Consider the following 113,140-nt stretch of genomic DNA (forward strand, 5'->3'; position numbering starts at 1 on the left):
CCAGGTAGGCAAAGTTGGCCGACAGGTCGAGCCAGCTCGCGGGCTTGACCGCCAGTTCGATCTCGCTGCCGTCGACCGTCGCCTTGCCGGCATTGAAGATGGTGAGGATGCCGGTCTGGGTATTGTTGACCAGCTCCTGCTTGTCGCGGTACTTCATGTGAAACACCGAGGCGTTCAGGCGCACCCGGTTGTGCAGCCACTGCGACTTCAGGCCCAGCTCGTAATTGTCGACCGTTTCGGGATCGAACGGCATGCGAAACGCCGTGGCGCTCGATGCATCGGCGTTGTAGCCGCCACTGGTAAAGCCGCGGGTGGCGCTCAGGTATGTCATCAGGCCGGCCGCCGGCCGCCAGGTCAGCACCGCGCGCGGCGTGACTTCGTTCCAGGTATTGCGCAGTGCGCTCACGCTGAAGTTGCTGGCGGGGCGCAGCAGGTCGCTGCGCACCAGGCTCGCGCTCTTGCGGTCACGCGTGTAGCGGGCGCCAAGGGTCAGGTCGACCACCGGGGCCAGGTGCACAATACCGTCGGCAAACAGGCCCGCGCTGCGGCTGTCGACCTGTTGCTCGGCCAGGGTGGCGCTGGCCAGTGCGCCGGTACGGGCCGCCAGTGCGCGCACGCCGAGACGGCGCGCACCATCTTCGTCTGAAAAGTACAGGCCGGTGACGACGTTACCATGCGCCCATTTTGGACTGGCATAGCGCAATTCTTGCGAGAAGGTGGTGATCTCGTCCTCGTCGCGGGTGACGCTCTGGCTGCCGCTCGTCAGGAAGGTGTAGCTGGCGCCGACACCCGCGTAATCCTCGCTCGATGCCGACCGGCGCCAGGCGCTGATCGAGGTCAGTTCGCCCGCTGCGAGGCGCCATGCCAGCCTGGCCGAGATGCCCTTGATGGTGCGCTGGTAGCCCTGGTTGACGCCCAGTTCGGACGTGCGGACATCGCCATCGTCGCCCAGGGTATCGGACGAGAGCGTGCGGCCGCCGTTGCTGTCGTCGCCATAGTCGGCACTGAAGGTCGCTTCCACGCCTGGCGCCAGGCGTACCAGGGCCTGGGCGCGGATATTCTGGCTGTCGATGTCGTCCTGCTCGCGGCCCGTCAGGCGATCGCGTCCCGTCCCGTCGCGCTGGCGGCTCGACGCAGAAATCTTGAGGGCGGCGCCGTCGCCCAGCGGCAGGTTGACCAGGCCCTTTGCCTGGCGTTCGCCATGATTGCCCGCGATGATCTCGCCTTCGACCGCGATACGCTCGGTGTCCGGGCGCCGGGTGTTGATGACGATGGCGCCGCCGGTCACGTTGCGGCCGAACAGCGTGCCTTGCGGGCCTTTCAGGACGGCGATCGATTCCAGGTCGAACAGCTCGAAGCTGGCGGCGCTGTTACGCGGGATGAACACGTCGTCGACAAACACGCCGACCGGCTTGTTCACGCCGATCTGCGAGAACGTGTTGCTCACGCCACGAATCGCGATCGTGGGATTGGCCTGGCTGAAGGCGGAGACAAGCAGGCCAGGGGTCAGGCGTGCGACATCCTGCAGGTTCTGCACCCGGTGCGTCTCCAGGGTACGCGCAGACAGGGCAGTCATGGCGATCGGCACGTCCTGGGCCGACTGTGAGCGCTTTTGCGCAGTCACGGTGACCGTGTTCAGTTCCGTGCCCTGGTCGCGGCTGCCGGCGGTGGACGGACCGGCCGCTTCGCGAAAGATCATCACGGCGCCGCCGTCGCGCCGCACCGCCAGGCCTGTGCCCGCCAGCAGCGCATCGAGCGCGCGGCCCGGATCGAGCTGGCCCCGCACGCCATCGCTCTGGCGACCCTGCACGTCTTCGGCGCGGTACAGGAGCTGTACGCCGGTCTGCCGCGCATACTGGTCGAGTGCCGGCTGGAGCGCGCCCGCAGGAATGTCGAGCGTCAGGGTCTGCGCCTGGAGCGTGCCGCAGAAAGTCAGGGCGCACAGGGCGCCGATCAGGGTTGGATTCGCCATCGGGTTGTTCCTTGCGTGAGGGACGCCACGCGGTGATGCGCGGCGGGCAGCATGAGTTGCTTCCCTATAAGACGGGTGGGCTGGAAAAATCCGGTATGCGAACCAAAAATAATTCAGCGTGAGATGACGATCTGGCTGGTGCCGCGCTCAGCCTGCAGCCCGAAGCCCTGCTCGAGCAGGCGCACGAAACCGTCGATATTCGACGGCGCGAAACTGCCGCCGATACGCAGTGACGCCGCTTCGGGATCGGTGATGACCAGCTTGCGGTCGTTATAGCGGTTGAATTCGGCGATGGCCTCGCCCAGCGTGATCTGGTCGAACACGATCCGGCCTTCGCGCCACGCCAGGCGCTGCTCGGTCTGGACCTGGCTGTGCTCGGCCCGTGCGATGTGGCCGGCCGCGCTGCGCGCTTCCTGGTTGGGGGTCAGTACCACCGATGCGTCGCGTTCATCTACCTGCACCCGGCCCTGTTCGACCAGCACGCGCGTGCGCTCGCCATCGCGCCGTACCGTAAAGCGGGTGCCCAGCACGGTCACCCGGCTGGTGCCCGCTTCGACGACGAAGGGACGCGACGGATCATGGGCGATGTCGAAATACGCTTCGCCGCTGTCGAGCCACACGTGGCGACCGCCATCGGGAGCGGTGCGCAGGCGGGTGGCGGTATTGAGCATCAGGCGCGAGCCGTCGGCCAGCGCGATGGTGCGGTTCTCGCCGGTGCCGGTGGCATAGCGCTGGCCCTGCTGCCAGCCGACATCGGGTGCCAGAAAGGCGCCCAGGCCACAGGCCAGCAACAGTCCTGCCGCCATGCGCCAGCGCGAGAAACGCGCCAGCGGACGGCGTGACACGGGGCGTTCGATGGCCTGGCCGGCCATGGCATCTGCGCGCTGCCATGCTGCCCGCAGGCGCAGGTACGCCACCCGGTGGCGCACGTCGTCGCGCAGCCAGGCATTGCGTTCGGCCTGCAGGTCTGCGTGCCACCCATCGCCGTCTTCGCGGGCCAGCCACTGCGCTGCATCGGCCTCGATCGCCTCCGCGTTGTGATTTGCTTCGTTCATTGCACGTTGTTTGCTGTAGTGGTTACTTGCCTTGCTTGCGCACCTTGCGCTCGCGCCGGACGATGTCGGCGCCGATACCACGCGCGAACAGGGCATCGGCGATGGCGCGCATGCCTTTCATGATCTGTTTTTCCACCGTGTCCTCTGTGATCCCCATTTCAGCGGCGACTTCGCGCTGCGACATGCCCTCTACCTTGCGCAGCACCACCACTTCGCGGCAGCGCGCAGGCAAGGCGTCGAGCACTTCCGCCAGTGCGGACAACTCGGCCCGGCCGCTGGCATGTCGCTCGGGGGTCAGCTCGTACACCGACAGGTCGTCAAGTTCGGCAAACGCCTCGATCGACACGACCTGGCGCCGGCGTGCGCGGTCAATCAGCAGATTACGCGCGATGGTCATCACGAATCGCGTTACCCGCTCCGGCAGGCCGTTGCGGGCCGCTTCGTAGGCGCGTGCGTAGACTTCCTGGCGCAGGTCGGGCCATTCGTCGCTGTCGCGCCAGTTCAGGCGCAGGTAGCGCATGAGGATGCCTTCCAGCGGCAGCACCTCATGGATGAACCAGTCGTCCAGGTCATTGCACATGTCTTATGTCGGTAGACGAAGGGCGAGAGAAATTCCGGTATCGGAACACGCAAAATCGTGGCTGAGGGTAGCATGTCAATATGACCCGCAAGTGACTTTCGGTATCCGATATCCGGGGCGCGTGGGCGGCTCACCATTGAACAGAAGGCCCTGCATGCCAATGACGTTGGACGACCAGACACTGAACGAAGCGAAACGCTTCAATACTAAGCTCGCGCGCGCGCCGCGCTTCGGCTCGCGCCACCGCTTGATGCCGCCACTTGTCCAGGGCCTGCTGCGCTTGTCCCAGATCGGCGCCGACCGCAAGCTGCGCCGCGCCGGCCTGCAGGTCGAGACGCGCATGGTGGAGATGAGTGGGGTGAAGGTGCAGGTCCGGATCATCCGCCCGCGCGGGCCGGCGGCCGGCATCGTGCTTGATATCCACGGCGGCGGCTGGGTGATTGGCAATGCGCCCATGAACGATGCGTTCAATGCGGCCTTCGCCAGTCGCTGTGGCCTGGCCGTGGTGTCGGTCGATTACCGGCTGGCGCCGCGCGCATCGGTGCATGAGCAGATGGAAGAATGCCTGGCTGCTGCCCGCTGGCTGCTGCAGGACGGCTTGCCAGAATATGCCGACCACGCCGACCATGCCGGCTTGCCGGTGGTCGTGGTCGGAGAATCGGCGGGCGCGCACCTGGCTGCCGCTACGCTGCAAGGGCTGCGGGCCTGGCCGGCGCTGCTGGCGCGCATCGCCGGGGCCGTCCTGTACTACGGCGTCTACGATATGGCCGGCACCGACAGCGTGCGCAGCGCAGGGCCCGAAACGCTGGTGCTCGACGGGCCGCGCATGCTGGCCGGACTGCAGATGCTCACGCCCGATCTGGACGACGCCGGGCGCCGCCAGCCGCCGCTGTCACCGCTGTTCGGCGAACTGGCCGGCATGCCGCCGGCGCTGATGATCGTTGGGAGCGGCGATCCGCTGCTCGACGACACGCTGCGCCTGGCGCAGCGCTGGCAGCAGGTGGCCGATGTCGAATTGAACGTGGCGCCCGAAGCGCCACATGGTTTCATTCATTTTCCGACCGCGATGGCCAGCGTGACGCTGGCACATGCGCAGGCCTGGGTGCGGCAACGTATCGCGCCGGTCAGCGCATCTGCGTCACGTGCGCCTCGCGCAGCGGGTGCCAGCCCAGGCGCGCCGCGATGATGCGTCGGTACGCGGTATCGATGTGGGCCGGCGTGCGGCGGATGTAATCTTCGGCGGCGTCGCGCTGCGCGCCGCTGCAGCTGTCCAGCCATGCCACGGCTTCGTCGACCGTCGGCACGCGGCCGCTCACGCCGTCGAATTTGGGCGGGATCGCGGTCCAGATGGCGGCGTCGATGCCCTTCGCGCGCAGCCAGGCAGCCACGCGCGGATTTTCTGCCGCGCCGTCCTGCGCCGGCACGCTGCCGATCCATTCGGGGAACGCAGCCCTGATCTTTTCGCGCTCGAACAGCATGGCGCGCGCCGCATCCAGGTCATCGGTGGCGACATAGGCCCAGTAAGTGGGCATGAGGCGCGCACCTTCGCACAGCACGAGCGCCAGTTCGGGACTGTCGTCGCTCTGGCGGGCAAATTCGATGGGCATGGCGGGGCCGCCCGGATGCCATCCGGAGGCGAGCTTCAGGCCCTGGGGTTTCCAGAGCAGCGAGCCCCAGGCGATACAAGCGATATTCATGGACTGGACTGATAAGAGAAAAAGGAAAAGCCCAGTCTAGCCGGTCGGCTGAAAGAGGCGAGCACGCCTATGCCGACCACCTTATTCTTCCGGCGTTTGCTTCGGCGCCTTGACGTCTTTGGTAGCGAACAGGCGGTCCTTGGCCGAGAGCAGCTTCTGGACTTTGGAACCCATCTTCATCAATTGCGCCATCGACTCGGGCGACAGGCGCTGCAGGTCGTCGAACCAGTTGTTGGCCAGGTCGACCAGCTCGTGCATCTCGCGCATGCGCTCCTGTGCGAACTTGTCTTCGGGGTGGTTGGCATTGGCCATAAGCGACTCGCGCAGCACCGACAGCGTCGGGGCGACTTCGCGCCGGCGCCGCTCGGCGGCGACCACGCGGAAGATTTCCCACACATCGCCCAGCGACGTGAAGTATTCGCGGCGGTCGCCCGGAATGCGCGACAGGCGCACCAGACCCCACGACTGTAATTCTTTCAGGCCGATGCTCACGTTCGAGCGCGAGATGCCGAGTTTTTCGCCGATGTCGTCGGCATGCAGCTGGTCTTCGGAAACGAAGAGCAGGGCATAGATTTGCCCCACCGTGCGGTTGATGCCCCAGCGGCTGCCCATCTCGCCGAAGTGACTGACAAACGTTTGGACAAGTGGCGTCATGGTTGCGAACTTTTCGATGCTTGTGAAAGGTGAATTATCCCACGTCACCCGGACACGTACCACGCATGAACGTTGTTGCTGCCATTGTTGTTAATACGTTCGTAATTCCCGACTAACCTGGTCACCCATTGCACACAAACCAAAAGTTTCAGCGCATAATCCATTCACCTTCCGAAAATTCTGAAGTTCTAGAAAATACAAAAAGTTTATTCCGGGGCACGTCCGACGCTGATGGCCATGGCCCCCGTACGTCTGCCGTTTTGTTGCAACAACGTTTGGAGAACCACCATGCACCGCAGCCAACCCCGCCGCCCCGCACTGCTTACAGGCCCTGGCCCTGCGCGTGGGGCCACGCTGGCGATGAGCGGTGCGGCGCTGCTGTGGATTCCGCAGGCGGCGCTGCTGGCGCATGCAGTGGGGCGCCTCGCGCAGGGTGCAGGACTGGCCGACATGGTGCTGCCAGCGCTGGGTTTTCTGGTCCTTGGCGTGCTGCGCGCCAGTAGCGAAGCGTGGGGCGCGCGGCGCTTGTTCGCCGTGTCACGCAGCCAGCTGGCCGCCATGCGCCAGACTGCCGTGCAAGCGTTGGCAGCGCGCTCGCCGCTGGACCGCGCGCGTCTGATATCCGGCCAGGCCGCCAGCATCGTCGCCGAACAGGCCGATGCCGTGCTGCCATGGCTGCTGCGCTACGGGCCAGCGCGCATGCGTGTGCTGCTGGCACCGCCCGTCATTGCGCTTGTGGTTTGTAACTTTTCGTGGCTTGCCGCGCTGATCCTGGTGCTGGCCGCGCCCCTGATTCCCCTGTTCATGGCCGTCATCGGCTGGCGCGCCAAGGCTGCCAGCGAAGCGCAACTGCAGCTGGTCGGCGGCATGAGCGGCTTTCTGCTCGACCGGCTGCGCGGTCTGTCGACGCTGCGTGCGCTGGGCGCCATCGATGCCACTGCCAACCGGGTACGGGCATCGGGCGAAGCCGTCCGCGCCAGCACCATGCGCGTGCTGCGCATTGCTTTCTTGTCGTCGACCGCGCTCGAATTGTTTTCGGCGCTGGGCGTGGCACTGGTGGCGGTGTACGTGGGTTTCCACCTGCTTGGTGAAATAGGGCCGGGCAGCTGGGGCAGACAGCTCACGCTGACCGAAGGCCTGTTCGTGCTGCTGCTGGCGCCGGCGTTTTTTGAACCGCTACGCGAACTGGCGGCGGTGTGGCACGACAAGGCTGCCGGCGAGGCGGCGCTTGAGGCGCTGGAGCAGTTGCAGGCGGCCGGCTTGCCGTTGCCGGGCGCACTGCAAGGGCAGGACGAAGCGCTGCGCATTGGCCGTGCGCCATCGGTCGATATCGAGGGTCTGTGCTTTGCGCATCCGGGCGAAGCGCCGCTGTTCGACCACCAGGATCTGTATGTCCGCGTCGGCGAGCACGTGGCGCTGGTCGGTCCCAGTGGCAGCGGCAAGACCACGCTGTTGTCGATCATTGCGGGCCTCGCGCCGAGCGACGGCGGCACTGTACGGATCGGTGGCGTGACGCTGGACGCTGCATCGGCGGCCGGGCTGCGCGCGCGCATGGCCTGGATCGGCCAGAAGCCGCACGTGTTTGCCGGCTCGGTGCGCGCCAATGTGGCGCTCGACCGTGAGGGCGTGACGGTCGATACCGTCAGCCGCGCCGTGGGCCGCGCAGGCCTTGGCCACATTGAGCATGCCACGCCGGGAGAGAGCCTGGGCGAGGGCGGCCTTGGCCTGTCGGGCGGCGAGCTGGTGCGGCTCGCGCTGGCCCGCGCGATGTGCGCGCCGCAGGCGGGCCTGTTGCTGGTCGATGAGCCCACCGCCCACCTCGACCGCGACACCGCCGCCGGCGTGATCGATGCGCTGCTGCGCCTGGCGCAGGGCCGCACCATGATTGTCGCCACCCACGACCTGACCCTGGCCGCGCGCCTGGGCCGCGTCGTGCGCATCGGCGAACCACTGATCCAGCGGAGCGCAGCATGAAACGTGGTAACGACATGAAACGCGGTAACGACATACAGCGCAATCACGACATCCAGCGCAATCACGACATGCAGCCGGTGCTGTCCCTGTTCGTCCGGACCGCTGGGCGGCGCCTGGCCCTGGGTGCGGTGCTGTCGACGCTGGTGGTGCTGGCCGGGATGGCGCTGCTGGGTACTTCGGGCTGGTTCATCACATCGGCAGCCCTGGCCGGCCTGGCCGGCAGCGCCGTCATGTTCAATGTGTTTGTGCCGAGCGCGGCAATCCGCCTGCTGGCCCTGGGCCGCACCTTCGGCCGGTATGCCGAGCGCACGGTGACGCACGACGCCACGCTTGGCGTACTGGCCGCACTGCGCGAGCAGCTGTTTCGTGGCTGGGCCACGCCGCATGCAGCGCGCACGCTGCTGCGCCGGCCGTCGCGCCTGCTGTTTCGCCTGACGGGCGACATCGATGCGCTCGAATCGATCTACCTGCGCCTGATCGTGCCGGCCGTCGCGGCCTGCGGCGCCGCGCTGCTGGCCGGCCTGGTGCTGGCGAACCTCGACTGGCGCCTTGGTCTGGCGATGTTCGTCTGGCTGCTGGCGGTGGGATGGGGCGTGACCCTGCTCGTGGCGCGCCTGGCGCGGCCGGTGGCGCTGCGGCGGGTCCGGGCGCTGGAGCGATTGCGTGCCCAGACGATCGACCTGGTCGCCGGCCAGACCGACCTGGCGCTGGCCGGCCGGCTGCCGGCGCAGTGCGCGCAACTGGCGCGCCTCGACACGACCCTGGCGCGCCATGACGCCGCGCTGCACCGGCTGGAAACCGGTGCCGGCTGGCTGTACGCGGTCGGTGGCCATGTCACTGTCGCCGCCATCCTGCTGGCAGTGGGCGCGCTGGCGCAGCAAGTGGCATCGCATCCGGTGCAGCCGCTGGGCGCACCCTCTGCGGCGCTGGCGCTGCTGATCGCTCTGGCCGCACTGGAACCGTTCGCCGGGCTGCGGCGCGGCGCGATCGAGGCCGGCCGTAGCTGGCTGGCCATGCGCCGTGTGGCGCCGCGCCTGCGCCAGCAGGATGACGCAGACGTGCCAGTGCCGCCAGATAACTGCACCGGCCCCGGCCCGGCATTGCTGCTGTACGGCGCCACCGTGGTCCATCCCGGCCGCACCGGCGCGGCCCTGCATGCCACCGACCTGCGCATCGCCGTTGGCGAGCGGGTTGCCGTGGTGGGCAGCAGCGGTGTCGGTAAATCGACATTGCTGGCGCTGGCGGCCGGCGAACTGGCCGCGCAAGCGGGGCAGGTGTGGGCGCGGCCCGCGACCTGGCTGACCCAGCGCACCGAGCTGTTTTGCGACAGCCTGCGCGACAACCTGCGCCTGGCCGATCCCGCTGCCACCGATGCGCAATTGTGGGCCGCGCTGCAGGCCGCCGGCCTGGATCAGGACGTGCGCGGCTTTGCACAGGGCCTTGACACCTTGCTGGGCGAAGGCGGCCTTGGCCTGTCGGGCGGCCAGGCGCGCCGCCTGGCGCTGGCGAGATTGCTGCTGCGCCAGGCTGAATTCTGGCTGCTGGACGAACCGACCGAGGCACTGGACGGCACCACCGCAACCGATGTGCTGGCGCGCCTGGCGCTGCACGCGGGCGGTCGCACGCTGCTGGTGGCCACGCATCTGCGGCGCGAAGCCGGGCTGGCCGATCGCCTGCTCGTGATGAAGGACGGGCGCATCGACGCCGACCTGCGGCGCGGCACCCCTGCATTCGATGCGGCATTGGGCGCGCTGCGCCAGGACTAAGAATAACCAACCACTGACGTATTTGAGAAGAAAGGATTCACCATGGATCTCGACGTTGTCGGGCTCTCCCGACTGCAGTTTGCCTTGACGGCGCTGTACCATTTTCTGTTTGTCCCCCTGACCCTGGGGTTGTCGATGCTCATCGCCATCATGGAAACCGTGTATGTGATGACCGGGCGCCCCATCTGGCGCCAGATGACCAAGTTCTGGGGCGTGCTGTTCGGAATCAACTTTGCGATCGGCGTCTCGACCGGCCTCGTGATGGAATTCCAGTTCGGGATGAACTGGAGCTACTACAGCCATTACGTGGGCGACGTGTTCGGCGCGCCGCTGGCGATCGAAGGCCTGATGGCGTTCTTTCTCGAGGCGACCTTTGTCGGCCTGTTCTTCTTTGGCTGGGATCGCTTGTCGAAGGTACAGCACCTTGTCGTGACCTGGCTGGTGGCCCTTGGCACCAACTTCTCGGCGCTGTGGATCCTGATCGCCAATGGCTGGATGCAGAACCCGATCGGCGCCACGCTCAACCCGCAGACGATGCGCATGGAAGTGACGGACTTCGGCGCGGTGCTGGCCAATCCGGTGGCACAGGCCAAGTTCGTGCACACCGTGTCGGCCGGCTATGTGATCGCAGCGCTGTTCGTGCTCGGCATTGCAGCCTGGTACCTGCTCAAGGGCCGCCATGTCGAACTGGCCAAGCGGTCGATGACGGTGGCTGCATCGTTCGGCCTGGCCGCCTCGCTGTCGGTGGTGGTGCTGGGTGACGAAAGCGGCTACCTGGCAACCGAGCACCAGCACATGAAGCTCGCTGCGATCGAAGGCATGTGGGAGACACAGCCAGCGCCAGCGGCGTTTACCGCCTTTGGCTTTCCCGACCAGAACGCGCGCGAGACGCACTATGCGATCCACATCCCGTGGGCAATGGGCCTGATCGGCACGCGTTCGCTGTCGAGCCAGATCCCCGGCATCACTGACCTGGTCAAGCTGGCCGAGGTGCGCGTGCGCCAGGGCATCCTGGCCTATGGCGCGCTGGAAGAGATTCGCGCGCTCGGCGGCCGCGCACCGGTGCCGCCGGCACTGCAGGCGCGCTTCGAAGAACACAGCGCAGTGCTGGGCTACGCACTGCTGCTCAAGCGTTACGTGGACGATCCGCGCCAGGCCAGCGAAGCGCAGATCCGGCAGGCCGCCCTGGATACCGTGCCGCAGGTCGCGCCGCTGTTCTGGTCGTTCCGCATCATGGTGGGCCTGGGCATGTTCTTCATCGTGCTCACGGCGGTGTTTTTCTGGTTGTCCGCGCGCCGCCGCCTGGATGCCTATCCGTGGCTGCTGAAGGTGGCCGTGTGGTCGATCCCGCTGCCATGGATCGCCGCCGAAGCTGGCTGGGTCGTCGCCGAACTGGGCCGCCAGCCCTGGGCCATTGAGGGCGTGCTGCCTACCGCTGTCGCGGTGTCGAATCTTGGCATCCAGACCGTGCTGACGACCCTGATCGGTTTTGTCGTGCTGTATACGATCCTGCTCGTCGTGGAAATGAAACTGATGTTCAAGGCCATCGGCAAGGGACCGGAGGACGAACTTGCCCACGCGCCGGGCACCCACAGCCCACTGGTCGGCACCACGCCGGCAATGCGCACTGCGCCCATGATCACTGCGGAGTAACACACCATGATTCTTCATACACTTCTCGAGTACGACACGCTGCGCATCATCTGGTGGCTGCTGCTGGGCATCCTGCTGGTGGGCTTTGCCGTCACCGACGGCTTTGACCTGGGCACCGGTACCCTGCTGCCGTTTGTCGCCAACACCGACCTGGAACGCCGGGTCGTCATTAATGCCGTCGGCCCCGTGTGGGAAGGCAACCAGGTCTGGCTGGTGCTGGGCGGTGGCGCGATCTTTGCGGCCTGGCCGCAGCTGTATGCGGTCTCGTTCTCGGGCTTTTACCTGGCGATGGCAGCCGTGCTGCTGGCGCTGATCCTGCGGCCGGTCGCCTTTAAATACCGCAGCAAGCGTGACAGCATCGCCTGGCGCGCGACCTGGGACTGGGCCCTGTTCGTCGGCGGCTTCGTGCCGGCGCTGATCTTCGGCGTCGCGATGGGCAACGTGCTGCAGGGCGTGCCGTTCCGCCTCGCGCCCGATCAGCAGATCTTTTACGAGGGCGGCTTCTTTGCGCTGCTCAATCCGTTTGCCGTGCTGTGCGGCCTGGTGTCGGTGGCCATGCTGGTGATGCACGGCGCAGCCTGGCTGGTGCTCAAGACCGACGGCCTGGTGGCCAGCCGTGCACGCGCCTGGGGCATGCGCGCCGCGGTTGCCACCATGGTGCTGTATGCCGCGGCCGGCGTGCTGCTGTGGGGCTTCGTCGATGGCTATCGCATCACGAGTGCGGTGGTGACGACCGGCCCGTCCAATCCGCTGTTCAAGACCGTCGAGGCGGGCGTAGCGGGCATGTGGTTTACCAATTATGCCGCGCACCCATGGACGCAGCTCGCACCAGCAGCCGGCATCGTCGGTGCGCTGCTGACCCTGATGGCGCTGGTGCGGCGCCGGGAAGGCGTGGCCATGCTTACGTCGAGCCTGTCGATCGCCGGCATCGTGCTCAGTGTGGGCGCATCGATGTTCCCGTTTATTTTGCCATCGTCGATCCAGCCGCAAGCCAGCCTGACGGTATGGGATGCGTCGTCGAGCCACCTCACGCTGTTCATCATGCTGGTTGCAACCTGCATCTTCCTGCCTCTGATCCTTCTCTACACGAGCTGGGTCTACAAGGTCTTGTGGGGCAAGGTGGTGCCAGGCGATATCAGCGGCGGCACGAGCCACGCGTATTAACTGAACGAATAACCTCACGAATAACGTAACAAAAAACGCAACCAGAAAGGACTTCATCATGTGGTATTTCGCCTGGCTACTCGGCCTGCCGCTCGCGGCTGCCTTCGCCGTCCTCAATGCAATGTGGTATGAGCTGATGGACGACGCGCAGCGCCAGCAGGCGTGATGACAGGCATGCAGGCGTGACGCATTTGCTTCGGCATGCCCCCATGTCATCACCCTGTCAAAGTCATTCGACAGTATTCGAACCGTGGCCCGGCGGTGTAAGCGACCGGGACCGTTGAATCGAACCTTGAATGACCGCATGCAAACCAATCTCGCCATCGTTGCACTCTCCGCGCTTGCCCAGGAATCCCGTTTCGCCGCGTTTCGGCTGCTGGTGCAGGCCGGCCCCCAGGGCCAGTCCGCAAGCCATATTGCAGCAACCCTCGATATGCCGGCATCGTCCCTGTCATTCCACCTGAAGGAACTCACGCACGCGGGCCTGGTCGCGCCGCGTCAGCAGGGCCGTTTCATCTTCTATCGCGCGCGTGTGGAGACCTTGCAGGGCTTGATGGAGTTCCTGTCCGCCACCTGCGGCAACGCAGGTGCACAGTCGATGCAGGAGCGCCTGGCGACGGTATGATCGTCGATGCCGGAATTGCCGGTGCTGCCATCGACGAGGATCGCCATGACGTCAACCACCACCCCGCAACGGGTGCAACTGAGCCGCAAGAAGGGTTGGCGCATGCCGCCCAACACGATTTCCGTGGCGCGGCCTGGCAAGTGGGGCAATCCATTTTCGGTGCTGCCCGAGCTGGCGCCGGGCACACCGGCAGGGCGCTATATCGCAATGCCGACGGTCGAAGAAGCCGTGGCGGCGTACCGCCTGTGGCTGCAGATCGATCCGGCCGGGCAGCAGGTGGCGCAACAGGCACATGCGTCGCTGCGCGGCCATGACCTGGCCTGCTGGTGCCGGCCGGGCACACCGTGTCATGCGCAGGTGCTGATCGATCTGGTGAATACGTGACGGTTATTTGGCGGCGGTGACGTTGCCGATGCCCGAAACCGACTTGCTCACCGATGCCGGCTTGCCGTAATACGTCAGGTTGCCCAGGCCCTGAACGCTGGCATTGAGCTTGTTGGTGGCGTGCACACTCACGTCGCCGATGCCGCGGAAGGTCACATCGGCATCCTGCGCGATCAGGGCTTTGGCATCGACTTCGCCCACGCCTTCGGCATTCAGGCGCAACTGGCCGACCTTGCCGTTCATTTGCAGGCTGCCGGCGCCCCGGTAGTTCACGTCGAAGCGCTCGGTGCGCACATTATTCAGGATCATCAGGCCGGCGCCTTCGCCGCGGAAGCTGGTCAGCTCCGGCATGGTCACGACCACCCGTTCGCCATCGTCGATATTGACGTTCTTGCTGTTCCTGTCCGCGAACGACAGGCGCAATTCGCCGTTCACGACCTCGGTCTTCACGCGGTCGATGAATTTCTGGTTGCCCTCGACCCGCAGCGAATACGCCTTGCCCACCTCGACCACCAGGCTCACGGGGCCCTGTGAATCGATGGTCTTGAACGGCGTCACGCTGCGCACCTGCTCGGCGGCCTGGAGCGAGAGGGATGCGAGCGACAGAAGGGCGACGATGACGGCACGTTTCATGATGTTCTCCAGTGAGTTGATGGAGCCCATTCTAGGCACGACATTCCTGCGCAGCCCCGCCCTTGCGATGGATTGCAAGAAACGGGGGCTGAACTGCACAGGCGCCGGAATCAGTGTTTTGTGGCGAGAAACTGGCCTTTGCCGACCGCGACCAGGCTGGTGCTCCAGCCCGGCGCGCAGCGCAGCGCTTGCATGAACGGTGCCAGCTCCTGCGCGTGCGAGGTGGCGTTATCCACCACGATCAGCCCGCCCGGTCGCAGCACGCGTTCGATCTGCGGCAGCCATGCCAGGTAAGCGGTGCGCTCCGAATCGAGAAAGACGAGGTCGAACGCCGCATCGGCGCCGCCGGCTAGCACGTCGCCTGCGTCACCTTCGACCTGATGCACCCGCTCCTGCAGCCCGACGCGCGCGAAATTGGCGCCCGCCATCGCGACCTTGGCGGGCGACAGTTCGACCGTCGTGACGAGACCATCGTGCGCTGCGGCCGCATCGGCCAGCCACAGCGTCGAGTAACCGTTGGATGTGCCGATCTCGAGAATGCGGCGTGCGCCCATCGCCCGCACGATAACAGCCAGGAACTCGCCGGTATCGTGGGTGATGTTGAGCATGCGGCTGGCACGGTTGTCGTGGGCCGCATCGTGACTGGCGCCGAAGGTTTCCAGCTCTTTCAGCAGGGCTTTAAGTGAGGTAGTCAACGGTTGTCTCCATTTTGTCCGGGAATCGAAGCGCACGATTGCGACGTTGCTAATATTGCCGAAGCGATAAGCCTATAATCTTTTCGTCCCTTTAGAAGTCCACATCATGCACATCTCGACCATCACACTACCTGAAATGAAGCTCGCCGGGCTACCAGCAGTTGTGCCAGCTTCAGCACCAGAAACGGATTTGCCAGAGATCTGGAAAGCATTCCTCGCCCGTGAAGGCGAACTGGGCGAGCACAATGGCGTGCGCTATGGCGTGACGCTGCGGCAGGACAATGGTGAGCAAGTCGAATGCGTGGCCGTCGAGGTCGCTGACCTGGACCAGCTCCCGCCCGGCATGATCGGCATACAGGTGCCGGCGCGCCGTTACGCGCTGATGACGCACCGTGGCCCGATGGTACATGCGCAAGCCTCGCGCGTGACCGGCACGGCAGCGATGGAGCAGCTGGGCATGGAAGCCGATGAAGAGGGGATTCGCCTGGAACGGTATGATCGCCGCTACACGCCGACTGTCGACGATGGCGCGCGACCAGACAATGCCTACGACATCCTGGTGCCGCTGTACGGTTGAGCTGATGTGGCTGGCACGGCCCGCGTCGGGGCCGTGCCTTGACGTTTTACTTCTTTAAATTGGTGCCGGTATATTTCCCGACCGCCGGCGCCGGTAGGGCAGCTTGCGCTGCCGCGTTCCCTTCCCAAGGAGCACTTGCATTGTGCTGCTTAAATGTGACAACCGTTTGACGATCCGGACGAATTCGTTTTCTCTTGCTTGTTTCCCTTTGTAAAGCTCACGGATAATGCCTGCTTTGCGGTCGCTTGACCGCCAGCGACAGGAGCAGCACGTGCACGAGCAAGATTCCGGACCGGACGCGTCCACCCAGCCAGGCAATCCCGCGCGCAGGCGCATTTTTCAGGCCGCCGCGGCCGCTGGCGTGGTGGCCGGCGCCGGCACGCTGCCTGGTGTCGCAAGCGCAGCGCCTACCGCGGCGAAGGCGCCGGCCAGGAGTTCGCTAGATGCCAAGCTGCGTGCCCACGTCAAGAACGTGGTCGTGATCTACCTGGAAAACCGTAGCTTCAACAATCTGTTTGCTGATTTCCCCGGCCTGGCCGAGCCTCTGGCGGGTGTGCCTGCGGCGCGCTTGCAGCAGCGCGACCGGGATGGTTCGGTCCTGCCGACCCTGCCTAAAATCTGGGGCGGCATGGTGCCAGGCCGTCAGAATATTGGCGGCAAAGATTACCTGATCGACGAAAAGCAATTGGCTGCATTGCCGAACGCGCCGTTCAAGCTGACGGATGGCGACGGCAAACCGCTGCCGGAGTCCATCGTCACGCGCGACCTGGTGCACCAGTTCTATCACAACCAGATGCAGATCAATGGCGGGCGCAACGACGGCTTTGCCGCCTGGTCCGATGCGGGCGGCATGGTGATGGGTTACTACGGCGAGACGTCAAAAAACCTCGGCCTGTGGCAGATCGCGCGCGACTTCACGCTGTGCGACAACTTCTTCATGGCAGCGTTTGGCGGCTCGTACCTGAACCACCAGTTCCTGATCAGCGGCCGGGTGCCGGAATACTTCGATGCTGCGCAGACGGCGGCCAAATCGAAGATCGCGGTGCTGGCCGATGGCCCGCAAGGTGTACGCCTGGCGCTGGACCCCGATTCGCCGGCATCGGCGCTGGACGGCCCGCCAAAGGTCGTGCGCAATGGCGCGATGACGCCGGACGGTTACGCCGTTAATACGATGGCGCCGCCGTACCAGCCGAGCTGGGTCCGTCCGGCTGTCGATGGCCACCCGCTGCATGCCGATCCGCAGGATGCCAGCGTGCTGCCGCCGCAAACTTACGACACGATCGGTGATCTGCTGTCCCGGCGCGGCGTGAGCTGGGCCTGGTACGGTGGCGGCCAGCAAGCGGCGCTCGATGGCCGCGGCGCCGGCCAGAAGCCCAACTTCCAGTACCACCACCAGCCACTCAATTACTTCAGGCAGTTCGCCCCCGGAACCAAGGCGCGCGCCGACCACCTGCGCGACGGCGGCCTGGGCGACAGCCCGATCTCGAACCGCTTCATTGCCGACGTGATTGCCGGCAAGCTGCCGGCGGTCGCGTTCTACAAGCCGCAAGGCAACCTGAACCTTCACGCCGGGTACTCGGACATCGAGTCGGGCGATGCCCATGTCGCCAATGTCATCGAGCACCTGAAAAAGTCACCCCAGTGGAAAGACATGGTGGTCGTGATCACCTTCGACGAGAACGGCGGCTGGTGGGACCACGTCGCACCGCCGAAGGGCGACCGCTGGGGCCCGGGCTCGCGGATCCCGGCGATCGTCGTGTCGCCGCATGCCAAGCGCGGCGCGGTCGACCACAATTTCTATGACACGACCTCGGTGCTGCGCTTGATCACGCGTCTGCATGGTTTGCCGTTGCTGGAAGGCCTGGCCGTCCGCAACGCGGCGTTCGAAGGACGCGGCGCCCGTCCGCCCGGCGATCTGACGGCGACGTTGCAATTCCGGTGATACAAAGCCAGCCATCGAGGCTGGCTTTTTTAATTAAAAGTTTCCTATTGGCTATCGCGCGCTGGTAACAATGACACAGGTATAAAGTTTGCCTACTCGATGTTGTTTCGTTGATAACCGTCATAACGATGGGTTCGACAAGCAGTATTGAATTGCCCAAACATACAGGGAGAAGCGCCGGCCATTGTGCAGCGTCCAACCCAATCCTACAATGTCAAGAATCAGGAGATACACCATGCAGAAAACTCAACTCATCAAGCGCCTGTTGGCAGTGTCGGTCGCAGCAGCCATGTTCGGTTCGGTTGGCGCCCAGGCGCAAACCGCCAACTCCACCCAGATGGGTGCCAGCGCGACGTCCGCCACCGCCAGTGGCACGGCCAAGCTGGCCGCTGCCGATCGCAAGGCCATCATGGACATGGCCATGTCGAACATGGCTGAGGTCGAAATGGGCAAAATGGCGCAAAGCAAGAGCCAGAATGCCGATGTGAAAGCATTCGCCCAGAAAATGGTCGATGACCATGGCAAGGCGCTGACCGAAGTGCAGACCCTGGCGCAATCGAAGGGCGTGACCCTGCCAACCGAACTTGATGCCAAGCACAAGGCGATGGCGGCCAAGCTGGAAAAGGCCAATGGCGACGCGTTCGACAAGGCCTACACGAAGCAGGGCGGCGTGGCAGCACACAAGGAAACGCTGGCCAAGCTGCAAAAAGCCTCGAAAGCGGCCAAGGATGCTGACGTCAAGGGTCAGGTCGACAAGATGATCCCGGTCGTGCAAGAGCACCTGAAGCACGCCGAGCAAGTTTCTAGCGGCAAGATGGGCAGCACCGGCGGTTCGGGCGCCGCTGGTCATACCGGCGCCAGCCACTAAGATCAGGCGTTGATCGCGCCGCCGCCAGGGGTGGTTCGCACCCTTGGCGGCGGCTCGGTTTTCCACTTTCCTTCGATCCGCTCGATCACGATCTCGATGCCGACAATGGCGTTCAGCATCCCCTCGATGTAATCGTTCGGTGCGTCGCTCACCGCCCATGGTTCAGCTTGCATTTGTTCCATGCGGTCGGTCAGGCGCGTCACCTGTGCCAGCAGCCAGGCCGGCTCGTCGATCGTGCGCAGCCGCCCGTGCACATGCACCACGTTGTAGGTCCAGGTAGGCACCACGCGGCCACCCGTTTCTTCTTTTTCCACGCGATCCGGCGTGGCATACCCCGATGGTCCGCGAAACACGACCAGCACCTGCTGCCCGTCGCGTCGCCAGACGGGATTGCGGCGCGCGACGTGCGTGCGCAAGACACCTTCACTGGCATACACATCAAACGGCAGGTGATCAGCGTCCGGCAGTCCGTCGCTGTGCGTCACCAGCATGCCCAATGGGTGGGCGGCAATCAGGTCGTGCAGATGGATACTGGCAGGCTGGGCAAAACGGGCAGGGCAATACATGCAATGTGTCTCCAGAGTAGACCCGTATCCTCGGATACAAATTGGCTTTCCAAAATAGCCAATTACAGTAAAGATGGGCATACCAATACGATTCTGCCCATCATGCATGCCCACGACCTGATTGCCGCTACGCCGCTTGAACGTAGCGGTGAGATCCCCCTGTTTCGCCAGCTGTACGCACGGCTCAGAGACGCCATCCTGCAGGGCACACTGGCCCCCGGCGCACGCCTGCCGGCAACACGCACGCTGTGCGCCGTGCTGGGCGTATCGCGCCAGACCGTGCTGGCTGCCTACGATCAGCTCACTGCCGAGGGTTATCTGCGTGGCGGCGTGGGTCAGGGCACGTTTGTCGACGAAGCCTTGCCGCTGGCGCGCAGGCCGCCCCGGGCCGATGGCTTGCTACGGGCATTGCCGGCACGCGGCGTGGCCATGGCCACCGCCATGGGCCGGGCGCCGTTGCGCGATGGTCCGCCGCGCGCTTTTCGCCCCAGCATGCCGGGCCTGGACCTGTTTCCGTGCGACCTGTGGCGCAAGCTCGAAGCGCGCCAGCTGCGGCGCGCGCATCGTGCCGATCCCTACCTCGGCTATGGCATGGCCAACGGCTACGCACCGCTGCGCGAACTGCTGTGCTCATATCTGCGCACCTCGCGCGGCGTCGTGTGCGAACCGGCGCAGATCGTGATCACGTCCGGTTCGCAGCAGGCCCTGTACCTGCTGTCGCAACTGCTGCTGGCGCCCGGTGACGGTGTCTGGCTCGAGTCGCCCGGCTACCAGGGCGCCAGCGCGCCGATGCAGGTGGCCGGGGCGCGCCTGTGCACCGTGCCGGTGACCGACGAAGGGATGGATGTGGCGTACGGCGCGCTGCATTATCCCGACGCGCGCATGGTGTTCGCCACCCCGTCGCACCAGCTGCCGCTGGGCGTGACGATGAGCCTCGCGCGCCGGCTCGAACTGTTGCGCTGGGCCACGGCCAACCGCGCCTGGGTGATCGAAGACGATTACGACAGCGAGTACCGCTACACCGGCCCGCCGCTGGCGTCGCTGCAAAGTCTCGACCGCGCCGGCTGCGTCATTTATGTGGGGACGTTCTCGAAGGTGCTGTTTCCGGCGCTGCGACTTGGCTACGTGGTCGCGCCGCCGGCACTGGCCGAACCGCTGGCGCGCGCGAAAGCGCTGATCGACCGCCAGAGCGCGATCCTGCCGCAGGCGGTGCTGGCCGACTTCATCGGCGAAGGCCACTTCATGCGCCACATCCGGCGCACGCGCGACGCGTATGCCGAACGACGCACGGCGTTGATGACGGCGCTGGACGACCGGCTTGGCGAACGCTTGCGCTGTGGCCCGGCCGATGCGGGGCTGGACCTGTGCACGTACTTCCGGCCCGATGAGCGTGGCCGCATTCCTGTGGAAGCCAGGGTGGCGCAGGCGGCCTTTGACGCCGGCATCGAACTGCGCCCGCTCGGGTATTTTGCGAACCCCGCCGCTACGCCGGACTGCGCGGTGGCGCCGGGGCTGCTGCTGGGCTTTTCGGCGGTGCCGCCAGCGGATATCCGGCGCGGCGTGGCAGCGCTGGCGCAGGTGATCGAGGCGCACTGGCCGGCCGGCGCGCGCCGCCGCAAGGTATGATGCCCCCAACGCCACCAAGACCTACACCATGACCGATTCCGAACGTCTTTCTCCCGACAGCGTGAGCGCCTTGCAGGCCCGGTTCCAGGACCATTCGAGCAAGGCCCAGACCCATTACGCGGTCATGCACGAAGTACGCCAGGTGCTCGGCAGCATTGACGCCGCCGATGTCTGGATGACCACGCCCCAGGCTGCGCTTGGCGACAGCACGCCTGCGCAACTGGTCGCCGCCGGCCGCGTCGATGACGTGCTGGCCTGCCTGCGCCAGATGCCGCCGCGCGGCGCCAAACGATGACCATCACCCGCTGCTCGTGGGCCAATATGGCCAACCCGCGCTACATCGCTTACCACGACAACGAGTGGGGCGTGCCGTGTCACGATGAAACTACGCTGTTCGAGATGCTCAATCTCGAAGGTGCGCAGGCCGGCCTGTCGTGGGAAACCATCCTGAACAAGCGCGACACGTACCGCGCCGCTTTCGATGGCTGGGATGCGCACAAGATTGCGGCCTATGGCGACGACAAGAAGGCCGAGCTGCTGGCCAATCCCGGCATCGTGCGCAACCGCCTGAAGGTGGCAGCAGCGATCACCAATGCGCGCGCCTACCTGGCCATGCGCGAACAGGGTCTGACGCTCGACGCCTACCTGTGGGGCTTTGTCGACGGCGCGCCGATCGTCAACGACTGGCCGGACGGCGCCCGCCCGGCGCGCACCGACCTGTCCGACCGCCTGTCGAAAGACCTGGGCAAGCGCGGTTTCAAGTTCGTCGGCTCGACCATCGTGTATGCCTACATGCAGGGCATCGGGATGGTCGACGACCATGACCGCGACTGCATCTGTCGCACGCGGCGCTGACATGCCGATGCAGGACCACTGGCGCGGCCGCGCGCGCTACACCGTCTTCGACAGCGACCATGGCGATGGCGCGCGCGTTGCCGCGCTGGTCGCGGCCTGGCACGCCGACCCGCAGCGTCCGCAGCACCTGCACATCGTGGCGCTGGCGCCCGATCTGCAACCGGGCTTTCACCGCATCCCGCAGGCGCAGGCCGGCATTACGCTGGACCTGCTGGCCGCGCCGCTCGAGAGCGCGCTGGCCGAACTCAATGCGCACCTGGATTGCATTTGGCTGCACGACCCCGTCGGCAGCGCCTTTGCCCGACCACTGGCGCGCCTGACCACACTTGGCGCGCGCTTGTCTGCATCCGGTCTGGATGACGCGCAGAGAACCGCCCTGGCAGCGCAAGGCTTCGTGTTCGACAACGACGACAACGCCGTCTTCGCCAGCCGCAAACCACGCCTGCCCGTCACGCCGGAGCCCGTCCGCCACGCGTTGGTATTGGGGGCGGGCCTGGCCGGCTGCGCGCTGGCGGCGCGCCTGTGCGTGCGCGGCTGGCAAGTCACGCTGATCGAGCGTCATTCAGAGGTGGCGCTGGAAGCGTCAGGCAACCTGGCCGGCATCTTCATGCCGCTGCTGTCGCGTGACGACAACGTCCCGACGCGCCTGACACGCGCCGCCTACCTGTACGCGCTGCGCCTGTGGGAGCAGCTGGGTGGTGTCGGCCAGGCCTTCGACGGCGCCGCCTGCGGCGTGCTGCAACTGGCGCGCGACGCCGGTCATGCGGCGGTCTCGCGCGCCATCGCGAGCGACGGCGCCGTGCCGCCGGACTTCGCGCGCTGGCTCGAATCCCCGGAGGCCGAAGCATTGATTGGCTTGCCGGCACCGGACGGCGGCTGGCTGTTCCCGCAAGGCGGCTGGGCGCGTCCGGGCAGTGTCTGCGAGGCGCTGCTGGCCTCGTGCGGCGCACGCCTGACGCGCTGCTTCGGCGCCGGTGACGTAACGCTGGAGCGAACGGAAGACAACTGGCTGGCGCGCGCGCCCGATGGCGCCGTGCTGGCCACGGCCCCGACGGCCGTCCTGGCCAGCGGGGCCGGCGCGCGCCGAATGGCGCTCACTGCGGATCTGCCGCTGCAGGCCCTGCGTGGCCAGGTCACGCACCTGTCGCCGGGCGCGGCGCCGCAGTTGCCGCTGGTGCTGTGCCGCGAAGCCTACCTGACGCCATCCGCGCAGGGCGTGCTGTGCGCTGGGGCGACCTATGACCTCGATGCCGATCCCGCGCTGCGCGCCAGCAGCCAGCTGGAAAACGTGACGCGCCTGCGCGCGCTGGTGTCCGATCCGCATGCAGCGGCCGCTGCGCCACTGGCGGGGCGCGTGGGCTTTCGCTGCGTGGCGCCGGACCGCCTGCCGCTCGTGGGCCGCCTGCCCGATTTCGGCGCTGCCGGCAGCACCGAGCGCCTGCGTGACGTGCCGCGCCATCCGGGGCTGTATGGCCTTCTGGGCTATGCCTCGCGTGGCCTGATCTGGGCGCCGCTGGCAGCCGAACTGCTGGCGGCCCAGCTGGAAGGCGAACCGTTGCCACTGGAAATGACGCTGGTCGATGCGCTCGATCCGGCCCGCTTCGTGCTCCGCGCGCGCCGTGGCGCCCGGCAGCCGGCCAGCAGCGCGGGAGACCTGTAGCTGTTGCGTTGCCGCAAATGTGCGCTCATACCGGGCAATCGCGTCCAGACTGTGCTGGTCGAGCCGGTATAATTTACCGGTAGCAATTATCAACCGCCGAAGGAGGCTTGTTCGCGATGGAAGATGCACCACATTCGCCCGAGCTGTTCCTGTTTCTCGCGGTGACTGCGCATGACATGAAAAACTCGATCAGCGTGTTGTCCAGCACGCTTGAGCGGCTGCTTGACGGCGCCACGCCCGAGACTGAGAAAGCGTATGGCCAGATGGGGCAGATGCTGTACCAGACGCGCCGCCTGAACGACAATCTGATGCAACTGCTTGCGCTGTACAAGCAGGTTGGCAAGCCCGGTTACCCGTTCGATGTGCAGCCGCTCGAAGTCGGGCAGGTCGTCGAGCAGGTCGTGGCGCTGTCGCGCGTGCTGCTCGAATCGCGCGGCATCCGGCTCGAACTCGATGTCGATCCCGACCTGATCGCCCACGTCGACGAAGACCTGATCGTCGGCGTCGTCTCGCACGCGGTCAACAACGCGCTGCACTATACGCGCGACCGCATCCTGCTGGCCGCGCGCGAGGTCGATGGGCAGTTAGCGATCCGCGTCGAAGACAATGGCGCCGGTTTTCCGCCGGCCCTGCTGGCAGCCGGTACGCCCGAAAGCGGCGACATCGGTGTCAATTTCGCGACCAACAGCGCGGGTCTGGGCCTGTATTTTTCGAGCGAGGTGGCGCGCATGCACCAGCATCGCGGGCGTCATGGCGCGGTGCGGCTCGAAAATGGCGGCCAGCTGGGCGGCGGCTGCTTCATCCTGACACTGCCATGACCATGCCCGCCGCTGCCATCGCCTCCCTCGTGTCCATGTCCACGCCTGCGGCGCCCACGCCTGCCTTGCCCAAGGTGCTTGAACAGATCGACTGGGCCAGCAAGCATTACCTGATCGTCGACGACTTTGCCGGTATCCGCCAGCTGCTGCGCGAAAGCCTGCGCAGCCTCGGCGCGCGCACGATCGACCAGGCCTCGAGCGGCGGCGAGGCCATGAGCCTCCTGCTCAAGACGCGTTACGACGTCGTGCTGTGCGATTACAACCTGGGCGAGGGCAAGAACGGCCAGCAGGTCCTGGAAGAAGCACGCATCCGCCAGTTGCTGCTGCCATCGAGCGTGTTCGTGATGGTCTCGGCCGAAAAGAGCGTCGAATCGGTGATGGGCGCGGCCGAGCATCAGCCCGACGCCTACCTGGTCAAGCCGATCACCGAAGGCGTGCTGCTCTCGCGCCTGAACCGCGTGTGGCGGCGCAAGCAGATTTTTCGGCTGATCGACCAGGCATTCATGGAAAAGGATTACCTGCGCGCCGCGACGCTGTGCGACGAGCAGATCGCCGCCAATCGCACCCACGTGATCGAGCTGCTGCGCATGAAGGCGCGCATGCTCGAGCGCAGCGGCCAGCCGGCGCTGGCGCGCGCCGTGTACGAGCAGGTGCTGGGCCAGCGCGAATACCACTGGGCTCGTGCGGGCCTGGGCAAGATCCGCCTGGCCGACGGCGACTTCGAGCAGGCGCGCCAGATGTTCCAGACCGTGATCGCCGAGAATCGCCACTACATCGATGCCTACGACCAGCTGGCGCAGGCCTACCAGGGCCTGGGCCGGCACGACGAAGCGGCCGCGATCCTGGAGCGCGCGGCCAAGCTCTCGCCCAATTCGGTGCCGCGCCAGCGCAACCTGGGCCAGGCCGCGCTCAAGCTGGGTAATGTGGCGCTGGCCGAAAAGGCGTTTCGCAAGTGCCTGGTGATTGGCGAGTACTCGATCCGCAAGACGCCCGATGCCTATCTTGGCCTGGCGCGCGTGTGCGGCCTGAAAAACAATACCAAGGATGCGCTGCAACTGCTGCAACTGGCCCAGCGCGACTTCGGCGGCGAATACGACGACATGGCGCTGCGCGCCAAGATCACCGAAGGCCTGATCCACCACGAGAGTGGCGACTACCGCAACGCGCGCCGCGCCGGCGATGAGCTCGAGACGATGCTGGGCGCGGACCCCAAGCGCCCCGGCACGGCGATCTGCATCGAAATGGCGATCCTGCTGTTTGCGGTGGGCGTGAAGGACACGCCGGGCGAGGTGCTGGCCCACGTGGTGCGCAACAACCACGACAACAATCTGCTGCAGGACGAGGTCCAGGCCATTTTCGACAAGGCGCGCCTGAGCGAAGAGGGCGCGGCGATCATCCGCGCTGCGCGCAAGGAAGCGGTGGACCTGATGAACCAGGGCGTCGTGCTGTGGAAGAGCGGGAAGCTCCCCGACGCCGTCAAGTGGATGCGCATGGCGCGCGAGCGGGTGCCGGACAATGTGCGGGTGCTGTTCAACGCCGTGCAGATTTCGATCTCGCACATGCAGCAGGAAGGCTATGACGAAGAACTCGACGTCGAGGCGCGCATGGTGCTCGAACACGTCGACAAGCTGCAGCCGGGGCAGCAGCGCTTTGCGCAGCTGATGGAGCAGTTGCGCGGTTTGCAGCCGAAAGCCGATCCGGCAGCGCCGCCTGCGCCGGTGGATGCTGCCGACCAGAAGGAAGAAGCGGTCGAGACGCCGGCCGAATCGACGCCGGCACCGAAGCCCACGCACAGCAACCGCTTCGCTTAACGCACCGGCCCGTGCTGGCGCAGTAATTGCGCGCACAGCTTGTCAAGATCGCAGCCGCCATCGGCCTGCGCCGCCGCCCGGGCCGCATCGGCCAGCGCGCCCGCCAGCACATGCTCGCCCAGCGCGCGGTAGCTCTCGAAACGCGCTTCATCGAACCAGCCGTCGGCCAGGCTCTCGTGCGGGTAGTCGGGATACTGCTTGCGGTAATTGAGCAGGTCGGCGTTTTCGGTGCCGACAATGGCCGGTTTGAGATACAGGATGACGCCATCGCCGGTAGGGCGGTCGGCCTGGCTGTAGCGGATGCTGCCGGCGGCGCAGCTGGCGCGGCACATGCCGGTTTCCGGCGCGACCGCAAGGCGCGCCACATCCAGGTCGATCCGCACGTGCAGGTCGGTGGCGCAGCGCCGGATCGCGTTGCCCAGGTCTTCGAAGGCGTGATCGCGGTCGCTGCCAACGTCTACTGCGATCACCAGGCGGCAGCGGCGCCGCACCAGTTCGTAGATGCCCAGGTTGTCGAAGTGGCCGCCATCGCTCAGGTGCACGTAGCCGGCATCGGCATCGAGCTGGCCGAACAGCTCGGCCAACAGACTGAACAGGCCAATGGGCGGCGATGAACTGGTCCAGGTCGGGCGCGCCGGGTTCGGGCACCAGCGCCCCAGGCGCACATTGAACATCGTCATCAGGAAATTCAGCGGTGCCGACGAATGCGCGCCCATGTGCGGACTGGCCGCGGCGCCCGACAGCGCCACCGCCATCCCGAGCCGCACGCCGGCGTCATCGTCCAGGCCGACGCCCGCCTGCGCGGCGTAGGCAGCGGTGGGGCGGTAGCAGCCGGCGCCGCCAGGCCCCGCTTGTTCGTAGCCGCACCAGCGCGGCGTGAATGCAAATGAAGCGGTACGCCGTGTCTGCCATGCCAGTTCTTCGCCATCCACCAGGTTCAGCGCCGTGTTGACGATCGGGTACGGGCGCGCGTTCCTGAGCTCGGCGAGCAGCATGTCGTCACCCGGATCGAAGCCGGTGAACGGGTGCGGTCGGCGCGCGCGGTTGGCGGCGCCGAACCAGGCCCGCACGACGCGGTTCCGGTACAGCATGTACAGCGAAAACTTGTTGATGTCGACACGCCAGCCGAGCACCAGCGCGGCCCCGAGAAAGCCGGCAAACGCCACCAGCAGCGTACTGCCCCGGGTCGCCAGCGTGGCGTTCGCGTGCGCCTGGAACACGCACGCGAACGTGGCGCCCGGACAATGCAGGTGCGGGCGCGCCACCGTCAGCTGCACCAGGCTGCCGAGCAGCGCAAAGATCCCGACCGTGAACACATACGGCGCCAGGCGCGCCACCAGTTCGAGTTTCGGGTCGCGCGCCACGCGGGCGCCGGTCGCGCCACCGCTGCCGGCCCTCAGGCCGAAGGCCGTCGTGGCCAGCCAGCCGAGCAGCGTGGCCAGGTTCGACCACGGCGCATAGGTGAGCCAGGCCCAGTGCAGCAGTGGCGCGAAGAAGAAACACACGCCATACGCGGCCAGCCAGCCGAGCGCAAAAATCGCAGTCCATGCGCCCTGGCGGCTCCACCATTCGCGGCTCGCATCGCTGTACTGGCGGCCGATCAGGCCGATCATCAGGTTCATCGTGACGGCAAACAGCGCCATCATCGATGGCATGCCGAAGGTGGCCAGCGCGATCGCGTTGTTGAATAGCGGATGCGCCCCCGGCGCCGGCAGCAACGCCAGCGCGCACAGCAGCAGCACCGTGCCCAGCGTGAGCGCGCCCATCGCGCAGGCAAAGTGCGACAGGCCTTCGCCGAGCTCCGCGCGCGTCAGGTCGCGCAGCGGCGGGTCGGCACGCAGGCGTGTGTACATCACCAGCCAGAGCGCGCACAGCAGCAGCAGCGCCACGGCGCCGCACAGCCACCACGACAGCGGCGCGCCGCTGTCCGGCAGCCACACCACCATCGCCGGTGCGAAGGTGCGCGCGGCGTCGAGCATGACCAGCAGCACCGCCAGGGCGCCGGCACTGCAGACAGTATAGCCGGCGCGCCGGTACGGGCTGGACCGGTCGTGCGCCAGGTACCAGCCGCAGGCCCAGACAATGAAGTAGACCACCCCGGGCGCGAGCAGCCAGTAAGGCCGGTGGGCCAGTTGCGGCGGCAGCAGCGTTGCGGGCGCGGCGCCGCCGTGGCGCCACAGCGCAAGGCTGCCGAGAAAGCCCGCCAGCAGCAGCGGCAGGTTGATGCACCACAGGACCGCCCCCTGCGACAGCGGAAAGCGGCGCCGGCCGCGCGAGCTTTCGGGCTTGCTGGAGACCGACAGCGCGATGCAGAACACGGCGCACAGGAACAGCAGCACACCAGCGATCCAGGCTGCGTCGCCCAGGTGCGCCCACGGCCCGCCCGGCGCCACGACCCGGTGCACGCCCCAGACGGCAAAGCGCGGCAGCAGCAGCAGTGCGCACAGCCAGGCGACCAGCATGGTCAGGTTCAGGCCCGTGTTGCGCACATAGATGCCGAGCAGTGTCCAGGTGTCGGCGCTGAACATGCCGCCCTGTGGCGACAGGTAATTGCTGTACTGGCGCAGGAAGCGCAGCTCGGGCGCTTCGCCTGCGCCTGCAACTGCGCCAGCCGGCGGCGCCAGCAAGGCTTCGACCTGCTGGATGTCGTTGCCATGCGCGTGCAGGCAGCGCGCCAGCCAGCCGCCGACAAAACCGCCGCCCGACACGGTGGACAGGTAATCGATCCGGCCCAGCAAGCGGTAGCGCGCCAGCGCCTGCAGGGCGCCCAGGCCGAACGTGGCGCTGCGCACGCCGCCGCCGGACAGGGCCAGGCCGGTGAGCATGCCGTCGTGGGCGCGTGCGGACAAGCGTGCGCGGTCGGGCGGTACGCCGGCGTCGAGGGGTTCGCTGCTGGCGGGCCGCAGCAGATCGAGTTCATCGCGCAGCACTTCGCCAAACAGCAGGCCGGCGCCAAGGTCCAGGCAGCGCAGCGTGTCGGCATCGATGGTGCTTGCCGGCGCCAGGCCGTGACGGCGGCGCAGCAGCGCGAACGCGTCGTGCAGTTGGCTGATGGTGCTGGCGTGCGGTGGGGGATGGCAGCCGGCAGCGGCGAGCTTGCGGCGCAGGTCGTCGACCTGCGATGGTGTCAGGTGGGACAGGTCACTGGGCAGCATGGCGCGCTCCGGCTGGACGACAGGCGCGGCTGCGAAAGGCGGGCCGCTCGATCAGTTCAGCACGGTTTATGCGCGTGCGCCACCAGCCCCGTCAATGGGGCGCTGCTGGCGTCAGGGCTTGTCGGTCTTGCCGCGGTTGGTGCGCCGGGCACGCGCTGCCGGCTCGGCCGATGGCGCATCGGGCGGGGTGGCTGCAGGGTCGGCTGCATCGGCGGCGTCGGCGCCCTCGGCCGGGATAGCGCTGGCCACGGCGTGGCGGAACTGGTCTTGCAATAAATTCCACCAGGCCATGGCGGCCGGCATGGCGGCGCCTGCGAGGTCCGGTGCAGCCTGCGCCGGATCGGGCGGCGGGGGCGGCGGGGGTGCCGATGGGGCTGGCGGCGTGTGCGCCGCAGCAGCAGCCGGCGTCGCCGCCTGCGCCATCTGTGCGAAGAATTGCGCGAACGGGGCAACCGACGATTCGCCGACTTTCGTCTGGCCCATGGCCTGGGCCATGCTGTCGCCCATCGCCTTGAGCGTGGCCAGCGTGCCGCGCTGGATTTCCAGTGCCTGGATCGTACCGTGCAGCATGTTCTGGTTGAGCGTGAGCCAGGCCTCGACCGCCTTCAGGTCGGCAATCTTCTTGTCGAGGTCTTCCACCGACATGCCCGCGCCGGGCAGCGGCGGGATACCGGGCATGCCCGCCATGCCCGGCACCGTGCCGGGAATCTGCATGCCGCCCCACAGGTTCTTGACGAAGTCGAGGGTATCGTTCATTCCGGGCATCGGCGGCTTGAGCATGGGTGGATCTCCTTGGTTGGTGCGGCTAGCGTAGCAGATAACGCGGGGCCAGACCACGCCCCGCGCGCCACGGCAGCTTACTGCGCTGTCGCGCCGGACTGCTTGACGATCTTGCCCCACTTGACCGTTTCGCTGCCGATGAAGGCGGCGAACTGCGCCGGTGTCTCGCCGGCTGGTTCGGCGCCTTGCTCCAGCAGCTTTTTCTTGACGTCCGGATCGGCCAGCGCCTTGAGGATCACCGCGTTCAGTCTGGCCACGACCGGGGCCGGCGTCTTGGCCGGCGCCAGCAGGCCGAACCACGACGTGGCTTCGTAGCCAGGCACGCCGGCTTCGGCAATCGTCGGCACGTCGGGCAGCGCCGGCGAGCGCTGCGCCGTGGTGACGGCCAGGGGCCGCAGCTTGCCGGCTTTGACGTGGCCGATGGCCGACGGCATATTGTCGAACATGATCGCGATATGGTTGCCAAGCAGGTCATTGACGGCCGGCGCGCTGCCCTTGTAGGCGACGTGCTGGATGTCGACCCCGGCCATCTGCTTGAACAGTTCGCCGGACAGGTGAATCGACGTGCCGCTGCCCGACGAGCCAAACGTGACCTTGCCGGGGTTGGCCTTGGCATACGCCATCAGCTCCTTGACGGTCTTGAACGGCTGCGCCGGATTGGCCACCAGCAGGTTCGGCACCAGCGCCACGCGCGTGAGCGGCGCGAAGTCCTTGATCGGGTCGAATCCCAGTTTCGGATACAGGCTCTGGTTGATGGCGTGGGTGCCGACCGTGCCCATGAGGATGGTGTAGCCGTCGGGCGCGGCGCGCGCCACGAGCTGGGTGCCGATATTGCCGCCCGCGCCGGCGCGGTTGTCGATGATGACCGGCTGGCCGAGATCCTTGCTCATGAATTGCCCCAGCACGCGTGCCAGGATGTCGGTCGTGCCGCCGGCCGAGAACGGGACAACGATCGTGATGGCCTTGGTGGGGAAGGCCTGTGCCTGCGCCGCCAGCGGTGTCAGGGCCAGCAGGCCGAGGGCCGACGCGGCGGCAAGGGTGAGGGTACGGCGGGTCGACAAAAAGGTGCGTGACATGGTGGGTCTCCAATGAGGACAACGGATGCGGCGAAATGGACCGGGCAAGCGTGCGGATGGCAGCCAGGCCTTGTTGCAGATCGAATCAGACCGGGGCCACGCCCAGCGTGGTACCGCCACAGACGTACAGTACCTGGCCGGTGACGAAACCATTGTCGGGCGACAGGAAAAAGGCGGCGGCGCGCGCCACGTCGTTTGGCGTTCCGAGGCGGCCCACCACGATGCTGTCGATGATGCGCCGGGTTTGTGGCGCACCGTCGGGATTGCTATTGTGGAAGAGTTCGGTCGCGATCGGCCCCGGCGCCACGGCATTGACAGTGATGCCGTCGCCGCCCAGTTCGAGCGCCAGCGTGCGTGTCAGGCCGATCAGGCCGGCCTTGGTGGCGGCGTAGACGATGCGCTCGGCCTTGCCCAGCGCCGCGCGCGAGGCGATGTTGACGATGCGGCCGTGTCCCGATGCGCGCAGCGTGGGCAGGAACGCCTGGATCAGCAGGATGGCCGCTTTCAGATGCAGGTCGACGACATGATCGAGATCGTCCATCGTGGCCGTGTCGATGGTGCCGGGACGAGTGGCGCCCGCGTTGTTGACCAGCGCCGTCACGTCATAGGCGGCGGCGATCTGCTGCGCGATCATGCGGGTCTCGTTCTGGCGCGTGAGGTCGGCCTGGAACGACACGAGCTGGTCGTGCCGCCAGTCGGGCTGGCGGTAATCGAGATTGATGACCGTGCGGCCTTGCGCGATCAGCGTTTCGCAGATGGCCCGGCCGATGCCGGCGCTGCCGCCGGTGACCAGTGTCACGTCTTGTCGATGCATGGTGTCTCCTTGTATTTTTATAGGAAAGCGCTGGCGTCGGGCGCCGGCTGCTTGACGAACCAGGGTAGGGCGGTCTTCTCCTTTGTATTCAGACGCGTTCGATGATCAGCGCGATGCCTTGCCCCACGCCGATGCACATGGTGCACAGCGCGAAGCGCCCGCCACTGCGTTCGAGCTGGAACAGGGCAGTGGTGGCCAGGCGCGCGCCGCTCATGCCCAGCGGATGGCCCAGCGCGATCGCGCCGCCCTGCGGGTTCACGCGTGGATCGTCGTCGGCCAGCCCCAGTTCGCGCAGCACGGCCAGGCCTTGCGCGGCAAACGCTTCGTTCAGTTCAATCAGGTCCATCTGCGCCAGCGTCAGGCCCGTCTGGCGTAGCAGCTTGTGCACGGCCGGCACCGGGCCGATGCCCATGATGCTGGGTGCCACGCCGGCCGTGGCCATGCCCACGATGCGTGCGCGCGGCGTGAGTCCGTGGCGCGCTGCCGCTGCGCCGCTGGCCACGAGCAGCGCGCAGGCGCCGTCATTGATGCCCGACGCGTTGCCCGCCGTGACCGTGCCGTCGGCGGCGACCACGGGCGCAAGCCGGGCCAGCGCCTCGAGCGTCGTCGCGCGCGGGTGTTCGTCGTGCGAAAACACGAGCGCCTCGCCTTTCTTTTGCGGGATCGTCACGGCCACGATTTCAGCGTCGAACAGGCCCGCAGCGCGGGCGGCAGCGGTCTTGGTCTGGCTGGCCAGCGCAAAGCGGTCCTGGTCGGCGCGACTGATGCCGAAGTCGCGCGCGACGTTGTCGGCCGTCTCGGGCATCGCCGCTACGCCATACTGCGCCTGCAGCGCCGGATTGATGAAGCGCCAGCCCATGGTCGTGTCCTGCAACCCGGCCTGGCGCGAAAAGGCGCTGTCGGCCTTGCCCATGACAAACGGCGCGCGCGTCATCGATTCGACGCCGCCGGCGATGATCAAGGCCGCTTCGCCGGTCCTGATCGCGCGCGCCGCAATGCCGAGCGCATCCAGCCCCGAGCCGCACAGGCGGTTGACGGTGGTCGCGCTGACCTGCTCCGGCAGGCCGGCGAGCAGCGTGGCCATGCGCGCCACGTTACGGTTGTCTTCACCGGCCTGGTTGGCGCAGCCGAGAATCACGTCATCGACCTGCGACCAATCCACGTCCGGGTGGCGCGCCATCAGGGTGCGCAAAGGGATGGCGGCCAGGTCGTCGGCGCGCACGTCTTTCAGGGCGCCGCCATAGCGGCCGATCGGCGTACGCACTGCATCGCATAGATAAGCCTCCTGCATCGCGGCTCCTGTCATGGTTGGGCGGGGTGGGGTTGCGTCGCATCCGTCAACGCCATGCCGGTCAGGCGTTCGAGTTCGGCGAACGACAGGCCATCGACGATGTCACGCACCGCCAGGCCATCGGGCGTCACATCGAGCACGGCCAGGTCGGTGTAGATGCGGCTCACGCACGCCAGGCTGGTGAGCGGATAGGTGCAACGCTCGACAATCTTGCTGGCGCCGTCACGCGTCTGGTGTTCCATCATGACGAACACACGCTTGGCGCCAATGGCCAGGTCCATCGCGCCGCCCACGGCCGGAATCGCGTCCGGTGCGCCCGTATGCCAGTTGGCCAGGTCGCCCCGTACGGACACCTGGAACGCGCCGAGCACGCAGATGTCCAGGTGCCCGCCGCGCATCATCGCGAACGAATCGGCGTGGTGGAAGTAGCTGCCGCCGGCCAGCAGCGTCACCGGCTGCTTGCCGGCATTGATCAGGTCTTCGTCTTCGTCGCCGGGGGCGGGCGGCGGGCCCATGCCGAGCAGGCCGTTTTCGCTGTGCAGAAAAACCTCGCGGTCCGGGGGCAGGTGCGCGCCAACCATCGTCGGCAGGCCGATCCCCAGGTTCACGTAAGCGCCTTCGGGAATGTCGCGCGCGACGCGCGCGGCGATCTGGTCACGGGTCAAGCGTTGCATGCGGGTTCTCCCAGTACGACACGCTGAACAAAAATGCCTGGCGTGACGATGGCTTCCGGATCGAGTTCGCCCAGTTCGACCACGCGGGTGACCTGGGCGATCGTGCAGCGCGCGGCCATCGCCATGATCGGGCCGAAGTTGCGCGCTGTCTTGCGGTACACGAGGTTGCCCCAGCGGTCGCCGTGCAAGGCCTTGATCAGCGCGAAGTCGGCATGGATCGGTGACTCGAATACATAGTGGCGCCCGTCGATGAGGCGCGTTTCCTTGCCGGCCGCCAGATCGGTGCCGTAGCCGGTGGGCGAAAAAAAGCCACCGATGCCGGCGCCGGCGGCGCGGATGCGCTCGGCCAGGTTGCCTTGGGGTGTCAGTTCGAGTTCGATCTCGCCCGCCCGGTACAGCGCGTCGAACACGTGCGAATCGGCCTGGCGCGGGAACGAGCAGATGATCTTGCGCACGCGGCGCGCCTTGAGCAGCGCCGCCAGGCCGGTGTCGCCGTTGCCGGCGTTGTTATTGACGATGACGAGGTCGCGCGCCCCCTGGGCGATCAGTGCGTCGATCAGGGCGGCAGGCATGCCGGCGGTGCCGAAGCCCCCGATCAGGATGGTCGCGCCATCCGGGATATCGGCCACCGCCGCCTCCAGCGAAGGTGAAATCTTGTCGATCATGGTGCAGGTCCTCTCCAGCGCAAGGCGCTCGTTGACACTGTTCGATAATCGCACTAATGTCTGATCACAGAACAGGTGAATCGAGTGTAGAAGTGCGCCGGGCCATGGCGCAAGATAGCCCGACGGAATGTGTTCGATTGCCGAACGGTTTATCACATCATTGCTAAGGAGCACCATGAGCACGCCACACGAGCCGGCTGAGCCAGCCACGGAAGACGTCGCGGCCAGCGACCCGAATTTCATGCTGTCGCTGGCACGTGGGCTGGCAGTGCTGCAGGCGTTCAGCGACCAGCGCCGCAGCCTGACGATTGCCCAGATCAGCCACCGCACGGCCATCCCGCGCGCCTCGGTGCGGCGCTGCCTGCACACGCTGATCGCGCTGGGCTATGCGGTTGCCGACGGCAACCAGTTCTCGCTCAAGCCAAAGGTGCTGTCGCTCGGTTACTCGTACCTGTCGTCGACGCCGCTCACGGTCTCGGCCCATCCCTACCTGAACCAGGTCAGCCGCAGCCTGAACGAATCCTGCTCGCTCGCCGTGCTGCAGGACGATGAAGTGCTGTATGTGGGCCGCTCGGCCGCCTCGCGCATCATGTCGGTGTCGCTCACGACCGGCAGCCGCCTGCCGGCGTATTGCACGGCGCTGGGCCGCGTACTGCTTGCGCACCTGCCGGGGCCCGAGCTGGACGACTATCTGGCGCACGTGCCGCTCAAGGCCATGACCGGGCTTACGGTGGTCAACCCGGAGCGGCTCAGGGCCATTCTGGCAGAGGTGCGCGATGCCGGCTACGCGCTGGTAGAAGAAGAGCTGGAGGTCGGCCTGCGTTCGATAGCCGTGCCGGTGCGCGGCGCGTCAGGCAATGTGCTGGCGGCGCTGAATATCGGCGCGCACGCGGCGCGGGTGTCGCGCCGCAAGATGGAAGACGACTTCCTGCCGGTCCTGCGCGCCGGCGCGCAGGAGTTGTCGATCCTGCTGCCCTGACCCGGCACGCGTGTCCATCCCGGCGCCCGCGCTACACTAGCGTCATGCCATCCGCACCGATTCTTCTTCCCCGTCGTCGCCGGCTGCTGCCAGTGGCGGTGGTCGTGCTGCTGCATTGGATCGTCCTGAGCGCGCTGCAGGGTGTCAGCCCGGGCCTGTCGCTTCCGGCCGTATCCGGTGGTGCGCCACTGACGCTGGTGACCCAGCTGCTGCCGGTGGACGCAGCACCGGTGCCTGCGCCCGAACCGGTGCCGCTGCCCGAGGTGAGTCCACCGCCATTGCCCCGCGTGCCGCCGGTGCCGGTGGAGATTGCCGTGCCCGACCGGCCAGGGGACATCACACCGGTCAGCGCCGCAGTGCCCGCCGCGGACGGCCCTGGCACCGGGCCCGCTGCGCCGGTGGCCGAACCCACGCCCGTGGCGCCGGCCCCGCAGGCGCCGCCAACACCCGCGCCGGCAGCGGCTGTACCACCGCCGCCACCGGCAACACCGGCAACACCGGAAGCACGCCGCTACGTCGTCGACATGCCGCCGCCCGCAAAGATCACGCTCGACGTCGCGCGCACCGACGCCGACGGCACCGCGTGGTCGGGCGAGGCACTGCTGGCCTGGCAACTGAACGCGGACAGCTACCGCATCCAGATCGAAGCCGGCATCCGCGTCGTGTTCGCGCGGGTCAATCTGGTGGTATTAAAGAGCGAGGGGGCAGTGGCCGCAACGGGTTTTGCGCCAATCACGATGACCGAGAAGCGGCGCGGCCGCGCCATGACGGCCACCCATTTCAACTGGGGCAAGGGCGTGATCACGTTTTCGGCATCGGAAGCCATGCACCAATTGCCCGCTGGCGCCCAGGACAAGGCCAGCATCCCGCTGCAACTGGCGGCGATCGCGCGCGGCGACCCGAAGCAGCTCACCGGCGCCATCGATATTTTTGTCGGAGAAGACCGCGACGCGGTCATCTACCGCTTCACGGTGGTGGGGCAGGAAGCGATCGACACCAAACTCGGCACACTGCAAACCTGGCACCTGACGCGCCCGCCGCAGCCGGGCTCGTACAAGTCGCGCCTGGACATCTGGCTGGCCCCCGCGCACGGCTGGTATCCGGTGCGGATTCGCAATACCGAGCCCAACGGAGCAGTAACCACGCAAACAGTGAATAATATCGTCTTGGACCATTCAGGATCTTGATATGCCTATGAACAACATTCGACACATCGGTGCAGCCCTGGCGCTGACCTTCGCACTGGGTGGCGCGTCCGCCCAGCCCGCTCATCAGGCCGTCAAGCGCGCGTTCGAATTGCCGCCATCGGCCGACCTGGCCTACGACCTGGCCGCGCGCCAGAAGGGCCTGGCCCTGAAAGGCGACGCTACCGTCAGCTGGCGCGCCGGCGACGGCAAATACGACGTGCGCTTCGAATCGCGCGTGGCGATCCTGGGCACGCTGCTCGACAACCGGAGCCAGGGCGTCATCGACGCTTACGGCCTGGCGCCGACCGAGTTTTCCGAAAAGCGCATGCGCAAGGACCCGACCTCGATCACGTTCGACCGTGGCGACAAGACGATGCGCTTCTCGGAAGGCGAGAAGACCTATCCGCTCAAGGGCGGGGAGCAGGACCGCGTGTCGGTCACCTGGCAACTGGCCGCCGTGGCGCGCGCCGCCGGCGACAAGTTCAAGCCCGGCTCGGAGTGGCCGTTCTTCGTGGCAGGGCGCAGCAGCGCCGAGACCTGGACTTTCAAGGTCGTGCGGAACGAAAAAGTCAAAACGGGCCTGGGCGAGGTAGATGCGATCCTCGTCACCCGCGCGGCGCTGAAAGGCAGCCGCGACCAGAGCGTGGACGTCTGGCTGGCGCCGGCGCACGAGTACTATCCGGTCAAGATCCGCTTCACCGAAGGCGACAAGGAAACCATCGAGCAGACGCTCAAGAGCGTGACCAAGTCGTAAGCCGCGACGCGAGCCTGCTCGGTGTTGCAGAGGCTGCCCCAGCGGGCAGCCATTCCGGAATTGCCCAGTCTTAACTGTTATACTGACGCCCCCGCGAAGCTGGCCGGGTCTGTTGTAACAAATGCACTGCAGACCCGTCTCGGCCGCGCACGAGACTGGTTATTAACAAAATGATCGACCCCCAAGCCGGCGCGGCGCACGCTGCCGACGCCTCGACGACAGCGCAAGAACTTGATCCGCTGCAGGTGCACTTCCAGGATGGCATTGCGCCCGACGAGATCGAGCAAGTCTTCCACCTCAAGCGTGCCCAGCCAATGCTGTCGGCCTTCACGGCCCTGTTCCACGGTTCGCAAGATGGCGTGCTGGTGCGTCTGCTCGTCCTGCGCGAACTGGCTGGCGATGCATCTACATCAGCTTTTTCGCGCGCCGACATCAACCAGAAGCTGGCCTATCTCGTTCCCGAAAGCCTGGAAACGGTGCTCAACCGCTTGCGCGGCCATGGCCTGCTGGCCTGGGATGCCCCGGCGGCCGTCTACCGCATCACGCCACTGGCGCGCAACGTGCTCTCTGCGCTGGAAACCCTGCTGGCGCTGGGCAAGCCCGAAGGCGATGAAGCCGAGATGGGCTTTTTGCTGTCGCAGGTGGCCGGCGCCCAGGCCGTGGGTGGCGTCACGGTCGACCAGCTGAAACACTTGCTGGGGCGTCTGGTCGAACTGACCGAAGAGTTCCGCGATGCGATCGCGTCCGGCTCCGAGTTTCGCCTGCGCACCTCGCAGGCCAAGTGGCACATGGCCTGCGACTGGGTCGAGAAGGGCTCGGTCATCCTGCGCGCCATCACGTCCGACGAGCGGGCTGATGCCGCCACGCACCGCGCGGCGCAGGCGATCGGCCGCGCGCAAAGTGCACTCCTGAACATGCAGGGCATGTTCTCGCGCGCGCTGAACCAGATCGAACGCCAGCGCGTGCACCTGGGCCAGTCGGGCCTGTCGACCACGGACGTCAAACGCTGGCTGCTGGCGCACGACGACCTGGCCAGCCTGGCCGCCGGCGCGATCGATCGGCCGGTCACGCCGCTGTTCGGCACCCCGGCCGAGATGATCGACGTGGCCGAAACCGAACTGCTGGCCGAGCGCATCATCTCGACCGGCCCGAAAGGCCTGCCGAGCGGCCAGGATGCGCCGCTGACGATCAACGACAATCCGGCCATGCAGCTCGAGCTGAACGACTGGATCAACAAGCTGGCCGACTTCGCCAACCTGGGCAACTTCCCCGAATTTTCGAGTGTCGGCCCGCGCCGGGTGCAGCTGCACGAATCGCTGCTGCCGGCCACGTTCGCGCTGGCCTCGTACCGCGCCTCGCTGCTGCCGCTCCTGGGCGATGCGTCCGAAGCGAGCCTGCAGGGCGCGACCGCCGAACTGGCGCGCCTGCCGCTCACGTTCGTCTCGCTCGACGAGATGGTCCAGCTGAACGACCCGGAAGTGGCGGCCATGTCGGTCGCGACCCTTTCATTGAATGCCGATCCCACTCCTGATGGACAGCCTGCCCCATGAATGACGATGCACAAATCCTGATCGCGCGCCTGCTGACGCACCAGACCCTGCGCCGCGACGACAAGATGGTCAAGCGCGCGCTGTCGGACGACCAGTTCCGCGCCGAAGTCGACAAGCGCCTGCTCGAATCGGGCCTGAAGCTGCTCGACAACGTGTACGCCGACCACGTTACCGTGGCCCTGCACCGCAACGTCGAGCCGAAGATCTTCGGCGCCAAGGACATCTGGCAGAACAATAACTTCGGCCTGACGCGCGATGGCGTGGCGTTACTGGTCGTGCTGTGGGCGCAGATCATCCTGCCCAAGCGCGAGCGCCAGGAAACCCATACGACCATCGACGACGACCAGAACGACATGTTCGAGAAGGAGCTGTCGATCCCGCGCGCCGAAGACACCTCGATCGGCATTTCGTACACGGCGCTGCTGTCGGACTTCGGCGACAAGCTGGGCAAGAAGACGCGCATGGACATGAACCTGGGCGTGCTGTCGAAACTGGGCTTCATCGAGCGCCGCGGCGACGTGATCCTGGAAGGCCCGTTGCTCGACCTGATGATGGACACCGACGTGCTCAAGGAGCGCATCATCAACGGCGCGCTGTCCGAAGTCTTCAAGCGCGCCCCGCTGGCGGTGGTTCCACGCCGCGCTGCGGCCAATGATGCGCCGGTCGACGCGTCCGATGCCGACGCCGACGCCGATGTCACCGACACCCCGAATTGAGATAGCCGATGTTCCACATTAAATCACTTGAACTGGTCCACTGGGATTACTGGCAGCGGATCAAGAACATCCCGCTCGACGCCAAGATCATCACGATCGCCGGCCAGAACGGCTCGGGCAAGACCACGCTGCTCGATGCAATGCGCACGCTGTTCGGGCTCGATTGCTCGATGGGCCGCACGTATAAACACTATGCGCGCCACTCGGGCCAGCAAAGCGCCTGGTTGCGCGCCGTCGTCGACAACAAGCCGGTGGGCCGCCAGTTGTCGAACCGGCCGTTTCGTCATTCGGGCTTTTTCGCCGACGATGAAGTCACGCTGTTTTGCCAGGTGCAAAAGAACGGTGGCGACTGGAAGCGCCAGTACCTGATGCGCCCGGGGAACGTCGAGATCGAGGAAGTGACCGAAGCGACCGACTGGCTGGGCGTGGAAAACTACCGCAAGCGCCTGGCGTCGGCCGGCCTGTCGCCGGCGATGTCGAAAGTGCTGGCGCTGGAGCAGGGCGAGACCGACAAGCTGTGCGAATACGCGCCGCGCCAGTTGCTCGACCTGGTGTTCCAGGTGTTTGGCGACAAGGAAGTGCTGGACGCCTACGACGAAGCCAAGCGCCACCAGCGCGACACCGAGACCGAACTGAAGCGCTTCGAGGCCGAGCTGGAAGCGTCGCGCACCAACCTCGAAGGCTTGCGCCTGCGCGTGGCCAACCACCATCAGTGGTCCGACCTGCACGCAGAAAAGCGCGAGCTGCACGAAGAAGTACTGCCGGCGCTGCAGTACCACGAAGCACGCGAAAAAGCGCTGCTGGTCTCGCGCACGCTGCGCGAAGCGAAGAAGCCCCTGGTGCAGGCCGACGGCCAGCTGGCCGAGAAGCGCAGCCAGCTGGCCAGCCAGCAGCGCGCGCTGACCGACGCGCAGAAGCAGGAAACGCAGCTCGAGCAGGAGGGCGGCGAACTCGCCCGCCGCCTGACCGAAGTGAACACGCGCCTGAAACCGCTGGAAAGCCTGCTGGAACAGCGCGACCGCCTGCAGAAGCTGTCGGCCGATGCGGGCGCCGACATTGCCGAAGTGGGCAAGCAGCTGGGTGAAAAAGAAGCCGAGCTGGCGCGTCAGAAGAGCGCGCGCGAAGCTGTGTCGACGAAGATCGCGGGCGAACTGGCGACGATCTCCCAGCTGCAGGGCAAGAGCGCGATGCCGGAACCCGAAGCGCAGCGCCTGATGCGCCGCGCACTGCGCGACGAAGGCATCGCGCACGCCATGCTGTCGGACATCGTCGAAGTGACCGATCCGAAATGGCAGGGCGCGGTCGAAGGTGTGCTCGGTGGTTACGCATCGGTCGTGCTGCTCGAAAAAGCGTCGGATGCCGCCAACGCCTACCGCCTGGCCGAGAAGGAGCGCTATCGCCACTTCATCGTGCCCGATTGCGTGACGGCGCCGGTCGTCAAGGACGACAGCCTGCTGTCGGTGGTGAGTTTCTCTGGCAAGGCCCCGGGCTGGCTGATCGACCAGCTCGAACGCATCGTGCGCGTCGATTCGGTCGACGACGGCTTCAAGAGCCGCTCGGACGAGTGGATCACGCCGGACGCCTACCACCGCGAACGCCGCGGTGGCCGCTCGCTGTTCGTCGAAGCATCGCGCTACCGCTTTGGCGCCGCTGGCAAGACGCAGCGCCTGGAAGCGATCCAGAAATCGCTGCCGGCGCTGGAACAGAAAGAAGACGCGCTGACGCTGGCGATCTCGAAGCTGGCCGCCGAAGTGGGCGGCCTGAAGGCGCGCATTGCCGGCGTCGACGCGGCCAAGGAACTGTCGGCCCGTCAGGAAGAATTCGAGGAAGCCGCGCGCGCACTGGCGCCGCTCAAAGCCGAGCGGATGGAAGTGGGCGCGCGCCTGGGCGAGCTGCAAACGCTGAGCAAGAACGCGACCGTCGCGCGCACCCGCGCCGACACCGTGTGGCAGAACGCGCGCATGGCGCTGTCGGAAGCCGAGGCAGGCATGCGCCTGAACCATCGCCGCCAGATCGACCAGCGCACCGAGCACGCCAAAGCACTGCTGGAATTGCGCCGCAGCTGGCGCGCAGTGCCGGGCGCCTGGAAGAATCCGGGCTGGCGGGGCGACCTGGTGGCCAAGCACCAGAATGCGCACCAGGTCAATCTGCGCCTGGGGTCTCTTGAAGGTTCGCTGGCGCGCGACGACTGGGAACTCGACCCGACGGTGGTCGATCAGTATGCGCGCCTGCATGACCAGCTCGAAAGCCGCCAGACGGAAACCGAAGAGCGCCGCTACCAGAACAACCGCGCGATCGAAGCGACCGGCAATGCACGCGGCGCCTACATCGAGCGCCTGCGCTACACGATCAAGACCTATACCAAGAATATCCGCGAACTGGGTGGCCTGGCCGGGATCGACGTGCAGGCCGACCCGGTGCGCCTCGAGAACGACGATGTGCAACTGTCGCAGGCCGGCCTGCACGTGCGCTTCAAGTTCGACGGCAAGGACCAGATCGGGATGAACGATGGTGAAGCGTCGGGCGGCCAGCAGGTCATGAAGTCGCTGGTGCTGCTGATTGGCCTGCTCAAGTCCGAGGAAGGCTCGGGCGGCTTCGTGTTCATCGACGAACCGTTTGCCCACCTGGATATCCGCAACATCCAGCTGGTCGGCGAGTTTTTGAAGAACACCGACGCCCAGTACCTGATGACGACCCCGCTGACGCACAACACGGACGTCTACGACCCGTCGGAACTGACGCTCATCACGAGCAAGAAGAAGAAGGACCAGCAGTGGGCGCAGCCGATTTTCGTGCTGCAGCGCCGGAAGGAAGACGCGAAGGCGGCTTGATGCAAAAAGGGATCCGGTACCGGCTCCCTTTTTTTATGCCTGTTTGCGCCACGAATTGGTACGGCCAAGGATAGGCTCACGTTACGATCGCGCCTCATGCACATCACCACATCCATCAAGCCGGCCTGGCACGCATTCTGGACCCTGCGCAAGCACCACCCGGGGCCGTGGTGGATGCGCCCGGCGATCGCCAGCGGTTTGGCCACGCTGGCCTGGGCGTCACTGGGTCTGCTCGGCCTGACCGACATGCTGACCATCGAGACGCGCGATCCCGATTTCATGCGGCGTCTGGTGATTGGCGTATTCCTGTTGTTCCAGTCGATCGCCTGGACGATGCTGGCGCTGGTGCGCGCCGTCGAGTGGCTGCTGTCCGCAGAACGCCTGGCCGCGCTTTCGCCGGTGCGCGACTGGCGCGCGGCCGTGGCAGTCGGCGCCATGCTGGTCGTCGGCATCATGGCCGGCAATCTGGTCGGCAGCGGCGTGCTGGCGATGGTGTACCCAGGCAGCGAATTGTCCGGTGCGTCGGTGCTGCGGCGCCAGATCCGCTTTCTGCAATTTTTGCCGTTCCTGGCTGTCGTGCATGGCATCTTCTGGCGTCTGCGCCTGCAGCGCCATGCCCTGCAGGCGCAGGCGGCCGAAGCGCAGCTGCGCCTGCTGCACGGGCAGATCGAGCCGCATTTCTTGTTCAACACCCTGGCCACGATCGAGTCGCTGCTGGCGTACGATCCGGCGCGCGGACGTGCGATGCTCGAAGCGTTTTCCGACCACCTGCGTTCGAGCCTGTCGCAGTTGCGCGGACCAGAAGCCACGTTGGATGCCGAACTGGCGATGGTGACGACGTACCTTCGCCTGTTGCACATCCGGATGGGGCAGCGGCTCGCGTTCGCGGTCGACGCCAGCAACGACGCACGCGCCGCGCGCATGCCGTCGTTGCTGCTGCAACCCCTGGTCGAGAACGCGGTCCGGCATGGCCTGGAACCGAAGGTTGGCGGCGGCAGCGTGTGCATCGGTGCGCGCATCGAGCAGGGCCGGCTCGTGATCAGCGTGGTGGACGATGGCCTGGGGCTGGCGGCGCCCTCACGTTGTGCGCGCACGGGCGCCGGTATGGCGTTGGAGAATATCCGCGCGCGCTTGCACCATCGCTATGGCGAGGGTGCCACGCTCACGCTCGAGGCCAGCGCCGACAGTGGTGGCACCAGGGCGACGCTCGACCTGCCGTATCATTCCACACCATGACCACCGCCCTGATCGCCGACGACGAACCACATCTGGCCCGCCACTTGGCCGCAAGCTTGCAACAGCTCTGGCCGGAACTCGAGATCGTCCACGTGGCAGAAGACGGTATCGACGCCGCTGCCGCCATCGCCAGATTCATGCCGGATCTGGCGTTCCTTGACATCCAGATGCCGGGCCTGTCCGGGCTTGAAGTCGCGCAGGGGATCGAGGGCGCCACACGCGTGATCTTCATTACCGCGCACGACGAGCACGCGCTCGAGGCCTTCGAGCACGCGGCGCTGGACTATCTGCTCAAGCCCCTGCGCCTCGAACGCCTGCAACGCACGCTCGCACGCGTTCGGACAATGTTGCAGGCACCGCCAGTGCCCGAGAACGCCGCGCTGGCAAGCGTGCTGGAGCAGTTGATGCGCACGAAAACGGGGGAGGGTGAGCGCCTGCACTATGTGCGCGCCGCCAAGGGCGGGTTGGTCCACAACGTGCCGGTGGGCGATGTGCTGTTCTTCCGAGCCGATGACAAATACACGGTCGTGCGCACGGCAGGCGATGAATACCTGATCCGGGCACCGATCGCCGAACTGGCTTCGCGCCTGGACCCGGCGCATTTCCGGCAAGTGCACCGCGCCACCATCGTCAACCTGGCCCATCTCGTTGGCACCCGGCGCGACGAGGCCAGCCGCCTGTACCTGCGCATGCGGGGCCATGCGGTCGAGCTGCCGGTGAGCCGCGCCTACGTGGCCCTGTTCCAGGCGATGTAGCGGCCTGCTTGCCACTCGTCGTTCCTATTGTCGATCCGTCGCGACGCAGCTGCTCAGGCATTCTCGAGCTGGCACTCTGGCGCCATTGACCACGAGGAGCCCCTGATGAAAACCCTGATCGTTTCCCTGTCCCTGCTGTGCGCGATCGCTGGCGCCGATCCCGCTGCAGCCGCCGCCAAGCCTGTTTCCGCGCCCCCGATGGTCACGGTCCCGACTGGCCAGTTCACGATGGGCAGCACCGAACCGCGCATCGGCGACGGCAGCCACAATCCGGCCGAACAGCCGCCGCACCTGGTGCGCATCCAGTCCTTTCGCCTGGCCCGTTACGAGACCACGGTTGGCCAGTTCCGTCAGTTTGTCGCGGCGACCGGTTACCGGACGCAGGACGCATGCTGGCAGTTCGACCGCGCCGACGGCATGGCCCGCAAGGACGTCAAGTGGGATACACCTGCCCATGCACCGGGCGAGTTCCATCCGGTGCTGTGCGTGACCTGGGACGATGCGAATGCGTATGCCGCTTGGCTCTCGGGTCAGACCGGGCGGCGCTTTCGCCTGCCGAGCGAAGCGGAATGGGAATACGCCGCGCGCGCCGGCACGACCACGCGTTACCCGTCCGGCGACGATGCCGACGGCCTGTGCGCGTATGCGAACATGAAAGACCGGCGTTTCAAGGCCGCGCTCAAGCAGGATTATGGCCTGGACATGCTGGCGACCGATTGCGACGACGGCGCTGCCTTTACAACGGTGGTCGGCATGTATCCGGCCAATGCCTTCGGCCTGTACGACATGATCGGTAATGTGGCGGAATGGGTGGCCGACTGCGAACACCCGGATTACCAGGGCGCGCCGGCGGACGGCACGGTCTGGCGTGGCGCTTGTGAGAAAGAGAATGGATATTTCATCACGCGCGGCGGCAGCTATGCGTCGGCGCGGGCGGTGTTGCGCAGCGCTGCGCGGGGCCATGGCGGCCGAACCAATGCGAGCAGCCTGGGCGAAGGGTTCCGTATTGCCGAGGATATTGGGGCGTGTGATGAAAAGTGCGCGGCGAACGACGCCGATTTCGACGCCGCACTGGCGCTGGCCCAGAAGACCGAGCGTGACAGGCGCCTGAACTAGTACGCGTCTACAGCTGCGTCTACAGCTGCATCTACAGCTGACTTTCGCGCTTGGCCCGCCGCCGCCAGCGCAGCAGCCCGACCGAATAGCAGGCGAAGTAGCCACTGGTGAGACCCACGCACAGCATGGTCAACGGGCTGTCGCTCAACTGGGGCGTGGGCAAGCCCTTGCCTTGGTTGGCGTAGATCTCGACGCCGATGTACAGGATGCGCGCCACCAGGATCATTGCCATCACCAGGCCCAGGCGGGCGTTCGGCGTGAAGAAGTAACCCTCGGGCGTGGCCTCGAAGCGCGACAGCTTCAGGCCCCATACGCCGTAGCCGATGCCGCCGGCGGCGCCCACCAGCAGCGCCGCCAGGTTGTAGGGACTGGCCAGCAGCTGCGCTGCGGGCACCAGGATCATCGCGCCAAACACCAGGATGCCCGTGTAATGGCGCTGGTAGATCGAGCGCTGGCGCAGCATCTGCTTCTTGATGCGCGCGTAGATGCGCCAGACCAGCAGCGGGGTCAGAACGAGCAGGGCCAGGGTGGTGATCGAAAGTTCCATGGGGACGGTCAGCAGGCGGTGTGCGGAAAGACCGCATTGTAGCCCACGCCCACGCGCGCCGCGCCGCAGGAGCGCATGCTAAGGTGGGCCAATCAGCCAACCCGGGAGGACCGCATCATGCAAGCAGGCCATACTGCGCAATCAGCGCCGCCGTTTTCCATCCACGCCCATCGCGCGCCCGATCCGGCGCCCGTCGACGATCCGATGCCCGATCCGTTCGAGGCGCCGCATCCGCATCCGCACCACCAGCCGGGCCATCTGCCGCACGATGACGAGCCGGTGCCCGATCCGAACCCCAGCTGACGCAGCTTGGCGGCCGGTGCTACCATGGAGCATTGCCGCTTTACTGTTGGACGCAATGAAACACCGACTTTTCCTGTTTGACCTCGACGACACCCTGCTCGATTTCCGGGCTTCCGAACAAGCTTCCTTCCAGCGCACGATGGCGCACTTCGATCTGCGTGACGGCCTTGACGTCCTGTTCGCGCAGTACCAGATGACCAACGTTGCGCTGTGGCGCCTCTTTGAACAGGGCGCCGTGTCGAAGGACTTCCTGCGCATCGAACGCTTTCGCAAGACCTTCGCCGACAACGGGATCGACCTCGATCCGCACGTTGCCAGCGATGTGTACAGCGAATCCCTCGCCGATACCGTCGTGCTGGTGGACGGCGCCGTAGAGCTGTGCGAAACGCTGGCCGCCATCGGCGAAGTGGGCATCATCACCAACGGTGCGCACGCGATCCAGCACCGGCGCATCGCCAGTTCGGGCCTGGCCCCGTCGCTGTCGTTCGTCGCCACGTCCGAAGCCTGCGGCTTTGCCAAGCCGGACACCCGCTTCTTCGAATACACCAGCAAGATGGCGCGCACCTTCACCAAGCCCGATACGGTGATCGTGGGCGACCGCCTGGACGCCGACATCCTCGGCGCGAACCGCTTCGGCATCGACAGCGTCTGGTTCAATCCGGGCCGCCTGGCCAACGAATCGCTCGCCATTCCCACCTGCGAAGTCGATAGCCTGCACGACATCGACGCCTCATTGCGCCGCCTGGCCCTCGCCTGAACCGGCGTCGGCGCCGGTGGCGCTGAAGGCCGCGCCGGACACCCGGTTGCGGCCCGCGGCCTTGGCCTGGTAGAGCTGCATGTCCGCGCGCACGACCAGGTCGGCGGTGCTCAATGACTCCTTGCCGCCAGGCTCGAAGCAGGCCACGCCCAGGCTGGCCGTGACGGTCTCGAAAGGCGATTCCACATGCGCGATGGAGAGGCCAAGAATGTCCTGGCGCATGCGTTCGGCAACGGCCAGTGCGCCATGCAGATCGGTCGCCGGCAGGATGATGGCGAATTCTTCGCCGCCGTAGCGGGCGGGCAGGTCGCCGGTGCGATTCAGGCTGGCGGCCAGCACGCCGCCCACGCCCTGCAGGCAGGCGTCACCGGCCGGATGGCCGTAATGGTCGTTGTACTTCTTGAAGTAGTCGATGTCGAGCAGGATCAGCGCCAGCGGCGCATTGCTGCGCTGCGCGCGGCGCCATTCGTGGTCCAGCATGTCATCGAAGCGGCGCCGGTTGGCCAGTTGCGTGAGCTTGTCGGTGTGCGCTAGTTCGTGCAGCCCCAGGTTATCGCGCTGCAGGTCTTCGGAATAGGCGCGCAAGGTCTGGTCGAGCCGGTCGCGGATCGCGATCTGCCGCACCAGCTTGCGCCCGAACAGCGTGAACAGGGCCGCGATCAGCAGCGTGACGGCGCCGATCAGAAGGCTCGAGCGCTTCCAGTCGCCCAGCAGCTCGTCCTTGGTCTGGCCGACGGCGATCACGAATGGAAAGCGGTCGACCCGGCGATAGCTGTACAGGCGCTCGATCTTGTCGATCGAGGCGGTCAGGAACTCGGCGCCGCCCGACTTGTTGCGGATCGCCTGGAATACCGCGCCATGCGACAGGTTGGTGCCGATGATCTTCTCGTCGAACGGGCGCCGGTAGACCACCGTGCCGTCGCCCAGCGCCAGCAGCACCGTGCCGGTGCGGCCGACATCGAGGTCATCGTAGATCTGTTCGAAGAAGTTGACCTTCAGCGTGACCAGCACGACGCCGGCAAAGCTGCCGTCGGCATGGTCGATGCGGCGCGACACCGGCAATACCCAGATGCCGCTCGAGCGGCTGCGCACCGGATGCGCTATGTGGATGTCCCGGCCCGGATGCTCGCGGTGGTATTGAAAATACGCGCGGTCGGCGTTGTTGGCCATGACCGGCTGGTCCAGCGACGTGGCCAGCCAGGCGCCATCTTCGCCATACACGAAGATGCCATGCAGCTCGGGTGTCGTGTGGGTCAGCTCGACCAGGTGCGCCTGCAGCCGCGCCAGCGCTGCGGGGCTTGTGCCATCGTGTTCGACGCGCTCGGCGACGTTGGCCAGCGCCATGCTCGTGGTCTTCATGGCCGATTCGACCTGGGCTCCGATCATGCGCGCGACATTGCTGGTGGCGACCGTGGTCTGCGCGATCTGCGCCTGGCGCGTCGTCTCGATGAACCACGCGGCAAAGGCCACCAGCAGGATGCAGGCCAATACCGTCGCGGCGACCACAAAGCGCACCACGGGCCTGCGTTTGCTGGACAAGCGCAGGAAATCGAGGGCCGGATTGTCGTTGGATGGTGTCAATGCGCCTGCGCTCCATGAAATGCAACCGGGGTTGCACGTCGCCCCTGCACGATGCATGCTCTCCCGAACGTATTGTGCCACCGGAGTCGATGCTATGGCGCAAGCCGCCGTAGCTGGCAGGCCGGTGTATTCATGAGGGAGCGTCATATGCCCCATGAGCGAATCGGCCTTACTCTCGCGCGCCAGCAGGGCTATAGTGGCTGCTGGTAGATTCACCCAGTGCCGCCGCGCCTTTGCGTGACCCTGCGACCCTGCGGCCATCCCGCTACATCAAGTAAACAAGCAAGCCCACCACAAGGATTCTCATGACTGTCAAAGCCTATGGCGCCTACGCGCCCGACCAAGCCCTCGAATCGATGGACATCACGCGCCGCGCACCTGGCGCGCACGACGTGCAGATCGCGATCGATTTCTGCGGCGTCTGCCACTCCGACCTGCACACCGTGCGCGGCGAATGGGCCGGCTCGCAATTTCCCTGCGTGCCAGGCCACGAGATCGTCGGCCGCGTGTCGGCCATCGGCGCCCACGTCACGAAGCACAAGGTCGGTGACCTGGTCGGCGTCGGCTGCATGGTCGACTCGTGCAAGGCGTGCGCCGATTGCGGCGAAGGCCTGGAAAACTATTGCGACAATATGGTCGGCACCTACAACGGCCCAACCCCGGATGCACCGGGCCACACGCTGGGCGGCTACTCCGAGCAGATCGTCGTGCACGAGCGCTTCGTGCTGCGCGTGACGCACCCGCAAGAACAGCTGGCCGCCGTGGCGCCGCTGCTGTGCGCCGGCATTACCGTCTGGTCGCCGCTGCGCCACTGGAACGCCGGTCCTGGCAAGAAGGTCGGCATCGTCGGCATCGGTGGCCTGGGCCACATGGGTATCAAGCTGGCCCACGCGATGGGCGCACACGTTGTGGCATTCACGACGTCGGCCTCCAAGCGCGACGACGCGCTGGCGCTGGGCGCCGATGAAGTGGTGATCTCGAAGGATGCCGATGCCATGGCGGCGCAGGCAAAGACGCTGGACCTGATCATCAACACGGTGGCTGCGCCGCACGACCTGGACGCATTCCTGCAGATCCTCAAGCGCGACGGCACCATGGTGCTGGTCGGTGCGCCGGATTCGCCGCACCCGTCGCCGCAGGTGTTCAACCTGATCATGAAGCGCCGCGCGATCGCCGGCTCGATGATCGGCGGGATCCCGGAAACCCAGGAAATGCTCGACTTCTGCGCCGAACACGGCATCGTGTCGGACATCGAGATGATCCGCGCCGATGAGATCAACGGCGCCTACGAGCGCATGCTCAAGGGTGACGTCAAGTACCGCTTCGTGATCGACAGCGCCACGCTGGCCGCGTAAGGTTCCTTCGGCCCCGTCGCGGGCCGTGTCTCTCCGCTCCTCCTGCACCCCCCGGTACAGGAGGAGCGTTTGTTTTCCACTCTTGCATAACCAATGAATCCAACCATTTCCGTCGCTTGCGACAGCAAGCCGGCCGCGCCCGCGGCATGGGGCGCCGTGCTGGCGATGTCGCTTGCCGCCTTTGCCCTCGTCGCATCCGAATTCATGCCGGTCAGCCTGCTCACGCCACTGGCGGCCGACCTGCGCATCACCGAAGGCCAGGCCGGGCAGTCGATCGCCATTTCCGGTGCCTTCGCGCTCCTGACCAGTCTGTGCCTGACATCGGTGGTGGGGCGGCTCGATCGCAAGACGCTGTTGCTGGCGCTGACCGGCCTGATGATCGCTTCCGGCACCGTGGCCGCGTTTGCGCCGAACTATCCGCTGTTTATGGTGGGCCGCGCGCTGATCGGCGTGGCCATCGGCGGCTTCTGGTCGATGTCGGCGGCCACCGCGATGCGCCTGGTGCCCACGGCCGACGTGTCGCGCGCGCTGGCCATCCTCAATGGCGGTAATGCGCTGGCCACGGTGATTGCCGCGCCAGCGGGCAGTTATCTGGGCGGTGTAATCGGCTGGCGCGGTGCCTTCTTTTGCCTGGTGCCGGTGGCGACGCTGGCCCTGGCCTGGCTCTGGTTCAGCCTTCCGGCGCTGCGTCCGGAACACCGGCAGGCGCCGGCCAGCATGGTCGCGTTGTTGAAGCGCCCTGCGGTCTGTCTGGGCATGGCGGCGGCGAGCCTGTTCTTCATGGGGCAGTTTGCGCTGTTCACCTATCTGCGGCCGTTCCTTGAAACCGTCACCCGCGTCGATGTGGCAACGCTGTCGCTGATGCTGCTGGCGCTGGGTGTGGCCGGGTTCATCGGTACGACGCTGATCGGGTCCGTGCTCAAGGCGCGCATGTACCCCGTCCTGATCGCGATTCCGCTCATCATGGCCGCCATCGCGGCGGCGCTGCTCGTCGTTGGCCAGTCAGTGGCAGCAACGACGGTGCTGCTGGCCATCTGGGGATTGGTGGCGACGGCGGCGCCGGTGGGCTGGTGGACCTGGCTGGCGCGCACGTTGCCGCGCGATGCCGAAGCCGGCGGCGGCCTGATGGTGGCGGTGGTGCAGCTGGCGATCATGCTGGGCGCCACCGGCGGTGGCCTGTTGTTCGACGCCAGCGGCCATGGCGCCACGTTCGGGTTCAGCGCCGCCGTGCTGGTCGCGGCCAGCTTGCTGGCGTTGCTGGCGGCGCGCGCCGGCCGCTTGGTTCAGCCAGCATAGCGCAGCGCGTCGATCACGAGGCCCAGTGCGCGCGAGGAATGGCGCCGGCTCGGGTAGTAGGCGTGCAGGCCGGGAAAGCTGGGACACCAGTCTTCCATCACGCTGACCAGGCGCCCGGCCTGCAGGTACGGCGCGACCAGGCTCTCGGGCAGGAAGGTCACGCCCACGCCATCGAGCGCCGCAGCGAGCATGTGATGGACGTTGGTAAACACCGCCTGGCCGCGCACGCGCGCTTCGATCGGCTGGCCGTCATGCAGCAATTCCCACGCATACAGCCCGCCGCTGCTGGCCAGCCGCAGATTGATGCAGTTGTGCGTCATGAGATCCTGCAGCGACGCCGGCGCCGGCTGGCGCGCGAAGTAGGCGGGCGCGCCGACGATCCGCATCGGCACGTCGGCCGTCAGGCGCACGGCGATCATGTCCTTCTCTACCTGGTCGCCATGGCGCACGCCGATGTCGAAGCGCTCGGCCGCGATGTCCACCAGGCGGTAGTCCGAGCTGATTTCGATGTGCAGCTCGGGATACTGCGGCAGCAGTGGGGCGATGCGCGGCCACAGCACCGTGTCGATCACATGGTCAATCGCGGTGATGCGCACGGTGCCGGCGGGCTTGTCGCCCAGGTCGCTGATGGCCGTGATCTCGGCATCGATTTCTTCCAGTCGTGGCCCCACGTTCTGCAGCAGGCGCTCGCCCGCTTCGGTGGGCGAGACGCTGCGCGTCGTGCGCGTGAGCAGGCGCACGCCCAGGCGCTCCTCCAGCCCGCGCACGATGTGGCTAAGGGCCGATTGACTCATGCCCAGCTTGGCGGCGGCGCGTGTGAAGCTGCGCTCGCGCGCAACGGCGATGAAGACGAGGATGTCGTTGATGTTGTCGCGGGCCATGCGGGCTCAAGCCTGATCGGCCTCGCCGCCGCTGCGGGTGCTGCGCAGCCAGTCGCTGCCCTTGCCAGCCAGCGCCGTATCGATGACGCCCTGCGGCAGGCTGTAGACGGTGGCCCAGGTGGCGCGCCCGTCGATATCGTTGGACGGAAAGCTGGTGGTCTCGATCGGCCAGTGGTATTTGCGTTTCAAGGCGCGCACGATCGCGGCCAGCGTCACGCGTCCGCGCAGCGGTTCGCTGCCGGCCTGGTCGGCGTTCGACAACAGCACGGCGAGTACCGCGCCGCGTGCGGTGCGTGGGCCGGGAAAGATGGGATGTTTGCTTGCCATGGCCAGATTCTACCCGGCCAGCGCAAAGTTCGCGCCGTGCGGCAGGCAGTTCGCGCCGGCCGGGCGCCCCTTCGTCGCATGGGATGCTGCGGCGCCCGGCGTGTCCGCACAATGCATGCACCTTCTACCTTTCACGGAGCCCGCCATGCTGATCCAGATCCTGACCCACACGCCCCTGTATGTCTGGGCCATCCTCGCGTTCCTGCTCTGGCGCGGCGTCGCCGAGATGCGCGATCGCGAACTGACGCTGCGCCGGATGCTGATCCTGCCGCTGGTGATGCTGGGATTGTCACTGAACGATATGGCGCTCAAGTTCGACATGGGAATGGTGCTGGTGGCCGCCTGGGTCACCGGCTGTGCGGCGGCGATGCCGCTGGCCTGGCGGTTCGGCCGCACGCGCATTGCAGCCGGTACGGCGCCGGACTGCGTGCTGGTGCGTGGCAGCGTGATGCCATTGATCCTGATGCTGGCGATCTTTCTGACCAAGTACATCACGTCGGTCGTGCTGGTGATCCAGCCGCACCTGGCGCACCAGCTGGCAGTGGCCGCGACGATCTGTCTGGTGTTCGGCGTGTTCAACGGGATGCTGCTGGGCCGCCTGGCGCGCATGGCCAGCGCACTGGGATGTAACCAGCTGACATCAATCCCGAGTCCACTTTGAGCAGTAACGGACGACCGGAGAATCCAGGTAACGCAAAAATATATATAAGCACTTATATGTAAATGTTAGTATTGGAGCATGAAACCAGGACTCGGCACACAGTTACGACATCTGATTGAGCTACTCGATGGTGCAGTTGCTCAAGCCTATGTCGAAGCGGGGTTGGATTACCGGCCACGTTACACGCCAGTGATGAGGGTGCTGGCCGAGCAGAAGAGCGCGACTATCGGCGAGCTGGCAGTTCTGGCCGGTATTACCCAGCCCGCCGCCACGCAGACAGTGGCATTGATGATCAGGAAGGGCCTGTTGACGGTGGCGGCTGGTGGCGCGGACGGCAGGCAGCGCGTGGTGCGCCTCAGCGCCGCCGGCGAAACATTGTTACCGCGACTGAGGGTGTGCTGGCAGGCGACCAAGTCAGCCGCCGACAGCCTCGATGCGGAGCTGGCGTTCCCTCTGTCCGCCTGCCTCGAACAAGCGATCGCGGTATTGGAGACGCGTTCCTTCGGCGCGCGCATCCGCGACGCAAGCTGACGGGAGGCGCAACCACACCTTGATGAGCACACTGAATGATGCGGCCATTCAACCCGAGCGCTGATGCAACGACGCCAACAGGAAACACGCCGCCCGCAGTTTTTCACCCACCTATCAAAAACGAGTAGTCCAACCTGGAAGCAGATATGTCAGCCAAAAAGAAGTTGGTAGCCGGCGTTGTATTGAGTGCTTTGTTGTCGTTTTCCGCTTTCGCGGAAGACAGCAAGTTGAACGTAGCGGATCGCGCCGAGATCTTGCAGGTTTTGGAAGCGAAATTGAACGCGAATTACATCGAGCCTGCTGTGGCCAAACGGGTTGGCAAGGCAATCGCCCGGAAACATGCCGAAGGAGGTTATGCGTCCATCACCAGCGTACAGAACTTCAGTGCGATGCTGGCGACGGACCTGCGTGAAATGAGCGGAGACAAACACTTTGGCGCTTCGGTCAATGAGCGCTTTCGTGAGTCCAGCGGCGCCGCCGATGTGCCCAGCAGCGCGGAGATGGATAAAGCGCGCGAATGGACTGCCAGACAGGGTTATGGCATCGAGAAGATAGAACGTCTTCCCGGCAACGTCGGCTACATCGACCTGCGTGCGTTCGGGGGAACCGAATTTGTCGGCCCGGCGTACACGGCCGCGATGTCGCTGTTGGCCGGGACGGATGCGCTGATCCTTGACCTGCGCCTGAATGGTGGCGGGAGTCCGGACAGCGTAGCCTACCTGATGAGCCATTTCTTCCCGCTTGGGGACAGGCGTCACCTGATCGACTTCTATCATCGCCCCAGCGATACCACGCGACAGGTTTGGCTCGTGTCGACGGTTACACAGCGTTATGACAAGCCCGTGTATGTGCTGACCTCGGCGCGCACGTTTTCTGGCGGCGAGGATTGCGCCTATGGCTTCCAGGCGCAGAAGCGCGGGACGCTCGTTGGCGAAACGACCGGGGGCGGCTCCAATCCCGTGAGCTGGTTCAGCGTGGGACACGGGATCGTGGTCTCGATCCCCACATCGCGCGCCACCAATTTCGTCACCAAAACCAACTGGGAGCACGTCGGCGTGAAACCTGACATCGCCGTGCCCGCAGCGCAGGCACTGCAAACAGCGCATGTCGACATCCTTCGCAAACTCGTATCATCCGCGAAGGACAGCGACCAGCGCGTCAAGCTGGAGGGCCTTCTTGCGATGGTGGAGCGCGGGGAAGTGGAGAAGCCGGTCTACACGCTCAGGAAGTAGCATTGATTCCCCAGGTGCTGAATGACTTGCTTCTGACGAATCAGAAAAAGAAAAGCCAGCTCGAAAGAGCTGGCTTTTTCACTTCTCGAGGCGGGTGACAGGCTGTTAGCCTTAATCAAACGCCCACGAATAGAGAATATCAAGCGCGCTGTTGGTCCCGGTCTGGAACTGCAGCGAGATACGCGGCGTGAGCTTGTAGCGCAGGCGCACCAGGCTCGATGCGGTGCTGGTGCCTTGTTCGAAGCTCAGGTAAGCACGCTGCGAGATGCGCTTGCCGACCGTGACCACAGTGCTTTCCAGTCCCGAACCGTCGCCGCCGCCGGTGCCCTGTTTCAGGCCCAGTTCATCCACGCCCAGCGAGTTGGCGATCTTCGACTGGATGCCGCCGGTGCCGCCGCTGCCGCCCAGCAGGGCGCCGGCAGCTGCCGCCAGCACGCCTTTCTGGTCGCCGCTGGCCGCTTCCATGCCCTGGCCGAGTACGAGCCACGACAGCTTGTCACTGTCAGACACGTTCGGCGTCGACACCAGCCGCGCCGTCGGCGATTGCGCGGTGCCGCGCACCTGCACGCCGGCTTCGACGTTGGTCTCGGACAGCTGCTCGCCCTCGGGGCGCTTGCGCACCGCGAGGATGTCGAGCGACGGGTTGTCGTACGGGCCGCTGAAGGTCATTACGGCGCGTTCGATCGACAGGTTCTGGCCATACGCGGCGTAAGTGCCGTTCAGCGCGCGGATGGTGCCGTTGATGCGTGGCTGGCCGCTGCCCGTCATGCGCACGCGGGCGGTGCCGGCCAGGTAGGCGTCGATGCCCATCGCACGGATGTGGAAGTCGTCGCCCAGGTCGGCCGCCAGGTCCACGGTGAGCGGTACTTCCTTCTCGTTGGTTTTTGGTGTTGGCTTGGTGGTGGCGCGGCCCAGCACGATGACGTCGTCCGAGATCGTCGGCGTGCCTTGTGGCGCGAATTCGATCAGGGCGCGGTCGGCGCGGAATTTACCTTCCAGTGCGAAGCGGCTGGCGTCACGCACGAGCGACGCCTGGCCGCTCAGGATCACGGTGCGATCCGGGCGCGACAGGGCTTCGAGCCTGTCCATGTTCAGGCGAATGTCCATGGTCGGCGCGCCGTCGGCAAAGCGCACGTAGCCACTGGCGGCAGCGCCACCCTGGCGGCCCTGGAACGACAGCTTTTCGATGCGCAGCTGGTCGCCGCCAAGCAGTGCGCGCAGTTCGCCGTTGCGCAGGTTCACGCCCTGTTCGGCCCAGCGCACGCCCAGCTTGTCGCCATCGAGATTGCCGTTCAGGCTCGGCTTGCCGATGGTGCCGCCACCCGTCATCGCCACGCGCAGCGCGCCGTCGAGTTCCAGGCCCGGCTGGCCGGCCAGCGCCGCCAGCCAGGCGATCGACGGGATGTTGGCATTGGCCGTCATGCGCAGCGGGCTGGCGCTCTCCAGGCGGCCGTTGATCATCTGCGCGTTGGCGTCGATCTTGGCCACGCCGGTGCGGGCGCCGTCCAGGTCCAGGTTCACGCGCAGGCTGCTGCCCACCACTTCGGCGCGCGCCTCCAGCTGGCGCAGGCCAAGCGGCACGGGCGTGTCGCCACCGACGATGGCGTCGCCCTTTTCGCGGAACACGCGCACATTGCCGGCCAGCGAAGGCGCGGCGCCTTGCGCCTGTGGTGCGCGCATGTCGACCGACCAGGCTGCGCCCAGCGTCAGGTCGCCGCGTGCATTGTCGGCCAGCGCTGGCGAGAACTGCGCCAGGTAGGTCAGCGGCACGTTGTCGGCATGGCCGCGGCTGGCCCAGCGCGGGCCGTCCTTGGTCAGCGCGTCGACCGTGATGCTGCCGTTCGGCAGGGCGATCACGGCGCCATTGAAGGCGATGCGCTCCGGGCTGGCCAGGCCGGCGAGACCGCCGCCGGGTGCAGCGCCGATCGTCAACGGCACCGGCTTTTGCAGGTTCATCGCATAGCGGCCACGGTTTTGCAGCGCGGCCAGCGTGCCGCTCCAGGTGTCCTTCGAGAAGGCGCCACGCAGTTCGGCATTGGCATCGAACGCATCGCCCAGCGCCGACAGGCGCAGCGTGTGCGCGCCGCGCGTGCCGTCGGTTTTCAGGCGTACGGACGCCACGCGCGTGTCGCCGTTGACGTAGTCGAGCACCTCGACATCGGTCACCAGTGGGTCGCTTGCGCCCCGGCCGGAACCGAGGTTGGCGCTGGCTTTCAGCGAGCGCACCGTGTGCGTGCCCATGGCGCGCAGGTTCTGGCCGGCGATGGTCGCCGTGAGCGATGGTGTGTCGGCGGTGCCGGACAGGACACCCGAACCGCGCAGCACGCCGCCGTATTCGGGACCGAACGCGGCCAGTTGCGGCGCATCGATGCGCCAGTTGAGCGCATCGCGCGCGGCCCCAAAACTGCCGGTGGCGGCGATGACGTTCGGACCGACGTGCAGGTCGACGTTGGCGTCGGACACGTGGCGGCGGTCGGCCGCCAGGCGCGCATGGCCCCAGAACGGCGAATTGGCGAGCGTCGAATCGACCACCTTGAGGTCGAGCGCGCCGCGCCAGTCGGCGCCCGCGCGGCCGCTGCCACTGAAGGTCGAGTTGATGTTGCCGGCCAATGGCGAACCGAAGGCGGCCGGGTTGAAGCGTTCGGTCGCGCCGGTGGCCTTGACTTCGACCACACGTGCATCCTCGGGGCCGCCCAGCCAGGCTTCGCCCTGGGCACGCACGACGCCGCTGTTGTTCTTGCGCTGGGCGTCGACCCAGCCCAGGTTGCGCGCGTTGACGTCGAACGTCGTGCGCGGCGCCGTCATGGTGCCGGTGACGACACCGTTGGCCACCACCGCGCCATACAGGTCGGCGCGCACGGCAGCGAGCTGGCGACCGTCCAGGCGCCATTGCAGGCGGTCGCTCGCGCCGCCGAACGCGCCTTTCAGGTCGACCGTGTTCTGGCCCAGCGCCAGGTTGGCGTCGATGCCGGCGATGCGCTTGGCGTCGGCCGTGAGTTTGCCTTTGCCGCTGAGCGGCTGGTTCATCAGGCGGCTCTGGCGCACGGCGAAGTCGGCGTCGACCTTCCACGCGGGCGTGAGAACGCCGGCAGCATTGACCGTGGCGTTGATGTCGGCCGCGGGCAGGTCGCCGAATTCGGATGGGTCGAAGCGGCTGGCATTGGCCGTGGCCTTGAATGCCTGATCGCCTTCGAGATTCATGGTGCCGCTGGCGGTGACGCTGCCGCGCCCCGCGCGCAGCGTCGCTTCACGCAGCGTGGCCACATTGTTTTCCAGCGTGGCCAAGGCCGTCAGGCGCAGGCCGGCGTCGATCAGGTTCGCCTCTAACGTCTGGCGCGTCGCTTCATTGGTAACCGCGATATCGCCCTTGATCGCCGTCGGCTTCATGGCCGAATGCACTTCGCGCAGGTTGAAGCGGTCTGTGTGCAGCGCAAAGCGCGCGGTGCCGATGCCTTCTTCGTCCTTCGTGCGCTGCACGCCGCCGGTGCCGGTGAATGTGCCGGCCGCGCCGAAGTCGAGCAGGACGTTCGACACGTTCAGCGCCGACAGGTTGCCGCCCAGTTGGCCGCGCGCTGCGCGCAGCGGCAGGCGTTGCTGGTCGATCGTGCCTTCCGGCCCCGTGTTGGTGATGTCGACGCTGCCGCTGATATTGCGTTGTTCGTCCAGCTTGCCGACTACTGCAAAGGTCAGGTCGGCGGTTGGCAGGGCAGGGTTGAAGAAGCCCGGATCGACGTTGCGGCCATTGATGCGCAGCGCGCGCAGCGGGATCTCGGCGTACGGCGCAAGCGTGAAGTGGGCGTCGCCGATGGCGCGTCCGGCGGTGCCGGTGGCGTCGATCTGCGTGGCGTTCTGGATGTCGCCGCCAACCTTGATCTGCAACTGCGCAGCGCGGGCGCCGGCGCTGGCCTGCGATTGCGTCAGGCTGCCGGTGGCGTCGATCTTGAAGGGACGGGCCGCGCCGACGGTGGCATTGGCGGCGACCTGGCCCCATGGCGTGGCCGCTGTGGCGTTCTGCACGACCCAGCTGCGCTTGTCGCCCTTGGCGCGCGCGCGGATATTGTCGATGCGTGTTTCGGCGCCGCCGATATTCACCATCGTCATATTCGCCAGGCGAGCATCGTCGACTTCGATGCGGAACGGCGGGGCCAGGCTGGTTGGGAGCACGGACGGCTCGTCGGTTTCCTTCAGCGTCTGCATGCGCACGCTGGCGGCCCACAGCTGGTCGATCAGGATGCCGCCTGACAGTACCTGGCCCGGTGACCAGTCGATGTCGATCTTGTTGGCGGTGATGACCTGTTCGTCGGTGCGCCAGATCAGGCGTTCGATGTGCATCTTGCCGTACAAGGTGCCGCTCACGCCCGTCAGCGTGAGTTTGCCGCCGGTGGCGCTGGCAACGCGCTGGGCGATCATCTGCAGGGTGGTTTCGCGGCCCAGGTACCAGAGCGTGCCGCCGACGATGACGCCAGTGGCGACAAGGCCGATTGCGACGCGGCGCGGCCAGCGGCGTTGGTTGGTCTGGGGTTGATCAGGCGTCGGCGCCGGGGTGTTTTCAGGTGTATCCATCAGAACGTGAATCCGAGTGAGAAGTGCAGGCGCGCCTTGCGCACCGCGTGGCCGTAGGCCAGGTCGACATTGATCGGACCGACCGGGCTGCGCCAGCGCGCGCCCACGCCGTAGCCCGACTTGGGATTGAGGTCGCCGAACTTGTCGGCGGCATTGCCGACGTCATAGAAGACGGCCACGCCCCAGGGCGGCTTGAACCAGTACTGGTATTCGGCGCTGGCGGTGGCCAGGTAGCGCCCACCCACGGTCGCGCCGTTTTCCTGCACGCCCAGTTCCTGATAGCCGTAGCCGCGCACCGACTGGTCGCCGCCGGCGCGGAACAGGAAGGTGCTCGGCACGCCGAGCTTTTCCTTCGAGGCCACGGCGCCGGTTTCACCGCGCAGGATCAGCGTGCCGGCCGGGCCCAGCGGCTTGTAGTAGATGCCGCGCAGGTACATGCGCAGGAATTTTTCGTCCGTCAGGATCGGCAGCACGGCGCCGCCGAACTGCGCGTTGACCACATAGCCGTTGGTCGGCAGGATCAGGCTGTCGAGCTTGCGGCGCGTGACGCTGTAGGTCAGCGGCAGGCTCTTGGTGCGGGTCGACTCCAGGCCTTGCACTTCGCGTTCCTCGGTCAGCGCTTCGAGCGTGACGCTTTGTTCCAGCAGCGGCGAACCCCAGGCGCGGCGCGCGGCGACGCTGGCCAGCGTGGTCAGTTCGCCGCGCAGGTCTTCGCGTGCGACGCCGGCGCTGATGCTGTCGTTGTAGCCCTTGGCCGTGGTTGGCCAGAACAGTTCGCCCTTGGCGGTCTGGCGTTTCTGTTCGTAGATCAGGTCGCTCTTGAAGCGCTTGCCGAATACGTTCAGGTCGTCGTAGCTCAGCTGCGCGCGGCCGCCCGTGTCGGTCGAAAAGCCCACACCGGCCTCGACATTCTTCTGTTTGTTTTCGGTCACGCGCACGATCACTGGCAGCGTGGTCGGGCCGGTCGCCGGTTCCGGCGTGGCCGGATTGGCGTCGCTGTCGGCGTCTTCCTTGATGTCGGCGATTTCGGCATTGAGCACGGCGCGCATGTCGGCGCTCACTTCGACACTGGCGAAGTAGCCGGTGTCCTGCACGCGCGATTGCAGCGCCTGCAGCGCGGCCTCGCTGTACTGGTCGCCCGGATTGATCTTGTTGAGGTTGGTGATGACTTCGGCCGGGTAGCGCTTCAGGCCACGGATGCGCAGATTCCCGAAGCGCATCTCGGGGCCCGAATCGATCACAACGCGCAGCAGCGCGCGGCGCGAATCCGGATCGACGGTCGCACTGGTTTCGACCAGGCGCGCGCGCGGGAAGCGGCTTTGTGCAATGTCGCGCACGAGGCCTTTCTTGGCGCCTTCCCAGTCGGACTGGCGGAACTGGCTGCCCACCGGCAGCGTCCAGCGGTTGCGCAGGGCGCCGGCGTCGAACGGGGCGCCGCCTTCTTCAAAAGCAGCAAAGCCCTGCAACACCAGGTCGACGTCGCCGACCAGCACCGGCTGACCCGGATCGACGATCACGCGCGCGACCGGACGTGCACCGCTGGTATCCAGGCCAACCGAGACTTTCGGTGAGTAGTAGCCCTCGGTGGCGATCAGGCTGGTGGCTTGCGCCGGCGCTTCTTTGACCAGGCGCTGTAGCTGGTCGATGTCGACGCGCGAATTGCCGCGCCAGCGCATCAGGTCAAGGTTCTCTTCAAGCAGCGTCTCGAGCGCGCGCGGTGCGTCGATGCGCACCGTGTAATCGACGCCGGTCGTACTTTGCGCATAGACAGTGGTGGCAAACACGAATGCGCCGACACCCAGCAGGGAGCGTTGCAACAGCGGAGGAAGTGTGCGCTGGCGGGGACCCTTGCGCGGGTGGGGATTCGATCGTGACAACGTGACGCTCCATTGGGTGACTCGTTCGCATCTTAACTGATTGGCAAAGTCGATGGCGGACGTGAAATGTTGCGCGCGCGCGTCTGGACAAGAACGGCTTTATCGGCCACGGTGCCCCCGATCTGTGCCAGAATTGACGGTTGATCCCCTGCCTTTTACCTTCTTTTACCATCATGACCATCCTCTCTACCGATACCGCGCTCGTCCTGTTCAGTGGCGGCCAAGACTCCACCACTTGCCTGGCCTGGGCTCTGCAGCGCTATGCGCGGGTCGAGACGATCGGCTTCGATTATGGCCAGCGCCATGCGATCGAGCTGGCCGTGCGCCCCGGCGTGCTGGCCAAGCTGCGCGCGCTCAATCCTGATTGGGACACGCGCCTGGGCGACGATCACATGATCGACCTGTCCCTGATCTCCAAAATCTCCGACACGGCCTTGACCAGCAATGTCGCGATCGAGATGCAGGAAAACGGTTTGCCGAATACGTTCGTGCCGGGCCGCAACCTGATGTTCATGACAGTGGCGGCCACGGTGGCTTACCGGCGCGGACTGAACGTGCTGGTGGGCGGGATGTGCGAGACGGATTTCTCGGGCTATCCGGATTGCCGCGACGACACGATGAAGGCGCTGCAGGTGGCGTTGAACCTCGGCATGGCCACCAGGCTCAAGGTCGAGACGCCGCTGATGTGGATCGACAAGGCCCAGACCTGGGAACTGGCGGAGCAGGAGGGAGGCGAAGCGCTGGTCGATCTGATCCGCTTCGATACGCACACCTGCTACCTGGGGGAGCGGGGCGAGGCGCATGCCTGGGGCCACGGTTGTGGCACGTGCCCGGCGTGCGCCCTGCGTGCGCGGGGTTACGCGCAGTACGTGGCGCGCTAGGCTTTTACGCTGCCGCGGCCTTGTCCAGCGTGACCGGGCGCGGCCGGCGCATGGCGAACCACACGAGCGCCACGACAATCAGCAAGGGCAGCAGCAGCGGCGACATCGCCAGCGCCAGCACGAGGGCGCCGATCGCCAGCGAGCCGATCAGGATCACGCCGACTCCGGCAAACACCACCGCCAGCACCGCCACCGTGACCACCGAGATGAACACGGCCAGCAGCATGCCGCCGCCCGTGAACAGTGTGGCCAGCAGGAAGCCCAGCGGGCCGTCGATCTGGTCGCCATCGAGATTGACCGTCATGTCGCCGCTCCAGTCGAACAGATTCCACAGCATGGCGGCAAACAGGAACAGGATGACGTAGGGGGCGTATTTTTTCATGACAGTCCTCGCGAATGGTTGGGTTGAGCTGTTTGGTCTTGCATGCTCGAACTGTAGGCGCGGCGCGCGTGTGCAGCCAGCCGCGTGCGACAGGCTGCATGTTTAACGGGATGAAATGTGCATGCGTCGGGTCGGGCAGAATCGCTGCCAATTCCGACCTTGTAATCACGGCAGCGTTTCCTATACTGACAGCCTGCTCTGTTTCAGGGGGACCCCATGTACGCTGTGCCCAACGCCTTCCACGACCTGGCCCATGCATCGGGCGGACCGAAGGATCCGCCCTCGGCGCCACCGGCCATTCCGCCCATCATCATCACGCCGTTCAACCGGGATACGCCGGCGCCCAACGGCGATCCGCGCCCGATCCCCGTTGGCCCGCCGATCATGCCGCCACCCGGCCCGTCGTGGCGCTGTCCACGCATCGTCGACGATTGTCCGGCATAGTTATTTAGACTATTTCAGCCAATCGCTCGCAGCAGTGCCGTGCGGCCTTTTTCATGGGGCCGGTTTCCTCTATGATCGTGGTTTTGGGCGCGCAAGCGCCGAGGACACCGACCCATGAACGACCAGATGCTGGACCCCGACAGCGACGACGGCAGCGAGGACACCGGCCCCGTGCAGCAACCCCGGCTGTGGCAGGGCAATGGCTGGACCGCGCGCGTGATCAAGAACGACGATGATGAAGGCTGGGCCGTGGCAATGTACAAGGATGGCGAGCCCGAACCGGCGCTGGTCGGTCCCTGGACCATGGGCCGCGACAAGAAGAACCCGAAGCCGCTCGATACCAATGCCTTCAATACGCTGATCAAGACGGCGTCCGAAGTCATCCGCCGCCACGAGCAGCACATGCACGCGATCCTGCACAAGAACCTGTACATCTTCACCGAGCAGGGCGAACTGAAGGTGACGCTCGATATCGTCCCGGACGACGACGATCCATACGCGATGCTGGCCGCCACCGACGAGATGGGCGAGCAGGTTGCGCGCGTGCGCGTGGCGCCCACCTTCAAGCTCACGCCGAGCTCGGCGCAGGCCTGGGTCGAGAACGACTTCCGCGCGCCACGCTAAAAAGCCACAGCCGGGCGCGGTAGGCTGCTGCGTCCGTCTTCAAGCTGCTACTATTTCCTCTGCGCATCATCAGATGCATTCTGTGAACAGGTGGGGGAAAGTATGGAACGTCTTGACCGGCTGGAAGCGGTGCAGTCGATGTTGCTCGATATCGGGCAACTCTCGACCAGCTGCAGCGACATCACCGCATTCATCCGGGCCGTGCATGGCGCGCTGGGTCGCATCATGTATGCAGCCAACTTCTATGTGGCGTTGGCCGACCGCGAAGACGGCACCGTTCGCTTTCCCTATTTTGTCGACGAAGCCGATGGCGCGCGCGATCCGCTGGAGCGCATCCGGCTCGCCTCGCCCGACCAGTCGCCCACGGCCTGGGTATTGCTCAACCGCCAGAGGCTGGTGCTGACGGCGGCCGATTTCAACGAGCGCCACCGCAAGGCCGCCGGGCGCTGGGGCAGCGGCAGCACGCCGGAGCATTTCGTCGCCTGTCCGCTGCTCGACCAGAACCACCAGGCGCTGGGCGCGATCGTCATCCAGAGCTACTCGTCCGACCAGACCTATAGCGAAGAGGACATTGCGCTGTTCGGGCTGATCGCCAACCATGTCTCGAACGCGCTGCAGGGCCTGCAAAGCATGGACCGGCTGGAACGCGCGGTCTCGGCGCGCACGGCCGCGCTGGCGCACGAGGTGGCCGAGCGTCGCCGCGCCGAAAAGATCCAGCACGCGCTGTACGAGATCGCCGACCTCTCGGCGCAGGCGCTCGACACCGACCAGCTCAGCGCCAGCCTGCACCGCATCATCGGCGAGCTGATGGTGGCCGACAACTTCCTGATCGGGCTGTACCACCAGCGCACGCAAGAGATCAGCATCCCGTACTTCGTCGACCAGAAGGACAGCGCGCCACCGTTGCTGCGCTTCCCGTTCGGCAAGGCGATGTGTTCGCACATCCTGTTGACCAAGCAGGCGCAGCTGCACGACGTGGCCAGCTTCAGGGCGCTCGTTGACGCCGGCACCGTGGCCGAACCAATGGGCAGCACCGATATTGCGAGCTGGATGGGCGCGCCGATGCTGGTCAACGACCAGCCGTATGGGGTGATCGTGGTGCAGAGCTACGACCCGGCGATCGTCTACAGCAAGGCCGACCTGGATCTGCTGGCGTTCATGGCCAGCCATGTGGCCGTGGCGATTGCGCGCATGCAGGCCGACCGCAGGATCCGCAAGACCAAAGAAGCCCTCGAGCAGCAGAATGCGGCGCTGAACGACGCGCTGCACGCGCTGCAAGAGGCGCAGTCCGAACTGGTGCGGCAGGAAAAACTCGCCTCGCTCGGCCGCCTGGTGGCCGGCGTGGCGCACGAGATCAACACGCCGCTGGGCATCTGCGTGACGGCCACGAGCCACTTGGTGCAGGAACTGAAACTCACGCGCGAAGAACTGGCGGCGGGCGAGATGACCGCAGAGAGCCTGGAGAGCTTCTTCGACATCGTCGACCAGTCGCTGCGCATCATGACCACCAACACCCAGCGCGCCGCGAACCTGGTGCGCAGCTTCAAGCAGGTGGCGGTGGACCAGTCGTCGGACGATATCCGCAGTTTCAACCTGGGCGCATACTTGAACGAGGTGCTCCTGTCGCTGCACCCGAAGCTCAAGGGCCGCCCGGTGAAGGTCGCGGTCGATTGTCCGCCCGACCTGCTGCTCGACAGCTTCCCCGGGGCCGTGTCGCAGATCCTCACCAATATGGTCATGAATTCGCTGGTGCACGGCTTCGAGCACGAGCAGGCCGGCAATATCACGCTGCGCGCTGCACTGGGGAGCGACGGCTGGGTGGTCATGGAGTACGCCGACGATGGGGCAGGGATGGATGCCGCGACGCTCGACAAATTGTTCGATCCGTTCTTCACCACGCGGCGCGGCACCGGCGGCAGTGGCCTGGGCGCGCACATCCTGTACAACCTGGTGACCGGTGCGCTGGGCGGGACGGTGCGGGCCACGAGCGCGCCGGGGCAGGGGCTGACGTATCACCTGCGCTTTCCCCGTTCGCAGCGCAAGGAAAAACTGGCGGCCTAGTGCCACGATCGAGCGGGCACGTGCGTCGCCGTACAGATCGGTTGCTGCAGGTTCTCTAAGCTTGGCTCCCCATTTGGAGAGTCCATGAACGAAAACAAGCAAGACGCGCCACGCCAGGGCTCGCAAAAAGTCATCTATGCGGCAATTGCCGCCAACCTGGGCATCGCGGTGGCCAAGTTCATTGTCGCCGGCATCACCGGCAGTGCGGCGATGGTGGCCGAAGGCATCCACTCGGCCGTCGACACCGGCAATGAATTCCTGTTGCTGCTGGGCGAACGCCGCAGCGCCCGCGCGCCCGACCGCAAGCATCCGTTCGGCTACGGCAAGTCGCTGTATTTCTGGGCGCTGATCGTTGCGCTGTCGGTGTTTTCGCTGGGCGGTGGATTATCGATCTACCACGGCGTCGATGCACTGCAGAACCCGCCGCCACTGGAAGACCCGATGTGGAGCTACGTCGTGCTTGGTGTGGCTGCCCTGTTCGAAGGATATAGCTGGAACGTGTCGCGCAAGGAACTCAATACGGCGCGCAAACCCGGTGCGACGCTGTGGCAAGCCGTCCGTGCGAGCAAGGATGCATCGGTCTTCACGATCTTCATCGAGGATTCCGCCGCGCTGCTGGGCCTTGGCATTGCCGCTGCCGGCATCGCGCTGGGCCACTACTTCAATAATCCGTACATCGACCCGGCCGCTTCGATCGTGATCGGCCTGCTGCTGATCGGCGCCGCCTTCATGCTGGCGCGCGAAACCGGCGGCCTGCTCGTGGGCGAAGCGATCGACCATGACGAGCTGGCCGCATTGAAGGCGCTGTTCCTGCGCGAGCCGGCGCTGGACAGCGTGGCAAGCCTGCGCACGATGCAGCTGGGGCCGGAAGAAGTGCTGCTGGCCGCCTCGGTTCAGTTCCGTCGGGGGCTGTCGATCGACAAGGTGGAGGCGGCGATCGGCCGCATCGAAACCGCAGTGGCCGCCGAGCATCCGGTGATCCGTCAAATCTATTTCGATGCGTCGGCGCTGCGCGCTGCGTTCAAGTGACCAGGAGGCGATCCGGTGCGCTGCTCAGTCGGGCCACTCAGTCGGGCCACTGCGCGTTGATTGCCAGCGCCTTGTCCATATTCCGGATCAATAGATCGACATACACGGGATCGAGGTGGTGCCCGGCCACCTCGCGCAGGTGCTCGGTTACCTTGGCGGCCGGCCATGCTTCCTTGTAGCAGCGCGCATGGCTCAGCGCGTCGAACACGTCGGCCACCGCCACGATGCGCGCATACGGGTGGATGTCGTGCCCGCGCAGGCCTTGCGGATAGCCGGTGCCATCGAATTTTTCGTGGTGCTGGTGCGCGATCACTGCCGCTGCCTTCAGGATCGGGCGCTGCGAGCCGTCCAGGATCTGCAGCCCCACGGTCGGGTGCTGCTTCATGATGGTCCACTCGGCATCGGTCAGCTTGCCCGGCTTGAGCAGCACCGCATCGGGCGTGGCGATCTTGCCGATGTCGTGCATCGGCGCGGCGTGCATCAGCACTGCCGTCTCGTCTTCGGGCATGCCCGAGGCCTGGGCCAGCATGTAGCAGACCTGGGACATGCGGCGCACGTGGTTGCCCGCCTCGTGCGAGCGCGATTCGACGACGTCGCCCAGGCGCAGGATCAGCTCGGCCTGCGTATCGGTGATTTCCTGGTTCAGCAAAATATTGTCGAACGCGATGGCCACACCCGAGCAGAACACCTCCAGCATTTGCGCGTCGATGTCCGAGATCTCATCCACACCCTTGAGCACCAGGAGCGACGCCTTGCCGCTGTTGTTCGGAAAGTAGCCGACATAGGTGTCGCCGTGCAGGCGCGAGATGCGGTTGTGGCGCGCGTCGTCCAGCTGCGCCACCAGTTCCGGACCGATCTCGTCGCCTTCCATGTCGCCGATCTGGGCCAGCACTTCGTACTGGCTCTGGCCGGTGATCACGCTGGCCGCCTTCAGGCGCAGCAGCATGCTCTGTTCCAGACGCAGCAGGGCCACGACCTGCAGCAAGAGGCCATTGGCGAAGTCTTTCAGGTTGCGCTGCTGGAAGATGTGGGCAGACGCGGCGATCACGCGTTCCAGGCCTTCGCGGTAGGTTTGCTGGACGCGGCGCGATTCCTCGACCTTCATGATGTCGCGGTAGGCGCGCAGCGCGGCGAACGTCGTCGTAAACAGCTTGGTGCGATCGAGCTCGGTCTTTTCCTTGTAGTCGTTGATGTCGTAGTCGACAATCACTCGCTCTTCCGGCGCCTGGCCCGGCTGGCCGGTGCGCAGCACGATGCGGGTGAACTGGTTATCCAGGTCCTGGCGCATCCAGCGCGCTACTTCCAGGCCACTGTCTTCGCGCTCCATCACCACGTCCAGAAACACCAGTGCGATGTCCTTCTCACGCGCCAGGATTTCCTTGGCTTCGGCGCCGCTGTAGGCGTGCACGAAGGCAAGCGCGCGGCCGTCGAGGCGAAAGCGCGTCAGCGTCAGCTTCGTGATGTCGTGGATATCGGGTTCGTCGTCCACCAGCAAGACTTTCCAGGGTGCGAGTTTGGGCGCAGCGGACGACAAGAAGGACATGGACGATTCCGATATTGGGAGGGTCGAGGTTAAGTGAACAGACTATTTTTTTCACAACAAAAGTAGCCTGGAGTCAAGGCGATTGTAGTACGGCGCATGACCCTTAACAAGAAGCAATATTAAAATTGTGACCGACAGAAGTAACACCTGCCCCAATACCGTGGTTACGCTGTTGCAGTGGCGTGACAAGGCGCGTCACGTATAGCGTTTTTGGCAACGTTCGCAGTAGAAGCTGCGCCGGTCCGAGGTGCCGAGCTTGGCTTTGGAAAACGGAATGTCGCAGCGCGGGCAGATTTTTTTGGCGTGGGCCAGCCAGTGCTCCTTGAGCGTGAACGCTTTTTTCCAGCCCAGGAAGTCGAAGCTGTACTGCCGCGCTTCGTCCACCAGGGCGCGCAGCTTGGGCGCAGGCAGCGCGCCCATCGTCGAGAGGGGATGGACCCGGATCCGGAACAGCACTTCGTTCTTGATGATATTGCCCACGCCCGAGAAGATCTCCTGGTCGAGCAGGGCGTCGCAGGCCAGCATGTCCGGTGCGGCGCGCAGCTTCTTGCGCGCCTTGACCGGGTCCCAGGTCGCGCCCATCACGTCAGCGCTGAAGTCATAGGCGTCGAAGGTGGCGCGGTCGATCTCGCGGATTGCGCAGGCATAGAAATTCATGGCGCCGCCGTCTTCCACGCCGATGGAGAGGCGCGGCGGCTTGTCGCGGTCCTCGTCGATGCGGTAGGTGCCAAACAGCAGAAAGTGAACGCGCAGGATGACGTCGGGCGTCTCGATCAGGAAGTGCTTGCCCCAGGTGTGCAGCCCGGTGATGCGCTGGCCCACGAGGCGCGCCGGGTCGAGCGTCTTCAGGTTGCCACTGGCGCGCACGATGGTTTGCCCCACGAAGCGCGTGGTCTGTTCCTTCAGCATGTACAGCGTTGGACCTTCTGGCATGGTTGCCTCCTTGACGCATTCTTATATGGCACCATCTTTTGGTCATGTTCGGGACCTAACATTTGGATACAAGTTCCAACGTTCGGCACGAGCAGAGCAAGGCGAAGCGGCGTATATTGGTAAGCGAAGACCGCATACGAGACGCATACCGAAGGAGAGGCAACAATGAAATCCACCCTGATAAAAACTGCACTGGCAGGCCTGTTCGCGCTGGCCGCCGGCGCCGCCTCGGCGGGCGTGACCGTCAATTACATCGAGTCCGACAAGTTCGCCGACCTGCCATTTGCCCCATGGGAGCGCAAGCAGGTGCTGGAAGAACTGAGCACGTATTTCACCAAGCTTGGCGAGAAACTCCCTGCGGGTCAGGACCTGGCGATCGAAGTTACCGACATCGACCTGGCCGGCCGCGAGTACCCGAATGTCGGCAACGGGCGCGACCTGCGCATCCTGAAAGGCACGGCCGACTGGCCGATCATTAACCTGCGCTATTCGCTGACGCAAAACGGGCAGGTGCTCAAGGGCGGCGATGCACGCCTGGCCGACATGAACTACATGCAGCGCATCGGCCGCTTCAGCGACAACGACAGCCTGCGCGCCGAAAAGCGCATGATTGACGAGTGGTTCGATGAAACGATCATCGGCAAGAAGCGCGGCGGTTAAGCGATTTTTATCGCGCGTGTAAAAAAACGGCGCCCTGCGGGGCGCCGTTTTGTTGTGGCCTAGTCGACCCGGTTGACACGCTCGAACCTGGCACGAAAGTCGTCAGGCATCGGACATACCCGGCCCGCCTTGTAGTCGTAGAACACAAAGCCGGTCTTGGCCATGGCGATCAGCTTTTGGTCGCGCGGCCGCGTGATCCGGTAGATCAGGTCGCCGCCATACTTGTTGAAGTCCATGACGCCCACGTCGAACAGCAGCTCGTCGCGGCGATACGCTTCGGCGCGGTAGATGGTGGCCAGGTCGGTGACAATGATGCCAGGGCCATCGAGGCTGGTTTCCGGCACGCCGAACTCGAACAGGAAGCGCGATCTGGCTTCGGACACCATCGCGATCATCGATTCATTGCCGACGTGGTTCGCCGCGTTGATGTCGGTCGCCCGCACTGTGAGCACGGTCGAAAAGTAGAACTGGTCGTCGGGAAAGTCGAGTTGTACGCGGGGCATGGGCCATCCTGTTAATGGGCGGGATAGATGGACAGGATACAGGACGGCGCACGCATGCTGCGCCGCCCCGACCGCGGGTGGTGCGGAAGTTAGACTTTCGCTTCCACGCCCGGCGTTGCCGAGCGCGTCAGGAAGGCTTGCGTGACTTGCGGCAGGTGCTCCAGCAGCCAGGCCGCCATCGCTTTTTCCTGCACCAGGATCTGTTCGCACGAAGCGGCAGTAGCGCTGTCGCCAGCCGCCTTGGCCGCTGCGATCAGCGACGTGTAGGTGGCGATTTCGAGGTTCTCGAACACGTAGCCGGCCATCGCGCCCTTTACCACTTCATCGCTGACGGTCATGCCGCCCACGGCCTGGCCAAAGGCCATCAGTTTGGCGCCGATATCCTTGACCACCGAATTGCTGATGTCGCGGCGCGCCAGGATCTCGTCCAGCACGCCACGCTGCCAGCGCGTTTCTTCGATGTGCTGGACGATGCGCGCGCGCAGTTCCGGATAGTGTTCGAGGCGGTCCGCCTGTGCGTTGAGCATCTTGTCTGCTTGCTCTTCCATTGCATGAGCGTCACGTAGCCAGTCGTTCAGATTGTCGTCGATTGCAGTTGCCATGAAATTCTCCGCTGGTGAATAGGTGCAACCAGAATGGCAGAATTGATGGGTACCGTTTGTTAGGTATGACACATTTGCGCGTCACTCGTTAACAAAAACGATCAGGGTGCCGGGGCTGGCGCGCGCGTACGTGTTTTTGCGACCACGCCGGCCGGATCGATCAGCACGACGAATTCGGCAAACTGGCCATCGCCCGTCGGCGACTGGTAGACCCAGGTCTCGAAGCCGCTGTCGAAGCGCACGTTTTTCGTCGGTCCGAACGCGGCCAGCAATTGCGCCCTGGTGGTCTGGCCGGCGACCACGGTCTGCTGCAGCCGCTCGGCCGGCACTTGCACGCCGGGCGGCGCGGCATTCTGCGTGGCGCAGCCAGCCAACAGCGCCGCGCACAGGATCAGAGTTGCCTTCATGGCGTCACCCCGGCTGGTGGATCGACCATGTAGGTGAATTCAACGAGTGTGTCGTCCGGCCAGCTGGCATCCCACAGCGGCACGTAATAGGTGCGGTCGAGCAGCACCTGGCAATCGCAGAATGGCAGCATGTCCGGCGTCTGGTCGCCGCCCGCGTACAGCATTGAAAACGGCAGCGTTTCACTGCGGCCACCGGCGCGCAGCGTGACCGCGAAGATCGGGCGCTCGGCGAAGAACAGGTAATTGCCATCCGGGCTCGTGCAGACGCCTTCGGGCGAGTCGAGCGCATCCGAGATCCAGCCGAACAGTGGCGAGCTGTTGGAGACGAGGCCAGCTTCCTTGCCCACGCGGCATTCCAGGCGCAGGTCACCCAGGCGGCGCATGCCGGCCGGGACGCCCGGCGTTTCGATGCGCGCGCGCCAGGTCATGCTGGCGGTCTTGCGACTGGCAAGCACAGCTGCGTCTTCCTGCAATGCTTGCGCATTGCGCGGCAGGACAAAGAAATTGTTGTCGTCGACGGGGACGGGCACCGACACGGTATCGCCCGCCACGCGCAGCGTGATGCCGCGCATGTCGACGTTCGGCAGACGCGGCAGCAGCTGGAAGCGCAGGGAGGCGTTCGGCGCAAAGGCGCGCTCGCGCTCGAAGCGTTCCATGCCACGAATCATTTTGCGGTACGACTTGTCAACCGGGTCGCGGGTGGACTTGACGGTGACGGTGCTCTGGCCGGCGGCATGCGCCGGCAGGCTTGCGGCCGCGAACAGGCCGCTCATGGCCAGTCCGGCAACGACACGAATGATCGACGGCCGCATCAATGGCATTACCAATACCGCACGCGGCCGGTATCCATATGGACGAACTGCGAACTGTCGTAATAGCCGACGCCGCCACCCTGGAGCGACATGGCCGCCTTTTGCAGGTTGCGCAGATCGGTGCCCGGCAGGCGGATGTCGATGGCCTTGCCTTCCATGTGCAGGCTGCGCTTGGCGACGCCGCCGCTGCCATGGCCACGCAGGAACGCATTCGATTCCGGCGCGCGGTAGCCCGAGATGATGTGCAATTCCTTGCTGTTGCCGAGCTTGCCATTGAGCTGGCCGAGCAGCAGCAGCAGTTCGGGATCGATGTCCGCAATCTTGTTGGTGCGGTGGTCGCGCAGCACCTTGTTGATGTCTCCCAGAGCATCAGGGATGAACTCGCCTTGCTCCCAGAACGTGCTCGTCAGCTTTTCACCCGTGTGCGTGTTATAGAAACGCAGACAGCAATCGCCGGTGGCAATCGATGAATTTTTGGCAAGGGTGGGAAGGCTGAGGGAGGATGCTGCGAGGAGGAGACCGCTTTTGAGGATGGTACGTCGTTGAATCATTGAAGGGAGTCCTTGCGCTGGTTCAGTGAGCAATCGATGATACGCCATTTGTCGAAATCGTGCAGACAATGTGCAGAAAATCGCGACATTTCAGCTACGATGTCAAGTATTTAACTGTTTTTGAGAGATTTGCTTATGCCGAGTACGGACGCAAAATTCATGCGTAAAAACCGGGTTTTGCGCGTCACGCTGGCAATCGCACTGGCTCAGCTGGCGGGCGCTGCGCTGGCCCAGGAAGTCACACCCGTCGACAAGCCGCCATTGGCCAAAGGCTGGCAACTGGAAACCGTCGCCACCGGCGTGCCACAAGGCTGGGGCATGGCCTGGCTGCCCGATGGCCGCATGCTCGTCACGGGCAAGGGCGGCACGCTGCATATGCTCAAGGGCAAGACGTTCCAGCAGGTGAAGATGGACCCGCTGCCGAACCTGTTCGTGGGCGGGCAGGGCGGCCTGCTCGACATCGCGGTCCACCCCGGTGATAAGACCAATCCCCGTATCTACATGACGATGGCCAGCGGTACCGACGCCAGGAACCGCACGGCGCTGGTGATGGGCACGTTCGATGGCAAGGGCGTCACTGGCATGAGGAAGGTGTTCTCCGTCAGGCAAGCCAAGAACGGCGGCGAGCACTTCGGCTCGCGCATCCTGTTCCTGCCCGATACCACGCTGCTGATGAGCATTGGCGATGGTGGCAACACGCCCCAGCGCGTGGGCACTATGCTCGCGCGCGACCAGGCGCAGAACCTGGCCACACACCAGGGCAAGATCCTGCACCTGACCGACGCCGGCAAGCCGGTCGGCATCGGCGCGGCCGAAGCGCAGCCGAACCGCCTGGTTGAAATCCACAGCCACGGCCACCGCAACGTGCAGGGCCTGGCGTTCGACCCGAAAACCGGCCGCGTCTGGGCCAGCGAGCACGGTTCGCGCGGCGGCGACGAGATCAACCTGATCGAGGCCGGCAACAACTACGGCTGGCCGCTGCAGAGCTACACGCTCGATTACACGACGCGCGAGCCGATCGGCAAGAAGGTCGTGCCGGGCACAGTGCAGCCGATCGTCGTCTGGACCCCGTCGCCCGCGCCATCGGGCCTGGCGTTCTACACCGGCAAGGCGTTCCCGCAGTGGCAGGGCAGCCTGTTCAGCGGCAGCCTGGCCGGCAAGGACGTACGCCGCGTGCAACTTGATGCCGCCGGCAAGGTCACGGCGCAAGAGCTGATTCCGGTTGGCCAGCGCGTGCGCGATGTGCGCCAGGGCCCCGATGGCCAGTTGTACGTGCTGACCGATGAAGCCAAGGGCACGCTGCTGCGCATCGTACCGAAGTAAAATTATGCACCATGTGTGGCGCACGATGCGCTGCGCATGGTTTGTCGTTCCGCGAGACATGCATACGCTGTTTTGTTTGTTGACTAAGTGAAACGTGCCTAGAATGGTTCTTTCCCGACCCATTCAGGAGGCGCAGCATGGCAATTCCCGTTCGTCGCATCACCCATCTCGCGGCAGCACTTGCGCTCATCTTTGGCGCATCCGCGCTGCACGCCGCGCCTGCCGCCTCTGCCCCCGCCAGCACGCCCGACATCCCGATCCCGGACATCAAGTACACCAAGTTCACGCTGAAGAACGGCTTGACCGTGCTGGTGCACGAAGACCGCAAGACGCCAGTAGTGGCCGTCAATACCTGGTACCACGTCGGCTCGAAAAACGAGCAGCGGGGCAAGACCGGCTTTGCGCACCTGTTCGAACACCTGATGTTCAGTGGCAGCGACAACTTCAAGAAAACCTACCTGAATGCGATGGAGCAGGTTGGCGCGACTGACCTGAACGGCACCACCAGCCAGGACCGCACGAATTACTTCCAGAACGTGCCGACGTCGATGCTCGACTACGCGCTGTTCGCCGAGAGCGACCGCATGGGTTATCTGCTGGGCACGGTCGACAAGACGAAACTCGATATCCAGCGCGGCGTCGTCCAGAACGAAAAGCGCCAGGGCGAGAACCAGCCGTACGGCATCGCCTACGAGCTGCTGGTCGAAAACACCTATCCGGTCGGCCACCCGTACTCCTGGACCGTGATCGGCAAGATGGCCGACCTCGATGCGGCCTCGATGACGGACGTGCAGGACTGGTTCAAGCAGAACTATGGCCCGAACAATACGGTGCTGGTGCTGTCGGGTGATATCTCGCCGGAAGAAGCGCGCAAGAAGGTCGAGCAATACTACGGCGCGATTCCGCCGGGCCCGCCATTGGCCAAGCACGATGCGTGGATCGCCAAGCGTACCGGCACGCACCGCACGCTGGCGCAGGACCGCGTGCCGCAGACGCGTATCTACCGCACCTGGAATGTGCCGGGCGCGCACACGCCTGAAGAGGCGCTGCTCGACCTGGGCGCGCGCGTGCTGGGCGGCGGCAAGACCTCGCGCCTGTACAAGCGCCTGGTCTACAAGGATCAACTGGCCACCAGCGCCACGGCAAGCGACGATTCGTCGGAAATCGGCGGCCAGTTCGACATGACGCTGACGGCCCGCCCCGGCGCCGACGTGAAAAAGATGGAGCAGGGCGCCGACGAGGAATTGCGCGCGCTGATGAAGAGCGGCCCGACGGACGCCGAGCTGCGCCTGGCCAAGACGACGATCCTGGCGCAGTACACGCGCATGATCGAGCGCGTTGGCGGCTTCGGCGGCAAGAGCGATCTGCTGGCCTCGTGCCAGACCTTTACCGGCAATCCGGACTGCTACAAGGTCTATCTGCAGCGCATCAAGGACGCCACGCCGGCCACGGTGAAGAAAGCGATGAACGACTGGCTCAGCGACGGCGACTACGTGCTGCAGATCGATCCGTTCCCGACCGGCCTGGCCGCTACCGACACGGGGCTCGATCGCAGCAAGGAACCGGTCGCCGGCAAGGCGATGTCCCTCAAACTGCCGCCGATGCAGCGCATCACGCTGTCCAACGGCCTGAAGGTCGTGCTGGCCGAGCGCCATGAAGCGCCGGTCGTCAACCTGCAGATGATGGTCGACAGCGGTTATTCGGCCGACAGCGCCGCCTTGCCGGGCGTGGCCAGCCTCACGCTGCGCATGCTCGAAGAAGGCACCGCCACGCGCAAGTCGCTCGAGATCGGCGAAGAACTCGAACGCCTGGGCGCGACCTTTGGCGCCAGCATCAATCTCGATGGCGCCTTTGTGGGCATGAATTCGCTCAAGGCGACGCTGCCGCAGGCGCTCGGCCTGTACGCGGATCTGGTGCGCAATCCGGCGTTCCCGCAAAACGAATTCGCGCGCCTGCAGAAAGACCGCCTGGCCGCGATCGCGCGCGAGAAGGTCGATCCGCAGGGCATCGCGCTGCGCGTCGTGCCGGCGCTGATGTATGGCGAAGGCCACGTCTACGCGCGCACGGCCAACGGCACCGAGGCCGCAGTGGGGCGCATGACCCGCAACGACCTGGCCAGTTACCACGCGACCTGGTTCAAGCCGAACAACGCGACGCTGCTGGTCGTGGGCGACACGACGCTGGCCGAGATCACGCCGATGCTCGAAAAAGCCTTCGGCGGCTGGAAGGGCGGCGAGGTGCCGAAGAAAGTGATCGCCACCGTGCCCGCGCCAGGCAAGCCGCTCGTGTACCTGGTCGACCGGCCGGGCGCGCTGCAAAGCGTGATCGTCGGCGCGCAACTGGCACCACCGCGCAACAGCCCCGAGTCGCTGCCGCTGGAAATTGTCAACGACGTGTTCGGTGGCACGTTCAGCTCACGCATCAACATGAACCTGCGTGAAGACAAGCACTGGTCGTATGGCGTACGCAGCCTGGTGCAGCCGGCCGTCGGCCAGCGCACGTTCATGAGCATTTCGCCGGTGCAGACCGACAAGACCGGCGACGCGCTCAAGGAACTGGTGCGCGAATACAAGGGCGTGGCGGGTGAGCGCCAGATCACCGGCGCCGAGCTGAAGTTCGCCCAGGACAACCGCACGCTGCGCCTGCCGGGCAGCTTCGAGACGGCCGGCCAGCTGGGCGGCGCCTACACGACCATCGTGCAATACGGCCTGCCGGATGACTACTACAACACCTACACCGAGAAGGCGCTGGCGCTCACGCCCGAGCAGGCCAATACACTGGCCGCGCGCAGCTTCCTGACCGATCGCCTGGTGTGGGTCGTGGTGGGAGACATGAGCAAGGTCGAGAAGGACGTGCGCGCGCTGAACCTGGGCGAGGTGCGCCGGATCGATGCGGATGGCAAGTCGTTGTAATCACGTGGTACGAACGTAAAAAAGCCCACCCGGCACGCGCCGGGTGGGCTTTTTTATCGTTGAAACATCAGTGCTGGTGTCAGCTGTTGCGCCGGATGTCGGCCGTGATCTCGTACGCGTGCAGGCGCGCTGCGTGGTCGTAGATCTGCGACGTGATCATCATCTCGTCCGGTTTGGCCTTGTCGATGAATGCGTGCAGCTGGGCGGCCACGGTGTCGCGCGAGCCGATTGCCGAGCAGGCCAGCACGCTGTCGAGCATCATGCGCTCGGGCGTGTCCAGCGCTTCCAGGTAGCCGCTGACAGGTGGCTTGAGTTTGCCCGGATTGCCCGTACGCAGCGCCACGAACGCCTGCTGCATCGAGGTGGCCAGCAGATGCGCTTCTTCGTCGGTGTCAGCCGCGAACACATTGAATCCGAGCATGACGTACGGCTCGGCCAACTGCGCCGATGGACGGAAGTTGCTGCGGTACATGTCGATTGCCTGCATCATCATCTGCGGCGCGAAGTGCGACGCGAATGCATACGGCAGGCCGAGGTGCGCCGCCAGTTGCGCGCCGAACAGGCTCGAACCGAGAATCCACAATGGCACGTCCAGGCCTGCGCCCGGCACGGCCAGCACCTGCCGGCGGCTCGAGCCGGCAAAGTAATCCATCAGTTCCACGACGTCCTGCGGGAACTCGTCGGCGTCGGACGCCAGGTTGCGGCGCAGCGCGCGCGCCGTGGTATGGTCGGAACCAGGCGCGCGGCCCAGGCCCAGGTCGATCCGGCCCGGATGGAGCGACGCGAGCGTGCCAAATTGTTCGGCAATCACGAGCGGTGAATGATTCGGCAGCATGATGCCGCCGGCGCCCACGCGGATCGTGGACGTGCCGGCTGCCACATGGGCGATCAGTACCGCAGTCGCGGCGCTCGCAATACCCGGCATGCCGTGGTGTTCGGCGAGCCAGTAACGGTTGTAACCCCAGCGTTCGCCATGCTGGGCGAGGTCGAGGGAGCTTTTGAAGGAAGTTGCCGCATCGCTGCCTTGAACGATCGGCGAGAGGTCGAGTATCGATAAAGGGATCATGGAACAATGATACGCCGATGCGAAAAAACGCGTGCAAGGGTGCCCAAAACTGCACCGGCCGCTTGTCAATACAGTGTGTCGTCATGAGCGTGCAAACAGGCTTTAACGCGCATCATCTCGCCGTAATTGACGCTGCCATCGATGCTGCCATCGCGGCCCGCTCGCTGCCCGGCGCGGTGTACCGGCTTGAACGGGACGCAGCGCATGCCGAGCGCGCTTACGGACGGCTGGACTTCGGGCCGGATGCCGCGCCCGTCACCGTCGACACCGTGTTCGACGTCGCGTCGCTGACGAAAGTGCTGGTCACGGCGCCGGCAATCCTGCTGCTGCACGAGGCTGGCCAGATCGACCTCGAAGCGCCGTTGCTGCGCTACCTTCCCGAATGCGCGGGCGGCGGCAAGGACGCGATCACGGTGCGCCAGTTGCTGACGCATACGTCGGGCTTGCTGGCCGGGCTGCCGGCCAGTCCGGCGTGGCAGGGCAGGGAAGCGGCGCTGCTGCTGGCCTCGCTCGAGCGCGTGACGCATCTGCCGGGCAGTGTGTTTCGCTATTCGGACATCAATTACATCCTGCTCGGTTTGTTGATCGAACGCGTGGCCGGCGTGCCGCTGGATGTGTTTGCCGGACAGCGCATCTTTGCGCCGCTGGGCATGCCGGATACCGGTTATCGGCCGCTGGCGCGCGGCGACGGGCGGACGATTGCGCCCACCCAGCGTGGCGCGGTGGATGTCGATGCAAGCATGTCCAAGGCGCAGCGCGATCTGGCACCGGGCGCCGTGCTGCAAGGTCATGTCCACGATCCGACAGTACGCCGGATGGGTGGCGTGGCCGGCTCGGCCGGTGTGTTCTCGACTGTGCGGGATGTCGCGCGCTTTGCCCGCATGCTGCTTGCGGGCGGTGAACTCGAGGGCGTGCGTGTGCTGCAGCCCGACAGCGTGCGCCTGCTGTGCACCGCACAGTCGCCACCGGGCATCACCGCGCTGCGCGGCATGGGGATGGACATCGATTCGCCGTTTGCGCGGCGGCCACGCGGCCGGCATTACCAGCGCGGCAGCTACGGCCACACGGGTTTTACCGGCTGCATTTTGTGGATCGATCCGCAGTCGCGCAGCTTCTATGTGTTCCTGTCCAACCGGGTGTATCCGGACGACCGCAACAGCATTCTGCCACTCTACGCCGAGCTTGGAACACTATCGGCAGAGGCGGCATTGTCAGCTCAACAATAATCAAAAAAATGCGTGCATTTGGCGACAAATTGCATGCTGTTGGGCGACGATTTAATATTTCCGAGCGGTATTGTGCGCGCCGATATCGGCTGTCCCCGTACACTTGACTCATGACTTGACGCAATCATGTGTCGGGCACGCGATACAAAATAATTGAGGAGAACACCATGAACAAGCTACTCAAAGGAATGATCGGCGCATCACTGACCGTTGCCATGCTGGGTGCCACTGCAGTCCACGCACAAACGAGCACGACGGCAGGCGCCACGGGCCGTACCGGTACTGCAACGGGCACGAGCACGGGCACCGGCATGTCAGGTACCTCGGGCCAGGTCGGTAGCCAGACCGGCAGCAGCATGCAGGATGCGACGGGCCGCTCGTCGATGAGCGCGACCGGCACCAGCAGCATGACGCCGCAAAACGACCGTCGCAGCAGCACCAAGCCAATGACCGGCACCACCGGCTCGGCAGGCGTTGTCGACAGTCGTGCAGGCACGGTAGGTACCACGGGCCGCACCGGCACCAGCGGCACCACGGGCGTGACTGGCAGCGCCAGCAGCTCGATGGGTAACAGTGGCATGACCGGTGTGACCGGTAGCGCGACTGGCACCACCGGGACCACTGGGACTACCGGCATGACGGGCAGCACCAGCGGTGCTACCGGCACCACCGGCATGACCGGTACGATGGGCAACGGTACGACCGGCAGCACCAGCGGCGCCGCAGGCACTGGCACTACCGGTACCACTGGCACCACCGGTACCGGCACTGGCACCACCGGTACGGGTACCACCGGTACGGGTACCACCGGCACCACCGGCCGCGGTTATTGATAGCACCAGCAATGCGTCAGCAATAACGGTGGCTTAGCCGCCACCAGCACAACACCGGCCTCGCGCCGGTGTTGTCGTTTACGGAACGACCATGTAGTGCCAGGCTCGTCTGTGGTATCCGCGCCGCATCGCTTGCCAATATTATGGCCGTGGTGATTATCCACGGATGTTGTGGCGTACCATTCATAATTATTGCCACACGGAACTAATTATGATGCACCCCGACGCGCCGCACGAGATGCTGGCCCCCAGCGCCATGAAGCTCTCCGAGCTGATCGGCGCGCTGAGCTATGCGCTCGACATTACCGAAGGCCAGCCGGCTGGCCACTGCGTTCGCTGCTGCTGGATCGGGATGCATATTGGCCGCGTCGCTGGCCTGAACGACGACCAGTTGTGGGAACTGTATTACACGCTGTTGCTCAAGGACCTGGGCTGCAGCAGCAACGCGGCCCGCATCTGCGAGCTGTACATGACTGACGACCTCGACTTCAAGCGCAGCTTCAAGACCGTAGGCGACAGCCTGCCGCAGGTGCTCGGTTTCGTGCTCAAGCATACGGGCCTGAAAGCCGGCCTGGCCGAACGGTTCCGCAGCGTCATGACGATCCTGCGTGACGGCCCCGAGATCGCGCAGGGCCTGATCGCCACCCGCTGCCAGCGCGGCGCCGACATCGCGCGCCTGCTGCGTTTCCCGGAAGGCGTGGCCGAAGGCATCTATTCGCTCGACGAGCATGTCAACGGCAAGGGCAAACCGGCCCAGCTCGTGGGCGACGCGATTCCCGTGTATGCGCGCATCGCGCTGCTGGCGCAAGTGATCGACGTGTTCCACACCGATGGCGGGCGCGAGGCCGCGCTGCACGAAGCCACGGCGCGGGCCGGCAGCTGGTTCGATCCGCGGCTGGTGGCGGCGTTCGAGCAGGTCGCGCTGGACGATGCGTTCTGGCGCAAGCTGGCCGCGCCGGACCTGGACCGCGCCGTCTTCGCACTGGAACCGGCCGGCCACGAAGTTGCGCTCGACGAAGACTACCTCGACGATATCGCCACCGCTTTCGGCCAGGTGGTCGACGCCAAGAGCCCATACACGAGCGGCCACAGCGCACGCGTGGCGCTGTACACCGACATGATCGGCGAGGCGCTCGGACTGTCGGCGCAGCGCCGCCGCTGGCTCAAGCGCGGCGCGCTGCTGCACGATGTCGGCAAGCTGGGCGTGAGCAACAGCGTGCTCGACAAGGCCGGCTCGCTCGACCGCGACGAATGGGCCGCCGTGCGCCAGCACGCCGAGTACACCGAAACGATCCTCGGCCGCATCGCGGCGTTCGCCGAACTGGCGTCGATTGCCGGCGCTCACCACGAGCGGCTCGACGGCAATGGCTATCCGCGCGGGTTGCATGCGGACGACATCCGGCTCGAGACGCGCATCATCACCACCGCCGACATTTTCGACGCCATCACCGCCGAGCGCCCGTACCGCGGCGCGATCCCGATCCCGCAGGCGCTCGAGATGATGGAAAAGACCGTGGGCACCGCGCTTGACCCGGCCTGCTTCGATGCGCTCAAGCGCGGCTTGGCGCTGGTGCCATTCCCGGCACCCTGAATCTGCTGCCACAGTCATATGCCAGTGTGATGAATTCCTCTTCCGGATAGCAAGATTTGACAAACACGGCACCCCGGATGCCACCACAATGCGCTCACTGTGGCCTGTCCCGATCGGTGGGGACAGGCTCCAACACCCGATAGCCAACCTGGTTTTTTGGAGCGCACATGAATGAGTTGAAGGCACGGCAGTATCAGCGGACCGCGATCGCAGCGGCGGTGGCAATCCTGGCGGTGAACGGGGCGGGCGCGCAGGAAGCGCCGGTGCTGGCGCCGCAGACCGTGGTGGTGACGGGCGTGCGTGCTGCGCTCGAACAGTCGCTGCGCCAGAAGCGCGACAGCGATGCCGTCGTCGAAGTCGTCACCGCCGAAGACATCGGCAAGATGCCCGATAAGAACGTAGCCGACGCCATCCAGCGTCTGCCCGGCGTGAACACGCAATCGTCCGCCGGCGGCGAAGGTGGCTTTGGGGAAAACGACCGCGTCAGCCTGCGCGGCACCAGCCCGAGCCTTCAGCAGACGCTGTTCAACGGCCACGCGATCAGCACCGGCGACTGGTTCGTGCTGAACCAGATCGGCGGCAATGTCGGCCGTTCGAGCAGCTTCTCGCTGCTGCCGTCCGAGCTGGTCGGCTCGATCGTGGTCCAGAAAAGCCCGACCGCCGACCTGGTCGAAGGCGGCGTCTCCGGCGCCATCAACGTCATCACGCGCCGTCCGCTCGACTTTCGCCAGCAGCTGACCGTCGAAGGCTCGGTCCAGGCCAACTACAACGACCTGTCGGGTGAGACCAAGCCGCATCTGTCGGGCCTCGTGAACTGGAAGAACGCCGCCAATACGGCCGGCATCCTGATCCAGGGGTTCTCCGAGAAGTCGTCCGTGCGGCGCGATGGCCAGGAAATCCTCGGCTACACCCCGATCAGCGCGACCAGCGCGGCGGCGATCGCCAATCCTGCGCTGGCCGGCGTGGTCGTGCCGACCTTCATCGGCGCCGCGCTGTTCGAGCAGGAGAAGAAGCGCGAAGGCGGCGCCTTCGACGTCGAGGTGCGCCCGAACCGCGACCTGACGCTGGACGTCAACGGCTTCTATTCGAAGCTCGAAGCACCGCACCAGAACACCAACTGGCTGGCTGCGCCGGCCAACTCGATCAACAGCCTGAACCTGATTCCCCTCAATCCGGTCGTGCGCGACAACACGCTGGTGGGGGCCGGGTTCACGCGCAACGCGGGCGAGGTCGACAATATTTATCGTCCGGATGCGGGCGGCGAATCGTGGTATCTGGACTTCAACGGCAAGTGGCGCGTCAACGAGCGCTTCTCGCTCTCGGGCAAGCTTGGCAAGACCCGCGGCGTGGGCTGGGACCGCGACGACGTCTACTACCAGAACAATGTCGACGGCGGCATGGTATATGGCTTGAACGGCCTGTCGCCGGCGTCGGTCAGCTACCCCGGCGGCAACACGGTGTCACCCGGCTCGACTGCCTGGGCCGGCGGCGGCGAATCGCAGTCGGTGGACAAGGAACAGTACGCGCAGCTCGACGGCGAACTGCGCCTGGACAATCCGACCTTCCAGGCCGTGCGCTTCGGCGCGCGCTGGACCGACCACCAGCGCAACGCCGAGCATCCGCTGGAAACCCGTCCCGGCCCGCTGGGCTTTACCAATCCGGGCCCGGCCTGGAACGGCCAGCTGTACCCGAGCGACTTCGCCAATGACCTGGGCGGCAATCTCGCGTCGAACTACTTCAAGTACGACGGCGCGGCGCTGGGCGCCTGGGGCGCGATCCCCGGCAACCGTCTGCTCGACTATGTGCTGCGCCATAACTGGATGAACGAATTCGAAGTGGGCGAGAAGACGGCCGCGCTGTACGGCATGGTCGACTTCGGTGGCGATGGCTGGAGCGGCAATGTCGGCCTGCGCGCCGTCGAGACGCGCCAGAACACGATTGTCAACCTGCCGGGCGGCCCGGCGCCGATCACCGGTTCGGCCTTCGGCGCCTACACGCCGACGACGTTCAAGCGTACCTACCGCGACTACCTGCCAAGCGCCAACCTGAAATACAACGTGACGCCCGACCTGGTGCTGCGCACGGCGCTGGCCAAGACCATCGCGCGCCCCGACTACAGCGCGCTGGGCGGCTCGGTGTCGCTCAACGACGACGCGCTGAGCGGCAACGGCGGCAACGTCAACCTGGAACCGGTGCGTTCGACCAACTTCGACATCGGCGCCGAGTGGTATTACGCGCCAAAGGCGCTGCTGTCGGCGGGCCTGTTCTACATGGACCTGCGCTCGATCGTGGCGCAGGGCACGTCGACCGGCACCTATTACAACAACAAGCGCAGTACGCTGACCGAGTACCAGATCACGTCGCCGTACAACACGAGCGGACGCAATCGCGGCTTGGAGCTGAGCTGGCAGCAGCCGGTGGCGCGCGACTTCGGTTTCCTGGTCAACTACACGTTCGCCGACGGTGAACTCGACGATGGCGGTGAACTCATCAACTCGTCGCGCAACACCTATAACGTGACCGGCTACTTCGAGAACGAACGCTTCTCGGCGCGCCTGGCCTACAACTGGCGCTCGAAGTACAAGGCAGGCGTGGACCGTGGCGCGAGCCAGCACGTGGACGACATGCCGTCGCTGGCCGGCTCGATCAACGTCAAGCTGAGCGAACGCTTCACGCTCACGTTCGACGCGCTCAATCTCACCAACGAGACCATCAAGATGTATGCCGAAAACGAGGACCGGCCACGCGCCTTCTACTCGAACGGCCGTACCTTCTACCTCGGCCTGCGCGGCAAGCTGTAATCAGCCCAGGGGCGGCTTCGGCCGCCCCGCCTTCAACTGGACACCCATGACGGACCGATCCGATGGCGGCCCGGCGATCCACATCGCCTGGGAGTGCCTGAGCAATTTCATCCGCGACGACGCGTTCAGCGCGCGCCTCGTGCTGCGCAATGATGGCGGTGCGCCTATCGCGCCTGGCTGGACGCTGTGCTTCAACACCTGCCGCAAGATCCTGGCCGAGACGGTCAGTGCCGGCTACGCCATCGCGCACGTCAATGGCGACCTGTTCGCACTGTCGATGCCGGGTGGCGACGCCTGGATGCCGGGGCAGACACACACGCTCGACTACGAAGCGCTGCACTGGGCGATCAGCATCACCGATGCGCCGCTGGGGTTTTACCTGCTGCCGGGGCAGGGCGGCGCGGCCGTCGACCTGGGCGATCCGGTCATCGCGCCGTTCGTGCGCATTGAGCAGCGCCAGCGCAACCGGAGCGACGCGGTGCCCACTGCCGATGCGGCCTGGCGCTTTACCCAGAATGCGGCGCTGTCGTATCTGCCCGAGGCCGAGGTCGGGCGTATCACGCCGTGTCCACGCTCGGCGCGCTTTACTGGCGGCGAGTACCTGCTGGGACCCGACGCGTCGATCGTGCATGGAGCAGGGCTGGACAATGAAGTGCGGTTCCTGCGCGCGCTGCTGGCCGACCTGCCGCCGGGCGAGGGCGCGGTGACGCTCGCCATCGGACCGGTCACCGAAGCCGGGGATGAAGCGTATTCGCTCGACATCGACGATCAGGGCGTGGTGCTCACGGGCGCCAGCGCGCACGGCGTCTTCAACGGCCTGCAAAGCCTGGCGCAGCTGGTCTCGCCCGATGGCGTGCTGCCCATGGGGGCGGTGCAGGACGCGCCGCGCTATGCCTATCGCGGCATGATGCTCGACGTTGCCCGCCACTTTTCCAGCGTCGACACCGTGCTGCGCCTGCTGGACTGCATGGCCGCGTATAAACTCAATCGCTTCCATTTTCACCTGACCGACGACGAGGGCTGGCGTCTGGCGATTGCCGCCTTGCCCGAACTGACCGCCATTGGCGCGCAGCGTGGCGTTGCGCATCCCGGCAGACCGTGTCTGCCACCGTCGTTTGGCTCCGGCGCCGCCATCGATGCATCCAGCGGCAGCGGCTTCTATACGGCCGACGAGTTCGTCACGATCCTGCGCCATGCGAAAGCGCGCCACATCGATGTGATCCCCGAATTCAATCTGCCGGGCCACGCTCGCGCGGCGGTCGAAGCGATGCGCGTGCGGCATGCGCGCCTGATGGCAGCGGGCGACCTCGCCGGCGCCGACGAGTATTTGCTGAGCGACCCGGCCGATACGTCGGCCTATGAATCGGTGCAGCTGTGGCACGACAATGTGATGTGCATTGCGCTGCCGTCGGTCGATCGCTTCATCGACACCGTCGTCACTGAAGTGGCGGCGCTGTACCGCGCAGCAGATGCACCGCTGCAGGTGCTGCACACGGGCGGCGACGAAGTCCCTGGCGGCGCCTGGGTCGGTTCGCCCGTCTGCCAGGCCAGCATGCGCGCGCATGGCTGGACGGATGTGCGCGAGTTGCGCGACGACTTCCAGGCGCGCTGCCGCGCGATTCTGGCGCGTCACGGCATCGCGTTTGCGGGCTGGGAAGAAACGGCGTTGACACCGCGCGCCGATGGCGTGCTGGCGCCCGACCGGCGCCAGGCCGGGCGCGACTTCCATGTCTATGTCTGGAACAACGGCGGCTTGCCGCACGAACGCGATTGCGCCACCGAACTGGCCGCTGCCGGTTTCGACGTCGTACTGGCCAATGCCACCAGCCTGTATTTCGATTTTGCCCACGCCAAGCATCCGCTGGAGCCAGGCTATTACTGGGCCGGTTTCGTGGGCACGCGCGACGCATTCGATCTGGCGCCGAGCACCGGCGTCACCGGCCTGCAAGGCCAGCTATGGGGCGAGAACGTGTGCTCGCGCGCGCGGCTCGAGTATCTGGCCATGCCGCGCCTGCTCGGCCTGGCCGAACGCGCGTGGTCGCCACAGGACACGAAGCCGGACTGGAATGAATTCGCCAACAGACTCGGGCGGCGCGAGCTGCCGCGCCTTGATCGCCATGGCTGGCACTACCGCCTGCCGCCGCCGGGCGCCCTGGTAGAGGACGGCGTGCTGCGGGCGAATACCGCTTTTCCGGGACTGGGCCTGCATTACACTGTCGATGGCCGCGACCCGGACGCGGGCAGTCCCCGTTACGTTCACCCGGCGCCGCTGCATGGCGTGCGCGTCGTGAAACTGGCCAGCATCGACACGCACGGTCGCGTGAGCCGCATCGTCACCCTACATCTGGAATCGCCATGAACGAGACGCTGGTCGCTGCTCCGGTCAACCATGCGCCACGGCGCCACCCGCTGTCATGGGTCCCCACGCTGTACCTGGCGCAGGGCTTGCCGTTCTATGCGGTGGCGCTGGTCGCCGGCCAGATGCTCAAGAGCATGGGCGTGCCGAACGACCAGATCGCCCGCTGGACGGGGCTTCTTGGCCTGGCCTGGGCCTTCAAGGCGCTGTGGAGTCCGTTCCTGGAACTGGCACCGAGTCGGCGCATGGCGGTCGTCACCTGCCAGATCTTTGGTGGCGCCTGCCTGGCCCTTGTTGCGCTGGCCCTGCAACTGCCGATGTGGTTTGCCTTGTGCCTCGCGCTGCTGGCGATCGTGTCGCTGGCCTCAAGCACCCACGACATCGTCGCCGACGGCATCTATATCAGCAGCCTGACGTCGCGCGAGCAGGCGGCGTATGCCGGCTGGCAGGGCGCCTTCTTCAACGCCGCCAAGTTCCTCTCGCTCGGCGGGCTCTTGATCCTGGCGGGCGAACTCGAAGAACGCTTCGGCATCGCTTCCGCCTGGACCGTCGTGTTCCTGCTACTTGGTGGCCTGATGGTGACGCTGGGCCTGTACCACTGGCACGCGCTGCCGGCCACGCCCAAGCTCGCGGGGCGGATCCGTCATGCGCGCGACGTCAAGGCCACGCTGGCCGACGTGTTCAAGACCTTCTTTGCCAAGCGCGGGATCTGGCTGGCGATCCTGTTCATCATCCTGTTTCGGGCCGGCGAAGGGCAGATCCAGTCGATCGGCCCGCTGTTTCTCCGCGACGCGCGTGAGGCCGGTGGCCTGGGCTTGAGCACCGCGCAGGTGGGCTGGGTGTACGGCACCGTCGGCACGGCCGCCTTTTTGATCGGCAGCATTGCGGGCGGCTACTTCACGGCGTGGCTGGGCCTCAAGCGCGCATTGCCGCTGCTGATCCTGGCGATGAACCTGCCCAATGCCGTGTTCTGGTACCTGAGCGACGCGCAGCCCGTCTCGATGCCGTTAATCGTCAGCGCACTGGGGCTCGAGATGTTTGGCTATGGCTTCGGCTTTGTCGGCGTGATCCTGTTCATCATGCAGGTCGTCGCCAGCGGCCCGTACCAGGCGGCGCACTATGCGCTGGGCACCGGCTTCATGCAACTGGGCTTTGTGTTGTTCCGCACGATCAGCGGCGACATCCAGCAGGCGCTGGGTTACCGGGATTTCTTTCTGTGGGTGCTGGTGGCAGCGCTGCCGGTGCTGGTGCTGAGCCGCTTCATGCGCATCGAGGCGCCTGGCGAAGTCAGCGCCGCTTGACGGGAAGGGCCAGCCAGCCCTGCCAGCCGCCATCTTCGGTGCGCGCGACCTTCTGGACATGGGGCCGCGTCGCATCGAGCCGCCACACGCTCTGGTGTTCGAGCCAGTCTTCGTACATCGCGCGAAAGCGCGGCCACTCGCCGCGAAACTCGAGGATCGCCACCATTCCGGCCGGCAGCACGCGCAGCCCCAGGCCCGGGTCGGCCAGCACGCCGGCGTCGAAGCCGAAGTCGTAGCAGTATTCGCGCTCGCCCGTAAACCCCGGATCTTCGTCAAACACGCCGTACCACGGCGCCCCGCGTGGCATGCCGGCGCTTTCCTGCGCGCAGATAAAGGCATTGCAGGCCAGCGACAGCGCCGCGCCGGACTGGCCGAAGAAGCGCTGGTAGCGCAGCTGCAGGGCCGGTAACTGGCGCAGCGTGACGCGCGCGGCGACGCTGCCCGGCACGGGAGCGCAGTAAGGGGCATTCAGCGCGGTGAGTTCGCCCGGCTCGGCGACAAAAAAACTGACATCGCTTTCGCGCCCGACCTGGGCATCCATATAGATGCGCCAGCCGCCGTCGCGCCAGGATTTGGCGGGCATGCCGAACTGCTGGCGGAAGGCCTTGGCGAACGCTGCATTGGACGGAAAGCCGCAATCCTGCGCGATGCGACCGACGGGCACGTCCGGTTCATGGCGCAGCAGGTGCGCGGCGCGGCGCAGGCGCCGCTTGCGCTGGTATTCCACTGCCGAAAAACCGGTCAGCTCTCGGAAGATGCGGTCGAAGTGATAGCTCGAATATTTGGCGGATGCGGCCAGGCTGCCCAGGGCAAGCGGGTCGCCGACCGAATCGAGCATCAGGTCCATGACTTCGTACAGGCGCGACAGACGCGACACCGACACCCGGGGCGCCACGCAGGCGGCAGCAGGTAACATGCGGTGCGTGAAGGTGGCGTGGGCGGCGTGGGTCAGTGGCATATTGAAGATCGTCATGACAGCGTTGATGAATTATGCGACCAAACCCGCTGCCGCGGCGAACTATGTGTAGCCTGAAAAATACAAAAATGTCACGTATGGACAGCTAGCACGGGAGAATTGTTGCGCCGCAGCAAGTTGGCAATTCATTTACAATTGCGTGGTCATTTGATTATCACAACGCCCCGCGCGTTCTGTCTCTGGAGAAATTATGCAGACAGCATTATCGGCGGGCTTCATTCTCGCCATTGTTCTGTGGGGCGTTATTTCGCCCGACACCATGGGCCCAGTCTTCGAGACCGCGCTTGCTACCGTCACCCGCAACTTCGGTTGGTTCTACCTCTGGGTCGTTCTCGGCATGGTGGTGTTCGTTGCCTTCCTGGCCTTCAGCCGTTACGGCAACCTCAAGCTCGGCGGCGATGACGACGAGCCGGAATTCGCGTTGGGCAGCTGGTTCTCGATGCTGTTTGCCGCCGGCATGGGTATCGGCCTCGTGTTCTTTGGCGTGGCTGAACCGATCTCGCACTATATCGAAGCGCCGCCCGGCACCGTGTCGAACACGCCGGAAGCAGCGGGCGCTGCCATGCGTTACACCTTCTTCCATTGGGGTATCCACCCGTGGGCGGTGTACAGCGCCGTGGCTTTGGCCATTGCCTTCTTCCAGTACCGGCGCGGCGGTGTCGCCCTGGTCAGCACCGTGACGGACGCGCTGCCATGGCCGATCGTCAAGCACATGGGCGGGTTCTTCAACGGACTGGCCGTGGTTGCGACTGCCTTCGGTGTGGCAGCGTCGCTTGGCGTGGGCGCGCTGCAGATCAACAACGGCCTGAACACCGTGTTCGGCCTGCAAGTGAGCGAGGCGTCGCAGATCGGCATCATCGTGTTGGCTACTGTCATGTTCCTCGGCTCAGCCGTCAGCGGTGTCACGCGCGGCGTCAAGATCCTCTCGAACGCCAACATGTCCCTGGCCGCGCTGCTGGCGCTGGCCGTGTTCATCCTTGGCCCGACCGTGGCGATCATCGACACGCTGACCAGCACGCTGGGCAACTACGTTACCGAATTCGTCCGCATGAGCCTGCGCGCGACGCCGTTCCGCGACAGCACCTGGGTCGGCAGCTGGACCATCTTCTACTGGGCCTGGTGGATTTCGTGGTCGCCATTCGTGGGCCTGTTCATCGCCCGCGTCTCGCGTGGCCGCACGATCCGTGAATTCATCCTGGGCACCATGCTGGCGCCGACGCTGGCGGCGTTCATCTGGTTCTCGATCTTTGGCGGCACGGCGCTGCACATGCAGATCTGGCAGCAGATCCCGATTGCCGACGCCGTGCGCGCCGACACGGCCACTGCGCTGTTCGCGATGTTCGACGCAATGCCGTTCGGTATGCTGATGTCGGGCGTGGCCACGATCCTGGTGCTGGTGTTCTTTGTCACGTCGGGCGATTCGGCCGTGCTGGTACTGGGCATGATGAGCAGCGGTGGCAATCCGAATCCATCGACCCGCACCAAGCTGTTGTGGGGTGGTTTGATCGCCGGTATTGCGATCAGCCTGTTACTGGCGGGGGGGCTGAAGGCGCTGCAGACAGCGACCATCGTGTTTGCCGTGCCGTTCTCTCTGGTGATCATCCTGATGTTGATCTCGCTCTGGCGTGGGGTGCGTGAAGACTGGGCAGCGCACGAGAAGCAGGAACGCGAACTGCGCCGCCGCGTGCGCCAGATCGTCGAAAAGTAAGCGTTCATTTCGTACGACACGAACGGCCAGCCGCAGTTGCGGGCTGGCCGTTTTTCTTGGGCGCAGGTGCTCTGGCACGCTGTCAAATTTCCTGTGGTTATCGACTTGGCGTGCTGATGGACAATGTCACGTAGGCGCATGCGCCGCTGCCCCGCAGTGTGTGACCTGGCGAACAGAGCATCAATCGTGCGCCTCCCAAAGTAGGTGTTTTATTCACCGAACGCCTCACGAAGGGAACCCAATGAAAGCACTTGTCTACAACGGACCATGCGACGTCCAGATCAAGAACGTGCCGGACGCCACCATCGAGAAGCCAACCGATGTGCTGGTGCGCATCACCACGACCAACATCTGCGGCTCCGACCTGCACATGTACGAAGGCCGTACCAGCATGGAAACGGGCCGCATTCTGGGTCACGAGAACATGGGTGAAGTCATCGCTGTCGGCAAGGCTGTCGACCGCGTCAAGGTCGGCGACATGGTCTGCCTGCCATTCAATATCGGCTGCGGCTTTTGCGAAAGTTGCGAGCGCGGCCTGACTGGTTTTTGCCTGACCTGCAACCCGGGCAACGCGGGCGCGGCCTACGGCTTTGCCGGCATGGGCCCGTACAGCGGTGGCCAGGCTGAACTGCTGCGCGTGCCATACGGCGACTTCAATTGCCTGGTGCTGCCAAAGGATGCGCAAGAAAAGGAAAACGATTACGTGATGCTATCGGATATTTTCCCGACCGGCTATCACGCGACCGAACTGGCGCAGATGAAGCCGGGCGACTCGGTGGCCATCTATGGCGCCGGTCCGGTGGGCCTGATGGCCGCGATGTCGGCCTTCCTCAAGGGTGCGAGCCGCGTGTTCGTCGTCGACCCGAACAAGGACCGCCTGGCGCTGGCCGAAAAGATGGGCGCGATCGGCATCAATGACATCGAAGGCGATGGCGCCGCGCAGATCAAGGAACTGACGGACGGCCAGGGCGCCGATTGCGGTTGCGAATGCGTTGGCTACCAGTGCTGCGACAAGCACGGCAAGGAAGTGCCAAACCTGACGATGAACAATCTGGTCGAAGCGGTCAAGCCAACCGGCGGCATCGGCGTGGTGGGCGTGTTCCTGCCGGAAGATCCGGGTGCGAAAGACGAGCTGGCCAAGGAAGGCAAGCTGGCGTTCGACTACGGCAAATTGTGGTTCAAGGGCCAGCGCATCGGCAACGGCCAGGCTAACGTCAAGGCGTACAACCGCAGCCTCGCCAAGCTGATCCACGCCGGCCGCGCCAAGCCGTCGCAGATCATCTCGCACGAGCTGTCGCTGGACGAAGCGCCGCACGCGTACAAGAAGTTCGATGAGCGTGCTGATGGCTGGACCAAGGTGATCCTCAAGCCTGGCCAGTAAGGTTCAACGTGGACCGGGGACATCCCGGTTCACGTCATCGCTGAAAGGAGCAGGGTCATGACGACAACGTTCAAGGCTGGCGACAAGGTGGAGTGGGCGTCATCCCAGGGCACGGTCACCGGCAAGATCAAGAAGAAGTTGACGGCGCCGACCGACATCAAGAGTCACCATGTCGCGGCGTCCAAAGAACATCCGGAATACCTGGTGGTCAGTGACAAGACCGGCGCGGAGGCGGCGCACAAGGCGTCTGCGCTGAAGAAAGCGTAACGCCTTTGCTGCTCGAAGGGCTAGCGCTGCGCTGGTGCTGCCTGCTGTTTCGTTCCGGTCTGGACGACGCAACTGCGCTTGCACTGCTGGAATGACTTCTCACACGCCCCAGTCCGGTCCATCCGGCGGTGCGTGTCGCCTGCAGCCTGCAGGGCGCGCGCACCTTGGCCCGGCACTTCACCCTCGGCCGTTCGCGCCAGCGGATTGCGGGCAGCGGTCTCAGGCGGTGGCATGAAGCGCTCCTTGCCGCCCGAACTGGCCTCGACGCGGCATTCGCGCTGCGTCGATTCGCACATCGATGTACAAAAATTGGTGTCGGCAGCCAGCGCCGAGCTGGTTGCCAGCATGCCGAGGCACATTATCAGCGAGGCTGCCGGCGTAGCAAGGCGAGTCAATGCAAGTCGGAATGTCATGGCTTGAATTCGAACGTGGAAAATTGCTAGTCTACGGCATCGAACATCATTCAAAACTCGCGCATTCTCATCTGCGTCGCCTGTGCCTTAAGATTCGGTTCATCTTGCCGCGCAAGCATGGCAAGGCAAGGCATTTCATCTACTCATCCCACACTATGCGCATCCTGCTCGTCGAAGACGACCTTTCCCTTGGCGACACCATCCAGGCCTGGTTGCGCCTCGATGGTCACGCTGTCGACTGGGTCCAGCGCGGCGACTCCGCGCAGACGGCCCTGATGACGCATCACTATGATTGCGTGCTGCTCGACCGCGGCTTGCCAGGCTTGTCCGGCGATGCCTTGCTCGGCCAGTTGCGCGCCGCCGGAAACGGCGTGGCCGTCATCCTGATCACGGCCTTCAATGCGCTGGCCGATCGCGTCGAGGGCCTGGATCTGGGCGCTGACGACTACCTCGTCAAGCCGTTCGAGCTCGAAGAAATGTCGGCCCGCATCCGCGCGGCCGTGCGCCGCGGCGCGAATCAGGTGAGCAATGACCTCGTGCATGGCGAGATCGCCCTGAACCTGGACACCAAGGTGGCCAGCCTGCGTGGTGCGCCCGTCTCGCTGACGGCGCGCGAGTACAACGTGCTGTACGCGCTACTGCTGCGCAAGAACAGCATCGTCACCCGCGCCCAGATCGAAGAGACGCTGTACGGCTGGGGCGACGAAGTCGAGAGCAATGCGATCGAAGTCTACGTGCACAATCTGCGCAAGAAGTTCGGCAGCGACAGCATCGTCACCGTGCGCGGCCTGGGTTACCGGATGAAGAACGATGGTGAATGAGTCGCCTGTGCAGCCTTGGTCGCTGCGCCGGCGCCTGCTGACGGCAATCGTTGCCGCCAGCACCGTGCTGTGGCTGGCGAGCCTGGGCATCGTCACCGTCATCGCCTGGCAGGAAACCAACGACGTGTTCGACGATGCGCTCGAAGAATCGGGCCACATGATCATGGCCGCCACCACCGACTGGAACGAGCGCGGCCTGTTGCTACGGCCAGGTCTCGAAAGCCGGCCTGGCCGCAAGGTCGACATGCAGTACCAGATCGTAGCGGACGGGCGCGTCATCCAGCGTACCGGGGGCGCGCCCGCGCAGCCGTTCGTGACGGATTTCGATGAGCAGGACGGCTTTGCCGACGTGCGCAACAACGGCGATCCGTGGCGCGTGTTCGTCGTGCGCGACGCGGCGCGCAGCGTCGAGGTCCAGGTCGGCCAGCAGCAGAGCAAACGCGTCGACATCCTCGAAGAGCTGGCCGAATCGCTGTGGCTGCCCGTGCTGGGCTTCCTGCTGCTCCTGGCGCTCGTGTGCTGGGTGCTGACCGGGCGCGTGTTGAAACCCCTGCGCCAGACGGCGGCAAGCATCGCGGCCAAGACGCCGCACGACCTGACGCAGGTGTCCACCGCCGGGCAGGCGCGCGAAGTGCTGCCGATCGTGCAGGCGCTCAATGGCGTGCTGGGCCGCCTGGAAGCGGCGCTGCAGGCCGAGCGCCGCTTCACTGCCGACGCCGCGCACGAGCTGCGCACACCGCTGGCGGGCCTGCACATGCATGTGCAACTGCTGCAGCGCCAGCATCCCGAACTGGCCGCGCCGTTCCAGAAGCTGCGCCACGATATCGCGCGCACGACCGGGCTGGTCGACAGCCTCCTGACGCTGGCGCGCCTGGACCCGCTGGCGCGCGAACAGCTGGTGCGCCAGCCGGTGCCCTTGCCGGCGCTGCTTGAGCGCCTCATGGACGCGCATGCGCAGGAAGCGGCGGGGCGCGGCATCCGCATCGCCGTGCACTGCGAACTCGACTACGTGGAGGCCGACCTGCAGATGCTCGACATCGTGCTGCGTAACCTGCTCGACAACGCGCTGCGCTATTGCCCGGACGGCAGCCGCATCGAGATCGATGCGCGCCGGCATGGCGGATTCGACCGCATTGCCGTGCGCGACAACGGCCCGGGAGTCGATGAAGCCAGCCGCGCGCGCCTGAGCGAGCGCTTCTTCCGCGTGCTGGGGCAGGGCCAGCCGGGCAGCGGGCTCGGGCTGTCGATCGTCAGGCGCATCGCCGATCTGCATGGCATCGCGCTGACCTTCGGCACAGGCCTGGACGGGCGCGGACTCGGTGTGACGCTCGACTTCGACGCGTCCTTAAGATCGGTTTAATGTCCCGTCGGTGTAATGCGTCTGTGCCTGCCAACGCTGTGCAGGCAACGACCCACCAACTACCGAGGACTGACCATGAAACGTATTTCGCACATCGCCTGCATCGCCCTGTTGATCACCGGTTCGGCCGCTGCTGTCGCCCAGACCGCTGCAAACCAGACTGCAACGCCGGCTGCAACCGCCACCGTAGCGCCAACTGCCACCCCGGCCACCAAGGCCGTGCCAGCGGGCTATGCCGGTCCATCGGGCGCGCCGTTGATGACCGCCAAGGACTTGCTGGCCAATGGCAAGGACGACCAGTACGTGCGCCTCAAGGGCAAGCTCACCAGCCACAAGGGCGACGAGAACTACGAGTTCATCGACGCCAGCGGCAAGATCATGGTCGAGATCGACGCTGATCGATTTCCGGCCGGCGTGACGGTCGATCACAACACGCTGGTGGAACTCACCGGCGAGTTCGACAAGGAAATGTTCGGCGACTCTACCGTGGACGTCGAGCAGATCAAGGTCGTCGCGCAGTAAGAATTGACGTGTTCGGGCGATAATGGTGACTTCGCCGCCATGATTGCCCGATTCGCCCATGCATTACGATTACGCCGACCTGACGCACAACTTCGACGCCGGCGCCCTGAAGCGTGGCCACGATTACGCCGATGACGGCCATGTCCTGGTTGCGCAGTGGCAGGCCGACCGGCTGATTGGCGAAGTTGCCGGCAGCGGCGGGGCGATTTACCATCAGACCATCCGTGTGTTCACGCGGCGCGAGCAAATCAACTTCGACGGTCGCTGCACCTGCCCGGTCGGCTACAACTGCAAGCACGTGGTGGCGGTCCTGATCAAGGACATCGAGTGCCGCGAACGCGAAGCCCGACAGGCGCCTGGTGCGGCCAACGCCGTCGCGCAGCACTGGCTCATGCAGCTCTCGCAGCTGAGCCAGATCACGCAGCCGGCATTGTCGGGCACGGGCGCGGTGACCATACTGGCCTGGGTCCTGGTGCCGGATCTGCATGGCCACTACCGGCTGCATCTGCGCAAGGGCCGCCAGGGCAAGCGCGCCGGCATCGGCGCCAGTTCCAGCGACGTCAACCATCACGGCCTGCTGCGCGATCCGCCCGCCTGGATTGCGACCGGTGACGTCGAGCTGCTGCGGCAGTTCGCCGGCCTGGCGGCTGCCTCGGGTGGCCTGGGCGTCGCGCGGCCAGAAGGTGCGCTGGGCGCACGCTTGCTGGCGCAACTTGTCGCGCAAGAGCGGCTGCTGCGCGCCCACACGCCAGAGGATCTGGCCCGTGGCCGGGTTGCGCCGCTGCTGGCCGGTCCGAAGCGCGCGGCCGTGATCGACTGGCATCCGCTCGACGGCGATCCCGATGCGCTTCAGCTGAGCTGGCAATTTGCCGGTGGCGGCGCGCGCGAACAGCAGATTCCCGACGAAGTATTGCCAACCGAACCGGCCTGCTACATCGATGGCGACCTGATCGGGGAGCTGACGCTGCCGGCTTTGCTGGCGCCGTTGCCGCTGGAGATGCTGCTCGGCGCGGTGGAGCAGGCGCCGCTGCTGTGGCCGGAGCACCGCGCCAGCGTGGCGACGCGCATGGCCGAGCTTGGCCTGGATGGCGTGTTTCCGCTGCCGCAGGTACTCGAAACGCGTGAGCGCAGCGACGTGGCGCCGGTGCCCCTGCTGGTGCTCGACAGCATGCTGGCCAGGCAGCGCGGCGACTACCGCTGGTACGACCATGCGACGCTAATGTTCGATTACGACGGCTGGATCGCGGAGCCCGACGACGGGCCGGTGCTGCGCCGCGTCGAGAACACCAAGGTCCAGCTCATCGTGCGCAATGCCGCGCTCGAGGCAGCGGCGCGGGCGCTGCTGACCGGGCTCGGGTTTGCCGAACCGCCACCCGACTCGCCATTGCTGGATCTGCCCGGCGCCTTGCAGCTTGCCGACGAGGCGGCCTGGGTCGGCTTCGTGCGCGATGCGCTGCCGCGTCTGGAGGCGGCCGGCTGGCAGGTCGAGATCGAAGGCGATTATCGCTACCACCTGGCCGAGGTCGACGACTGGTACGCCGAACTCGATGAAGAAGGCGAGGGCGGGCAAGCCTGGTTCGCGCTCGAGCTGGGCATCGTCGTGAACGGCCAGCGGCACGCGCTGCTGCCCTTGCTGCTCAAGATGATCCGCGCCGCGCCGCAGGAGTTCGACCCGGTGGTCCTGGCCACGCGCGCCGACGAGGGCGACCTGGTGATCGAGCTCGACGACGAAACACGCGTGGCCGTGACCTGGGGCCGCATCAAGCCGATCCTGGTCACGCTGGGCGAGTTGTACTTCAACGAGCGCATGGGCAGCCGGGTGCGCCTGCCGGTGATGGATGCGGCGCGCCTGGCCGAACTCGAGCGGGCCGCGCACCTGCGCTGGATGGGCGGCGAGCGCCTGCGCGCACTGGGCCGCAAGCTCAACGATTTTGACGGGATCCGGCCGGTCGAACTGCCCGTTGGCCTGCAGGCCGACCTGCGACCCTACCAGCGCAGCGGCCTGGCCTGGCTGCAGTTCCTGCGCGAGTACGAGTTCGGCGGCATCCTGGCGGATGACATGGGCCTGGGCAAGACGATCCAGGCACTGGCCCACATCCTGGTTGAGAAAGAAGCGGGGCGGCTCGACCGTCCGGCGCTGGTCGTGGCGCCCACGAGCCTGATGCCCAACTGGCAGGCCGAAGCGGCCCGCTTCACGCCCGGCCTGCGCGTGCTGCTGTTGCACGGCAAGGAGCGCACGGCGCTGTTCGATGGCATCGGCGACGCCGACGTCGTCCTGACCACCTACGCGCTGCTAGGGCGCGATGAAGTGGCGCTGCGCGGCCATCGCTATCACCTGTTGATCCTCGATGAAGCGCAGTACATCAAGAACAGCCGCAGCAAGGCGGCGCAGACGGCGCGCCTGCTCGATGCGCGCCATCGCCTGTGTCTGACCGGCACGCCGGTGCAGAACCACCTGGGCGAATTGTGGTCGCAGTTCCATTTCCTGATGCCGGGCTTGCTGGGCGACGAGCGGGGCTTCAACACCGTGTTTCGCAAACCGATCGAGCAGGGTGGCGACATGGGGCGCAAGGACCTGCTGGTGCGGCGCCTGAAACCGTTCATGCTGCGCCGGACCAAGGACAAGGTAGCGACCGAACTGCCGCCCAAGACCGAGATCATCCTGCCGGTCGAGCTCGGTGGCGTGCAGCGCGACCTGTACGAAACGGTGCGCGTGGCGATGGACCGCAAGGTGCGCGACGAGATCGACCGCAAGGGCCTGGCGCGTAGCCACATCGTGATTCTCGAAGCGCTGCTCAAGTTGCGTCAGGTGTGCTGCGATCCGCGCCTGCTCAAGACGGGTGCGGCCGGCGGTTCGGCCAAGCTCGAGGCGCTGATGGAATTGCTCGATACTTTGATCAGCGAAGGCCGCAAGGTGCTGGTGTTTTCACAGTTCACGAGCATGCTGGCGCTGATTGCCGATGAACTCAACGCGCGCAGCATCGCCTACGTCGAGCTCACCGGCAGCACGGTCGACCGCGCCGCGCCGGTCGCTGCGTTCCAGGCGGGGCAGGTGGGTGTGTTCCTGATCAGCCTGAAGGCCGGCGGCGTGGGCCTCAATCTCACGGCGGCCGATACGGTCATCCACTACGATCCCTGGTGGAATCCGGCCAGCGAAAACCAGGCCACCGACCGCGCCTGGCGCATTGGCCAGACGCAGCCGGTGTTCGTCTACAAGCTGATCGCGCGCGGCACGCTGGAAGAAAAAATCCAGGACATGCAGCGCCGCAAAGGCGATCTGGCCAATGCCCTGCTAGCGGGGGATACCGAACTGGCGCCGGCCATCGGGGCTGACGATCTGCGCGAGATTTTCTCGCCGGTCGAGCACGCACGGCCATAACGCAACAGGCCCGCCGAAGTGGCGGGCCTGTCAGGGTTGGCGCGACCTTGCGGTCAGCCGACCTTAAGCTTTTTCGAGATGCGCCGAGAGTTGGCCGCGCAGTTCGTGACCGCTCGAGTGCGTGTAATCCTTGTTGAGCTCATGCGTGATGAGCGCCTTGACCTGCGGATCGATTGCGGTGCGCAGCAGGCCCAGGAACTCGGGCGAGGCGGACACGATCAGATGCTGGTACTGGCCTTTCTGCTGCCCCTGCAACAGGTACGCGGCAACGTCCTTGGCAAACTTTTGTGCTTCGTGTTCGGCTGGCGTGACGGCTGGCTGATAGTCGCTGCCCGGCGCGCCTGCCTGTGTGGCGTGCTCGAAACCGCCACCCTGACCGCCGCCGATATTGTGGCCGCTATTGCCGGCCGAGCGTGGGCTCAGGCGGTCGGTCACGATGTCGCTCACGCGCCCCTGCGCAGCAGGATTGACCATGTCTTCCACTTCTTGCAGCGACTTGGCAGATTTGGCATCGGCAAAAATACGTGCACGACCGGCATTGGCCGCGATAATCCAGGTTGTAGGCATAGAGTCCCCTGATTGAATGGTGAGTGGGCGCATCTGGCGCTGCGAAGCCTTGGCCCCGGCTGGCGCGATGCGCATGAAGGCCATCGCCGACAGTAACGGACACGAACGACGCACAGCATCGGCCCGTGTTCCCTGCCTGGCGACAAGTGATGATTTAGTATAGCCCCGTCAAAAAATCCACGTCGCACCGCGTTCCTGCCGTGCGCGCCTGGGCAGGCGATGAGATACCAAATGGATCAATTTGCCCGTGGACGTGCAGTAGCGTACTGAACGGGGACGCTGCAGGGCGCAAGATGGATCCATCGACACTGCAAACACGGAAGGAACATTATCATGGGTAAATTCTTCATTGGCTGGCTCCTGGGCATCCCGGTCGTTGTACTGGTCATCCTGTACCTGATCTTCTAATCGACGATCGCGGTAGCAGCAAACAAAAACGCCACCTTGCGAGGTGGCGTTTTTGCATCCGTACATCACGGCGCCTTCGCGCCGTGTTCGTCGACAGTCAATTACCAGCCGATATCCTTCAGCAGTGGCAGCGTCAGATCCTGCGGCGGCGACACCGACAGGGTCAGGTCCGAATTGATGCTTGGCTCCATCAGCAGGTTGGGCGATGCCGTCACGTCCCAGTGCGAGACCGACGAACCGGCTGCCAGCACCGCTGGGGTGTACAGCAGCGGACGACCGAGCGAATCGGCGCCAGCCTTGCGGGTCGGATCGGTGGCCAGCGACGCGATCACCACGCCTGGCTGCGAACGCGTGCCGTATGGCTTGGCGGCGGCGACAGCGGCTTTCAGCGCATCGCCAGCAGCTTGCGTGATGCCGGCCGACGGGATGGTGACGGTTGGATCGGCGCCGCCCGGTGCGATGTCGCCGGCAACGTTATTCGCCAGCAGAACACCGACTGCACCAGCGTTCTGTGCATTCTTCACCTTGACGGCGAAGCCGCACGCGCCGCGGCTGATGATCGGCACCTTGCCGCGGACTGCTGCCGCATTGGCCGCATTGAATGGTTCACAGCCAGGACCGGTTTCACCATCCTGTGGCGTGATCGTGGCCAGTGCACCAAGCGAAGCGACGGCTGGCAGAGTCGGGCCGAAGGCCGACGCCGAGTAGCTGATGAACGGCAGCATGCCGGTTGGCGTCGCCGCTTTCAGGATCGGCTGCGAGCGCAGAATGCTGGCGCCGGCGACCGAGTTGGCGCCGGTCCAGGCCAGGCCCAGCGGGTTGATGGCCGAGACGCGGCGTTCGGCCGACGTCATGTTCAGCCAGCTCTTCTTGGCCGTGTTGTCGTACATGAACTCTTCCCAGACACTTGGCAGGCCGCCGGTGGCGACATACGACGAACCAGCCGCATTGATGCGGTAGCCAGTCGAAGTCTGTACGCTGACGACCGAGAAGCCCAGGCCGTGGCCCAGTTCGTGCAGCAGGGTTGCTGCGAAGTTCACATTGCTGCCGGCATTGCCGTCCAGGCCCAGGTAGAAGCTGCTGCCTGCGAGGCAGTTCGGCTGGCCGAGGTTGACGTTGAACTGGGTCTTGATGTCGACGTTGCCATAACCGGTGCCGTCGTCAGGGATACCATTGGTCAGGTTGACACCGGCCAGCTTGTTGGCCAGTGCCGCTGGATACCAGGTGTTTGGCTTGCCGCCTGGGAAGTTATTCCAGATGTTCCAGGCGCCGGCGCTGCCCAGCGTGGCCGAGGTGGCGGTGCAGGTCAGCGGTTCCCAGCCGGCCGACACGGTGATCGTCACATTGCTCTGCAGATTGCGTTCCCAGATATCGGCAACGTGGCGGTACACGTTCATGCGTTGCTGGCCGAGGGTGGTGCCGTTATTACCGCCAACCGGTGCTACCGGGGTCGGATCGTTGAAGCCGAAGCCGGCTGGATCGCGGCTCTGGATGGTGATGGTTGCAGCTTGCGCAGCGATGCAGGTCAGGATGCTGGCGGTGGCCAGGACGGTGCGTGCGGCGGTGAGCGAGAAGGATGGGGTGCGCATGATTAATCCGTGACAGGCGTAATGGTGTGAACGTGGCCGGTCGAATCGGCATTCTGGGTGTCGCCGTGCGTGACGCTGATGCTGCCATCGGCGTTACGAACCGCCACTGACGTGGTCATGAACTCGTCGGTCAGGCGGGCGCCGCGCGCGCCGCTGCTGTGGAATTTTTGCAGCGTTGCTTTCGGTGCGATGCGTGCCATTGCCTTGACGGACTGGGCCTTCAGCGCGACGGCTTCGTCGGGCGTGGCGCCGCGCAGCTTGCCGGTTTCGGCATCGCGCACGACGGTCAGCGATTCATTCGAGACGACTGGCGCTTCCTGGGCAATGGCGGACTGGCCGGCGAAACCCATCAGGGCAAGAGCAATGCCGGCGGCGCGCAGTGCGCGCAGGCCGGTTTGTTGTTTCTGGAACATGACAATCTCCTGGGAAAACATATTCGATGCAAAATGTGCGAAGCGCAGCGCGCTTCGGCAGACAACGTGGCGTGGAGCGCTCAGGCGCGTTTGCGGCGACGTGCGGCAACCAGGCCCATGGCGCCAGCGGCCAGGATCATGATGCTCGACGGTTCAGGTACGTCGACGACCAGGGAGTCGATGCCGACGTAGTTCGCGGTAGCATTGTCACCGGTGTACTGGAAGGCGAAGCGGGCGCTGCCAGCGGTTGGGCCGATGTAGGCGAAATACTGCGTCCAGCCGGAGCCGACACTGATACTCGGCATCAGATCGATCATGGCGCCAGCGGCGTCGACGAAGCCAAATGCGATGTTGTCGTCGTAGGTGGCGGCGTCGTCGGCATTCAGCCAGAACGAGACGGTTGCGCCAATCAGGGTCGAGAATTCGGGGGTGTACAGCCAGTTATTGATCGTGCCGCCATCGGCAGCATTGTTGTAATTCGCTGCCACATAGCTGCGATCGTTGGAGCCTTCAGCGGCGCCCTGGCCGTAGAAGCCGACACTGCCTTGGAACCAGCTGGTGGTACCAACCGGGGAACTCTTGTTGTCCACGACCCAGCCTTTGCCCTGCAGGCTGCCTACATCATCAAAACCTTCTTCAATCACGACCCCGGCGAACGCCGAGGACATCATTCCGGAAACCAGCAATGCAACAAGTGCTTTCTTCATTCTGATGCGCTCCAAGTGTGTACGATGAACGGCGCTGCATTCGTGTCACAGCCCCTGTATCGGGTGTCGTAACGATCATTCGACGACTATCGGGTGTAATGCACATTACGTGCCAGCAAAACAGAGCGTTGATTTCTATGAAGAATATTTTTCGAAATGAAAATTTCGTAAATAATTGTAAGATTTTCCGACAAATTTCATACGCTTGTCACATAAATAACGACACTTTATTTTCCATTTCATGCGCTGACGCTATTTTGTTGCCATTGAGTAGGTTTTGTTGATGATTTGTCAGTGTGGCAGGACGCTGTCTTTACAGCGCTTTTTTTCTGGAACAGGACCGCGATGCATCCTCTTTTTCCCCTGCTTGCTGCCACCTGCCTGCTGGCCGGTTGTGCTGCAGTACCAACGCCCGTCGCTGGCGACAGCTTCATGGCCACCCTCAGAACGATGTGTGGCCAGCGCTTCGAGGGCGGCCAGACTTATGCGATCGATCCGCACAACGAGTTTGCCAACAAGACCATCTCGACCGAAGTCATCTGCAGCACGGCCGATGTACGCATGCCGCTCAAAGTGGGTGAAGATCGCTCGCGTACGTGGATTTTCACGCGCCCTGCAGCAGGGCTGGAATTGCGCCATGACCATCGTCACGCTGACGGCACTCCGGACAGGGTAACGATGTACGGCGGCATGGCGCAGCCCGGCGGCACTGCCCGCGCGCAGGCATTCCTGGCAGACGCCTATACGGCCAGGTTGGTTCCCGGCGCCGACACCAATCTGTGGACCGTGACCGTCAGCGAGGATGGCGCCGTGCTGACTTACCGCCTGGAGCGACACGCCCGGCCGCGGGCCGAGTTCGTCATGAAACGCGTGCCGGGTTAAAACAGCATTCAGTGCATCCCGCAATCCGGCATGCCATATCAGGCGCAGCGGCGTTTTTGCCAGCCAATCCCGCCCCGTTCGACACCGTTGCATGCCATAGCGACAAGATAATTTTTAGATAGCTATAATCAATCGGTCGGCGTCTTCGTCCCATTGAAAGAGCTTCATGCGCTTCAGATCCATTCAATTGTCCCTGCGGTTCATCGTTCCCCTTGCCATTGTGTTGGCGTTGTTCGGGTACTTTGCCATTCCGTGGATGGAAAATCTTACCCAGCGCTGGTTCGTGCGTGACCTGGACACGCGCTCACGTCTGGTGTCTAGCACGCTGCAACAGCCCTTGCTGACCTATCTCGAAGATGGTTCGGGCGAACGCATCAACGATGCGTTCGAGCGCGCGATCCAGGACGAGCGCCTGTATGCGCTGGCCCTGTGCTCGACTGACGGCATGCTGCTGTACAAAACCTCGACCTATCCGGCCACGCTCGGTTGCCGCGAGGGGCAGGTCAGCAACGAGGAGGACGGTTCGACGTCCAATCCCGTGGTGCGCCTGGCAGAGGGCCCCGTCCATGTTTCCACGCGCGAGCTGATGCAGGACGGCGTCTCTGCCGGCCGCCTGGTGCTGGTGCAGGACATGAGCTTCATCGAGCGCCGCAGCGCCGACACCAAGAAATACATCCTCGGCCTGTTTGTGCTGATGGCTGGCGCGATTTCCATGATCACCGTGATCATCGCCCATCTGAGCTGGCATGGCTGGGTGGCCGGCATGCGTGAAATGCTGCGCGGCGAACTGTTGCCGCGCTCGCCACGTCCCGGTGCGACCGAGCCCGTGCCGGCCGAAGGCGACATGGCGCCGCTGGCCAGCGAGTTCCGCGCCATGCTCAACGATTATCAGCGCGAGCTGGCTGCCAGCCCGGTCGAGTCAACGACCTGGAGTCCCGAAACGCTCAAGCTGCTGCTGAACCAGGACCTGGCCGGCGACCAGATCCTCGTGGTCTCGAACCGCGAGCCCTACATCCACGTGGCCACACCCAATGGCGTGAAAGTCCAGCGTCCGGCCAGTGGCCTGGTCACGGCAGTGGAAGCCGTGATGCGCGCCTGTTCCGGTACCTGGATCGCGCATGGCGCCGGTTCGGCCGACCGCGAGACGGTCGACGCCAATGACCACGTGCCGGTCCCGCCCGATAACCCGAGCTATACGTTGCGCCGCGTCTGGCTGTCGAAGGAAGAAGAGCAGGGCTATTACTACGGTTTTGCCAACGAAGGCCTGTGGCCGCTGTGCCATATTGCGCACGTGCGCCCCGTGTTCCGCTCGACCGACTGGGCCGAGTACGTGCGCGTGAACCAGCGCTTTGCCGATGCCGTGATCGCCGAAGCGCGCTCCGACAACCCGGTCGTGCTGGTGCAGGATTATCACTTCGCCCTGCTGCCGCGCATGGTGCGCGCGGTGCTGCCGAAGGCAACCATCATCACGTTCTGGCACATCCCATGGCCAAATCCGGAGTCGTTCGGCATCTGCCCATGGCGCGAAGAAATCCTCGACGGCATGCTGGGCAGCACGATCCTGGGCTTCCATACGCCGTTCCACCGCAAAAATTTCCTCGACACGGTCGACCGCTACCTGGAAACCCGCATCGAAGACGAAGCATCGACCGTCAGCTACGGCAACCAGCTGACGCAGGTGAAACCGTATCCGATTTCCATCGCGTGGCCTGACGAAATCCCGGGCGAACCCGATATCGCCGCCTGCCGCGCCGAAATCCGCCAGTCCCTGTCGCTGCCGGCCGACCAGTTGCTGGGCATCGGCGTCGACCGTCTCGATTACACCAAGGGCATCGTCGAGCGCTTTGAAGCGGTCGAGCGCATGTTCGAGCTGTATCCCGAAATGATCGGCAAGTTCACGTTCGTGCAGATCGCCGCGCCCACCCGTTCGTCGCTGGATGAATACCAGAACCTGGAAACGCGCGTGCGCGGCCTGGCGCAGCGGATCAATGACCGCTACGCCAGCGGCACCTACCTGCCGATCGTGCTGAAAACCGAGCACCACGAACAGCGCCAGTTGCGCACGTACTTCCGCGCGTCGGACGTCTGCAGCGTGACCAGCCTGCACGATGGCATGAACCTGGTGGCCAAGGAATTCATCGCCGCCCGCGACGACGAAGGCGGCGCGCTGATCCTGAGCCAGTTCACCGGCGCAGCGCGCGAGCTGCATGAAGCGCTGATCGTCAACCCGTACCACATTGAAGAGGGCGCCGAAGCCCTGTACCAGGCGCTGCGCATGCCGCGCGACGAGCAGCGCGAGCGGATGCGCAGCATGCGCCGCCGGGTGCGCGACTTCAACGTCTACCGCTGGGCCGGCCGCATGCTGCAGGATGCGGCGCGCCTGCGCCAGCGCGAGCGCGTCAAGTCGCGCATCGTCTCGCTCAGTCAGGACCGTGTGCGCAGGGGGGAAGCATGACCGCTGCGACTGACAACCTGCAGGCCGCACTCGACCTGCTGGCCGCGCCCGATTGCGCGCTGTTTCTGGACTTCGACGGCACGCTGGTGGACATCGCGCCGCTGCCCGACCAGGTGATCGTCACCGACATGCTGCATGCCGCGCTGCCGCTGCTGCAGGCGCGCCTGAAAGGGCGCCTGGCCCTCGTGTCCGGCCGCCCGATCAACGAGCTCGACAAACTGCTGGCGCCGCTGACGTTCCCTGCGGCCGGCGTGCATGGCATGGAGCGACGCGGCGTCGACGGCGTCGTGCGCCGCCTGACGCCGCCCGACTTCGCCCTGGTGCGCCAGGCTGCGCAGGGGCTGGCGGCGCGCCATCCCGACCTGTGGGTCGAGGAAAAGCACGGCGCGCTGGCGCTGCATTTCCGCCAGGCGCCCGAATTGCAGGCGCTGTGCACCGACGCGATGCGCGTGGCGGTGGACGCCAGCCCGGGCCTGTTGCTGATGGAAGGCAAGATGATCGTCGAGGTCAAGTCGAACGCCGTCAGCAAGGGTACGGCGATCCGCGATTTCCTGGCCGACGCGCCGTTCGCCGGTTACCGGCCCCTGTTCATCGGCGATGACACGACCGACGAAGCAGGTTTTGCACAAGTACAAAGTATTGGCGGGATCGGCCTGAAGGTCGGCCCGGGCCCCACTGTGGCCCAGTGCCGCATCGCGTCGGCGGAACAATTGCGCATCGTACTGTCGCAAGCAGCCGCCGCGCCAACCATTGGAAAGGACATACCCCATGAATGATGATTCCCACGAGTCGACAATGAGCACCGCACTACCGAACGCCCTCGAAGCACGGGGCACGATTGACCCCACCGGTTCGCTCGATTGCGGCGTGATCGGCAATTGCGCCTTCAGCGCCCTGGTCGACCGCATGGGCCGGATGGTCTGGTGCTGCCTGCCGCGCTTTGACGGCGACCCGGTCTTCAATGCCTTGCTCGATCCGAGCGAGAAGGGCAGCCTGTGGAGCGTCGAACTGGAAGACTTCGCCCGCAGCGAGCAAGTGTATGAACCGAACACGGCAGTGCTGCGCACGCGCCTGTTCGACAGCGGCGGCAACGGCATCGAGATCACCGACTTCGCGCCGCGCTTTTTGAGCCGCGACCGCATGTTCCGCCCCCTGATGCTGGTGCGCCGCGTGCGTCCGCTGGGCAGTGGCGTGCGTGTGCGCGTGATCATGCGGCCGCGCTTCGAATACGGCGCCAAGGCGCCCGAGATCACGCAGGGCAGCCACCACATCCGCTACGTCGGTCCCGATCAGACGCTGCGCCTGAACACCGACGCGTCGCTCAATTACGTGATGTCCGAATCGTTCTTCCTGCTCGACCGGCCGCTGAACTTCATGCTCGGACCGGACGAAACGCTGGCCGACGGCATCAAGGACACCGCGCACCGCTTCGAGCTCGAGACGATCTCGTACTGGCGCACCTGGTCGCGCCGGCTGGCGCTGCCGCTCGAGTGGCAGGATGTAGTCATCCGCGCCGCGATCACGCTGAAACTGTCGCTGTACGAAGATACCGGCGCGATCATTGCCGCAATGACGACCAGTATCCCGGAAGCACCGGGCAGCGAGCGCAACTGGGATTACCGCTATTGCTGGCTGCGCGATGCGTTCTTCGTGATCCGGGCGCTGAACAGCTTGTCCGAAGTCGGCACGATGGAAGACTATCTGCGCTGGCTGAGCAATGTCGTGGCGCGCGCCAAGGGCGGGCATATCCAGCCGCTGTATGGCATCGGGCTCGAGGAAGAGCTGCCCGAATCGATCATCGAGCACCTGCCCGGCTACCGCAACAACGGGCCGGTGCGTGTGGGCAACCAGGCGCAGGAGCACTTCCAGCACGACGTGTACGGCAATATCGTGCTCGGCGCGGCGCAGGCATTCTTCGATCACCGCCTGTTCCGCCGTGCGGGGCATGCCGAGTTCGTGCAACTCGAAGCCGTGGGTGAACAGGCGTTCCGCCTGTACGACGAACCGGACGCGGGCATGTGGGAGCTGCGCACGCGCGCCCGCGTGCACACCTCATCGGTGCTGATGAACTGGGCGGCGTGCGACCGCCTGGCCAAGATCGCCGAAGAGCTGGACTTGCCCGAGCGCGCCACGTTCTGGGGCGAGCGCGCGGAAATCATCCGCAATCGCCTGTTGACCGAAGCATGGAGCGAAGAGCGCCAGGCGTTTGCCGAAAGCCTGGGCGGACGCGACCTCGACGCCAGCGTGCTGTTGATGGCCGAGATCAACTTCATCGATCCGATGGATCCGCGCTTCGTCGCCACTGTCGACGCGCTGGAAAAGTCGCTGTGCGAGGGCCCGTACATGCGCCGCTATGAAGCGCCGGACGACTTTGGCAAGCCCGAAACGGCCTTCAATATCTGCACGTTCTGGCGCATCGATGCGCTGGCGCGGATCGGCCGCGAGGACGAAGCACGCGCTGTGTTCGAGGCGATGCTGGCGGCGCGCAATCACCTGGGCCTGCTGTCGGAAGACACGCATCCGGACACGGGCGAAATGTGGGGTAATTTCCCGCAGACGTATTCGATGGTTGGCCTGATCAACTGTGCGATGCGTCTGTCCAAGCCGTGGAACAGCGTCGTCTAACTGCATAGGCGTCATGGCCGGGTCATAATCCGCCTTCACACTTCGTCGCATCACGTTGCGATGGAGTGTGCATGAAGCAGAAATCTTCGCCTGACCGGACGGCAGCGTTGGCGCAGGCCGGAAAGCGCCCCTCGTGAAAGAGGGTGAACTCCAGCGCAGCATGGCCGGCAAGACCATCGTCCTGCTCAGCGTCCCGGCTGGCGCCGGCCACACCCGGGTTGCTGAGGCCATCCGCGCCTGCGCCGCGGCCGACCATCCCGACGCCACGGTCATCCACCTGGATGCGATGGCGTTTGCCACGCCGCTGCTGCGCAAGGTCTATACCCAGTTCTATCTGCGCCTGATCACCCGCGCGCCGGGCCTGTGGCGCTATATCTACCGCTGGACCGATGCGGCCAGGCCGGATAGCCTGGTCAGCCGGCTGCGGCGCCGCATCGAACGGCATGCGTGCCGCTCCTTGATCGATGAAATCGCGGTACTGAAACCCGACGCGATCATCTGTACCCATTTCCAGCCGGCCGAAGTGCTGTCGCAACAGATCGCCGCTGGAAAACTCACGTGCCCGCTCTGGGTACAAGTCACCGACTTCGACCTGCACCGCATGTGGCTGCAGCCGCACGTCACCGGCTATTTTGCCGCCAACGACGAGGTGGCGTTCCGCATGCACGAGCAGGGCGTCGCCGCGCATGCCATCTATGTCTCTGGTATTCCCACGATGCCGGCGTTTTCCCTCACCCACGACCGCGCCGACTGCGCCAGAGCACTTGGCCTGAATCCGGCGCTGCCGACCTTCCTGCTGATGGGCGGCGGCGCCGGTCTGGGCGGCCTGCACCGCGTGGCGCAGCAGTTGCTGGCGATTCCGGGCAATTTTCAATTGATCGCTTTGGCCGGCAAGAACGTTGCCGAACTGGCCGCACTGCAGCGCCTGGCCGTGCGGTTCCCGGGCCGGCTGGCGCCGCATGGGTACACGGACCACGTCGAGCGCCTGATGGCGTGCGCCGATCTGGTGATCACCAAGCCGGGCGGCGCGACGACGGCCGAATGCCTGGCGATGGGCTTGCCGATGATCGTCAATGCACCGATCCCTGGCCAGGAAGAACACAACGCCAATTATCTGCTTGAGCATGGCGCCGCGCTCAAGGCGGTGGATCTGCCAACGCTCGACTACCGCATCCGCTACTTGATGGCGCATCCGGAAAAACTGGCCGACATGGCAGCCTGTGCACGCGCCCTTGGCCGCCCGCAGGCTGCGCGCCACGTCGTCGAAACCGTTCTGGTGCAAGCCGCCCGCCAACAGGATGCCGTCCATGTTTGAATTGCCCGATGGCGCCAGGCTCGTGGCGACGGTGTGCGCCGTGCTGGCGCTGGCGTATCTGTTCGCGCGCGTGGAGGTGGAAATCGAAGGCGAGGCCGGCTGGGCAGCAAATCTGCCGACCTGGCGCATTGAGGAGCATCTGCTGCTCGACATCTTCTGGGGCGGCCGCGCGCTGACCGGTTACCACCTGTGGATGTTCTCGTTCATCGGGCTGGTGTTTCACTTTCCGCTGTTTGTCATGGGCCAGTGGTCGTGGCAGCTCGAGGCGACGATCATGGCGTCGATCATGCTGTTCTGGATCGTCGAGGATTACCTGTGGTTCGTCATCAATCCCGCGTTCGGCTGGCGCCGCTTCAAGCAGGTGCATGTGGCGTGGCACAAGCGCTGGGCGCTGGGCGCGCCGATCGATTACTGGCTGTTCGGCGCCGTCAGTGCGCTGCTGTTCTGGTACGGGGCCTGAGCCAGGTCCAGCGCATGGCGCACGCGATCGCATAACTCGCCCGAGGTGCGCGAAATCAGTTCCGGCGGAATGTCGAACTTGTTCGTCAGGCGATCGTAGTCTTCAAAGCCGTACGAGACCATGAACGGGTGCATGCCGGTGTTGGCAGCGGCCGTGAAATCCTTGTGCTCGTCGCCGCAGATATAGCCGCGCGCCGGATTCACGCCGAAGCGCTCGCGCACGGCCCGAAACGATGCCGTCTTCTTGTCCTTCAGTGGAATATGCTCCAGAAAATCCAGTGCGCCGATATCGATGTCGTGGCGCAGGAACAGCTGGCGCAGCGTCTCGAGGGGCTCGATCGTGATATTGCGCGTGACGATGCCCACGGTGATGCCGGGCGCAGCGATCAGTTCGCGGATCAGGTCGGGAATGCCGTCATACAGCCGGGCTTCTTGCCGGTAGATGTCGGTCAGCGTGTCGACCAGTTTGGCGCGGCTGTTCTTGCGCAGGTTTTTCTTGATGATCGACGGGAATTGTTTGAGGCCGCCCACATACTTGAGCAGGTGGTGCCGTTTCTGGAACGCCGTTTCAGCGCCGAGCACGCAGCCGTGCTGGTTGAAGGCCATGGCGATCGCCGAAAAAGCATCGATGGTGGTGCCATCCGCGTCGAGGATGAGAAGCCGTTTATCACTGTTGTACATGTGCAGCGCTCCCGATGCCGTTGACCGGACCGGCATATCAACCTTGCCGGTGCTCACTGTACGTCATCATCGGGCGCTGTCATGACAGGGGTGTGACAAACGGCCTGCTGACATGCTTACGTGGTCGCGAGGTAACGGTCCAGTTCGGCATGGTCCAGCAGGCTGTCGCCCAGGCGTGTTGAGGCGATCAGGCTGCGTGCCTCGTCCCCGCCCAGGCAGTCGACCTTGAACATCTTGTAGAAGCTCCACATCCGCCCGAACCCGTTGCGCAGGCACAGGACCAGGCGCGTATCGTATTGGGGCAGGCGCTGCACGGTTGCCGGATCGAAGGCGTAACCGGCGCTGGCGTCGAGCAGCGGCACGTCGCCCCGGCGCGAGCGCGCCGCGTGGGGCTCGTCGTTCGCATACAGATACGGTTCTTTTTCGCGGGCACGCGGTTTTCGGCAAGCCCATTGACGACCATCCATTCCGACAGCGCCGTGGTGCCGCATTTTGCGACGCCGACAATGAATACATGCTTGATCGTCATCACTCATCTCCTGGGAAATGGTTATGCCACCGGGACGATAGTCTCACCACACACTGCTGACCGGCGTGTGAAGAACGCCGAATCGGTACACTGGCATCCTTCAGACTTTGTCGGGGCAAGCATGCGTTCCATGGATTTCAGCTCGTGGCAAGGTGCGATGACGACCATCATCGGCCTTGCCATCATTACCCTTCTCGGGGTGGGCATTCGCCTCATCATCATGCAGACGATCCAGCAGCGGCGCGAGCGCATGAACCGCCAGATCAATGAGCGGCTCAAGACACTAATCGCGGCCTACCGCGCGCTGGGCGGCTCGTTCACCGGTCAGCTGACGGTCGATCCGACCCATTTGCGCGATCTGCACGAGCGCACCCGGGCCGGGGAGGGCGCGCTGCCAGTGGCCGAGGAAACCTTCAGCTCCGAACGGTCACGCCGCATGCGCGATGCGGTCGAGGCCGCGCTGGCGGACATCCTGCTGCTGGGCACCGAAGAGCACTGCCGGCTGGCGGGACAGGCTGCAGCGGACCTGGCGGCCGGCCGGCCGATTCACACGGCAGACCTGGTGATCAGCCTGCGCGGTTTTATTCGCAGCGCACTGGACCTGGGGCCAATGCCGGCCAATGTGCTGATTCCGCTGCAGGGACCGACGCGTACCCAGGGCGGCGCGGCGCGTGGCAAGGGCGAGGTGGGTGGTAACCGGGGCGGTGGCAATGGCGGGGGCAATGCGGATGGCGGCGGCGGTGGCGGCATGGGCATGGGGCTGGCGCCGGGATTGGGGCGCAAGGATGCCGATCAGGCCGGCTGATGCACCCCTGATCCGGCAAGCGCTGCGGCTGCCTTGGCGGCATACATCGCCTTGTCGGCGTGCGAAAGAAGTTCGTCGCGGTTGCCGCCATGCTCGGGATAGTGCGCAACACCGACACTGACCGACATCTGCAGCCACTGTCCTTCGCCCAGCTCGACCGGCGGTGCCAGCGCCAGGTGAATCTTGTCCAGCACCAGCCCCGCATCGGCGGGCAGCGTGACGTCTTCCAGCAGGACGACGAATTCATCACCACCCAGGCGCGCCAGCGTATCGCTGTTGCGCAGGCAGGCTGAGACACGACGCGCGACCTCCTGCAACAACCGGTCGCCGCAGGCATGACCGAAGCTGTCGTTGACCTGTTTGAACCGGTTCAGGTCGATGAACAGCAGGGACAACCGCTCCTGCTGGCGCCGGGCATGCGCCAGCGCGGTATCGAGACGGTCGTAGAACAGGCGCCGGTTTGGCAGGCGGGTCAGCTCGTCGTGCAGGGCCATGAACTGCAGTTGCGCATGCAGTTGCCTGCGTCCGATGGCGGCGGCGAGCTGATCGGCTACGAACACCAGCAAGTCCCGGTCCTGCGTCCGGTACGGCGTGTCATCCGGACCATTGCGCAGCGCGATGACGCCAACGACGCCATCGGGCGTGGTGATTGGTACGGCCAGCGCGCCGCCTGCCATGGTCGCCGCAGCCGCCCGCAAGGGCGCCGGCAGGCCGTCCTGCGCGCCCGGCGCGAGCAGCAGCGGCGCAGCGCACTGCGCCACTGTCTCGCACAGAAGCGGCATCAGCGATGCGTCGCACGGGGCGCCATCGTCCACGAGGTACGTGAAGTCCATGTCCTGGCCTGCCTTGTCGCACAGGGCCACCCCGAAGCAGGAGGCCGGCAAGAGCTCACGGACGATGGCGTGGCTGCGTCCGAACAGGTCGGCCAGATTGTCGCTCGCATGGGCCGCTTCCGATATCGCGTACAGCACC

100 protein-coding genes (2 of these 100 only partly in view) are annotated in these 113,140 nt (G+C 65.3%); 61 read left to right on the forward strand and 39 right to left on the reverse strand.

Annotated elements, in window-relative coordinates; genetic code table 11:
- The 3 genes from AC56LY_RS22435 to AC56LY_RS22445 all read right to left on the reverse strand — a co-directional run.
- Positions 1–1,972: the 5' portion of a TonB-dependent receptor gene (locus tag AC56LY_RS22435; protein ID WP_499583293.1), read on the reverse strand. Its footprint begins 383 nt before the window's first position; the window shows 1,972 of its 2,355 coding nt (coding positions 1–1,972); the start codon lies at positions 1,970–1,972; its stop codon lies off the left edge, out of view.
- Positions 1,973–2,085: 113 nt separating this feature from the next.
- Positions 2,086–3,027: a FecR family protein gene (locus AC56LY_RS22440; RefSeq protein WP_499583296.1), complete on the reverse strand. Its 942-nt coding sequence runs from the start codon at positions 3,025–3,027 to the stop codon at positions 2,086–2,088.
- Between the two features lie 22 nt (positions 3,028–3,049).
- Positions 3,050–3,607 carry an RNA polymerase sigma factor gene (locus tag AC56LY_RS22445; RefSeq protein ID WP_499583298.1) on the reverse strand — a complete coding sequence of 186 codons (558 nt, stop codon included), beginning with the start codon at positions 3,605–3,607 and terminating at the stop codon, positions 3,050–3,052.
- Positions 3,608–3,761: 154 nt separating this feature from the next.
- On the opposite strand from AC56LY_RS22445, the gene AC56LY_RS22450 reads away from it, so the two are divergent.
- Positions 3,762–4,793, forward strand: coding sequence for an alpha/beta hydrolase (locus AC56LY_RS22450; protein ID WP_499583300.1), 1,032 nt, complete (start codon positions 3,762–3,764; stop codon positions 4,791–4,793).
- On the opposite strand, the gene AC56LY_RS22455 is transcribed toward AC56LY_RS22450, so the two are convergent.
- Positions 4,732–5,304 (reverse strand): hypothetical protein, encoded by a 573-nt coding sequence (locus AC56LY_RS22455; RefSeq protein WP_499583302.1) that lies wholly within the window; start codon positions 5,302–5,304, stop codon positions 4,732–4,734. The two genes, AC56LY_RS22450 and AC56LY_RS22455, sit on opposite strands and share 62 nt — an antisense overlap.
- Positions 5,305–5,385: 81 nt before the next feature.
- Entirely contained in the window at positions 5,386–5,958 is a 573-nt protein-coding gene (locus AC56LY_RS22460; protein ID WP_499583304.1) for a GbsR/MarR family transcriptional regulator, read from the reverse strand.
- Between the two features lie 288 nt (positions 5,959–6,246).
- Between AC56LY_RS22460 and cydD the strand changes: the two genes are divergently transcribed.
- The 7 genes from cydD (at position 6,247) to AC56LY_RS22495 (ending at position 13,524) form a co-directional block, all read left to right on the forward strand.
- Positions 6,247–7,932 (forward strand): thiol reductant ABC exporter subunit CydD, encoded by a 1,686-nt coding sequence (gene cydD, locus AC56LY_RS22465; protein WP_499583306.1) that lies wholly within the window; start codon positions 6,247–6,249, stop codon positions 7,930–7,932.
- 14 nt (positions 7,933–7,946) lie between these two features.
- The gene (locus tag AC56LY_RS22470) at positions 7,947–9,698 is read left to right on the forward strand and encodes an amino acid ABC transporter ATP-binding/permease protein (protein ID WP_499583471.1); all 1,752 of its coding nucleotides are present in this window, start codon (positions 7,947–7,949) and stop codon (positions 9,696–9,698) included.
- A 42-nt stretch (positions 9,699–9,740) separates the two neighbouring features.
- Complete coding sequence (locus AC56LY_RS22475) at positions 9,741–11,351, forward strand: cytochrome ubiquinol oxidase subunit I (protein WP_499583308.1); 1,611 nt, start codon at positions 9,741–9,743, stop codon at positions 11,349–11,351.
- 6 nt (positions 11,352–11,357) lie between these two features.
- A complete protein-coding gene (gene cydB, locus AC56LY_RS22480) occupies positions 11,358–12,515 on the forward strand; it encodes a cytochrome d ubiquinol oxidase subunit II (protein ID WP_499583310.1) in 1,158 nt (385 codons plus the stop codon).
- Positions 12,516–12,573: 58 nt separating this feature from the next.
- Positions 12,574–12,681 carry a cytochrome bd-I oxidase subunit CydX gene (gene cydX / locus AC56LY_RS22485; RefSeq protein ID WP_183554018.1) on the forward strand — a complete coding sequence of 36 codons (108 nt, stop codon included), beginning with the start codon at positions 12,574–12,576 and terminating at the stop codon, positions 12,679–12,681.
- 138 nt (positions 12,682–12,819) lie between these two features.
- Positions 12,820–13,140, forward strand: coding sequence for an ArsR/SmtB family transcription factor (locus AC56LY_RS22490; RefSeq protein ID WP_183554016.1), 321 nt, complete (start codon positions 12,820–12,822; stop codon positions 13,138–13,140).
- Positions 13,141–13,185: 45 nt separating this feature from the next.
- On the forward strand, positions 13,186–13,524 hold the full coding sequence (locus tag AC56LY_RS22495) for a DUF4326 domain-containing protein (protein WP_499456532.1): 339 nt from the start codon (positions 13,186–13,188) through the stop codon (positions 13,522–13,524).
- Positions 13,525–13,527: 3 nt separating this feature from the next.
- On the opposite strand, the gene AC56LY_RS22500 is transcribed toward AC56LY_RS22495, so the two are convergent.
- Together AC56LY_RS22500 and AC56LY_RS22505 are read right to left on the reverse strand one after the other, a co-directional pair.
- Entirely contained in the window at positions 13,528–14,157 is a 630-nt protein-coding gene (locus AC56LY_RS22500; protein ID WP_499583313.1) for a head GIN domain-containing protein, read from the reverse strand.
- A 110-nt stretch (positions 14,158–14,267) separates the two neighbouring features.
- Positions 14,268–14,852, reverse strand: a complete 585-nt coding sequence (locus AC56LY_RS22505) for an O-methyltransferase (protein WP_499583316.1) — start codon at positions 14,850–14,852, stop codon at positions 14,268–14,270.
- A gap of 106 nt (positions 14,853–14,958) precedes the next feature.
- Between AC56LY_RS22505 and AC56LY_RS22510 the strand changes: the two genes are divergently transcribed.
- From AC56LY_RS22510 to AC56LY_RS22520, 3 genes are all read left to right on the forward strand, one after another.
- Complete coding sequence (locus AC56LY_RS22510) at positions 14,959–15,429, forward strand: GyrI-like domain-containing protein (RefSeq protein WP_499583319.1); 471 nt, start codon at positions 14,959–14,961, stop codon at positions 15,427–15,429.
- A 226-nt stretch (positions 15,430–15,655) separates the two neighbouring features.
- A complete protein-coding gene (locus tag AC56LY_RS22515; protein ID WP_499583321.1) occupies positions 15,656–17,371 on the forward strand; it encodes an acid phosphatase in 1,716 nt (571 codons plus the stop codon).
- Between the two features lie 235 nt (positions 17,372–17,606).
- A complete protein-coding gene (locus AC56LY_RS22520; RefSeq protein ID WP_499583322.1) occupies positions 17,607–18,239 on the forward strand; it encodes a DUF4142 domain-containing protein in 633 nt (210 codons plus the stop codon).
- 2 nt (positions 18,240–18,241) lie between these two features.
- Here AC56LY_RS22520 and AC56LY_RS22525 read toward each other — a convergent pair whose 3' ends face one another.
- Entirely contained in the window at positions 18,242–18,805 is a 564-nt protein-coding gene (locus AC56LY_RS22525; protein WP_499583323.1) for an FMN-binding negative transcriptional regulator, read from the reverse strand.
- A gap of 102 nt (positions 18,806–18,907) precedes the next feature.
- Here AC56LY_RS22525 and pdxR point away from each other — a divergent pair, with 102 nt between their 5' ends.
- From pdxR to AC56LY_RS22555, 6 genes are all read left to right on the forward strand, one after another.
- On the forward strand, positions 18,908–20,431 hold the full coding sequence (pdxR, locus tag AC56LY_RS22530) for a MocR-like pyridoxine biosynthesis transcription factor PdxR (protein WP_499583324.1): 1,524 nt from the start codon (positions 18,908–18,910) through the stop codon (positions 20,429–20,431).
- A 28-nt stretch (positions 20,432–20,459) separates the two neighbouring features.
- Entirely contained in the window at positions 20,460–20,726 is a 267-nt protein-coding gene (locus AC56LY_RS22535; protein ID WP_499583325.1) for an antitoxin Xre/MbcA/ParS toxin-binding domain-containing protein, read from the forward strand.
- Positions 20,723–21,286 carry a DNA-3-methyladenine glycosylase I gene (locus tag AC56LY_RS22540; protein WP_499583326.1) on the forward strand — a complete coding sequence of 188 codons (564 nt, stop codon included), beginning with the start codon at positions 20,723–20,725 and terminating at the stop codon, positions 21,284–21,286. The genes AC56LY_RS22535 and AC56LY_RS22540 overlap by 4 nt, the downstream gene beginning before the upstream one ends.
- Entirely contained in the window at positions 21,252–22,946 is a 1,695-nt protein-coding gene (gene mnmC1, locus AC56LY_RS22545; protein WP_499583327.1) for an FAD-dependent 5-carboxymethylaminomethyl-2-thiouridine(34) oxidoreductase MnmC1, read from the forward strand. The genes AC56LY_RS22540 and mnmC1 overlap by 35 nt, the downstream gene beginning before the upstream one ends.
- Positions 22,947–23,062: 116 nt before the next feature.
- On the forward strand, positions 23,063–23,764 hold the full coding sequence (locus tag AC56LY_RS22550; RefSeq protein WP_499583328.1) for a sensor histidine kinase: 702 nt from the start codon (positions 23,063–23,065) through the stop codon (positions 23,762–23,764).
- Between the two features lie 35 nt (positions 23,765–23,799).
- Positions 23,800–25,575, forward strand: coding sequence for a tetratricopeptide repeat protein (locus AC56LY_RS22555; protein ID WP_499583472.1), 1,776 nt, complete (start codon positions 23,800–23,802; stop codon positions 25,573–25,575).
- Here the strand turns inward: AC56LY_RS22555 and AC56LY_RS22560 are convergent.
- The 7 genes from AC56LY_RS22560 to AC56LY_RS22590 all read right to left on the reverse strand — a co-directional run bounded on the left by AC56LY_RS22560 (position 25,572) and on the right by AC56LY_RS22590 (position 34,030).
- The gene (locus AC56LY_RS22560) at positions 25,572–28,730 is read right to left on the reverse strand and encodes a patatin-like phospholipase family protein (protein ID WP_499583329.1); all 3,159 of its coding nucleotides are present in this window, start codon (positions 28,728–28,730) and stop codon (positions 25,572–25,574) included. The genes AC56LY_RS22555 and AC56LY_RS22560 overlap by 4 nt on opposite strands.
- A gap of 111 nt (positions 28,731–28,841) precedes the next feature.
- Positions 28,842–29,510, reverse strand: coding sequence for a PhaM family polyhydroxyalkanoate granule multifunctional regulatory protein (locus AC56LY_RS22565; protein WP_499583330.1), 669 nt, complete (start codon positions 29,508–29,510; stop codon positions 28,842–28,844).
- Positions 29,511–29,587: 77 nt separating this feature from the next.
- Positions 29,588–30,586 (reverse strand): Bug family tripartite tricarboxylate transporter substrate binding protein, encoded by a 999-nt coding sequence (locus AC56LY_RS22570; RefSeq protein ID WP_499583331.1) that lies wholly within the window; start codon positions 30,584–30,586, stop codon positions 29,588–29,590.
- An 85-nt stretch (positions 30,587–30,671) separates the two neighbouring features.
- Entirely contained in the window at positions 30,672–31,400 is a 729-nt protein-coding gene (locus AC56LY_RS22575) for an SDR family NAD(P)-dependent oxidoreductase (protein ID WP_499583332.1), read from the reverse strand.
- A gap of 88 nt (positions 31,401–31,488) precedes the next feature.
- Positions 31,489–32,691: a 3-oxoadipyl-CoA thiolase gene (gene pcaF, locus AC56LY_RS22580; RefSeq protein ID WP_499583333.1), complete on the reverse strand. Its 1,203-nt coding sequence runs from the start codon at positions 32,689–32,691 to the stop codon at positions 31,489–31,491.
- 11 nt (positions 32,692–32,702) lie between these two features.
- On the reverse strand, positions 32,703–33,365 hold the full coding sequence (locus AC56LY_RS22585) for a 3-oxoacid CoA-transferase subunit B (RefSeq protein ID WP_499583334.1): 663 nt from the start codon (positions 33,363–33,365) through the stop codon (positions 32,703–32,705).
- Positions 33,353–34,030: a 3-oxoacid CoA-transferase subunit A gene (locus tag AC56LY_RS22590; RefSeq protein ID WP_499583335.1), complete on the reverse strand. Its 678-nt coding sequence runs from the start codon at positions 34,028–34,030 to the stop codon at positions 33,353–33,355. The genes AC56LY_RS22585 and AC56LY_RS22590 overlap by 13 nt, the downstream gene beginning before the upstream one ends.
- 175 nt (positions 34,031–34,205) lie before the next feature.
- Here AC56LY_RS22590 and AC56LY_RS22595 point away from each other — a divergent pair, with 175 nt between their 5' ends.
- From AC56LY_RS22595 to AC56LY_RS22635, 9 genes are all read left to right on the forward strand, one after another.
- Positions 34,206–35,009, forward strand: a complete 804-nt coding sequence (locus tag AC56LY_RS22595) for an IclR family transcriptional regulator domain-containing protein (protein WP_499583336.1) — start codon at positions 34,206–34,208, stop codon at positions 35,007–35,009.
- 44 nt (positions 35,010–35,053) lie between these two features.
- Positions 35,054–36,196 carry a DUF3108 domain-containing protein gene (locus tag AC56LY_RS22600; protein ID WP_499583337.1) on the forward strand — a complete coding sequence of 381 codons (1,143 nt, stop codon included), beginning with the start codon at positions 35,054–35,056 and terminating at the stop codon, positions 36,194–36,196.
- A gap of 7 nt (positions 36,197–36,203) precedes the next feature.
- Positions 36,204–36,950, forward strand: coding sequence for a DUF3108 domain-containing protein (locus tag AC56LY_RS22605; RefSeq protein WP_499583338.1), 747 nt, complete (start codon positions 36,204–36,206; stop codon positions 36,948–36,950).
- 170 nt (positions 36,951–37,120) lie between these two features.
- Entirely contained in the window at positions 37,121–38,500 is a 1,380-nt protein-coding gene (locus AC56LY_RS22610) for a hypothetical protein (RefSeq protein ID WP_499583339.1), read from the forward strand.
- Complete coding sequence (locus tag AC56LY_RS22615) at positions 38,497–39,216, forward strand: hypothetical protein (RefSeq protein WP_499583340.1); 720 nt, start codon at positions 38,497–38,499, stop codon at positions 39,214–39,216. Before AC56LY_RS22610 ends, AC56LY_RS22615 begins: the two co-directional genes overlap by 4 nt.
- A gap of 8 nt (positions 39,217–39,224) precedes the next feature.
- On the forward strand, positions 39,225–42,047 hold the full coding sequence (locus AC56LY_RS22620; protein WP_499583341.1) for an ATP-binding protein: 2,823 nt from the start codon (positions 39,225–39,227) through the stop codon (positions 42,045–42,047).
- A gap of 96 nt (positions 42,048–42,143) precedes the next feature.
- Positions 42,144–43,283, forward strand: a complete 1,140-nt coding sequence (locus AC56LY_RS22625; RefSeq protein WP_499583342.1) for a sensor histidine kinase — start codon at positions 42,144–42,146, stop codon at positions 43,281–43,283.
- Positions 43,280–44,038 (forward strand): LytR/AlgR family response regulator transcription factor, encoded by a 759-nt coding sequence (locus tag AC56LY_RS22630; protein ID WP_499583343.1) that lies wholly within the window; start codon positions 43,280–43,282, stop codon positions 44,036–44,038. Before AC56LY_RS22625 ends, AC56LY_RS22630 begins: the two co-directional genes overlap by 4 nt.
- Before the next feature lie 105 nt (positions 44,039–44,143).
- The gene (locus tag AC56LY_RS22635) at positions 44,144–45,154 is read left to right on the forward strand and encodes a formylglycine-generating enzyme family protein (RefSeq protein ID WP_499583344.1); all 1,011 of its coding nucleotides are present in this window, start codon (positions 44,144–44,146) and stop codon (positions 45,152–45,154) included.
- 31 nt (positions 45,155–45,185) lie between these two features.
- Here AC56LY_RS22635 and AC56LY_RS22640 read toward each other — a convergent pair whose 3' ends face one another.
- On the reverse strand, positions 45,186–45,701 hold the full coding sequence (locus AC56LY_RS22640; RefSeq protein WP_499583345.1) for a CcdC protein domain-containing protein: 516 nt from the start codon (positions 45,699–45,701) through the stop codon (positions 45,186–45,188).
- A gap of 117 nt (positions 45,702–45,818) precedes the next feature.
- On the opposite strand from AC56LY_RS22640, the gene AC56LY_RS22645 reads away from it, so the two are divergent.
- Both AC56LY_RS22645 and AC56LY_RS22650 read left to right on the forward strand, forming a co-directional pair.
- Positions 45,819–46,004 (forward strand): hypothetical protein, encoded by a 186-nt coding sequence (locus AC56LY_RS22645; protein WP_183553968.1) that lies wholly within the window; start codon positions 45,819–45,821, stop codon positions 46,002–46,004.
- A 55-nt stretch (positions 46,005–46,059) separates the two neighbouring features.
- Positions 46,060–46,761: a YjjG family noncanonical pyrimidine nucleotidase gene (locus tag AC56LY_RS22650; RefSeq protein WP_499583346.1), complete on the forward strand. Its 702-nt coding sequence runs from the start codon at positions 46,060–46,062 to the stop codon at positions 46,759–46,761.
- On the opposite strand, the gene AC56LY_RS22655 is transcribed toward AC56LY_RS22650, so the two are convergent.
- Positions 46,735–48,342 (reverse strand): GGDEF domain-containing protein, encoded by a 1,608-nt coding sequence (locus AC56LY_RS22655; RefSeq protein ID WP_499583347.1) that lies wholly within the window; start codon positions 48,340–48,342, stop codon positions 46,735–46,737. The genes AC56LY_RS22650 and AC56LY_RS22655 overlap by 27 nt on opposite strands.
- 305 nt (positions 48,343–48,647) lie before the next feature.
- Here AC56LY_RS22655 and AC56LY_RS22660 point away from each other — a divergent pair, with 305 nt between their 5' ends.
- Both AC56LY_RS22660 and AC56LY_RS22665 read left to right on the forward strand, forming a co-directional pair.
- On the forward strand, positions 48,648–49,697 hold the full coding sequence (locus AC56LY_RS22660) for an NAD(P)-dependent alcohol dehydrogenase (RefSeq protein WP_499583348.1): 1,050 nt from the start codon (positions 48,648–48,650) through the stop codon (positions 49,695–49,697).
- A 93-nt stretch (positions 49,698–49,790) separates the two neighbouring features.
- The gene (locus AC56LY_RS22665; protein ID WP_499583349.1) at positions 49,791–50,993 is read left to right on the forward strand and encodes an MFS transporter; all 1,203 of its coding nucleotides are present in this window, start codon (positions 49,791–49,793) and stop codon (positions 50,991–50,993) included.
- Here the strand turns inward: AC56LY_RS22665 and AC56LY_RS22670 are convergent.
- Both AC56LY_RS22670 and AC56LY_RS22675 read right to left on the reverse strand, forming a co-directional pair.
- Positions 50,981–51,874 carry a LysR family transcriptional regulator gene (locus AC56LY_RS22670; RefSeq protein ID WP_499583350.1) on the reverse strand — a complete coding sequence of 298 codons (894 nt, stop codon included), beginning with the start codon at positions 51,872–51,874 and terminating at the stop codon, positions 50,981–50,983. The genes AC56LY_RS22665 and AC56LY_RS22670 overlap by 13 nt on opposite strands.
- 6 nt (positions 51,875–51,880) lie before the next feature.
- The gene (locus AC56LY_RS22675; protein WP_183553958.1) at positions 51,881–52,201 is read right to left on the reverse strand and encodes a hypothetical protein; all 321 of its coding nucleotides are present in this window, start codon (positions 52,199–52,201) and stop codon (positions 51,881–51,883) included.
- A gap of 145 nt (positions 52,202–52,346) precedes the next feature.
- Between AC56LY_RS22675 and AC56LY_RS22680 the strand changes: the two genes are divergently transcribed.
- The 3 genes from AC56LY_RS22680 (at position 52,347) to AC56LY_RS22690 (ending at position 54,625) form a co-directional block, all read left to right on the forward strand.
- Positions 52,347–52,862 carry a DUF6622 family protein gene (locus AC56LY_RS22680; protein ID WP_499583351.1) on the forward strand — a complete coding sequence of 172 codons (516 nt, stop codon included), beginning with the start codon at positions 52,347–52,349 and terminating at the stop codon, positions 52,860–52,862.
- Between the two features lie 78 nt (positions 52,863–52,940).
- Complete coding sequence (locus AC56LY_RS22685; protein ID WP_499583352.1) at positions 52,941–53,393, forward strand: MarR family winged helix-turn-helix transcriptional regulator; 453 nt, start codon at positions 52,941–52,943, stop codon at positions 53,391–53,393.
- Between the two features lie 146 nt (positions 53,394–53,539).
- The gene (locus AC56LY_RS22690) at positions 53,540–54,625 is read left to right on the forward strand and encodes a S41 family peptidase (RefSeq protein ID WP_499583353.1); all 1,086 of its coding nucleotides are present in this window, start codon (positions 53,540–53,542) and stop codon (positions 54,623–54,625) included.
- A gap of 111 nt (positions 54,626–54,736) precedes the next feature.
- On the opposite strand, the gene AC56LY_RS22695 is transcribed toward AC56LY_RS22690, so the two are convergent.
- Positions 54,737–59,188, reverse strand: coding sequence for a translocation/assembly module TamB domain-containing protein (locus AC56LY_RS22695; RefSeq protein WP_499583354.1), 4,452 nt, complete (start codon positions 59,186–59,188; stop codon positions 54,737–54,739).
- Positions 59,188–61,065 (reverse strand): autotransporter assembly complex protein TamA, encoded by a 1,878-nt coding sequence (locus AC56LY_RS22700; RefSeq protein ID WP_499583355.1) that lies wholly within the window; start codon positions 61,063–61,065, stop codon positions 59,188–59,190. Before AC56LY_RS22700 ends, AC56LY_RS22695 begins: the two co-directional genes overlap by 1 nt.
- A gap of 173 nt (positions 61,066–61,238) precedes the next feature.
- On the opposite strand from AC56LY_RS22700, the gene queC reads away from it, so the two are divergent.
- Positions 61,239–61,946, forward strand: a complete 708-nt coding sequence (queC, locus tag AC56LY_RS22705) for a 7-cyano-7-deazaguanine synthase QueC (protein WP_499500650.1) — start codon at positions 61,239–61,241, stop codon at positions 61,944–61,946.
- 4 nt (positions 61,947–61,950) lie between these two features.
- Here queC and AC56LY_RS22710 read toward each other — a convergent pair whose 3' ends face one another.
- Positions 61,951–62,328 carry a hypothetical protein gene (locus AC56LY_RS22710; RefSeq protein WP_499583356.1) on the reverse strand — a complete coding sequence of 126 codons (378 nt, stop codon included), beginning with the start codon at positions 62,326–62,328 and terminating at the stop codon, positions 61,951–61,953.
- A 216-nt stretch (positions 62,329–62,544) separates the two neighbouring features.
- Here AC56LY_RS22710 and AC56LY_RS22715 point away from each other — a divergent pair, with 216 nt between their 5' ends.
- The 4 genes from AC56LY_RS22715 to AC56LY_RS22730 all read left to right on the forward strand — a co-directional run bounded on the left by AC56LY_RS22715 (position 62,545) and on the right by AC56LY_RS22730 (position 66,486).
- A complete protein-coding gene (locus tag AC56LY_RS22715; protein ID WP_499560688.1) occupies positions 62,545–62,772 on the forward strand; it encodes a hypothetical protein in 228 nt (75 codons plus the stop codon).
- Positions 62,773–62,886: 114 nt separating this feature from the next.
- Positions 62,887–63,396, forward strand: a complete 510-nt coding sequence (locus AC56LY_RS22720) for a hypothetical protein (protein WP_229424703.1) — start codon at positions 62,887–62,889, stop codon at positions 63,394–63,396.
- A 102-nt stretch (positions 63,397–63,498) separates the two neighbouring features.
- A complete protein-coding gene (locus tag AC56LY_RS22725) occupies positions 63,499–65,457 on the forward strand; it encodes a GAF domain-containing sensor histidine kinase (protein WP_499583357.1) in 1,959 nt (652 codons plus the stop codon).
- Positions 65,458–65,541: 84 nt separating this feature from the next.
- Positions 65,542–66,486 carry a cation diffusion facilitator family transporter gene (locus tag AC56LY_RS22730; RefSeq protein ID WP_258837312.1) on the forward strand — a complete coding sequence of 315 codons (945 nt, stop codon included), beginning with the start codon at positions 65,542–65,544 and terminating at the stop codon, positions 66,484–66,486.
- Positions 66,487–66,523: 37 nt separating this feature from the next.
- On the opposite strand, the gene AC56LY_RS22735 is transcribed toward AC56LY_RS22730, so the two are convergent.
- Entirely contained in the window at positions 66,524–68,029 is a 1,506-nt protein-coding gene (locus tag AC56LY_RS22735; protein ID WP_499583358.1) for a DUF3369 domain-containing protein, read from the reverse strand.
- A gap of 195 nt (positions 68,030–68,224) precedes the next feature.
- Positions 68,225–68,962: a DNA-formamidopyrimidine glycosylase family protein gene (locus tag AC56LY_RS22740; protein ID WP_499583359.1), complete on the reverse strand. Its 738-nt coding sequence runs from the start codon at positions 68,960–68,962 to the stop codon at positions 68,225–68,227.
- A gap of 165 nt (positions 68,963–69,127) precedes the next feature.
- Here AC56LY_RS22740 and AC56LY_RS22745 point away from each other — a divergent pair, with 165 nt between their 5' ends.
- On the forward strand, positions 69,128–69,622 hold the full coding sequence (locus AC56LY_RS22745) for a DUF3016 domain-containing protein (protein WP_499583360.1): 495 nt from the start codon (positions 69,128–69,130) through the stop codon (positions 69,620–69,622).
- Between the two features lie 59 nt (positions 69,623–69,681).
- Here AC56LY_RS22745 and AC56LY_RS22750 read toward each other — a convergent pair whose 3' ends face one another.
- The 5 genes from AC56LY_RS22750 to mepK all read right to left on the reverse strand — a co-directional run bounded on the left by AC56LY_RS22750 (position 69,682) and on the right by mepK (position 72,497).
- The gene (locus AC56LY_RS22750) at positions 69,682–70,125 is read right to left on the reverse strand and encodes a thioesterase family protein (RefSeq protein ID WP_499583361.1); all 444 of its coding nucleotides are present in this window, start codon (positions 70,123–70,125) and stop codon (positions 69,682–69,684) included.
- An 89-nt stretch (positions 70,126–70,214) separates the two neighbouring features.
- Positions 70,215–70,727, reverse strand: coding sequence for a ferritin-like domain-containing protein (locus AC56LY_RS22755; RefSeq protein ID WP_258837317.1), 513 nt, complete (start codon positions 70,725–70,727; stop codon positions 70,215–70,217).
- 101 nt (positions 70,728–70,828) lie between these two features.
- Complete coding sequence (locus tag AC56LY_RS22760; RefSeq protein ID WP_499583362.1) at positions 70,829–71,134, reverse strand: hypothetical protein; 306 nt, start codon at positions 71,132–71,134, stop codon at positions 70,829–70,831.
- A complete protein-coding gene (locus AC56LY_RS22765) occupies positions 71,131–71,955 on the reverse strand; it encodes a hypothetical protein (protein ID WP_499583363.1) in 825 nt (274 codons plus the stop codon). Before AC56LY_RS22765 ends, AC56LY_RS22760 begins: the two co-directional genes overlap by 4 nt.
- Positions 71,955–72,497 (reverse strand): peptidoglycan L,D-endopeptidase MepK, encoded by a 543-nt coding sequence (mepK, locus tag AC56LY_RS22770; RefSeq protein WP_499583364.1) that lies wholly within the window; start codon positions 72,495–72,497, stop codon positions 71,955–71,957. The genes AC56LY_RS22765 and mepK overlap by 1 nt, the downstream gene beginning before the upstream one ends.
- 159 nt (positions 72,498–72,656) lie before the next feature.
- On the opposite strand from mepK, the gene AC56LY_RS22775 reads away from it, so the two are divergent.
- Both AC56LY_RS22775 and AC56LY_RS22780 read left to right on the forward strand, forming a co-directional pair.
- On the forward strand, positions 72,657–73,820 hold the full coding sequence (locus tag AC56LY_RS22775; RefSeq protein ID WP_499583365.1) for a PQQ-dependent sugar dehydrogenase: 1,164 nt from the start codon (positions 72,657–72,659) through the stop codon (positions 73,818–73,820).
- 137 nt (positions 73,821–73,957) lie between these two features.
- Positions 73,958–76,732, forward strand: a complete 2,775-nt coding sequence (locus tag AC56LY_RS22780; protein ID WP_499583366.1) for a M16 family metallopeptidase — start codon at positions 73,958–73,960, stop codon at positions 76,730–76,732.
- 79 nt (positions 76,733–76,811) lie between these two features.
- Here the strand turns inward: AC56LY_RS22780 and AC56LY_RS22785 are convergent, their stop codons facing one another.
- A complete protein-coding gene (locus tag AC56LY_RS22785) occupies positions 76,812–77,798 on the reverse strand; it encodes an LLM class flavin-dependent oxidoreductase (RefSeq protein ID WP_332530523.1) in 987 nt (328 codons plus the stop codon).
- 83 nt (positions 77,799–77,881) lie between these two features.
- On the opposite strand from AC56LY_RS22785, the gene AC56LY_RS22790 reads away from it, so the two are divergent.
- The 6 genes from AC56LY_RS22790 (at position 77,882) to AC56LY_RS22815 (ending at position 87,906) form a co-directional block, all read left to right on the forward strand.
- Positions 77,882–79,024 carry a serine hydrolase domain-containing protein gene (locus AC56LY_RS22790; RefSeq protein WP_499583367.1) on the forward strand — a complete coding sequence of 381 codons (1,143 nt, stop codon included), beginning with the start codon at positions 77,882–77,884 and terminating at the stop codon, positions 79,022–79,024.
- A gap of 167 nt (positions 79,025–79,191) precedes the next feature.
- Positions 79,192–79,857, forward strand: coding sequence for a hypothetical protein (locus tag AC56LY_RS22795; RefSeq protein WP_499583368.1), 666 nt, complete (start codon positions 79,192–79,194; stop codon positions 79,855–79,857).
- Between the two features lie 211 nt (positions 79,858–80,068).
- Positions 80,069–81,448, forward strand: a complete 1,380-nt coding sequence (locus tag AC56LY_RS22800) for an HD-GYP domain-containing protein (protein ID WP_499583369.1) — start codon at positions 80,069–80,071, stop codon at positions 81,446–81,448.
- Positions 81,449–81,615: 167 nt separating this feature from the next.
- Positions 81,616–84,249, forward strand: coding sequence for a TonB-dependent receptor (locus AC56LY_RS22805; protein ID WP_499583370.1), 2,634 nt, complete (start codon positions 81,616–81,618; stop codon positions 84,247–84,249).
- Positions 84,250–84,295: 46 nt separating this feature from the next.
- Complete coding sequence (locus AC56LY_RS22810) at positions 84,296–86,608, forward strand: family 20 glycosylhydrolase (RefSeq protein ID WP_499583371.1); 2,313 nt, start codon at positions 84,296–84,298, stop codon at positions 86,606–86,608.
- Positions 86,605–87,906 (forward strand): MFS transporter, encoded by a 1,302-nt coding sequence (locus AC56LY_RS22815; RefSeq protein WP_499583372.1) that lies wholly within the window; start codon positions 86,605–86,607, stop codon positions 87,904–87,906. The genes AC56LY_RS22810 and AC56LY_RS22815 overlap by 4 nt, the downstream gene beginning before the upstream one ends.
- On the opposite strand, the gene AC56LY_RS22820 is transcribed toward AC56LY_RS22815, so the two are convergent.
- Positions 87,893–88,879 (reverse strand): helix-turn-helix domain-containing protein, encoded by a 987-nt coding sequence (locus tag AC56LY_RS22820; protein WP_499583373.1) that lies wholly within the window; start codon positions 88,877–88,879, stop codon positions 87,893–87,895. The genes AC56LY_RS22815 and AC56LY_RS22820 overlap by 14 nt on opposite strands.
- A 193-nt stretch (positions 88,880–89,072) precedes the next feature.
- Between AC56LY_RS22820 and AC56LY_RS22825 the strand changes: the two genes are divergently transcribed.
- The 3 genes from AC56LY_RS22825 to AC56LY_RS22835 all read left to right on the forward strand — a co-directional run bounded on the left by AC56LY_RS22825 (position 89,073) and on the right by AC56LY_RS22835 (position 92,238).
- On the forward strand, positions 89,073–90,590 hold the full coding sequence (locus AC56LY_RS22825; RefSeq protein WP_499583374.1) for a BCCT family transporter: 1,518 nt from the start codon (positions 89,073–89,075) through the stop codon (positions 90,588–90,590).
- A 241-nt stretch (positions 90,591–90,831) separates the two neighbouring features.
- Positions 90,832–91,971, forward strand: a complete 1,140-nt coding sequence (locus tag AC56LY_RS22830) for a glutathione-independent formaldehyde dehydrogenase (protein ID WP_332530513.1) — start codon at positions 90,832–90,834, stop codon at positions 91,969–91,971.
- Between the two features lie 57 nt (positions 91,972–92,028).
- The gene (locus AC56LY_RS22835; protein WP_499583375.1) at positions 92,029–92,238 is read left to right on the forward strand and encodes a hypervirulence associated TUDOR domain-containing protein; all 210 of its coding nucleotides are present in this window, start codon (positions 92,029–92,031) and stop codon (positions 92,236–92,238) included.
- Positions 92,239–92,258: 20 nt separating this feature from the next.
- On the opposite strand, the gene AC56LY_RS22840 is transcribed toward AC56LY_RS22835, so the two are convergent.
- On the reverse strand, positions 92,259–92,585 hold the full coding sequence (locus AC56LY_RS22840; RefSeq protein ID WP_499583376.1) for a hypothetical protein: 327 nt from the start codon (positions 92,583–92,585) through the stop codon (positions 92,259–92,261).
- Positions 92,586–92,806: 221 nt separating this feature from the next.
- On the opposite strand from AC56LY_RS22840, the gene AC56LY_RS22845 reads away from it, so the two are divergent.
- From AC56LY_RS22845 to AC56LY_RS22860, 4 genes are all read left to right on the forward strand, one after another.
- The gene (locus tag AC56LY_RS22845) at positions 92,807–93,472 is read left to right on the forward strand and encodes a response regulator (RefSeq protein WP_499583377.1); all 666 of its coding nucleotides are present in this window, start codon (positions 92,807–92,809) and stop codon (positions 93,470–93,472) included.
- Positions 93,473–93,479: 7 nt separating this feature from the next.
- A complete protein-coding gene (locus tag AC56LY_RS22850; protein ID WP_499583378.1) occupies positions 93,480–94,832 on the forward strand; it encodes an ATP-binding protein in 1,353 nt (450 codons plus the stop codon).
- Between the two features lie 75 nt (positions 94,833–94,907).
- Positions 94,908–95,354: a YgiW/YdeI family stress tolerance OB fold protein gene (locus AC56LY_RS22855; protein ID WP_499583379.1), complete on the forward strand. Its 447-nt coding sequence runs from the start codon at positions 94,908–94,910 to the stop codon at positions 95,352–95,354.
- Positions 95,355–95,412: 58 nt separating this feature from the next.
- Positions 95,413–98,733 carry a DEAD/DEAH box helicase gene (locus AC56LY_RS22860; protein ID WP_499583380.1) on the forward strand — a complete coding sequence of 1,107 codons (3,321 nt, stop codon included), beginning with the start codon at positions 95,413–95,415 and terminating at the stop codon, positions 98,731–98,733.
- Positions 98,734–98,796: 63 nt separating this feature from the next.
- Here the strand turns inward: AC56LY_RS22860 and AC56LY_RS22865 are convergent, their stop codons facing one another.
- The 4 genes from AC56LY_RS22865 to AC56LY_RS22880 all read right to left on the reverse strand — a co-directional run bounded on the left by AC56LY_RS22865 (position 98,797) and on the right by AC56LY_RS22880 (position 102,417).
- Entirely contained in the window at positions 98,797–99,300 is a 504-nt protein-coding gene (locus tag AC56LY_RS22865) for a host attachment protein (protein WP_499583381.1), read from the reverse strand.
- A gap of 509 nt (positions 99,301–99,809) precedes the next feature.
- Positions 99,810–101,297 (reverse strand): PA domain-containing protein, encoded by a 1,488-nt coding sequence (locus tag AC56LY_RS22870; protein WP_499583382.1) that lies wholly within the window; start codon positions 101,295–101,297, stop codon positions 99,810–99,812.
- 2 nt (positions 101,298–101,299) lie between these two features.
- Positions 101,300–101,710 carry a post-PEP-CTERM-1 domain-containing protein gene (locus AC56LY_RS22875; RefSeq protein ID WP_499583383.1) on the reverse strand — a complete coding sequence of 137 codons (411 nt, stop codon included), beginning with the start codon at positions 101,708–101,710 and terminating at the stop codon, positions 101,300–101,302.
- Positions 101,711–101,790: 80 nt separating this feature from the next.
- Positions 101,791–102,417, reverse strand: coding sequence for a choice-of-anchor J domain-containing protein (locus AC56LY_RS22880; RefSeq protein ID WP_499583384.1), 627 nt, complete (start codon positions 102,415–102,417; stop codon positions 101,791–101,793).
- A gap of 345 nt (positions 102,418–102,762) precedes the next feature.
- Between AC56LY_RS22880 and AC56LY_RS22885 the strand changes: the two genes are divergently transcribed.
- The 6 genes from AC56LY_RS22885 (at position 102,763) to AC56LY_RS22910 (ending at position 110,154) form a co-directional block, all read left to right on the forward strand.
- A complete protein-coding gene (locus AC56LY_RS22885) occupies positions 102,763–103,299 on the forward strand; it encodes a hypothetical protein (protein WP_499583385.1) in 537 nt (178 codons plus the stop codon).
- 166 nt (positions 103,300–103,465) lie between these two features.
- Positions 103,466–105,754 (forward strand): alpha,alpha-trehalose-phosphate synthase (UDP-forming), encoded by a 2,289-nt coding sequence (locus tag AC56LY_RS22890; RefSeq protein WP_499583386.1) that lies wholly within the window; start codon positions 103,466–103,468, stop codon positions 105,752–105,754.
- Positions 105,751–106,530 carry a trehalose-phosphatase gene (gene otsB / locus AC56LY_RS22895; RefSeq protein ID WP_499583387.1) on the forward strand — a complete coding sequence of 260 codons (780 nt, stop codon included), beginning with the start codon at positions 105,751–105,753 and terminating at the stop codon, positions 106,528–106,530. The genes AC56LY_RS22890 and otsB overlap by 4 nt, the downstream gene beginning before the upstream one ends.
- 19 nt (positions 106,531–106,549) lie before the next feature.
- Positions 106,550–108,379: a glycoside hydrolase family 15 protein gene (locus AC56LY_RS22900; RefSeq protein WP_499583473.1), complete on the forward strand. Its 1,830-nt coding sequence runs from the start codon at positions 106,550–106,552 to the stop codon at positions 108,377–108,379.
- A gap of 160 nt (positions 108,380–108,539) precedes the next feature.
- Complete coding sequence (locus tag AC56LY_RS22905) at positions 108,540–109,694, forward strand: MGDG synthase family glycosyltransferase (RefSeq protein ID WP_499583474.1); 1,155 nt, start codon at positions 108,540–108,542, stop codon at positions 109,692–109,694.
- The gene (locus AC56LY_RS22910; protein WP_499583388.1) at positions 109,687–110,154 is read left to right on the forward strand and encodes a hypothetical protein; all 468 of its coding nucleotides are present in this window, start codon (positions 109,687–109,689) and stop codon (positions 110,152–110,154) included. The genes AC56LY_RS22905 and AC56LY_RS22910 overlap by 8 nt, the downstream gene beginning before the upstream one ends.
- Here the strand turns inward: AC56LY_RS22910 and AC56LY_RS22915 are convergent.
- Both AC56LY_RS22915 and AC56LY_RS22920 read right to left on the reverse strand, forming a co-directional pair.
- Positions 110,103–110,834: an HAD family hydrolase gene (locus AC56LY_RS22915; RefSeq protein WP_499583389.1), complete on the reverse strand. Its 732-nt coding sequence runs from the start codon at positions 110,832–110,834 to the stop codon at positions 110,103–110,105. The two genes, AC56LY_RS22910 and AC56LY_RS22915, sit on opposite strands and share 52 nt — an antisense overlap.
- Positions 110,835–110,950: 116 nt before the next feature.
- Entirely contained in the window at positions 110,951–111,301 is a 351-nt protein-coding gene (locus AC56LY_RS22920) for a hypothetical protein (protein WP_499583390.1), read from the reverse strand.
- Between the two features lie 183 nt (positions 111,302–111,484).
- On the opposite strand from AC56LY_RS22920, the gene AC56LY_RS22925 reads away from it, so the two are divergent.
- Positions 111,485–112,168 (forward strand): hypothetical protein, encoded by a 684-nt coding sequence (locus AC56LY_RS22925; RefSeq protein ID WP_499583391.1) that lies wholly within the window; start codon positions 111,485–111,487, stop codon positions 112,166–112,168.
- Here AC56LY_RS22925 and AC56LY_RS22930 read toward each other — a convergent pair.
- Positions 112,156–113,140 carry the 3' portion of a sensor domain-containing protein gene (locus AC56LY_RS22930; RefSeq protein WP_499583393.1) on the reverse strand. It continues 374 nt past the right edge of the window, so the window shows 985 of its 1,359 coding nt (coding positions 375–1,359); its start codon lies off the right edge, out of view — the gene reads right to left on this strand; it ends in the stop codon at positions 112,156–112,158. The two genes, AC56LY_RS22925 and AC56LY_RS22930, sit on opposite strands and share 13 nt — an antisense overlap.

This window comes from Telluria sp. ZT3P25, assembly GCF_059685895.1.

Bases quoted from the DNA above. Each gene is read 5' to 3' on its own strand.
- AC56LY_RS22495 (WP_499456532.1), top strand. From the start codon at position 13,186: ATGACGTCAACCACCACCCCGCAACGGGTGCAACTGAGCCGCAAGAAG.
- AC56LY_RS22460 (WP_499583304.1), bottom strand. From the start codon at position 5,958: ATGACGCCACTTGTCCAAACGTTTGTCAGTCACTTCGGCGAGATGGGC.
- AC56LY_RS22795 (WP_499583368.1), top strand. From the start codon at position 79,192: ATGAACAAGCTACTCAAAGGAATGATCGGCGCATCACTGACCGTTGCC.
- AC56LY_RS22800 (WP_499583369.1), top strand. From the start codon at position 80,069: ATGATGCACCCCGACGCGCCGCACGAGATGCTGGCCCCCAGCGCCATG.
- AC56LY_RS22620 (WP_499583341.1), top strand. From the start codon at position 39,225: ATGTTCCACATTAAATCACTTGAACTGGTCCACTGGGATTACTGGCAG.
- AC56LY_RS22740 (WP_499583359.1), bottom strand. From the start codon at position 68,962: ATGCCAGAAGGTCCAACGCTGTACATGCTGAAGGAACAGACCACGCGC.
- AC56LY_RS22870 (WP_499583382.1), bottom strand. From the start codon at position 101,297: ATGCGCACCCCATCCTTCTCGCTCACCGCCGCACGCACCGTCCTGGCC.
- AC56LY_RS22470 (WP_499583471.1), top strand. From the start codon at position 7,947: ATGAAACGCGGTAACGACATACAGCGCAATCACGACATCCAGCGCAAT.
- AC56LY_RS22615 (WP_499583340.1), top strand. From the start codon at position 38,497: ATGAATGACGATGCACAAATCCTGATCGCGCGCCTGCTGACGCACCAG.
- mnmC1 (WP_499583327.1), top strand. From the start codon at position 21,252: ATGACCGCGACTGCATCTGTCGCACGCGGCGCTGACATGCCGATGCAG.
- AC56LY_RS22600 (WP_499583337.1), top strand. From the start codon at position 35,054: ATGCCATCCGCACCGATTCTTCTTCCCCGTCGTCGCCGGCTGCTGCCA.
- AC56LY_RS22865 (WP_499583381.1), bottom strand. From the start codon at position 99,300: ATGCCTACAACCTGGATTATCGCGGCCAATGCCGGTCGTGCACGTATT.
- AC56LY_RS22915 (WP_499583389.1), bottom strand. From the start codon at position 110,834: ATGTACAACAGTGATAAACGGCTTCTCATCCTCGACGCGGATGGCACC.
- AC56LY_RS22500 (WP_499583313.1), bottom strand. From the start codon at position 14,157: ATGAAACGTGCCGTCATCGTCGCCCTTCTGTCGCTCGCATCCCTCTCG.
- AC56LY_RS22560 (WP_499583329.1), bottom strand. From the start codon at position 28,730: ATGCTGCCCAGTGACCTGTCCCACCTGACACCATCGCAGGTCGACGAC.
- AC56LY_RS22830 (WP_332530513.1), top strand. From the start codon at position 90,832: ATGAAAGCACTTGTCTACAACGGACCATGCGACGTCCAGATCAAGAAC.
- AC56LY_RS22900 (WP_499583473.1), top strand. From the start codon at position 106,550: ATGAGCACCGCACTACCGAACGCCCTCGAAGCACGGGGCACGATTGAC.
- AC56LY_RS22910 (WP_499583388.1), top strand. From the start codon at position 109,687: ATGTTTGAATTGCCCGATGGCGCCAGGCTCGTGGCGACGGTGTGCGCC.
- AC56LY_RS22585 (WP_499583334.1), bottom strand. From the start codon at position 33,365: ATGCAACGCTTGACCCGTGACCAGATCGCCGCGCGCGTCGCGCGCGAC.
- AC56LY_RS22755 (WP_258837317.1), bottom strand. From the start codon at position 70,727: ATGGCAACTGCAATCGACGACAATCTGAACGACTGGCTACGTGACGCT.
- AC56LY_RS22690 (WP_499583353.1), top strand. From the start codon at position 53,540: ATGTCAGCCAAAAAGAAGTTGGTAGCCGGCGTTGTATTGAGTGCTTTG.
- AC56LY_RS22815 (WP_499583372.1), top strand. From the start codon at position 86,605: ATGAACGAGACGCTGGTCGCTGCTCCGGTCAACCATGCGCCACGGCGC.
- AC56LY_RS22510 (WP_499583319.1), top strand. From the start codon at position 14,959: ATGCACATCTCGACCATCACACTACCTGAAATGAAGCTCGCCGGGCTA.
- AC56LY_RS22675 (WP_183553958.1), bottom strand. From the start codon at position 52,201: ATGGCAAGCAAACATCCCATCTTTCCCGGCCCACGCACCGCACGCGGC.
- AC56LY_RS22785 (WP_332530523.1), bottom strand. From the start codon at position 77,798: ATGATCCCTTTATCGATACTCGACCTCTCGCCGATCGTTCAAGGCAGC.
- AC56LY_RS22840 (WP_499583376.1), bottom strand. From the start codon at position 92,585: ATGCTGGCAACCAGCTCGGCGCTGGCTGCCGACACCAATTTTTGTACA.
- AC56LY_RS22630 (WP_499583343.1), top strand. From the start codon at position 43,280: ATGACCACCGCCCTGATCGCCGACGACGAACCACATCTGGCCCGCCAC.
- AC56LY_RS22875 (WP_499583383.1), bottom strand. From the start codon at position 101,710: ATGTTCCAGAAACAACAAACCGGCCTGCGCGCACTGCGCGCCGCCGGC.
- AC56LY_RS22635 (WP_499583344.1), top strand. From the start codon at position 44,144: ATGAAAACCCTGATCGTTTCCCTGTCCCTGCTGTGCGCGATCGCTGGC.
- otsB (WP_499583387.1), top strand. From the start codon at position 105,751: ATGACCGCTGCGACTGACAACCTGCAGGCCGCACTCGACCTGCTGGCC.
- AC56LY_RS22905 (WP_499583474.1), top strand. From the start codon at position 108,540: ATGGCCGGCAAGACCATCGTCCTGCTCAGCGTCCCGGCTGGCGCCGGC.
- AC56LY_RS22715 (WP_499560688.1), top strand. From the start codon at position 62,545: ATGTACGCTGTGCCCAACGCCTTCCACGACCTGGCCCATGCATCGGGC.
- AC56LY_RS22475 (WP_499583308.1), top strand. From the start codon at position 9,741: ATGGATCTCGACGTTGTCGGGCTCTCCCGACTGCAGTTTGCCTTGACG.
- AC56LY_RS22490 (WP_183554016.1), top strand. From the start codon at position 12,820: ATGCAAACCAATCTCGCCATCGTTGCACTCTCCGCGCTTGCCCAGGAA.
- AC56LY_RS22625 (WP_499583342.1), top strand. From the start codon at position 42,144: ATGCACATCACCACATCCATCAAGCCGGCCTGGCACGCATTCTGGACC.
- AC56LY_RS22825 (WP_499583374.1), top strand. From the start codon at position 89,073: ATGCAGACAGCATTATCGGCGGGCTTCATTCTCGCCATTGTTCTGTGG.
- AC56LY_RS22660 (WP_499583348.1), top strand. From the start codon at position 48,648: ATGACTGTCAAAGCCTATGGCGCCTACGCGCCCGACCAAGCCCTCGAA.
- AC56LY_RS22650 (WP_499583346.1), top strand. From the start codon at position 46,060: ATGAAACACCGACTTTTCCTGTTTGACCTCGACGACACCCTGCTCGAT.
- AC56LY_RS22810 (WP_499583371.1), top strand. From the start codon at position 84,296: ATGACGGACCGATCCGATGGCGGCCCGGCGATCCACATCGCCTGGGAG.
- AC56LY_RS22525 (WP_499583323.1), bottom strand. From the start codon at position 18,805: ATGTATTGCCCTGCCCGTTTTGCCCAGCCTGCCAGTATCCATCTGCAC.
- AC56LY_RS22890 (WP_499583386.1), top strand. From the start codon at position 103,466: ATGCGCTTCAGATCCATTCAATTGTCCCTGCGGTTCATCGTTCCCCTT.
- mepK (WP_499583364.1), bottom strand. From the start codon at position 72,497: ATGATTCAACGACGTACCATCCTCAAAAGCGGTCTCCTCCTCGCAGCA.
- AC56LY_RS22440 (WP_499583296.1), bottom strand. From the start codon at position 3,027: ATGAACGAAGCAAATCACAACGCGGAGGCGATCGAGGCCGATGCAGCG.
- AC56LY_RS22670 (WP_499583350.1), bottom strand. From the start codon at position 51,874: ATGGCCCGCGACAACATCAACGACATCCTCGTCTTCATCGCCGTTGCG.
- AC56LY_RS22775 (WP_499583365.1), top strand. From the start codon at position 72,657: ATGCGTAAAAACCGGGTTTTGCGCGTCACGCTGGCAATCGCACTGGCT.
- AC56LY_RS22640 (WP_499583345.1), bottom strand. From the start codon at position 45,701: ATGGAACTTTCGATCACCACCCTGGCCCTGCTCGTTCTGACCCCGCTG.
- AC56LY_RS22685 (WP_499583352.1), top strand. From the start codon at position 52,941: ATGAAACCAGGACTCGGCACACAGTTACGACATCTGATTGAGCTACTC.
- AC56LY_RS22760 (WP_499583362.1), bottom strand. From the start codon at position 71,134: ATGAAGGCAACTCTGATCCTGTGCGCGGCGCTGTTGGCTGGCTGCGCC.
- AC56LY_RS22860 (WP_499583380.1), top strand. From the start codon at position 95,413: ATGCATTACGATTACGCCGACCTGACGCACAACTTCGACGCCGGCGCC.
- AC56LY_RS22845 (WP_499583377.1), top strand. From the start codon at position 92,807: ATGCGCATCCTGCTCGTCGAAGACGACCTTTCCCTTGGCGACACCATC.
- AC56LY_RS22820 (WP_499583373.1), bottom strand. From the start codon at position 88,879: ATGACGATCTTCAATATGCCACTGACCCACGCCGCCCACGCCACCTTC.
- AC56LY_RS22880 (WP_499583384.1), bottom strand. From the start codon at position 102,417: ATGAAGAAAGCACTTGTTGCATTGCTGGTTTCCGGAATGATGTCCTCG.
- AC56LY_RS22750 (WP_499583361.1), bottom strand. From the start codon at position 70,125: ATGCCCCGCGTACAACTCGACTTTCCCGACGACCAGTTCTACTTTTCG.
- AC56LY_RS22595 (WP_499583336.1), top strand. From the start codon at position 34,206: ATGAGCACGCCACACGAGCCGGCTGAGCCAGCCACGGAAGACGTCGCG.
- AC56LY_RS22680 (WP_499583351.1), top strand. From the start codon at position 52,347: ATGCTGATCCAGATCCTGACCCACACGCCCCTGTATGTCTGGGCCATC.
- AC56LY_RS22605 (WP_499583338.1), top strand. From the start codon at position 36,204: ATGAACAACATTCGACACATCGGTGCAGCCCTGGCGCTGACCTTCGCA.
- AC56LY_RS22455 (WP_499583302.1), bottom strand. From the start codon at position 5,304: ATGAATATCGCTTGTATCGCCTGGGGCTCGCTGCTCTGGAAACCCCAG.
- AC56LY_RS22745 (WP_499583360.1), top strand. From the start codon at position 69,128: ATGAAATCCACCCTGATAAAAACTGCACTGGCAGGCCTGTTCGCGCTG.
- AC56LY_RS22570 (WP_499583331.1), bottom strand. From the start codon at position 30,586: ATGTCACGCACCTTTTTGTCGACCCGCCGTACCCTCACCCTTGCCGCC.
- cydX (WP_183554018.1), top strand. From the start codon at position 12,574: ATGTGGTATTTCGCCTGGCTACTCGGCCTGCCGCTCGCGGCTGCCTTC.
- AC56LY_RS22610 (WP_499583339.1), top strand. From the start codon at position 37,121: ATGATCGACCCCCAAGCCGGCGCGGCGCACGCTGCCGACGCCTCGACG.
- AC56LY_RS22885 (WP_499583385.1), top strand. From the start codon at position 102,763: ATGCATCCTCTTTTTCCCCTGCTTGCTGCCACCTGCCTGCTGGCCGGT.
- AC56LY_RS22805 (WP_499583370.1), top strand. From the start codon at position 81,616: ATGAATGAGTTGAAGGCACGGCAGTATCAGCGGACCGCGATCGCAGCG.
- AC56LY_RS22520 (WP_499583322.1), top strand. From the start codon at position 17,607: ATGCAGAAAACTCAACTCATCAAGCGCCTGTTGGCAGTGTCGGTCGCA.
- AC56LY_RS22695 (WP_499583354.1), bottom strand. From the start codon at position 59,188: ATGGATACACCTGAAAACACCCCGGCGCCGACGCCTGATCAACCCCAG.
- AC56LY_RS22780 (WP_499583366.1), top strand. From the start codon at position 73,958: ATGGCAATTCCCGTTCGTCGCATCACCCATCTCGCGGCAGCACTTGCG.
- AC56LY_RS22450 (WP_499583300.1), top strand. From the start codon at position 3,762: ATGCCAATGACGTTGGACGACCAGACACTGAACGAAGCGAAACGCTTC.
- AC56LY_RS22515 (WP_499583321.1), top strand. From the start codon at position 15,656: ATGCCTGCTTTGCGGTCGCTTGACCGCCAGCGACAGGAGCAGCACGTG.
- queC (WP_499500650.1), top strand. From the start codon at position 61,239: ATGACCATCCTCTCTACCGATACCGCGCTCGTCCTGTTCAGTGGCGGC.
- AC56LY_RS22590 (WP_499583335.1), bottom strand. From the start codon at position 34,030: ATGATCGACAAGATTTCACCTTCGCTGGAGGCGGCGGTGGCCGATATC.
- AC56LY_RS22730 (WP_258837312.1), top strand. From the start codon at position 65,542: ATGAACGAAAACAAGCAAGACGCGCCACGCCAGGGCTCGCAAAAAGTC.
- pdxR (WP_499583324.1), top strand. From the start codon at position 18,908: ATGCATGCCCACGACCTGATTGCCGCTACGCCGCTTGAACGTAGCGGT.
- AC56LY_RS22790 (WP_499583367.1), top strand. From the start codon at position 77,882: ATGAGCGTGCAAACAGGCTTTAACGCGCATCATCTCGCCGTAATTGAC.
- AC56LY_RS22835 (WP_499583375.1), top strand. From the start codon at position 92,029: ATGACGACAACGTTCAAGGCTGGCGACAAGGTGGAGTGGGCGTCATCC.
- cydD (WP_499583306.1), top strand. From the start codon at position 6,247: ATGCACCGCAGCCAACCCCGCCGCCCCGCACTGCTTACAGGCCCTGGC.
- AC56LY_RS22855 (WP_499583379.1), top strand. From the start codon at position 94,908: ATGAAACGTATTTCGCACATCGCCTGCATCGCCCTGTTGATCACCGGT.
- AC56LY_RS22555 (WP_499583472.1), top strand. From the start codon at position 23,800: ATGTCCACGCCTGCGGCGCCCACGCCTGCCTTGCCCAAGGTGCTTGAA.
- AC56LY_RS22535 (WP_499583325.1), top strand. From the start codon at position 20,460: ATGACCGATTCCGAACGTCTTTCTCCCGACAGCGTGAGCGCCTTGCAG.
- AC56LY_RS22765 (WP_499583363.1), bottom strand. From the start codon at position 71,955: ATGCCATTGATGCGGCCGTCGATCATTCGTGTCGTTGCCGGACTGGCC.
- AC56LY_RS22645 (WP_183553968.1), top strand. From the start codon at position 45,819: ATGCAAGCAGGCCATACTGCGCAATCAGCGCCGCCGTTTTCCATCCAC.
- cydB (WP_499583310.1), top strand. From the start codon at position 11,358: ATGATTCTTCATACACTTCTCGAGTACGACACGCTGCGCATCATCTGG.
- AC56LY_RS22575 (WP_499583332.1), bottom strand. From the start codon at position 31,400: ATGCATCGACAAGACGTGACACTGGTCACCGGCGGCAGCGCCGGCATC.
- AC56LY_RS22665 (WP_499583349.1), top strand. From the start codon at position 49,791: ATGAATCCAACCATTTCCGTCGCTTGCGACAGCAAGCCGGCCGCGCCC.
- AC56LY_RS22445 (WP_499583298.1), bottom strand. From the start codon at position 3,607: ATGTGCAATGACCTGGACGACTGGTTCATCCATGAGGTGCTGCCGCTG.
- AC56LY_RS22920 (WP_499583390.1), bottom strand. From the start codon at position 111,301: ATGGATGGTCGTCAATGGGCTTGCCGAAAACCGCGTGCCCGCGAAAAA.
- AC56LY_RS22710 (WP_499583356.1), bottom strand. From the start codon at position 62,328: ATGAAAAAATACGCCCCCTACGTCATCCTGTTCCTGTTTGCCGCCATG.
- AC56LY_RS22925 (WP_499583391.1), top strand. From the start codon at position 111,485: ATGCGTTCCATGGATTTCAGCTCGTGGCAAGGTGCGATGACGACCATC.
- AC56LY_RS22550 (WP_499583328.1), top strand. From the start codon at position 23,063: ATGGAAGATGCACCACATTCGCCCGAGCTGTTCCTGTTTCTCGCGGTG.
- AC56LY_RS22565 (WP_499583330.1), bottom strand. From the start codon at position 29,510: ATGCTCAAGCCGCCGATGCCCGGAATGAACGATACCCTCGACTTCGTC.
- AC56LY_RS22540 (WP_499583326.1), top strand. From the start codon at position 20,723: ATGACCATCACCCGCTGCTCGTGGGCCAATATGGCCAACCCGCGCTAC.
- AC56LY_RS22725 (WP_499583357.1), top strand. From the start codon at position 63,499: ATGGAACGTCTTGACCGGCTGGAAGCGGTGCAGTCGATGTTGCTCGAT.
- pcaF (WP_499583333.1), bottom strand. From the start codon at position 32,691: ATGCAGGAGGCTTATCTATGCGATGCAGTGCGTACGCCGATCGGCCGC.
- AC56LY_RS22720 (WP_229424703.1), top strand. From the start codon at position 62,887: ATGAACGACCAGATGCTGGACCCCGACAGCGACGACGGCAGCGAGGAC.
- AC56LY_RS22735 (WP_499583358.1), bottom strand. From the start codon at position 68,029: ATGTCCTTCTTGTCGTCCGCTGCGCCCAAACTCGCACCCTGGAAAGTC.